The 115343-nt window shown below is 59.8% G+C and carries 104 protein-coding genes, 3 tRNA genes and 1 pseudogene (2 of these 108 running past the window's edge); 40 read left to right on the top strand and 68 right to left on the bottom strand.

Going from position 1 to position 115343, the window contains the following annotated elements; genetic code table 11:
• Window positions 1-103: the 3' portion of a glycosyl hydrolase family 8 gene (locus M5B97_RS12535; RefSeq protein WP_248731613.1), read on the top strand. 1325 nt of this gene lie to the left of the window's left edge; 103 of the gene's 1428 nt are visible here — the last part of the coding sequence; its start codon lies beyond the left edge, outside the window; the stop codon is at window positions 101-103.
• 75 nt (window positions 104-178) lie between these two features.
• On the opposite strand, the gene groL is transcribed toward M5B97_RS12535, so the two are convergent.
• The 5 genes from groL to M5B97_RS12510 all read right to left on the bottom strand — a co-directional run bounded on the left by groL (window position 179) and on the right by M5B97_RS12510 (window position 4808).
• Window positions 179-1825 (bottom strand): chaperonin GroEL, encoded by a 1647-nt coding sequence (groL, locus tag M5B97_RS12530; protein ID WP_134660146.1) that lies wholly within the window; start codon window positions 1823-1825, stop codon window positions 179-181.
• A 40-nt stretch (window positions 1826-1865) separates the two neighbouring features.
• Window positions 1866-2162, bottom strand: coding sequence for a co-chaperone GroES (locus M5B97_RS12525; RefSeq protein WP_123715777.1), 297 nt, complete (start codon window positions 2160-2162; stop codon window positions 1866-1868).
• A 247-nt stretch (window positions 2163-2409) separates the two neighbouring features.
• Complete coding sequence (locus M5B97_RS12520; protein WP_134660147.1) at window positions 2410-2886, bottom strand: FxsA family protein; 477 nt, start codon at window positions 2884-2886, stop codon at window positions 2410-2412.
• A gap of 66 nt (window positions 2887-2952) precedes the next feature.
• Window positions 2953-3684: a HugZ family protein gene (locus tag M5B97_RS12515; protein WP_134660148.1), complete on the bottom strand. Its 732-nt coding sequence runs from the start codon at window positions 3682-3684 to the stop codon at window positions 2953-2955.
• A 116-nt stretch (window positions 3685-3800) separates the two neighbouring features.
• On the bottom strand, window positions 3801-4808 hold the full coding sequence (locus tag M5B97_RS12510) for a DUF481 domain-containing protein (protein ID WP_134660149.1): 1008 nt from the start codon (window positions 4806-4808) through the stop codon (window positions 3801-3803).
• A 145-nt stretch (window positions 4809-4953) separates the two neighbouring features.
• Here M5B97_RS12510 and M5B97_RS12505 point away from each other — a divergent pair, with 145 nt between their 5' ends.
• The 4 genes from M5B97_RS12505 (at window position 4954) to M5B97_RS12490 (ending at window position 9782) form a co-directional block, all read left to right on the top strand.
• A complete protein-coding gene (locus M5B97_RS12505) occupies window positions 4954-5316 on the top strand; it encodes an MGMT family protein (RefSeq protein ID WP_134660150.1) in 363 nt (120 codons plus the stop codon).
• A 43-nt stretch (window positions 5317-5359) separates the two neighbouring features.
• On the top strand, window positions 5360-6892 hold the full coding sequence (locus M5B97_RS12500; protein WP_123715782.1) for an AmpG family muropeptide MFS transporter: 1533 nt from the start codon (window positions 5360-5362) through the stop codon (window positions 6890-6892).
• Between the two features lie 200 nt (window positions 6893-7092).
• Entirely contained in the window at window positions 7093-8808 is a 1716-nt protein-coding gene (locus M5B97_RS12495; protein ID WP_248731612.1) for a proline--tRNA ligase, read from the top strand.
• A 20-nt stretch (window positions 8809-8828) separates the two neighbouring features.
• Window positions 8829-9782 carry a hypothetical protein gene (locus tag M5B97_RS12490; protein WP_248731611.1) on the top strand — a complete coding sequence of 318 codons (954 nt, stop codon included), beginning with the start codon at window positions 8829-8831 and terminating at the stop codon, window positions 9780-9782.
• A gap of 126 nt (window positions 9783-9908) precedes the next feature.
• Here the strand turns inward: M5B97_RS12490 and dinB are convergent, their stop codons facing one another.
• The gene (gene dinB, locus M5B97_RS12485; RefSeq protein ID WP_123715785.1) at window positions 9909-10967 is read right to left on the bottom strand and encodes a DNA polymerase IV; all 1059 of its coding nucleotides are present in this window, start codon (window positions 10965-10967) and stop codon (window positions 9909-9911) included.
• A gap of 278 nt (window positions 10968-11245) precedes the next feature.
• On the opposite strand from dinB, the gene M5B97_RS12480 reads away from it, so the two are divergent.
• From M5B97_RS12480 to M5B97_RS12465, 4 genes are all read left to right on the top strand, one after another.
• Window positions 11246-11322, top strand: a tRNA-Met gene (locus tag M5B97_RS12480).
• A 206-nt stretch (window positions 11323-11528) separates the two neighbouring features.
• Window positions 11529-11605 (top strand) — tRNA-Met (locus M5B97_RS12475).
• Window positions 11606-11884: 279 nt separating this feature from the next.
• Entirely contained in the window at window positions 11885-14527 is a 2643-nt protein-coding gene (mprF, locus tag M5B97_RS12470; protein WP_123715786.1) for a bifunctional lysylphosphatidylglycerol flippase/synthetase MprF, read from the top strand.
• Window positions 14527-15813, top strand: coding sequence for an AcvB/VirJ family lysyl-phosphatidylglycerol hydrolase (locus tag M5B97_RS12465; protein ID WP_248731610.1), 1287 nt, complete (start codon window positions 14527-14529; stop codon window positions 15811-15813). The genes mprF and M5B97_RS12465 overlap by 1 nt, the downstream gene beginning before the upstream one ends.
• A gap of 137 nt (window positions 15814-15950) precedes the next feature.
• Here M5B97_RS12465 and recJ read toward each other — a convergent pair whose 3' ends face one another.
• Both recJ and M5B97_RS12455 read right to left on the bottom strand, forming a co-directional pair.
• Entirely contained in the window at window positions 15951-17660 is a 1710-nt protein-coding gene (recJ, locus tag M5B97_RS12460; protein ID WP_248731609.1) for a single-stranded-DNA-specific exonuclease RecJ, read from the bottom strand.
• A 53-nt stretch (window positions 17661-17713) separates the two neighbouring features.
• Window positions 17714-18256, bottom strand: coding sequence for a YaeQ family protein (locus M5B97_RS12455; protein ID WP_123715789.1), 543 nt, complete (start codon window positions 18254-18256; stop codon window positions 17714-17716).
• A gap of 149 nt (window positions 18257-18405) precedes the next feature.
• Between M5B97_RS12455 and M5B97_RS12450 the strand changes: the two genes are divergently transcribed.
• Window positions 18406-19605: a CaiB/BaiF CoA-transferase family protein gene (locus M5B97_RS12450; protein WP_134660153.1), complete on the top strand. Its 1200-nt coding sequence runs from the start codon at window positions 18406-18408 to the stop codon at window positions 19603-19605.
• Window positions 19605-20489 carry a TIGR02285 family protein gene (locus M5B97_RS12445; RefSeq protein WP_248731608.1) on the top strand — a complete coding sequence of 295 codons (885 nt, stop codon included), beginning with the start codon at window positions 19605-19607 and terminating at the stop codon, window positions 20487-20489. Before M5B97_RS12450 ends, M5B97_RS12445 begins: the two co-directional genes overlap by 1 nt.
• A gap of 170 nt (window positions 20490-20659) precedes the next feature.
• Here M5B97_RS12445 and M5B97_RS12440 read toward each other — a convergent pair whose 3' ends face one another.
• Entirely contained in the window at window positions 20660-20944 is a 285-nt protein-coding gene (locus M5B97_RS12440) for a DUF3509 domain-containing protein (RefSeq protein WP_123715792.1), read from the bottom strand.
• Between the two features lie 206 nt (window positions 20945-21150).
• On the opposite strand from M5B97_RS12440, the gene M5B97_RS12435 reads away from it, so the two are divergent.
• Window positions 21151-21813, top strand: coding sequence for a response regulator transcription factor (locus M5B97_RS12435; protein ID WP_134660156.1), 663 nt, complete (start codon window positions 21151-21153; stop codon window positions 21811-21813).
• Here M5B97_RS12435 and M5B97_RS12430 read toward each other — a convergent pair.
• The 6 genes from M5B97_RS12430 to xerD form a co-directional block, all read right to left on the bottom strand.
• A complete protein-coding gene (locus M5B97_RS12430; protein ID WP_134660157.1) occupies window positions 21782-23026 on the bottom strand; it encodes an EAL domain-containing response regulator in 1245 nt (414 codons plus the stop codon). The genes M5B97_RS12435 and M5B97_RS12430 overlap by 32 nt on opposite strands.
• 73 nt (window positions 23027-23099) lie before the next feature.
• The gene (locus M5B97_RS12425; protein ID WP_248731607.1) at window positions 23100-26681 is read right to left on the bottom strand and encodes a transporter substrate-binding domain-containing protein; all 3582 of its coding nucleotides are present in this window, start codon (window positions 26679-26681) and stop codon (window positions 23100-23102) included.
• Window positions 26682-26791: 110 nt separating this feature from the next.
• Window positions 26792-28201 (bottom strand): threonine synthase, encoded by a 1410-nt coding sequence (gene thrC, locus M5B97_RS12420; protein WP_248731606.1) that lies wholly within the window; start codon window positions 28199-28201, stop codon window positions 26792-26794.
• A gap of 103 nt (window positions 28202-28304) precedes the next feature.
• On the bottom strand, window positions 28305-29609 hold the full coding sequence (locus M5B97_RS12415; RefSeq protein WP_123715795.1) for a homoserine dehydrogenase: 1305 nt from the start codon (window positions 29607-29609) through the stop codon (window positions 28305-28307).
• Window positions 29610-29739: 130 nt separating this feature from the next.
• Window positions 29740-30471 (bottom strand): thioredoxin fold domain-containing protein, encoded by a 732-nt coding sequence (locus tag M5B97_RS12410; protein ID WP_060754271.1) that lies wholly within the window; start codon window positions 30469-30471, stop codon window positions 29740-29742.
• 149 nt (window positions 30472-30620) lie between these two features.
• On the bottom strand, window positions 30621-31517 hold the full coding sequence (gene xerD / locus M5B97_RS12405) for a site-specific tyrosine recombinase XerD (protein ID WP_123715796.1): 897 nt from the start codon (window positions 31515-31517) through the stop codon (window positions 30621-30623).
• Between the two features lie 107 nt (window positions 31518-31624).
• Between xerD and M5B97_RS12400 the strand changes: the two genes are divergently transcribed.
• Entirely contained in the window at window positions 31625-33433 is a 1809-nt protein-coding gene (locus M5B97_RS12400; RefSeq protein ID WP_248731605.1) for a sodium:proton antiporter, read from the top strand.
• Between the two features lie 2 nt (window positions 33434-33435).
• Here M5B97_RS12400 and M5B97_RS12395 read toward each other — a convergent pair whose 3' ends face one another.
• The 6 genes from M5B97_RS12395 to ffh form a co-directional block, all read right to left on the bottom strand.
• Window positions 33436-33849, bottom strand: a complete 414-nt coding sequence (locus M5B97_RS12395; RefSeq protein ID WP_134660161.1) for an acyl-CoA thioesterase — start codon at window positions 33847-33849, stop codon at window positions 33436-33438.
• An 81-nt stretch (window positions 33850-33930) separates the two neighbouring features.
• Entirely contained in the window at window positions 33931-34281 is a 351-nt protein-coding gene (rplS, locus tag M5B97_RS12390) for a 50S ribosomal protein L19 (RefSeq protein ID WP_003175895.1), read from the bottom strand.
• A 45-nt stretch (window positions 34282-34326) separates the two neighbouring features.
• A complete protein-coding gene (gene trmD, locus M5B97_RS12385; protein ID WP_024077235.1) occupies window positions 34327-35100 on the bottom strand; it encodes a tRNA (guanosine(37)-N1)-methyltransferase TrmD in 774 nt (257 codons plus the stop codon).
• Complete coding sequence (gene rimM, locus M5B97_RS12380; protein ID WP_134660162.1) at window positions 35082-35618, bottom strand: ribosome maturation factor RimM; 537 nt, start codon at window positions 35616-35618, stop codon at window positions 35082-35084. Before rimM ends, trmD begins: the two co-directional genes overlap by 19 nt.
• Window positions 35619-35623: 5 nt before the next feature.
• Window positions 35624-35875 carry a 30S ribosomal protein S16 gene (gene rpsP, locus M5B97_RS12375; protein ID WP_003209587.1) on the bottom strand — a complete coding sequence of 84 codons (252 nt, stop codon included), beginning with the start codon at window positions 35873-35875 and terminating at the stop codon, window positions 35624-35626.
• 250 nt (window positions 35876-36125) lie between these two features.
• Window positions 36126-37502 carry a signal recognition particle protein gene (ffh, locus tag M5B97_RS12370; RefSeq protein WP_248731604.1) on the bottom strand — a complete coding sequence of 459 codons (1377 nt, stop codon included), beginning with the start codon at window positions 37500-37502 and terminating at the stop codon, window positions 36126-36128.
• A 243-nt stretch (window positions 37503-37745) separates the two neighbouring features.
• On the opposite strand from ffh, the gene ccsA reads away from it, so the two are divergent.
• The 3 genes from ccsA to M5B97_RS12355 all read left to right on the top strand — a co-directional run bounded on the left by ccsA (window position 37746) and on the right by M5B97_RS12355 (window position 41377).
• Complete coding sequence (ccsA, locus tag M5B97_RS12365; RefSeq protein WP_177421598.1) at window positions 37746-38549, top strand: cytochrome c biogenesis protein CcsA; 804 nt, start codon at window positions 37746-37748, stop codon at window positions 38547-38549.
• 12 nt (window positions 38550-38561) lie between these two features.
• The gene (locus M5B97_RS12360; RefSeq protein ID WP_134660164.1) at window positions 38562-39800 is read left to right on the top strand and encodes a transporter associated domain-containing protein; all 1239 of its coding nucleotides are present in this window, start codon (window positions 38562-38564) and stop codon (window positions 39798-39800) included.
• A 266-nt stretch (window positions 39801-40066) separates the two neighbouring features.
• Window positions 40067-41377 (top strand): MFS transporter, encoded by a 1311-nt coding sequence (locus M5B97_RS12355; protein WP_248731603.1) that lies wholly within the window; start codon window positions 40067-40069, stop codon window positions 41375-41377.
• A 110-nt stretch (window positions 41378-41487) separates the two neighbouring features.
• Here M5B97_RS12355 and purT read toward each other — a convergent pair whose 3' ends face one another.
• From purT to M5B97_RS12330, 5 genes are all read right to left on the bottom strand, one after another.
• Entirely contained in the window at window positions 41488-42669 is a 1182-nt protein-coding gene (purT, locus tag M5B97_RS12350) for a formate-dependent phosphoribosylglycinamide formyltransferase (protein ID WP_019817237.1), read from the bottom strand.
• A gap of 71 nt (window positions 42670-42740) precedes the next feature.
• Window positions 42741-43208 (bottom strand): preQ0 transporter, encoded by a 468-nt coding sequence (locus M5B97_RS12345; protein ID WP_123715373.1) that lies wholly within the window; start codon window positions 43206-43208, stop codon window positions 42741-42743.
• Window positions 43209-43332: 124 nt separating this feature from the next.
• Entirely contained in the window at window positions 43333-43548 is a 216-nt protein-coding gene (locus M5B97_RS12340; protein WP_248731602.1) for a DUF1289 domain-containing protein, read from the bottom strand.
• Window positions 43545-44069 carry a gamma carbonic anhydrase family protein gene (locus M5B97_RS12335; RefSeq protein WP_134660165.1) on the bottom strand — a complete coding sequence of 175 codons (525 nt, stop codon included), beginning with the start codon at window positions 44067-44069 and terminating at the stop codon, window positions 43545-43547. The genes M5B97_RS12340 and M5B97_RS12335 overlap by 4 nt, the downstream gene beginning before the upstream one ends.
• A gap of 36 nt (window positions 44070-44105) precedes the next feature.
• A complete protein-coding gene (locus M5B97_RS12330) occupies window positions 44106-44708 on the bottom strand; it encodes a CoA pyrophosphatase (protein ID WP_123715370.1) in 603 nt (200 codons plus the stop codon).
• A gap of 146 nt (window positions 44709-44854) precedes the next feature.
• On the opposite strand from M5B97_RS12330, the gene M5B97_RS12325 reads away from it, so the two are divergent.
• The 7 genes from M5B97_RS12325 to nagE all read left to right on the top strand — a co-directional run bounded on the left by M5B97_RS12325 (window position 44855) and on the right by nagE (window position 53369).
• Window positions 44855-45403, top strand: a complete 549-nt coding sequence (locus tag M5B97_RS12325; protein WP_248731601.1) for an NUDIX hydrolase — start codon at window positions 44855-44857, stop codon at window positions 45401-45403.
• A gap of 39 nt (window positions 45404-45442) precedes the next feature.
• Window positions 45443-45946: a L,D-transpeptidase family protein gene (locus tag M5B97_RS12320; RefSeq protein WP_123715368.1), complete on the top strand. Its 504-nt coding sequence runs from the start codon at window positions 45443-45445 to the stop codon at window positions 45944-45946.
• A gap of 263 nt (window positions 45947-46209) precedes the next feature.
• Window positions 46210-46968 (top strand): GntR family transcriptional regulator, encoded by a 759-nt coding sequence (locus M5B97_RS12315; protein ID WP_248731600.1) that lies wholly within the window; start codon window positions 46210-46212, stop codon window positions 46966-46968.
• Window positions 46969-46978: 10 nt separating this feature from the next.
• On the top strand, window positions 46979-48085 hold the full coding sequence (nagA, locus tag M5B97_RS12310; protein WP_248731599.1) for an N-acetylglucosamine-6-phosphate deacetylase: 1107 nt from the start codon (window positions 46979-46981) through the stop codon (window positions 48083-48085).
• Window positions 48078-49088 (top strand): SIS domain-containing protein, encoded by a 1011-nt coding sequence (locus M5B97_RS12305; protein WP_248731642.1) that lies wholly within the window; start codon window positions 48078-48080, stop codon window positions 49086-49088. Before nagA ends, M5B97_RS12305 begins: the two co-directional genes overlap by 8 nt.
• Before the next feature lie 36 nt (window positions 49089-49124).
• Window positions 49125-51635: a phosphoenolpyruvate--protein phosphotransferase gene (ptsP, locus tag M5B97_RS12300; RefSeq protein WP_248731598.1), complete on the top strand. Its 2511-nt coding sequence runs from the start codon at window positions 49125-49127 to the stop codon at window positions 51633-51635.
• 27 nt (window positions 51636-51662) lie between these two features.
• The gene (nagE, locus tag M5B97_RS12295) at window positions 51663-53369 is read left to right on the top strand and encodes an N-acetylglucosamine-specific PTS transporter subunit IIBC (RefSeq protein WP_248731597.1); all 1707 of its coding nucleotides are present in this window, start codon (window positions 51663-51665) and stop codon (window positions 53367-53369) included.
• A gap of 60 nt (window positions 53370-53429) precedes the next feature.
• Here the strand turns inward: nagE and M5B97_RS12290 are convergent, their stop codons facing one another.
• The 3 genes from M5B97_RS12290 to purL form a co-directional block, all read right to left on the bottom strand.
• The gene (locus tag M5B97_RS12290) at window positions 53430-53714 is read right to left on the bottom strand and encodes a hypothetical protein (protein WP_134660170.1); all 285 of its coding nucleotides are present in this window, start codon (window positions 53712-53714) and stop codon (window positions 53430-53432) included.
• Window positions 53715-53937: 223 nt separating this feature from the next.
• Window positions 53938-54249, bottom strand: coding sequence for an NGG1p interacting factor NIF3 (locus tag M5B97_RS12285; RefSeq protein WP_123715362.1), 312 nt, complete (start codon window positions 54247-54249; stop codon window positions 53938-53940).
• A 4-nt stretch (window positions 54250-54253) separates the two neighbouring features.
• Window positions 54254-58150, bottom strand: coding sequence for a phosphoribosylformylglycinamidine synthase (gene purL, locus M5B97_RS12280; protein ID WP_248731596.1), 3897 nt, complete (start codon window positions 58148-58150; stop codon window positions 54254-54256).
• 287 nt (window positions 58151-58437) lie between these two features.
• Between purL and mltF the strand changes: the two genes are divergently transcribed.
• Window positions 58438-59898, top strand: a complete 1461-nt coding sequence (gene mltF / locus M5B97_RS12275) for a membrane-bound lytic murein transglycosylase MltF (protein ID WP_123715360.1) — start codon at window positions 58438-58440, stop codon at window positions 59896-59898.
• 54 nt (window positions 59899-59952) lie between these two features.
• Here mltF and M5B97_RS12270 read toward each other — a convergent pair whose 3' ends face one another.
• The 5 genes from M5B97_RS12270 to treP form a co-directional block, all read right to left on the bottom strand.
• A complete protein-coding gene (locus tag M5B97_RS12270; RefSeq protein ID WP_134660172.1) occupies window positions 59953-60228 on the bottom strand; it encodes a PTS transporter subunit EIIB in 276 nt (91 codons plus the stop codon).
• Between the two features lie 2 nt (window positions 60229-60230).
• The gene (ptsP, locus tag M5B97_RS12265; protein ID WP_248731595.1) at window positions 60231-62768 is read right to left on the bottom strand and encodes a phosphoenolpyruvate--protein phosphotransferase; all 2538 of its coding nucleotides are present in this window, start codon (window positions 62766-62768) and stop codon (window positions 60231-60233) included.
• Window positions 62769-62952: 184 nt separating this feature from the next.
• On the bottom strand, window positions 62953-64173 hold the full coding sequence (locus M5B97_RS12260; protein WP_248731594.1) for a carbohydrate porin: 1221 nt from the start codon (window positions 64171-64173) through the stop codon (window positions 62953-62955).
• A 72-nt stretch (window positions 64174-64245) separates the two neighbouring features.
• The gene (gene treC, locus M5B97_RS12255) at window positions 64246-65892 is read right to left on the bottom strand and encodes an alpha,alpha-phosphotrehalase (protein ID WP_248731593.1); all 1647 of its coding nucleotides are present in this window, start codon (window positions 65890-65892) and stop codon (window positions 64246-64248) included.
• Between the two features lie 119 nt (window positions 65893-66011).
• Complete coding sequence (gene treP, locus M5B97_RS12250) at window positions 66012-67454, bottom strand: PTS system trehalose-specific EIIBC component (RefSeq protein ID WP_248731592.1); 1443 nt, start codon at window positions 67452-67454, stop codon at window positions 66012-66014.
• A gap of 249 nt (window positions 67455-67703) precedes the next feature.
• Between treP and treR the strand changes: the two genes are divergently transcribed.
• Window positions 67704-68408, top strand: a complete 705-nt coding sequence (gene treR, locus M5B97_RS12245; protein ID WP_134660176.1) for a trehalose operon repressor — start codon at window positions 67704-67706, stop codon at window positions 68406-68408.
• A 161-nt stretch (window positions 68409-68569) separates the two neighbouring features.
• Here the strand turns inward: treR and guaA are convergent, their stop codons facing one another.
• The 4 genes from guaA to M5B97_RS12225 form a co-directional block, all read right to left on the bottom strand.
• A complete protein-coding gene (gene guaA, locus M5B97_RS12240) occupies window positions 68570-70147 on the bottom strand; it encodes a glutamine-hydrolyzing GMP synthase (protein WP_134660180.1) in 1578 nt (525 codons plus the stop codon).
• A gap of 126 nt (window positions 70148-70273) precedes the next feature.
• On the bottom strand, window positions 70274-71743 hold the full coding sequence (guaB, locus tag M5B97_RS12235) for an IMP dehydrogenase (RefSeq protein WP_123715351.1): 1470 nt from the start codon (window positions 71741-71743) through the stop codon (window positions 70274-70276).
• Window positions 71744-71983: 240 nt separating this feature from the next.
• Window positions 71984-72532: a hypothetical protein gene (locus M5B97_RS12230; protein ID WP_058422675.1), complete on the bottom strand. Its 549-nt coding sequence runs from the start codon at window positions 72530-72532 to the stop codon at window positions 71984-71986.
• A 141-nt stretch (window positions 72533-72673) separates the two neighbouring features.
• Window positions 72674-73441 (bottom strand): sulfite exporter TauE/SafE family protein, encoded by a 768-nt coding sequence (locus tag M5B97_RS12225; RefSeq protein ID WP_248731591.1) that lies wholly within the window; start codon window positions 73439-73441, stop codon window positions 72674-72676.
• Between the two features lie 99 nt (window positions 73442-73540).
• Here M5B97_RS12225 and M5B97_RS12220 point away from each other — a divergent pair, with 99 nt between their 5' ends.
• The 4 genes from M5B97_RS12220 (at window position 73541) to leuA (ending at window position 78647) form a co-directional block, all read left to right on the top strand.
• A complete protein-coding gene (locus M5B97_RS12220) occupies window positions 73541-74431 on the top strand; it encodes a LysR family transcriptional regulator (protein ID WP_248731590.1) in 891 nt (296 codons plus the stop codon).
• Window positions 74432-74440: 9 nt separating this feature from the next.
• Entirely contained in the window at window positions 74441-75820 is a 1380-nt protein-coding gene (gene xseA / locus M5B97_RS12215) for an exodeoxyribonuclease VII large subunit (protein ID WP_123715347.1), read from the top strand.
• Between the two features lie 3 nt (window positions 75821-75823).
• Window positions 75824-76645, top strand: coding sequence for a M23 family metallopeptidase (locus tag M5B97_RS12210; protein ID WP_248731589.1), 822 nt, complete (start codon window positions 75824-75826; stop codon window positions 76643-76645).
• A 322-nt stretch (window positions 76646-76967) separates the two neighbouring features.
• Window positions 76968-78647, top strand: a complete 1680-nt coding sequence (gene leuA, locus M5B97_RS12205; RefSeq protein ID WP_123715345.1) for a 2-isopropylmalate synthase — start codon at window positions 76968-76970, stop codon at window positions 78645-78647.
• A gap of 118 nt (window positions 78648-78765) precedes the next feature.
• Here the strand turns inward: leuA and M5B97_RS12200 are convergent, their stop codons facing one another.
• The 21 genes from M5B97_RS12200 to trmJ form a co-directional block, all read right to left on the bottom strand.
• Window positions 78766-79557 (bottom strand): amidohydrolase, encoded by a 792-nt coding sequence (locus M5B97_RS12200; protein WP_134660185.1) that lies wholly within the window; start codon window positions 79555-79557, stop codon window positions 78766-78768.
• Entirely contained in the window at window positions 79545-80693 is a 1149-nt protein-coding gene (locus M5B97_RS12195; protein WP_248731588.1) for a pyridoxal phosphate-dependent aminotransferase, read from the bottom strand. The genes M5B97_RS12200 and M5B97_RS12195 overlap by 13 nt, the downstream gene beginning before the upstream one ends.
• Window positions 80694-80873: 180 nt before the next feature.
• Window positions 80874-82343, bottom strand: coding sequence for a ribosome biogenesis GTPase Der (gene der / locus M5B97_RS12190; RefSeq protein ID WP_016977675.1), 1470 nt, complete (start codon window positions 82341-82343; stop codon window positions 80874-80876).
• Between the two features lie 271 nt (window positions 82344-82614).
• Window positions 82615-83766, bottom strand: coding sequence for an outer membrane protein assembly factor BamB (bamB, locus tag M5B97_RS12185; RefSeq protein ID WP_123715343.1), 1152 nt, complete (start codon window positions 83764-83766; stop codon window positions 82615-82617).
• Window positions 83759-84400, bottom strand: coding sequence for a tetratricopeptide repeat protein (locus tag M5B97_RS12180; RefSeq protein WP_123715342.1), 642 nt, complete (start codon window positions 84398-84400; stop codon window positions 83759-83761). Before M5B97_RS12180 ends, bamB begins: the two co-directional genes overlap by 8 nt.
• 41 nt (window positions 84401-84441) lie before the next feature.
• Complete coding sequence (hisS, locus tag M5B97_RS12175) at window positions 84442-85731, bottom strand: histidine--tRNA ligase (RefSeq protein ID WP_134660186.1); 1290 nt, start codon at window positions 85729-85731, stop codon at window positions 84442-84444.
• Window positions 85732-85752: 21 nt separating this feature from the next.
• Window positions 85753-86862, bottom strand: coding sequence for a flavodoxin-dependent (E)-4-hydroxy-3-methylbut-2-enyl-diphosphate synthase (gene ispG, locus M5B97_RS12170; protein ID WP_123715341.1), 1110 nt, complete (start codon window positions 86860-86862; stop codon window positions 85753-85755).
• Window positions 86863-86864: 2 nt separating this feature from the next.
• Window positions 86865-87845 (bottom strand): RodZ family helix-turn-helix domain-containing protein, encoded by a 981-nt coding sequence (locus M5B97_RS12165; RefSeq protein ID WP_134660187.1) that lies wholly within the window; start codon window positions 87843-87845, stop codon window positions 86865-86867.
• A gap of 2 nt (window positions 87846-87847) precedes the next feature.
• Entirely contained in the window at window positions 87848-88603 is a 756-nt protein-coding gene (pilW, locus tag M5B97_RS12160) for a type IV pilus biogenesis/stability protein PilW (protein ID WP_248731587.1), read from the bottom strand.
• A gap of 12 nt (window positions 88604-88615) precedes the next feature.
• Entirely contained in the window at window positions 88616-89764 is a 1149-nt protein-coding gene (gene rlmN, locus M5B97_RS12155) for a 23S rRNA (adenine(2503)-C(2))-methyltransferase RlmN (RefSeq protein ID WP_060754318.1), read from the bottom strand.
• A gap of 29 nt (window positions 89765-89793) precedes the next feature.
• The gene (ndk, locus tag M5B97_RS12150) at window positions 89794-90219 is read right to left on the bottom strand and encodes a nucleoside-diphosphate kinase (protein ID WP_060754319.1); all 426 of its coding nucleotides are present in this window, start codon (window positions 90217-90219) and stop codon (window positions 89794-89796) included.
• A 91-nt stretch (window positions 90220-90310) separates the two neighbouring features.
• Window positions 90311-90511, bottom strand: a complete 201-nt coding sequence (gene iscX, locus M5B97_RS12145; protein WP_060754320.1) for a Fe-S cluster assembly protein IscX — start codon at window positions 90509-90511, stop codon at window positions 90311-90313.
• Between the two features lie 14 nt (window positions 90512-90525).
• Window positions 90526-90867 carry an ISC system 2Fe-2S type ferredoxin gene (fdx, locus tag M5B97_RS12140; RefSeq protein WP_032890689.1) on the bottom strand — a complete coding sequence of 114 codons (342 nt, stop codon included), beginning with the start codon at window positions 90865-90867 and terminating at the stop codon, window positions 90526-90528.
• A gap of 3 nt (window positions 90868-90870) precedes the next feature.
• Entirely contained in the window at window positions 90871-92733 is a 1863-nt protein-coding gene (hscA, locus tag M5B97_RS12135) for a Fe-S protein assembly chaperone HscA (protein ID WP_248731586.1), read from the bottom strand.
• A 51-nt stretch (window positions 92734-92784) separates the two neighbouring features.
• Window positions 92785-93306, bottom strand: a complete 522-nt coding sequence (gene hscB / locus M5B97_RS12130; protein ID WP_123715337.1) for a co-chaperone HscB — start codon at window positions 93304-93306, stop codon at window positions 92785-92787.
• Window positions 93307-93314: 8 nt separating this feature from the next.
• Window positions 93315-93638, bottom strand: coding sequence for an iron-sulfur cluster assembly protein IscA (gene iscA / locus M5B97_RS12125; RefSeq protein ID WP_010565230.1), 324 nt, complete (start codon window positions 93636-93638; stop codon window positions 93315-93317).
• A 28-nt stretch (window positions 93639-93666) separates the two neighbouring features.
• Window positions 93667-94053, bottom strand: coding sequence for a Fe-S cluster assembly scaffold IscU (iscU, locus tag M5B97_RS12120; protein ID WP_007929523.1), 387 nt, complete (start codon window positions 94051-94053; stop codon window positions 93667-93669).
• A 99-nt stretch (window positions 94054-94152) separates the two neighbouring features.
• On the bottom strand, window positions 94153-95367 hold the full coding sequence (locus M5B97_RS12115; RefSeq protein WP_060754323.1) for an IscS subfamily cysteine desulfurase: 1215 nt from the start codon (window positions 95365-95367) through the stop codon (window positions 94153-94155).
• 50 nt (window positions 95368-95417) lie between these two features.
• The gene (gene iscR / locus M5B97_RS12110) at window positions 95418-95909 is read right to left on the bottom strand and encodes a Fe-S cluster assembly transcriptional regulator IscR (RefSeq protein WP_003194020.1); all 492 of its coding nucleotides are present in this window, start codon (window positions 95907-95909) and stop codon (window positions 95418-95420) included.
• A 337-nt stretch (window positions 95910-96246) separates the two neighbouring features.
• Complete coding sequence (gene cysE / locus M5B97_RS12105; protein ID WP_123715336.1) at window positions 96247-97029, bottom strand: serine O-acetyltransferase; 783 nt, start codon at window positions 97027-97029, stop codon at window positions 96247-96249.
• 2 nt (window positions 97030-97031) lie between these two features.
• A complete protein-coding gene (gene trmJ / locus M5B97_RS12100; RefSeq protein ID WP_248731585.1) occupies window positions 97032-97802 on the bottom strand; it encodes a tRNA (cytosine(32)/uridine(32)-2'-O)-methyltransferase TrmJ in 771 nt (256 codons plus the stop codon).
• Window positions 97803-97947: 145 nt separating this feature from the next.
• On the opposite strand from trmJ, the gene suhB reads away from it, so the two are divergent.
• Window positions 97948-98763: an inositol-phosphate phosphatase gene (gene suhB / locus M5B97_RS12095; protein WP_003175971.1), complete on the top strand. Its 816-nt coding sequence runs from the start codon at window positions 97948-97950 to the stop codon at window positions 98761-98763.
• A gap of 190 nt (window positions 98764-98953) precedes the next feature.
• Here suhB and M5B97_RS12090 read toward each other — a convergent pair whose 3' ends face one another.
• The 6 genes from M5B97_RS12090 to queA form a co-directional block, all read right to left on the bottom strand.
• Window positions 98954-99496, bottom strand: a complete 543-nt coding sequence (locus M5B97_RS12090; RefSeq protein ID WP_123715335.1) for a glycine zipper 2TM domain-containing protein — start codon at window positions 99494-99496, stop codon at window positions 98954-98956.
• Between the two features lie 123 nt (window positions 99497-99619).
• The gene (gene secF / locus M5B97_RS12085) at window positions 99620-100534 is read right to left on the bottom strand and encodes a protein translocase subunit SecF (RefSeq protein ID WP_123715334.1); all 915 of its coding nucleotides are present in this window, start codon (window positions 100532-100534) and stop codon (window positions 99620-99622) included.
• Window positions 100535-100543: 9 nt separating this feature from the next.
• A complete protein-coding gene (secD, locus tag M5B97_RS12080; RefSeq protein WP_134660191.1) occupies window positions 100544-102412 on the bottom strand; it encodes a protein translocase subunit SecD in 1869 nt (622 codons plus the stop codon).
• Between the two features lie 62 nt (window positions 102413-102474).
• Complete coding sequence (yajC, locus tag M5B97_RS12075; protein WP_003175975.1) at window positions 102475-102813, bottom strand: preprotein translocase subunit YajC; 339 nt, start codon at window positions 102811-102813, stop codon at window positions 102475-102477.
• A gap of 43 nt (window positions 102814-102856) precedes the next feature.
• A complete protein-coding gene (tgt, locus tag M5B97_RS12070; RefSeq protein ID WP_010565220.1) occupies window positions 102857-103972 on the bottom strand; it encodes a tRNA guanosine(34) transglycosylase Tgt in 1116 nt (371 codons plus the stop codon).
• 5 nt (window positions 103973-103977) lie between these two features.
• Window positions 103978-105027 (bottom strand): tRNA preQ1(34) S-adenosylmethionine ribosyltransferase-isomerase QueA, encoded by a 1050-nt coding sequence (gene queA / locus M5B97_RS12065; protein ID WP_248731584.1) that lies wholly within the window; start codon window positions 105025-105027, stop codon window positions 103978-103980.
• Between the two features lie 108 nt (window positions 105028-105135).
• Between queA and M5B97_RS12060 the strand changes: the two genes are divergently transcribed.
• From M5B97_RS12060 to M5B97_RS12040, 5 genes and pseudogenes are all read left to right on the top strand, one after another.
• A tRNA-Leu gene (locus M5B97_RS12060) sits at window positions 105136-105220 on the top strand.
• Window positions 105221-105516: 296 nt separating this feature from the next.
• Window positions 105517-105766, top strand: a pseudogene (locus tag M5B97_RS12055) (antirestriction protein ArdR).
• An 11-nt stretch (window positions 105767-105777) separates the two neighbouring features.
• Window positions 105778-106227, top strand: a complete 450-nt coding sequence (locus M5B97_RS12050) for a hypothetical protein (protein WP_248731583.1) — start codon at window positions 105778-105780, stop codon at window positions 106225-106227.
• 139 nt (window positions 106228-106366) lie between these two features.
• The gene (locus M5B97_RS12045; RefSeq protein WP_123715331.1) at window positions 106367-107167 is read left to right on the top strand and encodes an endonuclease NucS domain-containing protein; all 801 of its coding nucleotides are present in this window, start codon (window positions 106367-106369) and stop codon (window positions 107165-107167) included.
• Window positions 107168-107615: 448 nt separating this feature from the next.
• On the top strand, window positions 107616-109112 hold the full coding sequence (locus tag M5B97_RS12040; RefSeq protein ID WP_248731582.1) for a methyl-accepting chemotaxis protein: 1497 nt from the start codon (window positions 107616-107618) through the stop codon (window positions 109110-109112).
• Window positions 109113-109189: 77 nt separating this feature from the next.
• On the opposite strand, the gene M5B97_RS12035 is transcribed toward M5B97_RS12040, so the two are convergent.
• Window positions 109190-110056 carry an SDR family oxidoreductase gene (locus M5B97_RS12035; protein WP_248731641.1) on the bottom strand — a complete coding sequence of 289 codons (867 nt, stop codon included), beginning with the start codon at window positions 110054-110056 and terminating at the stop codon, window positions 109190-109192.
• 105 nt (window positions 110057-110161) lie between these two features.
• On the opposite strand from M5B97_RS12035, the gene M5B97_RS12030 reads away from it, so the two are divergent.
• Both M5B97_RS12030 and M5B97_RS12025 read left to right on the top strand, forming a co-directional pair.
• On the top strand, window positions 110162-111109 hold the full coding sequence (locus M5B97_RS12030) for an AraC family transcriptional regulator (protein ID WP_134660195.1): 948 nt from the start codon (window positions 110162-110164) through the stop codon (window positions 111107-111109).
• A 172-nt stretch (window positions 111110-111281) separates the two neighbouring features.
• Complete coding sequence (locus M5B97_RS12025; RefSeq protein WP_248731581.1) at window positions 111282-111611, top strand: hypothetical protein; 330 nt, start codon at window positions 111282-111284, stop codon at window positions 111609-111611.
• 6 nt (window positions 111612-111617) lie between these two features.
• Here the strand turns inward: M5B97_RS12025 and M5B97_RS12020 are convergent, their stop codons facing one another.
• Window positions 111618-112253 (bottom strand): LysE family translocator, encoded by a 636-nt coding sequence (locus tag M5B97_RS12020; protein WP_134660197.1) that lies wholly within the window; start codon window positions 112251-112253, stop codon window positions 111618-111620.
• A gap of 167 nt (window positions 112254-112420) precedes the next feature.
• On the opposite strand from M5B97_RS12020, the gene M5B97_RS12015 reads away from it, so the two are divergent.
• A complete protein-coding gene (locus M5B97_RS12015; protein WP_134660198.1) occupies window positions 112421-112792 on the top strand; it encodes a PH domain-containing protein in 372 nt (123 codons plus the stop codon).
• Between the two features lie 136 nt (window positions 112793-112928).
• Here the strand turns inward: M5B97_RS12015 and M5B97_RS12010 are convergent, their stop codons facing one another.
• Complete coding sequence (locus M5B97_RS12010; RefSeq protein ID WP_248731580.1) at window positions 112929-113237, bottom strand: DUF3077 domain-containing protein; 309 nt, start codon at window positions 113235-113237, stop codon at window positions 112929-112931.
• A 735-nt stretch (window positions 113238-113972) separates the two neighbouring features.
• On the opposite strand from M5B97_RS12010, the gene M5B97_RS12005 reads away from it, so the two are divergent.
• Window positions 113973-115136 carry an S-type pyocin domain-containing protein gene (locus M5B97_RS12005; protein ID WP_248731579.1) on the top strand — a complete coding sequence of 388 codons (1164 nt, stop codon included), beginning with the start codon at window positions 113973-113975 and terminating at the stop codon, window positions 115134-115136.
• 14 nt (window positions 115137-115150) lie between these two features.
• Window positions 115151-115343 carry the 5' portion of a colicin E3-like toxin immunity protein gene (locus M5B97_RS12000; protein ID WP_248731578.1) on the top strand. The gene runs 95 nt beyond the window's last position, so 193 of the gene's 288 nt are visible here — the first part of the coding sequence; its start codon is at window positions 115151-115153; its stop codon lies beyond the right edge, outside the window.

Here is a 115343-nt window from a genome sequence, read left to right as displayed (position 1 = left end):
CGAAGCTTTACCGCACCCCATGGCACTCCTGCCGCGCGCCCAACTGACCCTGGCACGGGGGTTCACGTTCAGAAAACTGCTGAGGCGCCGCGCAATGGGCTGAGTCAGGACCACGCCATAAAAAAACCCCGCCTGCATCACTGCAGGCGGGGTTTTTCAGGTGCCGGGTAAGGCTGGCTTACATCATGCCGCCCATGCCACCCATGCCGCCCATGTCTGGCATACCGCCGCCAGCTGCACCTTCTGGTTTCGGCTTGTCAGCAATGGCCGCTTCAGTGGTCAGGACCAGACCGCCGATGGAGGATGCTGCTTGCAGCGCGGAACGAGTCACCTTGGTTGGATCCAGGATGCCCATTTCGATCATGTCGCCATAGACGCCAGTCGCGGCGTTGTAACCGTAGTTACCTTTACCGTTCTTGACCTGGTTGACCACAACGCTTGGCTCGTCACCCGAGTTGGCAGCGATCTGACGCAGCGGCGCTTCAACAGCGCGACGCAGTACAGCGATACCGACGTTCTGATCAGCGTTGTCGCCGGTCAGGTTGGTCAGGGCTTCCAGAGCACGGATCAGCGCTACGCCACCGCCAGGTACCACGCCTTCTTCAACGGCTGCGCGGGTTGCGTGCAGGGCGTCTTCAACGCGGGCTTTCTTCTCTTTCATTTCAACTTCGGAGCCAGCGCCAACCTTGATCACTGCAACGCCGCCGGACAGCTTGGCCAGACGCTCTTGCAGTTTTTCACGGTCGTAGTCGGACGAAGTCTCGGCAACCTGGGCACGGATCTGAGTGATGCGAGCCTGGATGTCCTGCTCTACGCCAGCACCGTCAACGATGATGGTGTTTTCCTTGGAGATGGTCACGCGCTTGGCGCTACCCAGGTTTTCCAAGGTGGCGCTTTCCAGGCTCAGGCCGATCTCTTCGGAGATAACGGTACCGCCGGTCAGAACAGCGATGTCCTGCAGCATGGCCTTGCGACGGTCGCCGAAGCCTGGAGCCTTGACGGCTGCGACTTTAACGATGCCACGCATGTTGTTCACAACCAGCGTCGCCAGGGCTTCGCCTTCAACGTCTTCGGAAACGATCAGCAGTGGGCGGCCGGCTTTGGCAACGGCTTCCAGTACTGGCAGCATTTCGCGGATGTTGGAGATTTTCTTGTCGACCAGCAGGATCAGCGGGCTGTCCAGCTCGGCAACCATGGTTTCCGGCTTGTTGACGAAGTACGGGGACAGGTAGCCACGGTCGAACTGCATGCCTTCTACAACCGACAGTTCGTTTTCCAGGCCAGTGCCTTCTTCAACGGTGATCACGCCTTCTTTACCGACTTTTTCCATGGCTTCGGCAATGATGTCGCCGATGGAGCTATCGGAGTTGGCGGAGATGGTGCCTACCTGAGCGATAGCCTTGGTGTCGGCGCATGGCTTGGACAGGTTTTTCAGCTCGGCAACGATGGCGATGGTTGCCTTGTCGATGCCGCGCTTGAGGTCCATCGGGTTCATGCCGGCAGCAACGGCCTTGTAGCCTTCGTTGACGATCGCCTGGGCCAGAACGGTAGCGGTGGTGGTGCCGTCGCCTGCGTCATCGTTGGCACGGGAGGCAACGTCTTTGACCAGCTGCGCGCCCATGTTTTCGAAACGGTCTTCCAGTTCGATTTCTTTGGCGACGGAAACGCCGTCCTTGGTGATGGTCGGAGCGCCGAAGCTCTTCTCGATGATCACGTTACGGCCTTTCGGGCCGAGGGTCGCTTTTACCGCATCAGCCAGGACGTTGACGCCAACCAGCATTTTTTTACGGGCGGAATCGCCGAATTTAACTTCTTTAGCAGCCATGATCGATATTCCTTAAATTCTTGGGGAAGATGAGCGGGAATCAGCCTTCGATAACAGCGAGGATTTCGTTCTCGCTCATTACCAGGAGGTCTTCGCCATCGACTTTCACAGTGTTGCTGCCGGAGTAAGGGCCAAATACAACCTTGTCACCCACTTTCACAGCCAGCGCACGTACTTCGCCGTTGTCCAGCACTTTGCCGGAACCCACAGCAATCACTTCGCCGTGGTTGGCTTTTTCAGCAGCCGAACCTGGCAGAACGATACCGCCAGCGGTTTTCTTTTCTTCTTCGCTGCGACGGATGACGACGCGGTCGTGCAGAGGACGAAGCTTGCTCATTGTCGATCTCTCCTAATTGTATTTTCATCGGCCGGTTTCAGTACCGGCGGGTTTGTATTCCGGCTGTGCCGGTCGCGCCTCGCCAGGCAAGACGCGGAAGTCTGACTGGTGTCACCACCAGAAACCTTGCGGTGACCCTTACATAAGGGCGCATATGCCTATTTCAAGGGCCCGCGAATGAAATTTTTTGTGTCTACGGCCGGCTAAAAGCAACACGGCACCCGAAGGTGCCGTGCCAATAAAGCGGTTATTTGGAGTCGCGGTGTTCGAACTCGCCTTCGATCACATCCCCTTCACGCCCCAGGGGCTGGCGCGGAGCCGGACCGCCGCGGGGCTGCAGGTCATCGGCGAAGGCACGCTGGCGAATCGCTGCCTCTTCGGCGCGCTGGCGCATCTTGCCGGCCAGTAATTTGCGCGTGACCGGCAGCAGCATGATCAGGCCGACCACATCGCTGATGAAGCCCGGCAGGATCAACAGGCCACCGGCCAGGGCCATCATCAGGCCTTCGAGCATGGTCTGGGCCGGCAACTCACCGCGATTCAGGCTTTCACGGGCACGCAGGGCTGTAGCCAGGCCGGCGACGCGCAGTACCAGGACGCCCAGCATCGAGCCGGCGATTATCAGCAACAGCGCCGGGAAAAACCCGATCGCGCTGCTGACTTGAACGAATACGAACAGCTCCAACACCGGGAACAGCAGAAAGAGCAATAAAAAAGGGCGCATCAAATGGTTCCTCAACGCAAGAATGCCTTGCCAGTCCACCTTAGATGACGTCGCCGTTTCGTGAATTCAAGCGCTGGCCGCTGCTTTTTTCGGCCAGACCTGGGCGTGAGCCAATGAAACCAAGGCCTCGCGCACTTGTGTCGGAGTATTACAAGACTCGGCGAAAGGCAGCCAATGCAACGACTGGCCGATCCGCAGGTGCATGCCTTCACTGTCGATACCGACCAATTGCGCAGGCTCGGAGGTCGGCAAACCGGCCAGGTCGACATAATGCGCAATGGCTTTGGTGTGATCGCTGTTCATGTGCTCGATCATGCTGCGCTCAGCCTTGCCGGCGAACGGGTTGGCCAGAGTCAACTGGTCGACCCAGTGAATCGCGCCAAACCCACCGATATAACGGTGGCGCACAGGCTTGAGTACCCAAAAATCAAAATCATGAGCCTTGTGGTAGTTGGCCGAGTCGGGGAAGTAGCGGTAGTAACGTTCGGCCGCCGCATCGATCGCCACTTGATCGTCCAGCTTCTCGGCTTCGGCCAGGTAGGTCAGGCGCCCGACCGCCTGCACGTCATCGGCTTCGCGCTCACCCACCAGCAGCGAGCATTTAGGGTCTTTCTGCAGGTTATGGGTGTGCTGGGCAATGCGGCTGATCAGGATCAGCGGACGGCCCTGCTCATCCAGGCAATAAGGCACGACCGAACCGAAGGGGAAGCCAGGCATGGCTTTGGACAGTGTGGAGAGAGCCCCACGGTATTCCTTGAGCAACAGCTCTCGGGCGTTCTTGGCAACGTGCGCGCTCAACGTATGACTCCTCGGGTGTTCGACCGCCCATGGCATATGGGAATGGATCTCAACACAAGGTAATCAATATACGCGCAGGTTGCCAGAGCCTCGCCGGCAGGTTTTGCCGCGTTTTTTTACCAGGCCACACCGAACCCTGCGGTGTAGCGCGTCTTGCTCAAGCTGCTTTCCGTGTCGCCACTGATAATGTCGCGCTCGGCCTTGAGGTTGAGCGACGCCCACTCGGTGACTTTGTAGCGCAGGCCCATTTGTGCATCCAGTGAGTATTCAGCTGGCCCGGCCAGCGGTTTGCCCAGTTCACCGCTGGTGAAGAACTCAACGGTCTTGCCCACCAGATAGCGGTTGTAGTTCCACTTCATGGCCAGGGAGTAGAAGTTGTCCTTGCCGCCGTCGGCATATTCGTAATCGGTGCGGTTAACCAGGGAACCGAGGGAGAATGCGCCCAGTTCATCATCCCAGAACTGGTAGCCGGGGCCGGTACCCACGGTGCGTTGCCGCGACAGGTCTTCCACCTTGTCGCGCTTATAGGTCAGGCGACCCTGCCAGAACCAATGCTCGGTGATGAAGCGGTCCAGGTCATATTCCAAGGCCCAGTTGTCGGTGGTAGTGACGTCGTCCTGGAACTCGCGGTTGTACTCACCCTTCCCGGTATGACGCCACTGGCCGTGACGGGCCGTGGTTTTGAAATCGATGTCGTAGTCGTTGGTGTCTTTGTCGGCACGCTTGTAGTCCAGCGCCAGGTCGACATTGCCCTTCCATACCAGGTCTTCGATGACCGGCTTGGGCTTGATGATCTGCTGGATACTTGCCAGGTCCACGGTCTTGGGCGCTTCGCCGTTGGCCAGGACCACCTTTCCTTCATCCGCTGCTTTCAGCGACTTGGCCTTCTCGCCGGTGTAGGCGTCCTGCTTGACGAGCAATTCCTGGTCGCTCTCCAGGGTTTTCACCTGCTTCCAGTCCACCGGAATCGAGCCCGCGTAGTCTGTCTGGATCAGCAGCTTGCCGCCATCAAAGACTTTGATCTTGCCGGTCAGGCGGTCGCCGTTCTTCAACCACACGGTGTCGGCGAGCACAGGTGTAGAGGCGCTGAGAACAGCAAGGCACAGCAGAGTTCTGGACAACATAAGCAGATTCGAGGCTCGAGGTTGGCGGAAAAGAGGGCGCTATCGTGTTAGATAGCTACGACTGACTCAAGGATTTATATTGAGTTCAATTCTCATCGCCATGCTTACAGACGTTTCTTACAAATAAACGAAGATCTCAGCGGATATGCCCACAGTGAATCCACCTGCCGACACGCCACAAAGTCCCGCCGATATGCGCCGCACCGCGCTGTACCTGACGCTGGCGCAAGTCCCGGAAGGCTGTGTAGTGAGTTACGGCGAGTTGGCGCACCTGGCCGGCCTGGGTCGGGCAGCGCGCTGGGTGGGGCGCACCCTCAGCCAACTGCCCGAAGACACGCGACTGCCCTGGCACCGTGTGCTGGGTGCCGGCGGTCGGATAAGTCTGCCGGTAGGCAGCGCCTCAGGCGACGAACAACGTGCACGTTTACGCAGCGAAGGTGTCACTATCCTGAACAATCGCGTTGATATTCAGCGTCATGGCTGGCGCCCGGTAGAGCACAGCGGTTAGAGTGCGCGCTTTGTTTCCGCAAATCTGAGGCAGACTCCAGCCCATGCCCCGTAAAACCTGGCGCGCCGCGCTCGCCGCCTATGCCAGCCCTTCGACGTTAGTGCTGTTGTTGCTCGGCTTCGCCGCCGGCTTGCCTTACATGTTGGTGTTCTCGACGCTTTCCGTATGGCTGCGTGAGGCCGGTGTGGCCCGCGAGACCATCGGTTATGCGAGCCTGATCGGCCTGGCCTACGCCTTTAAATGGGTCTGGTCGCCGCTGCTCGACCAATGGCGCCTGCCGCTCCTCGGAAAACTGGGGCGCCGCCGCTCGTGGCTGGTGCTTGCCCAGTCGCTGGTGATCCTCGGATTGATCGGCATGGGGTTCTGCGATCCGCAAAAACACTTGTCCTGGCTGATCGCTATCGCGGTGATCGTGGCCTTCGCCTCGGCCACCCAGGACATCGCCGTAGACGCCTACCGCCTGGAAATCGCCGACGACAGCCGCCAGGCCGCCCTGGCCGCCAGTTATATGTCCGGGTACCGCATTGCAGCCCTCTTGGCCACGGCCGGCGCGCTGTTCTTTGCCGAAGGTTTCGGCTCTACCGGCTTCAACTATAAGCACTCGGCCTGGACCGGCACCTATGTCATGTTCGGCGTGCTGATGATCCCGGCGCTCCTGACCACTTTGCTCATGCGTGAACCCGACGTACCACTGCGTACCCAACTGCAGGCCGGCCGCTACAGTTTCATGCACCAACTGGTCTCGGTGTTCGTCTTGATCGTGCTGCTGGTGTCGGTCCCGGCGATGTTCACCCAGTTGTACAACACCGATTTCGCCAGCGTGCTGTTCCACGGCGTCACGTTGTGGGAGCTGTTAATGGAAGACCGCGCGTTCCTGCGCGCCATTCTGTACATCATCCTCACCACCCTGTGCCTGTCGGCCATGGGCCGCCGCGGCCTGGCGCCGGTGCTGACGCCGATCAACGACTTTATCCTGCGCTACCGCTGGCAGGCATTGCTGCTGCTTGGCCTGATTGCGACCTATCGCATGTCCGACACCGTGATGGGCGTGATGGCCAACGTCTTCTATATCGACCAGGGCTTTACCAAGGACCAGATCGCCGGGGTCAGCAAGATCTTCGGCCTGATCATGACACTGCTCGGCGCCGGCATGGGCGGCCTGCTGATCGTGCGTTTCGGTATCCTGCCGATCCTGTTCATCGGCGGCGCGGCCTCGGCCGCAACCAACCTGCTGTTCGTGATGCTCACGGACATGGGCCCGGACCTGCAGATGCTGATCTTCACCATCTCCCTGGATAACTTCAGCTCGGGCCTGGCCACCTCGGCGTTTGTCGCCTATCTGTCGAGCCTGACCAACCTCAAGTTCTCCGCCACCCAATATGCGCTGCTCAGTTCCATCATGCTGTTGCTCCCACGCCTGATTGGCGGGTACTCCGGCGTGATGGTGGAGAAGTTCGGTTATCACAACTTCTTTATCATCACCTGCCTGCTGGGCGTGCCGACGTTGTTCCTGATTGCGCTGCACTGGTTTCAGGAAAGTCGGCGGGCGCGCTTGAGTCCTCCTGCAGAAGAATGACAAGCACTCTGTGGCGAGGGCGCTTGCTCCCGCAGGAGTGCGCAGCGCCCTCAAAAAAAGCGTTCGACTGCTGCGCGCAGTCGAACGGGAGCAAGCTCCCTCGTTACAGATAGCCCTTTATTCTGATACCTGTACGGCGGCGGCTCACGCCCGTACAATCCCAAGTCATTTCAAGTCCAAGCAACCGACAACGGCCTACCATGCGTACCAGTCAATATTTGCTCGCCACACAGAAAGAAACGCCTTCCGACGCGGTTGTGATCAGCCATCAGCTGATGCTGCGCGCCGGCATGATCCGCAAACTGGCCTCCGGCCTGTACACCTGGCTGCCCATGGGCTTGAAGGTGATGCGCAAGGTCGAAGCCATCGTTCGTGAAGAAATGAACGCCGCCGGCTCTCTGGAAGTGTTGATGCCGAGCACCCAACCGGCTGAGCTGTGGCAGGAATCCGGGCGCTGGGAAGAGTACGGCCCTGAGTTGCTGCGCTTCAAGGATCGGCATGGTCGCGACTTCTGCGCCGGCCCGACCCACGAAGAAGTGATCACCGACCTGATGCGCAACGAGCTGAGCAGCTATAAACAGCTGCCGCTGAACCTGTATCAGATCCAGACCAAATTCCGCGACGAAATCCGCCCACGCTTCGGTTTGATGCGTGGCCGCGAATTCATCATGAAGGACGCCTATTCGTTCCACGCTGACCAGGCGTCCCTGCAGGCCACCTATGACCGCATGCACACGGCCTATTGCAACGTGTTCACGCGCCTGGGCCTGAAATTCCGCCCGGTTGAAGCCGACAACGGTTCCATCGGCGGCGCCGGTTCCCACGAGTTTCATGTGCTGGCCGAGTCCGGTGAAGACGACATCGTGTTCAGCAACGGCTCCGACTACGCGGCGAACATCGAAAAAGCCGAAGCCGTGCCACGGGAAACGTCCCGCCCAGCCCCGTCTGAAGAGCTGCGCCTGGTGGACACCCCTGACACCAAGACCATCGCGGCTCTGGTGGAGAAATTCAATCTGCCGATTGAAAAGACCATCAAGACCCTGATCGTGCGCGCCGAAGAAGAAGGCAAGCTGATTGCGCTGGTGATCCGTGGTGACCACGAACTCAACGAAATCAAGGCCGCCCAGCAACCTGGCGTGGCCAGCCCACTGGTCATGGCCACCGATGCCGAACTGCGCGACGCCATTGGCGCCGGCGCCGGCTCCCTCGGCCCGCTGAACCTGTCGCTGCCGATCATCATCGACCGCTCGGTCGAGCTGATGAGCGACTTCGCTATTGGCGCGAACATCGACGACAAGCACTACTTTGGCGTGAACTGGGAACGTGACCTGCCGGTTCCGACGGCGGCCGACCTGCGCAACGTGGTCGCCGGCGACCCAAGCCCGGACGGCAAGGGCACCCTGGAAATCAAGCGCGGCATCGAAGTCGGGCACATCTTCCAGTTGGGCAACAAGTACAGCAAGGCGATGAAGTGCGAAGTGCTGGGTGAGAACGGCAAGCCGATTACCCTGGAAATGGGCTGCTACGGCATTGGCGTGTCCCGCGTGGTAGCGGCTGCCATCGAGCAGAACAACGATGAGAAAGGCATCATCTGGAGTGACGCCCTCGCACCGTTCCAGGTAGCCCTGGTACCGCTGCGTTACGAAACAGAGCAAGTACGCGAAGCCACCGACAAGCTGTACGCCGAACTGACGGCGGCGGGTTTTGAAGTGCTGCTGGATGACCGGGACAAGAAGACCAGCCCGGGCATCAAGTTCGCCGACATGGAGCTGATTGGCATCCCGCACCGGATCGTGGTCAGTGATCGCGGCCTGGCTGATGGCAATCTGGAATACAAAAGCCGGACCGAAGCCGAAGCCCAGCCATTACCGGTGGCTGACGTGTTGTCTTTCCTTCAGGCGCGTATTCGTCGCTGAAAACCAGATCAAGAGAAGTCATGTTCAAGCGAAACACCAGAGCCCTGGGGGGCGCCGCCTTGTGCGGCGCCCTGCTTGTCAGCGGCTGCGCTAACCAGATGTCGCAACGCAGTGAGCACGAGGAGCGGATCGAGCGCAAGTTGCTCGACCACAGCCTGCAGATCGATGTAGGCGAGCCCAAAGTGCTGGAACTGCCGCAACGCCGGGTTCGGATTCACGAGCAAAAGACCTTCGAGGTCACCGAATTCGAAGTGACCCGCCGTTATGATCGCTATACCCCCTACCAACCCTGGCGCAAAGTCTACGAGATGCCCCTGGGCGCCGTGGCCCTGGTGGCGGGTGCGGGAGCCAACGTGGCGAATATTTTCGCCCTCGGCAATCTGCCCACCAGCATGACACGCGACTGGCTGAGTTACGGCGTGGACGGCATCAACCCGTTCATGAACGTGCAGTCCCATGGCCGTGCGCAACAGAACCTGGCGGGTATCGATGAAGTCCAGCGCGACAAGCGCCTGGAGTATTCAAGCCTGCCCTGGAGCGAACGCCCGGTACAGGTCACCGCCGGCAAGCAAACCCATGAACTGACCACTGACCGTAATGGCGTATTGCGCCTGAACCTGTTGGACAGTCCGTTCGCCGAGCAGGATTTGAACCGGATCAGCACCCTGAAAATCAGCGTGGAAGATGGCCAGGATGACGTGCATTCAGACTCGACCCTGGCTATCAGCAGCACGTTGCGCAGCAAGTTACTCGAAGCCCATGGCCTGATTTACGACGATCTGGAAGACGACGAAGTCAACCAGTGGGTGCACCGGGTCAAGCGCCTGTCAGAGCTGGGTCTGGAAGAAGAAGCCAGCGAACTGGAACAAAGCCTGATCGAACTGACCCGCAATGATCCTGAGTTGCAGCAGGAATTCCTGCAAGCACTGACCAAGGATGCAGGGCGCCTGGTAGCGGACCCTGAGGCTCGTTAGGCCCTCAAGACCTTTAAAGATCCAAATAGGGGAGCGGGCTTGCTCGCGAAGGCGGAGTGTCAGTCGATACATTTATCCCTGATACACCGCCCTCGCGAGCAAGTCCCCACCTTTAACGCGCGGTTTCTACCAGGAAAACTCAAGCTGTTCGTTGCCGTTGCTCAAATCCAGCAACCGCACACCAATCCCCAGCAACCGCACCGGTTTGCCGCCGCGATTGAACGCCTGGGTCAGCAACTGTTGATAACTCTCCAGATCCCTCCCCGCCCCGGCCTGCTCCAGCGTCGTCTGGGTAAAGTCATGAAACTTCACTTTCACAAACGGTTTGCCCGCACGGTAGCTGCTGTCGATGCGCGCCATGCGTCCGGCCAGGGTTTCCATCAGTTCAGGTAGTTTTGCCAAACAACTTGAGAGATCGGGCAAGTCCACATCGTAGGTATTTTCCACACTGATGGATTGCCGTCGGCTGTCGTTCTGCACCACGCGCTCATCGATCCCACGCGCAAGGCTCCAAAGCCGCTCACCAAAACTGCCGAATTCGCGCACCAACGCCAGCTTGCTCCACTCACGTAGTTGCAGGCAGTCTTCAATACCCAGGCGCGCCAACTTATCGGCCGTGACCTTGCCCACACCGTGCAATTTGCTGACCTGCAACTGGGAGACAAAGTCTTCGACCTGGTCCGGGGTAATCACAAACAGGCCGTTGGGTTTCTTCCAATCGCTGGCGATCTTGGCCAGAAACTTGTTCGGCGCTACGCCCGCGGACACGGTGATGTGCAATTGGTTGGAGACACGTCGACGAATATCCTGGGCAATACGCGTGGCGCTGCCGCCGAAGTGCGGGCTGTCGGAGACATCCAGGTAGGCTTCATCCAGCGACAGGGGCTCGATCAGATCGGTGTAGTCACGAAAGATCGCCTGGATTTCCTTCGACGCTTCTTTATAGGCATCCATACGCGGCTTGACGATGGTCAGGTCCGGACACAGCTTAAGGGCGTGGCGTGAAGACATCGCGGACCGCACCCCATACGCCCGGGCTTCGTAGTTGCAAGTAGCGATCACGCCCCGGCGATCCGCAGAGCCACCCACGGCCAAGGGCTTTTGCGCCAGGTTCGGGTCGTCGCGCATCTCAATCGCGGCGTAGAAGCAATCACAGTCGATGTGGATGATTTTGCGCTGCGTCATATAAACGGGGTGTGATCCAACGGGCGGTCAGTATCGCATTCGCCACTGTATATAGCACCAGTAGTGTGAATCTTCCGCCCGAGCGGTAGGAAATCTCCAAGATGAATTTATTTTTTCAATCGAATTCAGCATGCCAATAGAGCTGAAAGCCTCGGCCAGACTGGCCCCGCGCCCTTTCCGAGCGTAGCTTTCAGAGCTAACCAATTGAAGCACAAGCGCTTTTTTTCAATACGACGGTTGACACACGGGCATTCCTCTGTAGAATGCCGCCACACAGACGCGGGATGGAGCAGTCTGGTAGCTCGTCGGGCTCATAACCCGAAGGTCGTCGGTTCAAATCCGGCTCCCGCAACCAAACATCAAAAAAGGCTACTCGAAAGAGTGGCCTTTTTTGTGCGTGTCCGTTTTTGCCCTGTATAAAAATTGTAAGACAAAAAAGCCTTCGCACTCACGTACTTACGAACAGGGTCAGGCACCCGGCGGCTAATTCACACTTATTTGACCCATTAGCCCATTAACGGTTGACACCTCGGCGCTGGGCTGTAGAATGCCGCCCACAGACGCGGGATGGAGCAGTCTGGTAGCTCGTCGGGCTCATAACCCGAAGGTCGTCGGTTCAAATCCGGCTCCCGCAACCAAACATCAAGAAAGGCCACTCGAAAGAGTGGCCTTTTTTGTATCCTATGAAAAAGTTCTTCTGAAACAATGGCATGGCATCTTTCATGAAACCGTACACGGTTTGCAGAGTCCATGTCATTGCAAGCTATGCTCAGTACTCAAGCACGACCCTCTACGACCAATGGCCGCAGTCGCCGCACCCGGCGATAAGCGTTAATATTTGTAATTATTTTGTCCATAGGGATTGGTAACTTGGCTGGATACCCCCATCCTGTCGCGCACAATCCACGAGGTGATTGATGCGCGCCAACTCGTCTGAACCACAAGACACCGTCACAGCAGAACAACCGATTACACCCACCCGTTTGCGTTGGATGGATCTGTTGAGCAAGTACCGTCAGCCCATCGGGCTGGCCGTCACCCTGTTGCTGTTCGCAATCGCCCTGATCGCCTGTCGGCACCTGTTGCTGGAACTGGATCTGTACGCCCTCCACGACTCGATCCTGGAAGTGCCCAAGCCGGCCCTGCTGGGTGCATTTGCCGCCGCGGTCGCCGGCTTCATCATTTTGCTGGGCTATGAGTTTTCCGGCGCCCGCTATGCCGGCGTGAAACTGCCCGCCAAGACCCTGGCCATGGGCGGCTTTACCGCCTTTGCCATCGGCAATGCCATTGGCCTGTCGATGCTCTCGGGCGGATCGGTGCGCTACCGTTTATATGCTCGCCATGGCATCGGGGCCGGTGAAGTCGCCCATATGACTGTGTTCGCCAGCCTGGCCCTGGGCACCGCCCTGCCGCCGCTGGCCGCATTGGCCACGCTGAGCAACCTGCCAGCGGCGTCCACCTACCTGCATTTGCCGCAAGGCTTGCTGGGCGGCATTGCCGCCGCGGTGCTGGTACTGTCGGCGGTGCTGTGCATCGGTATTTACCGCCGCCGCCTGCCGGAACAGCCTTATCCGGATAACCTGCTGGTCAAGGCCGGGCGACGCACCTTGCGCCTGCCGGGCCGGCGCCTGACTTTCCTGCAACTGATCATTACCGCACTGGACGTCGCCGCCGCCGCTACCGTCCTTTATATGCTGTTGCCCGAAGCGCCGCCGTTTGGCCCGTTCCTGCTGGTGTACCTGCTGGCCCTGGCCGCAGGCGTGCTCAGCCATGTACCGGGCGGGGTCGGCGTCTTCGAAGCGATCCTGCTGGCCGCATTCGCCGACAAACTTGGCGCAGCACCGCTGGCTGCAGCCTTGCTCTTGTACCGGTTGATCTACGTGGTACTGCCGCTGTTGATCGCGTGCATCTTCCTGCTGGTCAACGAAGCCCAGCGCCTGTTCCAGACCCAGCAGAGCCTGCGGGTTGCATCAGGTCTGGCGGCGCCGGTATTGGCCGTACTGGTTTTTTTGTCAGGCGTGGTCCTGCTGTTTTCCGGCGCAACACCGGAAATCGACTCACGCCTGGAAAACATCGGCTTCCTGATTCCCCACCGCCTGATTGACGCGTCGCACTTTGGTGCCAGCCTGATCGGCGTACTGTGCCTGTTGCTTGCCCAGGGCCTGCGTCGGCGCTTGTCCGCCGCCTGGATGCTGACCATGGTGCTGCTGCTGACCGGCGCCCTGCTCTCACTGCTCAAGGGCTTCGACTGGGAAGAAGCCAGCCTGATGATCATGACCGCGGTGCTGCTGGCGATCTTCCGTCGCTCGTTCTACCGCGCCAGCCGCCTGACTGAACTGCCGTTCTCGCCGCTGTACCTGGTGGCCAGCGTGTGCGTACTGGGCGCTTCGATCTGGCTGCTGCTGTTTGCCTATCAAGACGTACCGTACAGCCACCAGTTATGGTGGCAATTCACCCTAGACGCCAACGCCCCCCGTGGCCTGCGCTCGCTGCTGGGCGCGGCAGTGCTGCTGGTGATCGTGTCGCTGACCTGGTTGCTGCGTACTGCACGCCCGATCATCCACTTGCCGACACCGGATGAACTGGAGCGTGCCACCAAGATCCTGATGGCCTCCTCCCAGCCCGACGGCGGCCTGGCACTGACCGGCGACAAGGCCTTGCTGTTCCACCCCAACGACGAAGCCTTCCTGATGTATGCCCGTCGTGGGCGCAGCCTGGTGGCCTTGTATGACCCGATCGGCCCGACCCAGCCGCGCGCCGAAATGATCTGGCAGTTCCGTGACCTGTGCGATATCCATCATGCCCGCCCGGTGTTCTACCAGGTACGCGCCGAGAACCTGCCGTATTACATGGATATCGGCCTCACCGCGATCAAACTGGGCGAAGAGGCCCGCGTCGACCTCAAACGCTTTGACCTGGAAGCCAAGGGCAAAGAGATGAAGGACCTGCGCTACACCTGGAACCGCGGCACCCGGGACGGCTTGTCACTGGAGATCTTCGAGCAGGGCCAGGCACCGATGGCTGAACTCAAAGTCATCTCCGATGCGTGGCTGACCGGCAAGAACGTACGGGAAAAGGGTTTCTCCCTGGGACGCTTCAGCGACGACTACCTCAAGCACTTCAGAATTGCGATCGTTCGCTTCGAAGGGCGCCCGGTGGCCTTCGCCAACCTGCTCGAGACTTACAACCACGACCTGGCCAGCCTCGACCTGATGCGCGCTCACCCCGACGCCCCCAAGCTGACCATGGAGTTCATGATGGTTGGCCTGATTCAACACTATAAGAACCATGACTACGCCCGCTTCAGTCTCGGCATGGTGCCGTTGTCAGGCTTGCAACCACGTCGCGGTGCCCCGTTGACCCAACGTTTGGGCTCGATGGTGTTCCGTCGTGGCGAGCAACTGTATAACTTCCAAGGTTTGCGCCGCTTCAAAGACAAGTTCCAGCCCGACTGGGAACCCCGTTACATGGCCGTGCCCGCAGGACTTGATCCGCTGGTGGCACTGGCCGATACCGCCGCCCTGATTGCGGGCGGCTTGACTGGATTGGTGAAACGCTGATGATTCGACGCTCCTGGCGGTATGTATTGGCCATCGTAGTGCTGCTCGTCCTGATTGCAGGCGGTGGCTATTGGTACTGGAACCGCCCTGCCCCACAGCCGACCCTGGAGCAATTGCCCCAGGCCGATGGCTCGGTGATGACCCGCGTAACCCCGAACGGCACGCCGAAAGCCCGCGTGGCGGTGGCCGTGCCGGCCGACGAAGTCCTGACCGACAGCCAGCTGATTGCCCTGAGCCAGGGCGGCAAGGCACAAATCGTTCAAGTCATCCTGCCAAAGGGTGACTGCACGTTGCAGGAACAAGCGTTGCAAAGCGCTCTGGGCCAGCTTAAAGGCCCGGCGACCCTGGTCAGCGGGATCGGCCCGGGGGCTGCGCTCGCGTGGCGCTGGCTCGCCACACAGAACGACGACAAGGCCAACGCCATCTCCGTCGGTTTCGCTTTAGTGCAGGAAGGCTGCAAGGACCCGTTGCCGAAAACCGCCGCCCATGGCAACTGGCTGGTGGCCTGGAACGATAACCCTGACGACGAGAGTGCCAGTTTCGTACGTGATACGCCGCGCGCAACCACCAGCATCAGCGACTACGACATTCACTACCCACAAGTGCTGAACAACGAACTGCGCAAGCAACTGGTCGGTTCGGACAACGGCGGCCTGGCGATTCCGGTGGTGGAAGTACCGGCCGGCCAAGCCAAGGACACCGTCACCCTGTTTCTCTCCGGTGATGGCGGCTGGCGCGACCTTGACCGCGACGTGGCCGGTGAAATGGCCAAGATCGGCTACCCGGTGGTCGGCATCGACACCCTGCGCTACTACTGGCAGCACAAGACCCCTGAGCAAAGCGCCAAGGACCTCACCGAGCTGATGCAACACTACCGGCAGAAGTGGGGCACCAAGCGCTTCGTACTGACCGGTTACTCGTTCGGTGCCGACGTGCTGCCTGCCATCTACAACCGCATGCCGGAAAACGAACAGCAACGCGTTGACGCGATCATCCTGTTGGCGTTCGCGCGTACCGGCAGCTTTGAAATCGAAGTGGAAGGCTGGTTGGGCAACGCGGGTAAGGAAGCTGCCACCGGCCCGGAAATGGCCAAGCTGCCGGCTGACAAAGTTGTGTGCATCTACGGTGCCGAAGAAGTCGACGAAAGCGGCTGCACCGACAAGACTACCGTGGGCGAAGCCGTGAAACTGCCAGGCGGGCATCACTTCGATGAGAACTACCCGGCGCTGGCCAAGCGTCTGGTGGATATCATCGTGAAGCACCAGGCCAAGGACAAAGCCGAGTAATTCCAGGCGATACGCCAAACAAACTGTGGGAGGGGGCTTGCTCCCGATTGCGACAGGTCAGTCACATCACCTTTGACTGACCTACCGCGATCGGGAGCAAGCCCCCTCCCACATTTGTTTTGGGGTGTTGCCCAGATCTAGCGAGGTTCTATGTGTGCAATCATCAGTTGCACCGTTTCATTGCCTCGGAATTCGTTCACGTCCAGCTTGTAGGCCAGCTCTACCCAACGCACTGTCGGGTTGGGCCAGACTTCACGATCTACACCAAACGCAATGCCATCAAGCTTCACCGAACCGCATTCGCTCTTGAGCACCACCTTCAGGTGCCGCTCCCCGACAACGCGTTGTTCCACCAACTGAAACACGCCGTGAAACAACGGCTCGGGGAAATGCTGCCCCCAGGGCCCGGCGTGTCGCAGCGCCCGCGCCAGCTCCAGATGAAACTCTTCCACCGCCAGAGTGCCATCAGACAGCAGGCGCCCCGTGAGGTCTTCTTCACGCAGTTGCCGACGGACTTCAGCATCGAAAGCTTCGGCAAACAGTGGGAAATTCGCCTCGGGCAACGTCAGGCCAGCCGCCATCGCATGGCCGCCGTACTTGGTGATCAGGTTGGGGTGCTGGCTCGCTACGACGGCCAGTGCATCACGGATATGAAAACCCTGTACGGAGCGCCCGGAGCCCTTGAGCAGGCCATCGCCCGCATCGGCAAATGCGATGGTCGGGCGGAAATACCGCTCTTTCATGCGTGACGCCAGAATACCGATGACACCCTGGTGCCATTCCGGGTCGAACAGGCACAAACCGTAGGGCATCGACTCTACCGGCAGGTCTTTTAGCTGAGCCAGGGCCTCGCGCTGCATGCCCTGTTCGATGGATTTGCGATCCTGGTTCATGCCATCGAGTTGCGCGGCCATTTCCCGGGCCGCCGCAACGTCAGTTGTGAGCAGGCATTCAATGCCCAGGCTCATGTCGTCCAGGCGCCCGGCAGCATTGAGTCGTGGCCCAAGGATGAAGCCGAGGTCGGTGGAGGTGATCCGGGCGTGATCACGCTTGGCAACTTCGAGGATCGCCTTGATCCCCGGCCGGGCGCGACCGGCGCGGATGCGCTCCAGCCCCTGATGGACCAGGATGCGGTTATTGGCATCCAACGGCACCACATCGGCGACGCTGCCCAGGGCCACCAGGTCGAGCAACTCACCGATATTCGGCTGCGGCTTGTTGTCGTACCAGCCCAGGCTGCGCAAACGGGCGCGCAGGGCCATCAACACGTAAAAGATCACACCAACGCCGGCCAGCGCCTTGCTGGGAAACTCGCAGCCCGGCTGGTTCGGGTTGACGATGGCGTCCGCCGCCGGCAACTCATCCCCGGGCAGGTGGTGGTCAGTGACCAATACCTTCAACCCCGCCGCCTTTGCTGCCGCCACACCTTCGACGCTGGAAATTCCGTTGTCCACGGTAATCAACAGCTGCGGTTGGCGTTGCAACGCCACCTGGACAATTTCCGGGGTCAGACCATACCCGTACTCGAACCGGTTAGGCACCAGGTAATCCACATGGGCCGCCCCCAGCAGACGCAGGCCCAGAGTGCCCACGGTACTGGCCGTGGCGCCATCGGCGTCGAAGTCACCGACGATCAGGATGCGCTGGCGCTGCTCCAATGCCGTCACCAGCAGGTCTACCGCCGCGTCGATGCCCTTGAGCTGCTGGTAGGGAATCAACCGCGCCAGGCTCTTGTCCAGCTCGGCTTCCGACCGCACCCCGCGTGCGGCGTATAGACGGGTCAACAGCGGTGGTAATTCACCAAGAAACGGCAGAACAGCGGGCAACGGGCGAGGATCGATACGCATGGACGCTTGGGAAATCTCTTTGGGTAAGTGAGGAACTGGCTTGAAGCTTGTTTTCAACCGCGCTCGCCGGCCAGCCATTGCAATTGCACTTCGTGCTGCCCACGGTCGTCGGTGACGAACATCGTGCCTTCACTGATCATCACGTCCCACTTGATAACGCGGGGCATGTCCTTGGCCAGGGTCTCGAGGACATCTTGCGGCACGGCGGCGATGTGGACGTTCTTCAGGTTGTTGGCGACCGGCACAACTTTGCCTTCCCACACACGCAAGCTGCCATAGGCCAGCAGGCTGGTGCGCTCGGTACGGCGTGAACACCAGGTCAGGCGATCGGCGTCAGGTTGGCCGACTTCAATCCAGTGCAGTACACGGTCATCCAGGCTTTTTTCCCACAGGGCCGGTTCGTCTACATCTGACAGACCACGGCCAAACGTCAACTGCTCGTTGTACCAGAGGGCGTAGGCCAGCAGGCGCACAGTCATGCGCTCTTCGGTTTCCGAAGGGTGACGGGCAATGGTCTGTTTGACGCTCTCGTACACCGATCGGTCAAGGTCAGTGAGGTTGAGTTCGAATTTGTAGGTCGTGGACGGCTGGGCCATGAACGGGCTTCTAATAGACAGGGAAAGGTTGCCAGTCTAACCGATGCAGCGGCCATTCAACGAATACTGCGCTGCATCATCCTTATCCCTGGGCCGCTCGCCTATGTTAAAAGGCATCAAACCACCGTCCTGAGCAGACAAGGAACCCCATGTCGTTTAATGCCAAACCCCTTACCGGCTTGAAAGTCATCGAATTGGGCACCCTGATCGCCGGCCCGTTTGCCTCGCGCATCTGCGCCGAATTTGGTGCAGAGGTGATCAAGGTCGAATCGCCGGATGGCGGCGATCCACTGCGCAAATGGCGCAAGTTGTATGAAGGCACATCGCTGTGGTGGTTTGTGCAAGCGCGCAACAAGAAGTCACTGACACTGAACCTCAAGCATCCGGACGGTCTGGCGATCCTCAAGCAACTGTTGGCGGACGCCGACATCCTGATCGAAAATTTCCGTCCCGGTGTCTTGGAAAAACTTGGCCTGAACTGGGAAACCCTGCATGCCCTGAACCCCAAACTGGTGATGGTGCGACTCTCCGGCTTCGGCCAGACCGGGCCGATGAAGGATCAGCCAGGGTTCGGCGCGGTGGGCGAGTCCATGGGCGGCTTGCGCTATATCACCGGCTTCGAAGATCGTCCGCCGGTACGCACCGGGATCTCCATCGGTGATTCGATTGCGGCGTTGTGGGCGGTCATCGGCGCGTTGATGGCGTTGCGTCACCGAGAGGTCAACGGCGGCCTGGGACAGGTGGTGGATGTGGCGTTGTACGAAGCCATTTTCGCGATGATGGAAAGCATGATTCCGGAGTTCGACGTGTTCGGGTTCATCCGCGAGCGCACCGGCAACATCATGCCCGGCATCACGCCCTCCTCGATCCATACCAGTGCCGATGGCAAGCACGTGCAGATCGGAGCCAATGGTGATGCGATCTTCAAACGCTTCATGTCAGCCATTGGCCGTGAAGACCTGGCCAACGATCCGGAGCTGGCCGGCAACGATGGACGCGACAGCCGCCGTGATGAGCTATACGGCGTGATTGATCGCTGGGTCAATTCACTGCCGTTGGCTCAAGTGATAGAGGCCCTGAACAAAGCCGAGGTGCCCGCCAGTCGCATCTACAGTGCCGAAGACATGCTGGGCGACCCGCAATTTCTGGCGCGGGAAATGTTCCTCAAGGCACAACTGCCGGACGGCAAGGACTTCAAGATGCCAGGTATCGTGCCCAAGCTCTCGGACACACCGGGTAGTTGTGAATGGGTCGGGCCGCAATTGGGCGAGCACAACAACACCGTGCTCAATGAACTGGGCTACGACGCCGCCGCCATCACTCGTTTGCGTGAGGATGGCGCGATCTGATGACTCGCCGCACCCTGCGTTGGCTCATGCACTTGTGCCTCACCAGCGTGATAACCGTCGGGTGGCCGGTGTCGGCCAGCGCCGAAGACACACTGACTTGGCTGCTGCGCGACCTGCCACCGCTGACCATCTTCGAAGGACCGCAAAAAGACCAGGGGACCCTGGACCACCTGCTGCCGATGCTCAAAGAGCGCTTGCCGGAATATCACCATCAGGTGCTGCATGTAAATCGTGCCCGGGGCATGCAAATGCTGAGTACCCCGTCATTAACCTGCGACCCCTCGCTGCTGTGGACCGCGGAGCGGGCAAAGTACGTGGCGTTTTCTGCCCAGGCATTTGTGGTGCTCAGCAATGGAGTGATGATCCGGCGCAGCCAGCAGGAAACGCTGGCACCGTTCATCGTCGAGGGGCAGTTTGACCTGCAGGCATTTCTGCAAACCCCCAACGCCCGCCTTGGGGCCATCGCCGAGCGCAGCTACGGACCTGCGGTCGACGAGCGTCTCACGCATACCGACTCGCACAAACTCGTCCTGCATTACGGGAACGACGCCCTGGGCAGCCTGCTGCAAATGCAACGCCTGGGGAGGTTGCAAGCTGTGCTCGGTTACTGGACGGAAATCCGCTACCAGGCAACGCAACAAGGCATAGAGCCTGACGACCTGATGTTCCTTGCGATAAAAGGCGCTGCGCCTTACCAACGCATCTACATCGGGTGCTCGGACACCGTAGAAGGTCGTCAGGCCATTGCACGGATCAATCAGGCCTTGGAGGGTCTTCCACAGGCCGAAGTGCAGAACGCATATGCGCTGTGGCTCGACCCGGTCATGCGCGAACAGTATTTGCAAGACAACCCGCATTTTTTCCAGGCTTCGCCACTGCCCTGACAAATTTCGGGCAAAAAGAAACCCCGAGCAGTGGGGAGACAACTCGGGGTTAAACGTGGCCTACAAAGACCAGTACAACAAGCCACAAACACCGGAGCACAATGTTTGCTCTTGCTGCTAAAAAATCTGACCGATCATGCTGTGGGAAGTTTCCACAGATGAACAAATCTTCATGCGCGGGCTGTATTGCGGGTCTGGGCGGCGTTGCGCAAGGCAGCAATCACTGACGGCTCCAGGCGCCCTTCGGCAATCTTCAGGTCACGCAGCAGGCAATCCACCACATCCACCAGGACGCGCTTATCCGTTAATTGCGCGCGGTCGACTTCACGCTCCACCACGATAGCGCCAGCAGGGTTCTTCACAGTGACCAGGCACTCGTCCTGCACACCCGCGGTGGTCAGCGTAACCTGATAGGGGCTCAATGCTTCTTCGAGCAATAGGCTGATACTTTCCATCTCGATCACCACTCAATCATTCGAATAAGGTTCGAAAAACAAAACTGTCATTAAGGTGCTGACATTCAAGTGACCCTTGCTCAAAGCAGAAAGTTCGACCTTTATGTCGCCATCTGCCCGAGTCAGTCGAGCATGCACGGCAAAGATGACAGAGAGAAAACATTCATCAACAGGCTAAAATCCCTGGATTGTAATGGGAGCTTGTCTTGATAACCGCGTCTGATCAGCCACTGCGCATCATCCTTGCCGACGACCACCCGATTTTCCTGATTGGCCTGCGCGCCGTGCTGGAGGGGGACGAGCAGGTACGCATCGTCGCCGAAGCCAATTCGCCACAAGCCCTGGTTGAACTAATGCAAACCTGCGCCTGTGATGTGCTGGTGACCGACTTCATGATGCCTGCCGAGCCTCAGGCAGACGGGCTACGCCTGATCGGACATCTGCGCAGGCACTACCCCGATCTGCCGATTGTGGTGGTGACCATGCTTAATAACGCAGGCTTGTTTCACGCCATCCTGGAACTGGGTGTCATGGGTTTGCTGAGCAAGGCCAGCCTGGCGAATGAGCTGCCCGAAGCGATCCGACACGCCCGACAACGACGCACCTATGTGGCTCAGGTCATTCGCCAGACGCTGAGCCTCGCGGGGGAAGTCGGCGCTGATTGCCTGCATTCCCAGCAACAGCTATCACCTCGAGAACTGGAGGTGATCCGCCTGTTGGGCGCCGGGTTGACCGTGGGCGAGATCGCCACACAGTTGCATCGCAGCAAACAGACCGTCAGCGCGCAGAAAGTCAGCGCCATGCGCAAGCTTGGCCTGGGTAACGATGCTGCGCTGTTTATCTATGTACAGGAACATGGACTGGCGTAGCCTGAAACATGATCCACTGCTTGAGTGCCTCGACCTCCATTGGTCGTGCAATAAAACAGCCTTGCAGCCAGGCCACTCCGAGCTTGCCGGCTGCGTGATAGTCCGCGGCAGTTTCCACCCCGGTGATCACCACCCCAATGCCCAAATGCGCAGCCATGCTCATGGCGCCGGCCACTATTGCAGCCTTGCGGTCATCCCCGGCCATGCCACTGGCAAATGCGGGCGGGATTTTCAGCTCAGTGAAGGGTAACTCCAGCAAGCTCTGCAGGCTTGTGCCACCCATGCCGAAATCGCCAATAGACAACTTGCATCCCATCATGCGCAGGCGCAGCAGGCCGGTGACGTGAGCACTGTCGGTTTTCAACCTTGAGGTGTCCACCAACTCAAGCGTCAGCCCATGGGCAGGCACGCCATGCAGTTGCAGCAGACTTTGCAGAACTTGGGGAAAGTGCTCTCGCTCAAGCATCCTCCCGGGAATATTCACCGCCACCTGCAACAGGTGGCCGGTCTGGCCCATGACCTGACCAGCCAGGCCCAGCGCCTGCTCCAGCACGTGCCAGGTAAAGGCTTCCTCCATGCCGGCGAATTCCAGCACCGGCAAGAAAGCGTCAGGCAACAGCAGCTCTTGCTCGTCCAACTGCCAACGGGCCAATGCCTCCACCCGTTGCAGCTCGCCTGCCTGGTTGACGATCGGCTGGAACCAGACCCTGCCGGATCGAACGATGCTGGCCTGGCTGGTATCGGCCGAGGGCGGCAACGGTTCGTGTTCGCCCAGATCCAGCAAATGACGCACTCTTGCCCATGAGGTCACCGGCTGCCCCGCACGCAAGCGCTCCTGGCAGTCCGTCAACACCTGGCCGATCAGCTTCGCTGAGGCAGGTTTGGGCAAGCACGCCATCACGTTCAGCCCTTGTTGCCGCGCCATGTTGGCCACACCTTGCAGCACGTCCGGCTCGGCGTTGCTGAGCAGAATAAGCACTTGGGCCAGACTGCGCTCGGCCAGTTCGCGGATCAACTCAAGACTATCACCTTGCTCCAGATAGAGATCGCAGATCGCGATGTCCACCGGTCCCTTGCTGTCGAGGGATTGGCGGGCAGTCTCGACCGTCTCGGCGGTGAGTACATTGAACACACCGTTGGCGTTGAGCATCTGGTGCAGCGCCATCAATTGAAAAGGATTGTCTTCAAGGATCAGCACTTTAAGGGAACGCATGGGCAACTCTGTCGGTATCGGGCAAAGACCGGCACAGTAACCAAAAGCCGCATGGCGCCCCATAGGACCAGTCCTAATCGTGAACTTGCAGATAGGGTTGCAAATCACGACTTAACGTCATCATAGCTTGGGACAGCGTTGACCAAGGAGCCTCAAGCCCGTGGCCACGTGACTCACGCGCGCAGCTTTCCAGGGCCATGCACGCCCTGGCCAGCGGCAGGGCATCCACCAACGAGCAAATGCCCTTGAGACGATGCAACGAAGCGCTCAAACGTGCCATGTCCTGCTCGGCCAAGGCCAATCCCAAGACCTCATGTTCGCGGTCCAGGCTCTTTGCCAACTCTCGCAACATGCTGTGCAGCACCGCTCCGTTCGCCTGAGTCATGGTGCGCAACGTGCAAATATCGAACGAGCGCTGCGCCGTCGCACGCGTGAGCACCTGGGCCCAGTGCTGCAGCGTGATCGGCTTGACCAACAGTTCATCCATCCCGGCCTCTTCGCCGTGTCGTTGCTCTTCTTTCATCGCATTCGCGGTGCAACCTATCAGCAGACAAGCAGGACGTTGCTCGTCGGCTTCAATACGCCGGATCGCTTTGCTCAATCCATAACCGGACATGCCCGGCATCTGGCAATCGGTCACCAGCACATCAAAGCGTTGCTCACGCCAACAGCGCAAAGCAGCTTGTGCTGAATCGACGGCGATAACCTGATGACCGAGAAACTGCAACTGCTGCACCAGCACCATGCGGTTAGCCGCCAGGTCGTCGACCACCAACACCGACAACGTGTGGCCTGTTTGCAGCAGGGTAGCGGTGGGCGTGGCTGCCACGTCATCGGTGCTGACCCGAACCAAATGCAAGTCAATACACACCGCTGTGCCCTCGCCAATAGCACTGTCAAGGCGAATACGACCGCCCATCAACTCCACCAACTGCTGACAGATACTCAAACCCAAGCCAGTGCCACCGTGTCCGGCAGCGCTCAACTCAATCGACTGAACAAACGGCTTGAATACCCTCGCCTGCTGAGCAACGTCGATACCCGGGCCGCTGTCCTCGACGCACAGATGCAGGTATTCAGCATCAGCCTCATCGTGCCGACAGGTGACACTGACATGCACCCCGCCCCGCTCTGTAAATTTCAGCGCATTGCCCAACAGGTTGTGCATGACTTGGCGCAAACGCAGCGGGTCGAACCAGTAGTAGCCCTGCGCCGCGGGGTCAAACGCCAGGGTCAGATGAAGGCCTTTTTTTTTCGCCGTAGCTTCGAACAACCGCTGGATGCCTTCGAAGAATCCTTTCAATTCGGTCGATTGCGGCGCCAGCTGCATGTGACCGGCCTCGATCTTGGCGAGATCCAGGCTGTCGCCCATCAACTCGATCAGTTCATGTGCCGAACGGTGGGCAACCTGCAACCCTTCGGACACGGGCAGTCCGGCGGCCTGGCAGCGCTGCTGTTCCAATTCCAGCAGACCAATAATGGCGTTCATTGGCGTACGGATTTCGTGGCTCAATGTGGAAAGAAACGCGCTTTTTGCGTAGCTGGCTTGGTCGGCGGCCCGGCGCGCCTCCATCAACTGATGTTCAAGGACTTTACGTGCATTGATGTCAATCCAACCGCCCAGCAATCCGCACAAGCGTCCCTCGGCGTCGAAGAACGGCACAGTCCACTGGTAGACGTGAAAGCTGCCACCGTTGAACTCCAGCTCTCGGTCCACAAATAGCGGCTGTTGCGTGACCAACTGCTCCATATGGCTGGCGTGCAAGCGTGCGGCAGTGGCCTCGGGCATCAACCCGCTGTCCATGAGTGTCAGGCCTTGAATCTGTTCGAGACGGGTTGCCAACTGCTGTTCATAACTTTTGTTGCAGGTCACCAGGCGCCCAGCCAGGTCGCGGACAAACAGCGGGTTGGGCATACCATCCAACAGGGCGCGCTTGAACGCCAACTGGTCATTGAGACGGGCTTCGGCCTCCAGCCGCTGGCGTATCTGGCCCTTGAGCCGGCTGTTCCAGACCAGAGATACCAGTACAAACAGGATCGCCATCGCCACTGTCCAATAGACCCAGGCCGGTACACGTTGCCAGGCTGGCACGGGCAGCGCCACCGCACCGATCCAGCGCAGACGCAAAGCGCTCAACTCGGCGACCGGCATGGCCTCCAAAGCCTTGTTCAGAATACTCAGCAGCTCAGTCTGATCCTTGCGCACCGAAAAGCTGCTGGCCGACCACTTGCCATCCACACTGCGACCAATCCGTAAATCATTCTGTGGATAGCTTTGCACTTCCGCTTCGGTCTGCAACGTGGCCGCCGCCTCACCACGTCGCACCCGGTCACGTGCCTCAACATAATTGCTCACCAAGCGCAGATGGATGTCCGGATGCTCCTGGCGGATGTAGCTCTCCAACACGTGCCGAGCCGGCAGAGCCAGAACCTTGCCGGCCAACTGAGCCAAACCGGTCAACGGCGTCGCATCAACCGGTTCGACAAACACCCAGCCTGAGCCACCGAAACCGTGACTGAAATTGAGCAGTGCCCTGCGCTCCTGATTTTCGGCCAGGGTAGTGTTCATTTCTGCCCTACCGGTTTCGAGCCAGTCAAGCGTTTCGGCGGTGGAGTTCACCTCTTCAAAGACAAACTGCAAACCGGTCATGCGGGAAATACGGTTGAGCAAGTCGACGTTCAAGCCTACCCAACGCGCGTCGTTGTCCTTGAACACGTAGGGCGATAACTGCTGAGCTACCACCACCACATGCGGGTGCTGTAACACCCACCTGCGCTCAGAAGCCGATAACTCGATACGTTCGGCACCTATACCGACGCCGAGCCCGGTGGTCCAACGGGCGAGGATTTCCCGCTGCACAGATTCGTCGATGCTCTCGAGCGCACGGTCCATCATCGCCCCCAGCAAAGGGTCGGCCCGACGGGTGGCGAAGGCGAAACCGATGGGTGGCAAGCGGCTTTCTTCTTTGATCTGCAGGCCCAGATATGGCCGTAGCGATTTGTAGGCGCGCACAATCACTTCATTGCCGATAAACGCATCGGCGTCGCCCTGCTTGAGTGCTTCAAGGCCGCTGTAGAGGTTGGGCGCAAGCATAATCTGACTGTCAGGGTAGGCGGCGTGCACGTTCTCGACATTGGCATATCCGTCGAGCAGCACCACCCTCTTACCCGCCAGGTCATCGCTCTGGATATCATCGCGGCGCAACACCACCACCGAACAGTCGGGCATGTAATCCCGGGTAAACTGCAAGCCTTGCACATTGCGCTCATAACCATTGGCGCTGGTGAGAATATCGATAGCGCCGCTGCGCAGCGCTTCAACCGCCTGGGCACGTTCGGCAAAGCCCAGCACCTGCATCGGCACACCGAGGCGCGCGCCGACCAGACTCAGGTAGTCAGCACTGATGCCTTGGTAGCGATTGCGGTCGCGGGTGATATCAATCGGCTGGTAATCATCAATGGAAATGCCCACCTTCAATACCCGGTGGGCCGCCAGCCACTGTTGCTCCACCGGAGCCAGGGGCAAAGGCTCCAGCGGGATAAACGCCGGCACCAGCTTGAACGGCAGGCTGACAGCAGCCATGCCCACTGGCAGATAGCCAAGCAGCAACACGCACGCAAGCCGTACTGCCACCCATTGGATCAAAACATGCACCGATTGAGTTCCTTCAGCTTGCAGGTTGATCGCTCCCGTAAGTATGCCTCGCCATAATGAAAAAGCCCGTCACAAAGACGGGCTCGACCTACCGCGTAGCAGCCTTTGAATCAGAGAGGCTTACCACGGTTGCCATGCTGGCTGACAAATGCCTGCACTGCTTTCAGGTCATTGGCCAATACGGTGCAACGCTCTTCACGTTCGAACAGGTCGACCAGGTGCACCGGCAACTCCAGCGCCTTGCCAACGCCCGCTTTCTCCACCGCTTCCGGGAATTTGACCGGGTGAGCAGTGCCGAGGATCACCATCGGGATATCCAGGCTGCGCCGGCATTCGCGGGCGGCCTTCACGCCGATAGCGGTGTGCGGGTCCAGCACTTCGCCGGTCTGGGCGTAGACTTCAGCGATGGTTTCGCAGGTCTGCGCATCGTCCACCGCCAGGGAGTCGAACAACTTGCGGGTTTCTGTCCAGCGCTCTTCATCCACGCTGAAACCGCCACCGCTTTTGAAGTTGTCCATCAAACCGGCAATGGCTGCGCCGTTGCGACCGTGCATGTCGAACAGCAGGCGTTCGAAGTTCGACGAAACCATGATGTCCATGGACGGCGACAAGGTCGCGTGCAGGGTTTCCTTGACGTACTGGTTGCCGCTCATGAAGCGGTGCAGGATGTCGTTGCGGTTGGTGGCGACGATCAACTGGTTGATCGGCAAGCCCATATTGCGCGCCAGGTAGCCGGCGAAGATATCGCCGAAGTTACCGGTGGGCACCGAGAACGACACCGAACGCGCCGGCCCGCCCAACTGCAGCGATGCATGGAAGTAGTAGACGATCTGGGCCATGATCCGCGCCCAGTTGATCGAGTTCACTGCCACCAGGCGCGTGCCTTTCAGGAAGCTCTGGTCAGCGAAACTGTTCTTGACCATTTCCTGGCAGTCATCGAAGTTGCCTTCGATGGCGATGTTATGGATGTTGTCACCCAAAATGGTGGTCATCTGGCGACGTTGCACCTGCGACACACGCTGGTGCGGGTGCAGGATGAAGATGTCGACGTTTTCGCAGTGTTTGCAGCCCTCGATAGCCGCCGAACCGGTATCACCGGAGGTGGCACCAATAATCACCACGCGCTCGCCGCGCTTTTCCAGCACGTAATCGAGCAGGCGACCCAGCAATTGCAGGGCGAAGTCCTTGAACGCCAGGGTCGGGCCGTGGAACAGCTCGAGAACCCACTCGTTGCCGTTCAGCTGACGCAATGGCGCGATGGCGTTGTGGGAAAACACACCGTACGTTTCTTCCAAGATCTTCTTGAAATCCGCGTCCGGAATGCTGCCGGTAACGAACGGGCGCATAACCCGGAACGCCAGCTCGTGGTAGGGCAGGCCGGCCCACGAGGCGATTTCCTCCTGGGTGAAGCGTGGCAGGTTTTCCGGCACGTACAGGCCGCCGTCGGTGGCAAGGCCTGCCAGTAAAACATCTTCGAAATTCAGGGCCGGTGCCTGGCCGCGGGTGCTGATATAACGCATGGAAGCAAACCTTTGGTTTGGGCTTCAAGCTTCAAGTTACAAGCGGCAAGTCAGCGCGAATCGGCTTTTACTTGCAGCGTGTAGCTAACCGCTTGCAGCTGGATTAATTCAAATGTTCGACGCGAATACGAACGACCGGTCCAACCACGCCCTGGAGAGCTTCGAGCGACCGAATGGCATCGTTGATGTGCTGTTCGAGCACACGATGGGTCAGCAGGATCATAGGTACCAGGCCGTCTTGTTCCTCGACTTCCTTCTGCATGATCGACTCGATGTTGATGCCGCGTTCCGACAGGATGCTGGCGACCTGGGCCAACACGCCCGGGTGATCCTTGGCCTGGATACGCAGGTAGTAGGAGCTTTCGCAGGCCTCGATCGGCAGGATCGGGTGGGCCGACAGCGAGTCCGGCTGGAAGGCCAGGTGTGGTACGCGGTTTTCCGGGTCGCTGGTCATGGCGCGAACCACGTCCACCAGATCGGCGATCACCGACGAAGCGGTCGGCTCCATGCCGGCGCCGGCGCCGTAAAACAGGGTCGAGCCCGCCGCGTCACCGTTGACCATCACCGCGTTCATCACGCCATTGACGTTGGCGATCAGGCGATCGGCCGGAATCAGCGTCGGGTGTACACGCAACTCGATACCGGCCGGAGTGCTGCGCGCTACGCCCAAGTGCTTGATGCGGTAGCCCAGGGCTTCGGCGTAGTTCACATCGGCGGTGGTCAGCTTGGTGATGCCTTCGGTGTAGGCTTTGTCGAACTGCAGCGGGATACCAAAGGCGATAGACGCCAGGATGGTCAGCTTGTGGGCAGCATCGATACCTTCGACGTCGAACGTCGGGTCGGCTTCGGCATAACCCAGGGCCTGGGCTTCGGCCAGCACGTCTTCGAACGTACGGCCCTTCTCGCGCATCTCGGTGAGGATGAAGTTACCGGTGCCGTTGATGATGCCGGCCACCCAGTTGATGCGGTTGGCGGAAAGGCCCTCACGGATCGCCTTGATCACCGGGATACCACCCGCCACGGCCGCTTCGAACGCAACGATCACGCCCTTCTCGCGAGCCTTGGCGAAGATTTCGTTGCCGTGTACGGCGATCAGCGCCTTGTTGGCGGTGACCACGTGCTTGCCGTTCTCGATGGCCTTGAGCACCAGCTCACGCGCCACGGTGTAGCCGCCGACCAGTTCGATGACGATATCGATTTCAGGGTTGGTGGCCACGTCGAAGACATCGTTGGTAATAGCAATACCGGTCGTTTGGAACTGAGGCTTTGGCGAACGCGTGGCAATTTGCGCCACTTCAATCCCACGCCCTGCACGGCGGGAAATTTCTTCGGCGTTACGCTGAAGTACGTTGAAGGTGCCGCCACCGACGGTCCCTAACCCACAGATGCCTACTTTGACCGGTTTCACTGAAGAACTCCCCATGAAACGGCCGACGCTAGGTCGGCCGTGGAAAACAGCCGCACAACTGCGGCTTTCAATTTGATGGCCCGTCGATCTGTCGGCGGGCCATAATCGTCAAAGGTTCGACGACGCTGGTTTACTTGGCACTCAGAGCCAGTTTGGCAACTTGTGGTGCCGGCTGGTAGCCCGGAATTACCTGACCATCAGCCAAAACGATGGCCGGTGTACCATTCACACCGATTGACTGGCCCAATGCAAACTGCTTGGAAACCGGGTTGGCACATTTGGCCGCCTTGATTTCCTTACCATCGACCATCTTGTCCATGGCCGCTTTCTTGTCGGTCGAGCACCACACCGCCTGCAATTGCTCGTCACCCGGCGAGCCCAGGCCCTGGCGCGGGAACGCAACGTAGCGTACTTCCACGCCGAGCTTGTTCAGTGCAGGCACTTCGGCGTGCAGCTTGTGGCAGTACGGGCAGGTGGTGTCGGTGAATACGGTGATGTGTGTCTTGGTTTCGCCGATGGCCGGGTAGACCACGGTTTCAGCCACCGGAATACCGTTGATCAGCTTGGACACACCCAGGCGTTCGGCTTTTTCGGTCAGGTTGACCGGCTTGCCGTCTTTCAACTGGAACAGGTAGCCCTGGACGATGTACTGGCCATCGGCACTGGCGTACAGCACGCGGCTGCCCTTGAGCTTGACTTCATACAGGCCGGCCATGGGGCTGGCGCTGATGCTTTCGATCGGGGTATCGAGTTGCAGGTTGGCCAGGCTTTTGCGGATGGTCTGCTCGGCAGCGTCATCGGCGAATGCGAAGGTGGAAACCAACGCAATGGCTGCGGCGGCAATAATCTGGGTCAAGCGCATGGGAACTCCTGAAGGCAGATGCAGGGACGGGTGTGGAACACCGCTGGAAGACACCGGGCCATATACAAGACGCCGTCCCCTTTACTAACCCGCAAAGCCTACCACAGTTGGGCCGCAGGGCAGCCCGTAGCAGGATAAATTGGCGGTTTTCAGCCACGCGGGTGGTGTTTGGCGTGCATGTCCTGCAATCGCGCACGCGCTACGTGGGTATAGATTTGAGTTGTGGATAAGTCGCTATGGCCAAGCAACATTTGCACGACCCGCAAATCCGCACCATGGTTGAGCAAATGGGTGGCAAAGGCATGGCGCAACGTGTGGGGCGACAATGCCTTGCCGATCCCGGCCACTTTGGCCTGGTGTTTGATGCGGTGCCAGAAGGTCTGGCGGGTCATCTGCTCGCCACGCAGGCTGGGGAACAATACATCGCTGGGCCGCCCGCCGAGAAGTTCGCTGCGGGCATCGCGCATATAGCGTTCGACCCACACGATCGCCTCCTCACCCATCGGCACCAGGCGCTCCTTGCTGCCCTTGCCCATCACCCGCAACACCCCCTGGCGCAGATTGACTTGCTCCAGGGTCAGGCTGATCAGTTCAGTCACCCGCAGGCCGCAGGCGTAAAGCACCTCGAGCATGGCACGGTCACGCTGGCCGATGGCCTCACTGAGGTCGGGCGCGGCGAGCAAGGCATCCACATCGGCTTCCGACAAGGATTTGGGTAAAGGCCTGCCGAGCTGCGGCATGTCGACTTGCAGGGTCGGGTCGACAGCGATCAGTTTTTCCCGCAGCAGGTAGCGATAAAAGCCGCGCACACCGGAGAGGAAACGCGCAGTGGAACGCGGCTTGTAGTTTTGTTCCAGGCGCCAGGCCAAGTGATCCAGAATCAACTCACGACCGGCATTGATCAATTCGAGGTTCTTCTCCTGCAACCAGCCGTTGAACAGGGCCAAATCGCTGCGATAGGCCTGGCGGGTGTTGTCCGACAGGCCTTTCTCCAGCCATAAAGCGTCAAGGAAACGGTCGATCAGCGGGTGGTCAATGGCAGGCATGGGCACTCAAGCGGCGCAGCACAGGGCTTTGCGCGAATTATTTAGTGAACTGTGACAAGGGCCACTAGTCTTTCATAGCCCGCTATTTCAAGGAACAGGGAGCTTCAATGAACGAACAACAGATCCTGCTGGCACTGGGCGGTATCGGCGTGGCCGCATTGGCCTGCCAATGGCTGGCATGGCGCCTGAAACTTCCGGCCATCCTGTTTCTGTTGTTGAGCGGCATCCTGGCGGGCCCGGTGCTGGGCTGGCTCAACCCCCAGGAAATGTTCGGCCCGCTGCTCATGCCCTTGGTATCCCTGGCCGTGGCCCTGATTCTGTTTGAGGGCAGCCTCACTCTGCACCTCTCGGAATGGAAGGAAATCGGCAGTGTCGTCCATCGACTGGTTACGCTCGGCGCTCTGTCGACATGGGCGGTAATCACCGTTGCTACCCACTGGCTGCTGGGCTTTGACTGGCTGCTCGCCCTGCTGTTCGGCACCCTGACCCTGGTAACCGGGCCAACCGTGATTGTGCCCATGCTGCGGGTCGTACGCCCCAAAGCGTCCATCGCGAACATCCTGCGCTGGGAGGGCATCGTCATTGACCCGATCGGTGCACTGCTGGCCGTGGTGGTCTACAGCTTCATCATTGCGCGCGCGTCGGGCGACGGCCTGAGCCACAGCTTGCTGACCTTTGGTGGGGTCATCCTGTGTGGCAGCGTGTTCGGCATTGCGGGTGGCTGGGTGCTGGGGCAGATCATGCGTCGGCAATGGCTGCCCGAATACCTGCACAACCTGGCGACACTGGCTGGGGTACTGGGGATATTCATCGCTTCCAACCTGGTGCTGCATGAGTCCGGCTTGCTTGCGGTCACGCTCATGGGCATGTGGTTGGCCAATATGAAAGGCGTGGACGTGCGGCACATCCTGCATTTCAAGGAAAACCTCAGTGTGCTGCTGATTTCCGGGCTATTCATTCTGCTGGCAGCGCGCCTGGACCTGAATGCCTTGATTGCCCTGGGGCCGCTGGTACTGATTCTGTTGCTGATCATTCAATTTATCGCACGGCCTTTGAATGTCGCGCTTTCAACCTGGGGTTCCGGGCTGAATTGGCGCGAGCGTGCGCTGTTGTCGTGGATCGCCCCACGCGGAATCGTGGCGGCGGCGGTGTCGGCCATCTTCGCCATACGCCTGGATGAAGCCGGCCATGACGGTGCATTACTGCTGGTTCCGCTGACGTTCGCCGTCATTATCGGCACCGTTGTACTGCAAAGCGCCACGGCACGCCCGCTGGCCCGCCTGCTGAAAGTAGCCGAGCCTGCGCCCAGCGGTTTTCTGATCGTCGGCGCGAACGGCCCGGCACGCATCCTCGGCAAGGCCCTGCAGCAACTGGGCAGCCGCGTGTTGCTGACCGACTCAAGCTGGGAAAACATCCGCGCCAGCCGGATGGAAGGGCTGCCCACCTACTTCGGCAACCCGGCCTCACAACACGCCGAGTCACATCTGGATCTGGTCGGGCTTGGGCATCTGTTGGCACTCTCCCCTTCCGGCGAACTGAATACCCTGGCCGCCATGCGCTTTCGCCACGACTTCGGGCATCGCCTGTTCGCCCTGGCCAGCAGCCAGGAAAGCCGCCGTACCGATAAACACAAGGCCAGCCATGAGCATCGCGGCCACCTGCTGGGCAGCCAACCCTTGAGCTATACCAAACTCGCCAGCCTGCTGGGCCAAGGCGCCGAGTTGTACAGCACCCATCTGACGGAGGAATTCGGATTGGATCAGTACCAGGCACTGCATGGTGATCGCGCGACCCTGCTGTTTGCCCGCGATACCAGCGGCTGGGTGCATGTCATCACCCCGGACAGCAGCTTGAAACCTGCCGCCGGCTGGACCCTGCTGGCAGTGATCCAACCGGAAACTACTGCCACCGTATGAAGTCAGTCAACAAACCCCGGTAACACCGGCACCGGGCGTTTGTCGGCATCGATCGCCACAAAGCTGAACACGCCCTGGATCGCCTTTTCGCGACCATCAACACTCATGCTCTCGACAAAGACTTCAACTTCGACCTTGAGGCTGGTATTGCCAACTTTGATCACGCGGCCGATCAACTCAACGATGGAGCCGGCCGGAATCGCGTGATTGAAGTCGATGCGATCAGTGGAAACCGTCACCAACGGCAAGCGGCAAAAACGCGTGGCGGTAATGAACGACACCTCGTCCATCCATGCCAAGGCAGTGCCGCCGAACAAGGTATTGTGATGATTGGTGGTCGGCGGGAACACCGCCTTGGTCACATGAGTGACGGACAGATCGGTGCGGCGCTGGATTTCTTCGAGACGGGTGGTCATGGACAATACCGGCAGATAGACAAATTTCAGGCACAAAAAAGCAGCCCGTAGGCTGCTTTTTTCTGCATCGGGAAGCTGGACTTAAGCCAGTTTTTCCTTGATGCGAGCTGCTTTACCGGACAGGTCACGCAGGTAGTACAGCTTGGCTTTACGTACGTCACCGCGACGCTTGACGGCCATGCTGTCGATTTGCGGGCTGTAGGTCTGGAAAGTACGCTCTACGCCAACACCGTTGGAGATTTTACGAACAGTGAAAGCACTGTTCACACCACGGTTACGCTTGGCGATTACCACGCCTTCGAACGCTTGCAGACGCGAACGGTCGCCTTCCTTCACTTTCACCTGAACGACAATGGTGTCGCCCGGGGCAAAGGTAGGGATCTCTTTGGTCATCTGCTCTGCTTCGAGTGCAAGGATGATTTTGTTAGTCATGCTGTGCTCCTAAGGTAAGTCAATGGACCTACCATCGATACGTTGTTAACTATCGTCCCGCGCGAGGATGTATTCCTCGAGCAGCTTCTTCTCTTCTCCAGAAAGCGAGCGGCTTTCCAGAAGATCGGCGCGTCGTTCATAGGTCCGACCAAGGGACTGCTGTAAACGCCAACGCCGGATGTGTGCGTGATTGCCACTTAGCAATACGTCGGGAACACGCTGATCCGCATACACCTCCGGTCGGGTGTAGTGCGGGCAATCCAGCAAACCATCCGTGAAGGAGTCTTCCTCCGCGGAGTCCGCATGCCCTAAAGCTCCAGGCAGCAGTCGTGTAACCGCATCTATCAGGACCATCGCCGGCAGCTCGCCGCCAGACAGGACATAGTCCCCAATCGACCACTCTTCATCGACATGAGCTTCAATAAAACGCTCGTCAATGCCTTCATAGCGACCGGCAATCAGGATCAGTGCTTCCTCATTTGCCAGTTCGCGTACCGCCGCCTGTTTCAGCTGACGGCCTTGAGGGGACAGGTAAATTACCTTCGCCTTCTCCCCGGCAGCGGCCTTGGCCTGAACCAATGCGTCTTCCAGGGGCTTGATCTTCATCACCATGCCCGGGCCACCGCCAAATGGGCGATCGTCCACAGTGTGATGTCGATCCGTCGTGTAGTCTCGCGGGTTCCAACAGGTAAGCTGCAACAGCCCCTGTTTCACCGCCCGACTGGTGATGCCGTACTCGCTGATGGCGGAAAACATCTCGGGAAACAAACTGATCACTTCAATGCGCAAATTAGCCACGCTTAGAAGTCCGCGTCCCATTCCACCTTCATCTCGCCTGCGACCAGGTCGACGGCCAACACGCATTGCTCCGTATAGGGCAACAGGCGTTCGCGATCATCCAGGCTGCCAGCGCAAGGCTTGACCACCATTACATCATTGGCGCCGGTTTCCAGAAGATGGTCGATTTTCCCGAGCAATTGCCCGAGTTGATCAATAACCTTCAGACCTTCCAGCTGGTACCAGTAGTACTCGCCATCGGTCAATTCAGGGAACAGGTTGCGTGGCACGCAGATCTCATAACCAGCCAGAAGACGAGCTTCTTCACGATCATCAAGACCCTTGAGCTTTGCGACCAGGAACTTATCGCTCCCACGTCCACTGACCAGCTCGACCTGCTTCACACTCCCTTCGCGCTTGAGCGTCCAGGTTTTGTACTGCAGCAGGTTTTCAGTCGGATCAGTAAAGGAATACACCTTCACTTCGCCGCGAACGCCATGAACAGAATAAATCTTGCCGATAACGATCAAATCATCAGCAACAGCAGGCGTCGCGTTCATATCGCTCAGGCCGCAGCCTTAGAAGCGTCCTTCAGCAACTGAGCAACGCGCTCAGAAGGTTGCGCACCAACGCTCAGCCAGTAGGCTACGCGCTCTTGGTTCACGGACAGACGAACTTCTTGACCACGAGCGATCGGGTTGAAGAAGCCAACTTGTTCTTTGTGAGAGCCGTCACGTGGGTTGCGGCTGTCAGTTACGGTCAAGTGGTAAAACGGGCGCTTTTTGGAGCCGCCAAGGGCAAGACGGATTGTTAGCATGTGAACATCGTTCCTGTAGTCGGTGCTGCAAATCTAAATGCACAGCGGGCATAGGTGCCCGAAAGGCCGCATATTCTAAGGAATATCCGGACTTTTGCAAATGTCTTTTTCTGACGCCTATCAGCGTGCCACTCAGATCTGCTATAGAGCCGTCGGTTAAAACGGCGAGTCAGCGCCCGCCAATGGCGGGTTTGCTGGAGATCCCACATCCCTGTGGGTCGGAGCGCAAGCAGGCTTGCGCTCGAATTTCTTACATCTTTGGCATACCGCCGCCGGGCAACATACCACCCATGCCGCGCATCATCTTGGCCATGCCGCCCTTGGCGGAGAACTTCTTCATCATCTTCTGCATCTGCTTGTGCTGCTTGATCAAGCGACCAATGTCCTGCACCTGGGTGCCGGAACCCATGGCGATCCGGCGCTTGCGCGAACCGCTGATCAGCTCAGGGTCGCGGCGCTCGGCCGGCGTCATGGAGTTGATGATGGCTTCCATCTGCTTGAACTGCTTCTCTGCCGCGCCCTGGGCATTGCCCATCTGCGCCAGGTTCACACCGCCGATGTTCGGCAGTTTGTCCATCAGGCCGCCAAGGCCGCCCATGTTCTTCATCTGTTGCAACTGGTCGCGGAAGTCTTCGAGGTCGAAGCCCTTGCCCTTTTTCAGCTTCTTGGCGAGCTTGTCGGCCTTGTCCTTGTCGAGGGTCGCTTCAGCCTGTTCGATCAGGCTGAGCACGTCACCCATGCCGAGGATACGCGAAGCAATACGCTCAGGGTGGAACGGTTCGAGCGCTTCGCTCTTCTCGCCCATACCAATGAACTTGATCGGCTTGCCGGTGATGGCACGTACCGACAACGCGGCACCGCCACGGGCGTCACCGTCGACCTTGGTCAGGATCACACCGGTCAGCGGCAGCGCGTCACCGAAGGCCTTGGCCGTATTGGCCGCATCCTGGCCGGTCATGGCGTCGACCACGAACAGTGTTTCGACCGGATTGATCGCGGCATGCAGTGCCTTGATCTCGCCCATCATCTCTTCGTCGATGTGCAGGCGACCGGCGGTATCGACGATGACCACGTCGATGAATTTCAGCCTGGCTTCTTTAATAGCTGCGTTGGCAATGTCGACCGGCTTCTGGCTCAGGTCGGACGGGAAGAAGGTCACGCCCACTTCGCCAGCCAGCATTTCCAATTGCTTGATGGCCGCCGGACGGTACACGTCGGCCGACACCACCATGACCGACTTCTTCTTGCGCTCTTTAAGGAAGCGCGCCAGCTTGCCGGCCGTGGTGGTCTTACCCGCACCTTGCAGGCCCGCCATCAGCACAACGGCTGGTGGCACTGCGCTGAGGTTCAGATCTTCGTTGGCCACGCCCATCAGGCTTTCGAGTTCGGCCTGGACGATCTTCACAAAGGCCTGGCCCGGGGTCAGGCTGCGGGACACTTCGGTGCCGACCGCGCGCTCCTTGACCGAGTTGACGAAGTCTTTGACCACAGGCAAGGCCACGTCGGCTTCCAGCAACGCCATGCGCACTTCACGCAGGGTGTCTTTAATGTTGTCCTCGGTGAGCTTGGCCTTGCCGGTAACGTGGCGCAGCGTCTGCGAGAGACGGTCAGTCAGGTTTTCAAACATGCGCGATCCTTTCAGGCCCTATTCATCGAAATGCATTGGTAGACCGAGGTAATGGCGGCCCAGGCTGTGGTAAATCGCTATTAAAAACAGCGCTCGGCGAGCCTGCGGCGTGGGCAGGTCGCGGATTATAGCGAAGACTGCGCCCGTGCACACCCGCTGTCTGGCCCGGGAGTCTTTCGTGGAACGCGGGGGTATGCGAAACTCAACGCCTTTCGGGCTTATCTATCAGGATTTATGGTCCCCTTGTCACCCAGTTTGCTACCCAGCCTCGCCGCCGCCATCTTGTATGCCGCTGCGACCCTCTATCAGGGCACTCGTCTGGCCCAAGGCACTAAAGCGGACAAACGTCTGTTGGTGGGCCTTGGCGTCCTGGCCCTGCTGGCCCATGCCACGAGCCTTTACACCCACCTGATGACACCGGTCGGCCTGGGCCTGGACTTTTTCAGCGCAGCCAGCCTGATCGCCGCCGCCGTCATCGCGCTGACCCTGCTGGCGTGCTACCGCATTCCGGTAGAGAACCTGCTGGTGCTGCTATTCCCGCTGGGAATATTGACCGTACTGCTGGCGCACTTCACGCCGACCGGCACCGTGCAGGTCATTGATGAAGAGCCTGGCATCCTGGCGCATATCCTGTTGTCGATCCTGGCCTACGGCATGTTCACCATTGCGGTGTTCCAAGCCCTGCTCCTGCTGCTGCAGGACCACCAGTTGAAAAACAAACACCCGTCCGGGCTGATCAAGAACTTCCCGCCGCTGCAAACCATGGAAAGCCTGCTGTTCGGCTTCCTGTGGGCCGGCTGGACGCTGCTGTCGCTGTCGCTGATTTCCGGCTGGCTGTTCGTCGAAAACCTGTTTGCCCAGCACCTGGTGCACAAAACCCTGCTGGCCTGCCTGGCCTGGGTGGTGTTCAGCGTGCTGCTGTGGGGACGCAACCGTCTCGGCTGGCGCGGGCACAAGGCAATCCGCTGGACCCTGGCCGGTTTCTGCCTGCTGATGCTGGCCTATTTCGGCAGCAAGCTGGTTCGCGAATACATCCTGCATATCTGACGGGCAGCAAAAATGGACAACTTGCCCCTGGGGCCGATGCTCGCAGTAATCGCCCTGCTGATTCTATGGGCGGCGCTGTTTACCGCCATCGAAGCCGCACAACAGCACCTGCTGGCCCTGCGCCCCGGTACACGCCAGGGCGACAAGGCCGCTGCCCGCCTGAGCTTCCCGCGTAACAGCCTGATCCTGTGCAACAGCCTGTGCCGCGCTGCCGTGGTGATTCTTTGCACCGTGCTCGCCATCTATGCCTGGGCGCAGAACGGCCCCTGGCTCGGCTGGCTGATTTCCTGCGCCCTGTTACTGATCCTCGCCGACTACCTGCCCCGTGCCCTGGCCACCCGTCACCCGCAAGCCGTATTGGGGTTCGGCAATACACTGCTGGGCGTTCCCCTGAAAATCCTCTACCCCCTGGCCTGGCTGCTCAACGGCATCAGCTTGTTACTGCTGCGCCCCTTCGCGCGTAAATCCGGCGTGGTAAAAAAGAGCGACGAGCCGCTGCCCGAGCATGACGACGAGCCGGAACCTGAGGCAGGCGAAAGCCGTACACCGGGCTTGCCCGGTATCCACGCGCTGGACAACATCACGGTCAACGACATCCTGGTGCCACGCAGCGAGGTGGATGGCATCAACCTCGATGACTCCACCGAAGAGATCATCGAACAGCTGCGCACCTCCCAGCGCACGCGCCTGCCGGTGTTCCACAGCGATATCAACCAGGTCGAAGCGGTGCTCAACACGCGGCAGATCCAGCACCTGCTGCCCGACGCCAGCCTGACCAAAGAAGCCTTGCTCGCTGCCTGCCACGAACCTTACTTCGTCCCGGAAAGCACGCCCCTGCAGTTGCAACTGCTGAACTTCCACAAACAGCAACGCCGCCTGGGCATGGTGGTGGACGAATACGGCGAAGTGCTGGGCATCGTCACCCTGGAAGATATCCTCGAAGAAATCGTCGGCGAATTCGAAAGCGAGCAAAGTGTGGACAACCCGCACATCGAAGCCCAAACGGACGGCCGCTACATCATCGACGGCGCCGCTTCGATCCGTGAGCTGAACAAAAGCCTGGGCTGGCACCTGCCCAGCGACGGCCCCAAGACCCTCAACGGGCTGGTGACCGAAGCGCTGGAGACCATTCCCGATTGCGCCGTATGCCTGAAAATCGGCCGTTATCGCCTGGAAATCCTCGAGACCGAGGACAACCGCGTCAGCAAAGTGCTGATCTGGCACACCAGCCGGGTGCCGGTCGCCGCATAACCTGGGAGCAAGCCCGCTCCCACGTTTTGATGTGCCTCGTGCCAGCCCACTTGTTGTATGTTCAAACCCCTTCCTATAATCGGGCGGCTTATCCAAGCCTCGCCCGACCGCGTGCTACCCGCACTGAGCGCGTCCAGGCACCGCACCATCCTGTCTGACCGGTGTTTGCTCCCATCCCGAGCCGCCCCGCGCACTGCCCTGAACCCTGGGTGTTCGACCAATAAAAATCCGCGTCCAAACGCGCAATGACTGTCAGGGATACTGCCATGAGCACCACTTACAACGAGGCCGCGACCGCCGCCCCGAGCAACTCGACCGCACGGGTCGCCACGGCGAGCATCGTCGGCACCGCTATCGAATTCTACGATTTCTACATCTATGCCACCGCCGCGGCGCTGGTGATCGGCCCGGTGTTCTTCCCGCAGACCTCCGGCACCGCCCAGATGCTGGCGTCGTTTCTGACCTTCGGTATCGCTTTTATTGCCCGCCCACTGGGTTCGGCGCTGTTTGGCCACTTTGGAGACCGCATCGGCCGCAAATCCACGCTGGTCGCCTCCTTGCTGCTGATGGGCGTGTGCACCACGCTGATCGGCTTGCTGCCCGGTTATGACAGTATCGGGGCCTGGGCGCCTATCCTGTTGTGCGTGCTGCGTTTCGGCCAGGGCCTTGGCCTGGGCGGCGAATGGGGTGGCGCAGCGTTGCTGGCCACCGAGAATGCGCCGAAAGGCAAACGCGCCTGGTTCGGCATGTTCCCGCAACTTGGGCCTTCGATTGGCTTTCTGGCAGCCAATGGCTTATTCCTGATCCTGGCCATGAGCCTGAGCGACGAGCAATTTCGCAGTTGGGGCTGGCGCATCCCTTTCATCCTCAGCGCCGCGCTGGTGATGGTCGGCCTGTATGCACGGTTGAAACTGCACGAGACCCCGGTGTTCGCCAATGCCGTGGCCAAAGAAGCCCCGGTGAAAGTACCGCTGGTGGAATTGTTCAGCCAGCATTGGGCACCCGCACTGCTGGGCGCCGCGTCGATGGTGGTGTGCTATGCACTGTTCTATATCACCACCGCATTTTCCCTGAGCTACGGCGTATCGACACTGGGCTACAGCCGCGAGACGTTCCTCGGCCTGCTGTGCTTTGCCGTGTTGTTCATGGGGTTGGCGACGCCGCTGGCGGCCCTGGCCAGTGACCGATATGGTCGCAAGCCGGTACTGATCGTCGGGGCGATCCTGGCCATTTTGTCGGGTTTCACCATGGAGCCGCTGCTGACCCACGGCTCAACCTGGGGCGTGGCGCTGTTCCTGGCGCTGGAGCTGTTTTTGATGGGCGTGACCTTCGCACCGATGGGCGCACTGTTACCGGAACTGTTCCCGACCCGCGTGCGTTATACCGGCGCTTCGGCGGCATATAACCTGGGTGGGATTGTAGGAGCATCGGCTGCACCGTTTTTCGCGACCAAGCTGGTGGCGATGGGCGGGCTGAGTTATGTCGGCGGGTATGTGTCGGCGGCAGCGTTGCTCAGCTTGATTGCTGTGCTGTGCCTGAAAGAGACGCGGGACAACGACTTGAATCGCGTCGACTGATTAGCGCGAATCGCCCTGTAGGAGCGAGCTTGCTCGCGAAGAAGGTACATCCGACGCAGCGATGCGCCTGAAATACCTTCGCGAGCAAGCTCGCTCCTACAGGGGATGGGTTACAGCTCTACAACAACCGCTTGGGAAGCGCGGGTCGCTTTCGCCCGGGCAGCTTCAATCGACTCGTCCCGCGCCAGCGCCACACCCATGCGGCGCTGACCATTCACCTCGGGCTTGCCAAACAGCCGCAACGCCGTGTCAGGCTCACTCAATGCCGCGCCCAGGTTAGCGAACGCAGTCTGAGTCGACTGCCCTTCCACCAGGATCACCGCCGAAGCCGAAGGCCCGAACTGACGGATCAACGGGATCGGCAGGCCCAGGATGGCGCGAGCATGCAGCGCGAACTGCGACAAGTCCTGGGAAATCAGGGTCACCAGGCCAGTGTCATGAGGGCGCGGCGACACTTCGCTGAACCACACCTGGTCACCCTTGATGAACAACTCCACGCCAAACAGGCCACGGCCACCCAGGGCCTCGGTCACCGCCTTGGCAACGCGCTCGGACTCCGCCAGGGCAATCGGGCTCATGGCTTGCGGCTGCCAGGATTCCTGGTAATCGCCCTTCTCCTGGCGATGGCCAACCGGCGCGCAGAAGGTCGTGCCGCCGATGTGGCGCACGGTCAGCAGGGTGATTTCGTAGTCGAAGTCGATAAAGCCTTCGATGATCACACGGCCTTTACCGGCACGCCCGCCCTCCTGAGCGTAGTCCCAGGCTTTCTGCACGTCGTCGGTGCTGCGCAGCAGGCTCTGGCCTTTGCCCGACGAGCTCATCACCGGCTTGACCACGCAGGGGAAGCCCAGGTCCTGTACGGCCTTGCTGTAGTCTTCGAAGGTGTCGGCGAAGTGGTACGGCGAGGTCGGCAGGTCCAGTTCTTCGGCGGCCAGGCGACGGATGCCTTCGCGGTTCATGGTCAGCGAGGTGGCACGCGCAGTCGGGATCACGGTGAAGCCCTCGGCCTCCAGTTCTACCAGGGTAGCGGTGGCGATGGCTTCGATTTCCGGCACGATGAAGTGCGGTTTCTCGGCCTCGATCACTGCGCGCAGGGCGGCGCCGTCGAGCATGTTGATCACATGGCTGCGATGGGCGACCTGCATGGCCGGCGCGTTGGCGTAGCGATCCACGGCAATCACTTCAACGCCCAGGCGTTGCAGTTCGATCACCACTTCCTTGCCCAGCTCACCGCAGCCACACAGCAAAACGCGGGTCGCGGTTGGCGACAATGGAGTTCCGATTCGGGTCATCTCAGGTCCTCAGGGGAGCGGATCATGGGGGGAGAAAGGCCGGCATTTTACATGAACTGTAAAAATTGGCCTCAGTTGGCGACGGCACGTTTGCGCATACGCCACGCCATGATCAGCCACACCACCGTGACCCCGGCAAATTTCGACACCAACGCCGTACCGGCCACCGCCGGCGTGAGCGCACCGATCAGGCCGAAAAAAATAAAGGTATCGAGAGGAATGCTCAGCGCCGAACTTATCCACAGGCGATCATGGAGTGGGCGCCTGGTGATGCTGAACACCAGCCAGTCGATACATTCGGACACCGCGAACGCCGTGGCACTGGCCATGGCAATCGCCGGGTCGGACGTGACATACGACAAGACCAGCGCCGCCAGCATGGCGACAATCGCGCCATGCCCGAAGCGGGTCTGCACCATGTCCCGCAGGATAAACACCAGGCCCCCCCAGGCGGACCAGATGACATCCAGGTGCGGGGCAGTGGAGAAGGCGAAGTTGATCAGCACGACGCTGCTGATGTAGGCAATCAGGAAGAGCATGGGACAGAAAACCTGTAGGAGCGAGCTTGCTCGCGAAAACGTTAACGATTACACGGGGGACCAGACTATACGCAGTGTCCTCGCGTTTTTCGCGAGCAAGCTCACTCCTACAGGAGGGCAGCTGTCAGGCGCCGGACTTACCAGGCATCATCCACACCAACCCACTGGCCACCGCCCGCTCATGGCATAACCCCAGCACCGCCCGGCGCTCGGCATTGTCCATGCGGCTCCAGCGCGTAATCTCATCCACGGTGCGCTGGCAACCGGTGCAGATGTCGTCATCATCCAGTGCACAAATGCTTACGCACGGCGAGGCGACGGGGCGTTCTATCGGGTTCATTCTTCCTGCTCGGCCAGGTCACGCGCATAGCGCTGCGAGTTATGCACATAGTGCGCGGCACTAGCTTCGAGCATGCGTTTCTGTGCCTCGGTCAGTTCACGCACCACTTTGCCCGGCGAGCCCATCACCAGCGAACCGTCGGGAATTTCCTTGCCCTCACCGATCAGCGAGTTGGCGCCGATGATGCAGTGCTTGCCGATCTTCGCTCCGTTCAGGATCACCGCGTTGATTCCGATCAGGCTGTAGTCGTCGACGGTGCAGCCATGCAGCATGGCGTTGTGCCCAATGGTCACGCCGGTGCCCAGGGTCAGCGGGTAGCCCATGTCGGTATGCATCACACTGCCGTCTTGTACGTTGCTGTTTTTGCCGATCAGGATCAGTTCGTTGTCGCCACGCAATACCGCGTTGAACCACACATTGGCGCCCTCCTCCAGCTTGACCTTGCCCACCAGCGTGGCATTCGGCGCCACCCAACTGTGTGGATGCGTCTCGACGCGGGCTTCGCCCAGGCGATATTTCATGGTGTGTCCTCACGGCATTGCCACTCAAGCGGTGGCTCAGGTGTTGATGAAGCTCTTGGGCGGCTGATGCAGGCTGATCTTGGCGTCGTCATACAACAGGTTGATCAGCTCGACAATCATGATCGCCGTCAGGCCCCAGATCTTGTATTCGCCAAACCGATAGCTGGGCACATACCAACTGCGCCCCTGGTAATCGATTCGATGGGTGTGTTCGCGCGGGTCCTGGCGGAAAAACTCCAGGGGCACGCTGAAGACCGCGGCAATCTCGGCGTCGTTGGCCAGGTATTCGACGTAATCCGGGATCACACCGACATAGGGCGTGACCCGGATGCCATGCAGGGAAATCAATGGGCTCAACGGCCCGATCACTTCCACCAGCCCGGGGGGCAGGCCGATTTCCTCTTCGGCTTCGCGCAATGCGGTAAAGATCAGGTCGGGATCTTCGGGGTCGCGGCGCCCGCCGGGAAAGGCCACTTCGCCACCGTGGGTCGACAGGCCGCTGGCGCGCAAGGTCAGGATCAGCTCGGGTTCGTCACTGCGGGTAATCGGCACCAGCACGGCGGCCTCGGGGAAACGCCCGTCAGTCTCCAATGTGTGAGGGGTGTGGTTGCTTACCCGGCGAAGTAGCTCGTCCAGCATGAGTCATCTCGGTCTGTTGGCTACCTTGCATCATGCACCAAAGCAGGCAGGCACCCAACCCCAAAACCCGCAGCATGTCGCGAAACGACAACTTGCAGGGCCCTGCCCGCCAAGCCAAGATAGGCTCACTCTCCAGGAACCCCAGCATGAACTTCTGCAGCCAGTGCGGTAAACCGGTTACCCAGCGCATTCCCGAAGGCGACGGCCGCCTGCGTTATGTGTGCGACCACTGCTCGACCATTCACTATCAGAACCCCAATATCGTCGCCGGCACGGTGCCGGTGTGGGGCGATAAAGTGTTGCTGTGCCGCCGCGCCATCGAGCCACGCCTGGGTTACTGGACGCTGCCCGCAGGCTTCATGGAGAACGGCGAGACCGTGGAGCAGGCGGCCACGCGTGAAACGCTCGAGGAAGCCTGCGCCCGTGTACGCAACCTGAGCATCTATACCCTGATCGATGTGCCGCACATCAGCCAGGTGCATATTTTCTACCGCGCCGAGCTGCTCGACCTGGACTTTGCCGCAGGCCCCGAGAGCCTTGAGGTGAAGCTGTTCGATGAAGCCGACATCCCTTGGTCAGAGCTGGCTTTCCGCACGGTCGGGCGTACCTTAGAATGCTTCTTCGCCGACCGCCGGCAGCAAATGTTCCCGGTGCGCAGCGAGTCGGTGCCGCCCATGATGCCATCGGCCAAATAACACTCAAGGCAGCATTTTTCTACAAGGGAAACCGTTTCAATGCGTTGGTTGCTCGCTGTTTTCTGCCTGTCATTCGCTACGTTGTCTTCGGCCTCCACGGTGGAAATCATCGGCGGCAAGCCAGTCGAAAAAATCCTGGTGCTCAAGTCCGCCCGTCAGTTGCAGTTGATCAATGACGGCAAGCCTCTCAAGACCTATCGCATTTCCCTGGGCCGCAACCCCAAGGGGGCCAAGCTGATCGAGGGCGACCGCCGCACACCGGAAGGCCTCTACTGGATCGACTGGCGCAAGACCAGCGACCGATTCAACCTGTCGATGCACATTTCCTACCCTAATATCAGCGACGCCGCCCGCGCCCGCCGTGAAGGGGTAAAACCGGGCAGCATGATCATGATCCACGGTACCCCCGACAGTGCGGATTACCCGGAGCAGTTGTTCCACACCCTGGACTGGACCGACGGTTGCATCGGCATGCGCAACGTGGACATGCGCGAAGTCTGGAACCTGGTCAAAGACGGCACCCTGATCGAGATTCGTCCGTAATCCCGCACCGTTCGTAAAATAATTCGAAAAAAACTCCTGCCCCTGGCGGCGCCTGCCGGTGAATACCAGTTCACCGCGCCGGGCTGCGCTGTTCTGCGCGCGATAAAGACCTCTCTAATACCACTTGATACCAAGCACCATTATTTACCCCTAAAACCAGCGTTCGCACCGTTTTGGCTGCATTGACATGGTATTTAAGTGGTATTAATTTCCGGCCAATACCGGGCGACAACACTCCAATAACCGCATCGGACACCTGACAGATGAACGCCATCCTGACCCTGCGCCCCGACGACAAACAATCCACGCCGTTGTACCTGCAATTGGCGCGCAACCTGGAAGCGGCGATCCATGCCGGCCAGTGGAAATCCGAACAGGCGCTGCCGTCGGAACGCGTCCTCAGCGAACAACTGGGCATCTCGCGGGTCACCGCCCGTAAAGCCCTGGAAGTGCTGCTGGCCCAGGGCCTGATCCGCCGCAGCCAGGGTTCCGGCACCTTTATCACCCCGCGCCTGGAACAGCCGCTGTCACGCCTGTCGGGCTTCAGCGAGATGTTAAGGCTCAAGGGGTTTGTGCCCAGCTCCCAATGGCTGGAGCGTGAAATCACCCCGCCAACCCACGAAGAGCTGATCCGCCTGGCGCTGTCGCCCACCGACAAAGTGGCGCGCCTCAAGCGTTTGCGCAAAGCCGATGACACCGTGATGGCGATTGAAATGACCGCCATGCCCGCGACGGTACTGCCGAATCCGCAGGCTATCGGCAATTCGCTGTACGAATACCTCGAAGGCATCGGCAAACCCATCGTGCGCGCCCTGCAACATATCCAGGCGATCAACGCTTCCGACGAGTTCGCCAAGCTGGTGGGCATTGCCCCTGGCACCGCCATGCTGCTGATGACTCGGGTCGGCTACACCGCCGACAACACCCCGATTGAAATCACCGACACCTATTGCCGCAACGACTACTACGACTTCGTAGCAGAGCTGCGCAGGTATGACTTTGCCGCCGAGTTGCGGCCTTAGAGAACTGCCCATGTCCGAAGACAACATCCTTACGCCCAGCGGCTGGATTCGCGGCCGCCTGGTGCACGAACACGGCAAGGTAGTCGCCATCGAAGGCACACCATGCGACCCGGCGCAAAACGCGTCGCCCTACCTGTTACCGGGCTTTATCGACCTGCACGTACACGGCGGCGGCGGCGCGGACATCATGGAAGGCAGCGATGCCTTCGAGACCATCACCCGCACCCACGTGCGATTTGGTACGACCTCGCTGCTGGCCACCACCATGACTGCGCCGGTAGACGAAATCTCCCGTGTGCTCGGCCAGCTCGGCACGTTCTGTGAGCAGCGTCCTGCGGGGGCCGCCCGAGTGCTCGGCGTGCATCTGGAAGGCCCCTACATCAATCCGGGAAAACTCGGCGCCCAACCCAACTTTGCCCACACCGCACTGATGGCCGAAGTGGAAGCCTACCTGCGCCTGGCGCCGATCCGCGTGATCACCATCGCCCCGGAGATCGCCGGGCATGACACCCTGATCCGCGCACTCAGCGAGCGCGGCGTGCGCATGCAAATCGGCCACACCCTGGGCAGCTACGAAGAAGGCGTCGCCGCCCTCGCCGCCGGGGCCACCAGCTTCACTCATTTGTACAACGCGATGAGCCCGCTGCATCACCGCGAGCCGGGCATCGTCGGCGCCGCGCTGGCTCACGCCAAGTACGCCGAATTGATCCCGGATCTGCTGCACGTCCACCCCGGCGCGATGCGCGTGGCCCTGCGTGCAATCCCATGCCTTTACTGCGTCACCGACTCCACCGCCGCCGCCGGTATGCCCGACGGCGAATACAAGCTGGGCAGCCACACCGTGACCAAATGCCTGGGCGGCGTGCGCCTGGCCGACGGCACCCTCGCCGGCAGCACCCTGACCATGGATCAGGCGCTGCGCAACCTGGTCAAAATCGGCCTGCCTATCAGCGAAGCCTCACAACGCCTGTCGCAGTTTCCTGCGGACTACCTGGGTATCGAAGAACGCGGGCGCCTGCAACCCGGCAGTTTTGCCGACTGCGTGCGCCTGGACCGCTCCCTGCATCTGACCGACGTAATGGTCGAAGGAGAAACCATTGACTTCAAAAATGCTTGAAGAGGCACTGGCCTCGTGCGACGCCGTTGCGGCACAACTGCAACGCCTGGACCCGCTGCTCGAAGAAGTCGCCGGCCGCCTGCGCCGCCAGCCGCCACAAGTGGCGATGACCATCGCCCGTGGCAGCTCGGACCACGCCGCCAGTTACTTTGCGTACTTGACTATGCAGCACGTGGGCATCCCGGTGGCCTCGTTGCCGATGTCGGTGGTGACCCTGTTGCAGGCACCGTTGAAAGTCAGCGGCCAGGTGGCGTTCGGTTTTTCTCAATCCGGTCAGAGCCCGGACTTGGTCAACAGCCTGCGCCTGCTGCGCAAACGCGGAGCCCTGAGCATCTCGCTGGTCAACGCCGAAGGCTCGCCGCTGGAAGCCGCCTGCGAATTCCATCTGCCGCTGTGCGCCGGGCCGGAACAAAGCGTTGCCGCCACTAAGAGTTTTATCGCCACATTGAGTGCCAGCGCGTTGCTGATCGGCCACTGGAACCAGGAAGACGACCTGCTGCAAGCCTGCCGCGCCTTGCCTGGCGAACTGCGTGCAGCCGCCCAGCAGGATTGGCGCCTGGCTATCGACGCCCTGCGCGACTGCCGGCAACTGATGGTGATCGGCCGTGGCGCAGGGTTTGCCATCGCCCAGGAATCCGCGCTCAAGCTCAAGGAAACCTCGGCGATCCAGGCCGAAGCCTTCAGCAGCGCCGAAGTACGCCACGGGCCGATGGCCTTGATCGACAAGAACTACCCCTTGCTGGTGTTCGCCCCACGTGGAGCCGAACAGGCCGGCCTGCTGAGCCTGGCCGCCGATATGCGCCAGCGCGGCGCCCGTGTGCTGCTGGCCGCGCCGGACGATATTGCCGAACGCGACCTGACCCTGAGCCGCGCCGAACACCCGAGCCTGGACCCGATCCTGGCGATCCAGAGCTTTTACGTGATGGCCGCAGGCCTGGCGGTTGCCCGGGGCATGGACCCGGACCAGCCGCGTCACTTGAGCAAAGTCACCCGCACTCACTGAGTGGTTTGCAGCGTTTTCCTGATGAGTACCGTGCCCATGTCCAACAACAATAATGCATTGACCCTCAGCGCCCCCCTCAGCGGGCCGGTACTGACCCTGGGCAACGTTCCCGACGAAGTGTTCGCCAGCCACGCCATGGGCGATGGGATTGCCATCGACCCGCTGAACGATTGCCTGCACGCGCCGTGTGACGGGGTGATCATCCATGTGGCCCGCACCGGGCATGCACTGACGATCCGCGCCGAGAATGGCGCCGAAGTCTTGATGCATGTGGGCATCGACACGGTAGAACTCAACGGCGAAGGCTTTGCGCTGTTGGTCGAGAACGGCGCACGGGTGAAGCAGGGCCAGGCACTGGTGCAGTTTGATCTGGACCGCATTGCGCGCCAGTGCAAAAGCCTGGTCAGCCTGATCATTCTGACCAATGGCGAGCGCTTTGAATTACGCGCTGTCGCGGGGCAAAAGGTCGAAGTCGGCCAGCCGCTGTTGCAGATCACAGCGCGCTCGACGACAGCGGCTGAAACGGCTGTGGATAACTCCGTCCTGGAGGCCGGCGCCAGCGTGCGCATTACTCACCGTGGCGGTTTGCATGCCCGCCCCGCCGCATTGATCCGTAAGACCGCGCAGGGTTTCAGCAGCACGGCCCATCTGCACTTCGGCGAGAAGTACGCCGCGTGCGACAGCCTGATCGGCTTATTGGGGCTGGGCATCGGCGAAGGTGATGAGGTCAGGGTGATCTGTCGTGGCAAAGACGCCGAGGCGGCCGTGCAGGCGTTGGTCGCCGCGCTGTCCGCCAGCGTTAAAGAGGCACACCACGCGCCGGCCGTCGCCACGCCCCGTCGGGCAAACACCGAAGCCGGCGTACTGCAAGGTGTGTGCGCAGCGCCGGGCCTGGTCTGTGGGCCGTTGTTCCGTCTGGCCGGCATCGAGCTGCCGCAAGACCCCGGCAACCACAGCACCGACGAACAATTGCGTCGGCTGGACGCCGCGCTGGAACAGGTACGCGTTGAAATCCGCGGCACTCTGGACCATGCCCGCCAGCGCAAGAACATCGAAGAAGAAGACATCTTCGCCGCCCACCTCGCCCTGCTCGAAGACCCGGCCCTGCTGGAAGCCGCCACCCGCGCCATCGAACACGGCAGTGCCGCCACCCACGCCTGGCGCGACGCAATCCAGGCGCAGTGCGCCGTGCTGCTGGCCCTGGGCAAGCCGTTGTTTGCCGAGCGCGCCAACGACCTGCGGGATTTGCAGCAACGCGTGCTGCGTGCGCTGCTGGGCGAAGCCTGGCATTTCGAACTGCCCGCCGGCGCGATTGTCAGCGCCCATGAACTGACCCCCTCCGACCTGCTGCAATTGAGTGCGCAGAACGCCGTCGGCATCTGCATGGCCGAAGGCGGCGCCACCTCCCACGTGGCCATTCTGGCCCGTGGCAAAGGCCTGCCTTGTGTGGTTGCACTGGGCAGCGAAGTACTCGACGTGCCTCAAGGCCAACGCGTCGTACTCGACGCCGCCAACGGCCGCCTGGAACTGGCGCCCAGCGAAGCGCGCCACGCCGAAGTGCACCAGCTTCGCGACGCACAAAAGGCACGTCGCCAGCAGCAACAGGCCCAGGCCCGGGAGCCTGCGCGCACCACCGATGGCGTGCGCATTGAAATTGCGGCCAATGTCGCTTCCAGCGCCGAGGCCCAGGTGGCCTTTGAAAACGGCGCCGACGGCGTCGGCCTGCTGCGCACCGAGTTCCTCTTCGTCGACCGCCGTACCGCGCCGGATGAGCAGGAACAACGCCAGGCCTATCAAGCCGTGCTGGATGCCATGGGCGATAAATCGGTGATCATCCGCACCATCGACGTGGGCGGCGACAAGCAGCTCGATTACCTGCCGCTGCCTGCCGAAGCCAATCCGGTGTTGGGCCTGCGCGGCATCCGCATGGCGCAGGTGCGCCCGGAACTGCTCGACCAGCAACTGCGTGCCCTGCTGCAAGTCAGCCCGCTGGAGCGCTGCCGCATCCTGCTGCCAATGGTCAGCGAAGTCGACGAACTGCTGCAGATCCGCCGGCGCCTCGATGAGTTATGCACAGCGTTGGAACTGACCTTGCGCCCGGAACTGGGCGTGATGATCGAAGTGCCGGCCGCCGCGCTGATGGCCGAACAACTGGCCGAGCATGCGGACTTCCTGTCCATCGGCACCAACGACCTGTCCCAATACACCCTGGCCATGGACCGCGACCACGCCGGCCTTGCCGCCCGGGTCGACGCCCTGCATCCGGCCCTGCTGCGATTGATCGCCCAGACCTGCGCCGGCGCGGCCAAACATGGGCGTTGGGTTGGCGTGTGTGGTGCCCTCGCCTCCGACCCGCTGGCCACGCCGGTATTGGTCGGCCTGGGCGTCAGCGAGCTGTCGGTGAGCCCGCTGCAGATCGGAGAAATCAAGGACCGCGTCCGGCATCTGGACGCGGCGCAATGCCGGCAACTGAGCCAGGGCCTGCTCGATCTGAGCAGCGCCAGGGCGGTTCGCCAAGCCTGTCAACACCACTGGCCGCTGAGCTGACAACAACAAGAAAAAAGGAGACACGCCATGTACCAACACTTTATCGAAGGCCTGCAACGCCTGGGCCGCGCATTGATGCTGCCGATTGCGATCTTGCCGATTGCCGGCCTCTTGCTGCGCCTGGGCGACACCGATCTTTTGAATATTGCGGTGATGCACGACGCCGGTCAGGCGATATTCGCCAACCTGGCGCTGATCTTCGCCATCGGCATCGCGGTAGGCTTTGCCCGTGACAACAATGGCACGGCGGGCCTGGCCGGCGCGATTGGTTACCTGGTGATGATCTCCACCCTCAAGGTGATGGACACCAGCATCAACATGGGCATGCTCGCCGGGATCGCCAGCGGTCTGATGGCCGGCGGGCTGTACAACCGTTTCAAGGACATCAAGCTGCCGGAGTACCTCGCGTTTTTCGGCGGGCGACGCTTTGTGCCGATTGTGACCGGGTTCAGTGCGGTCGGGCTGGGTGTCATCTTTGGATTGATCTGGCCGCCGATCCAGCATGGCATCAACAGTTTTGGCGTGCTGCTGATGGAAAGCGGCAGCTTCGGCGCGTTCGTCTTCGGCGTGCTCAACCGCCTGCTGATCGTCACCGGCCTGCACCATATCCTCAACAATATGGCGTGGTTCGTGTTCGGCAGCTTTACCGACCCGGCCACCGGCGCGGTCGTGACCGGCGACCTCACCCGTTATTTCGCCGGCGACCCCAAAGGCGGCCAGTTCATGACCGGCATGTTCCCGGTGATGCTGTTCGGCCTGCCTGCCGCGTGCCTGGCGATGTACCGCAACGCACTGCCGGAACGCCGTAAGGTCATGGGCGGGATTTTCCTGTCGATGGCACTGACTTCGTTCCTGACTGGAGTGACCGAGCCGATTGAGTTCGCGTTCATGTTCCTCGCGCCATTCCTGTACCTGATACACGCCGTACTGACTGGCCTGTCGATGGCCGTCACCAATATGTTGAACATTCACCTGGGCTTTACCTTCTCCGGTGGGTTTATCGACATGGTGCTGGGTTGGGGCAAATCCACCAATGGCTGGCTGGTATTCCCGGTTGGGCTGGCTTACGCGGTGGTCTACTACAGCGTGTTCAACTACTGCATCCGCCGCTTCAACCTGAAAACCCCCGGGCGTGAAGATATCCAGGTGGCGCAGGCCGAAGCGATGAATGACAACCAACGCGCTACGGCTTACATCCAGGCCTTGGGCGGCGCAGAGAACCTGCTGAGCGTCGGCGCCTGCACCACGCGCCTGCGGCTGGACATGGTGGATCGCAACAAGGCGGTGGATGCGCAACTCAAAGCACTGGGCGCCATGGCTGTCGTGCGGCCGGGGAATGGCGGGAGTCTGCAGGTGGTAGTTGGCCCGATGGCCGACAGCATCGCCGATGAGATTCGGTTGGCCATGCCTTCGTTTGCTGCCAGCGTGCCGGCGAAGGTTTCGCCTGTGGATAAACCGGTGACAGTGAACGTGCAGGAAGCCGAGAAATGGCTGAATGCGTTGGGTGGCCGGGCCAATGTGCGGCAGTTGGAAGCGGTGGCGATGACGCGGTTGCGGGTGGAGTTGGGGGATGATTCAGTGTTGTCGGAAGCGGACCTGACTGCGCTGGGTTGCCAAGGCGTGAGCCAACTCGATAGCGGTATCTGGCACTTGCTGATTGGTGACAAAGCTTCGGGATTGGGTGAGGCACTGGAGCGCTTGGTCAGTGGCCGTGTAGTCAACGCAAGAGCTTAGCCTTTCAGGCGACCGCAGGTCATTCCCACCCACACGGGTAGGAATGATCAGTGGTCATGACTACGTTACTGTTACCACCCATGGCGCTGAATGATGAGTGTCACCTCGCGTCGAAGCCACGAAATGGTAAGTCATTGCCTTCAGGTTAGAGACCTCAAGAGAAAAACCACCATTCACAGGTTCCTTGGAAATCACTAGAACGGGCCCGCCAACACCGTCAGTGATCTTGATGTATTGATCGGCCACAGTTGACTCTCCGACAATTCTGAGCGATCTGGCAGGCGTCGTGCCGGGGTTCGGGATAGCGGTTCCCCCATCGGCGACTCTGATGATAGAAACTGACATGTCACTTCTCCTTTTGCGTTAGATGAAAGGCTAATAAACATGACTGGAACGCCTGCCGTAACTGTCAAAGTTAACAGGTGTGCGAAGTATTCCGACAAGTGGAAAAGGTACGGGCCGTCGATATCAACAGCCAAATCAAGCATCGGCGATGGGATTTCACCGCCAACAAAAAACCCGCTGACCAGACTGGCCCAGCGGGTTTCTTGTTTATGCAGCGTGCGAATCAAAAGTCCGCCAGCTGCCACACCTCATACGCCGGCGTTTCGTACGGGTGGCTGAGTTTGAGCGCAGCCACAACAGCCACGATCAACTCATCCGCCACCACCAGCTCAACCTTCCACTCTTCAACCACTTCAACCTGGCCCACCTGCCCGAGAAACGGCTGGCTGCCGTCCAACGCGCGGAATTGGCCTTGGCCCAGCACTTGCCAGGCGCAGCTGTCGTAGTCGCCAATGCGCCCGCCACCGGCGGCGAAGACGGCGGTTTTTACCGTCTCCACGTGGCTTGCGGGCACAAAGAAGGCGAGCTTGTACACAGCCTTAGTTCACCCACACGCGGGCGTTGCGGAACATGCGCATCCAGGCGCCGTCTTCGTTCCACTCTTCCGGACGCCACGAGTTCTGCACGGCGCGGAATACACGCTCCGGGTGCGGCATCATGATGGTGACGCGACCGTCACGGCTGGTGAGGCCGGTGATCCCGCGCGGCGAGCCGTTCGGGTTGGCCGGGTAGGCCTCGGTGACCTTGCCGTGATTGTCGACGAAACGCATGGCCACGCAACCGGACAGGTCGGCTTCGAGCAAGGCTTCTTCGCTGGCGAACTCGGCATGGCCTTCACCGTGAGCGATGGCGATCGGCATGCGCGAACCGGCCATGCCTTGAAGGAAGATCGAGTTGGATTCCTGCACCTGCACCATGGCGACACGGGCTTCGAACTGCTCGGAACGGTTGCGCACAAAGTGCGGCCAGAACTCGCTGCCCGGGATCAGTTCGTGAAGGTTGGACATCATCTGGCAACCGTTGCACACGCCCAGGGTGAAGCTGTCGTTGCGTTCGAAGAAGCCCTGGAACGCATCGCGGGCACGGCTGTTGAACAAGGCCGACTTGGCCCAGCCTTCACCGGCACCCAGCACGTCGCCGTAGGAGAAACCGCCGCAAGCCACCAGGCCTTTGAACTCGTTGAGGTCAACGCGACCGGCGAGGATGTCGCTCATGTGCACGTCGATCGCATTGAAGCCGGCACGGTCGAACGCAGCCGCCATTTCCACCTGGCCGTTGACGCCCTGCTCACGCAGTACCGCCACTTGTGGGCGAATGCCTTTCTTGATGTAAGGCGCGGCGATGTCCTGGTTGACGTCGAAGCTGAGCTTGGTGCTCAGGCCCGGGTTGTCTTCCTCCAGGATCACGTCGAATTCCTGCTGGGCGCAGTCGGCGTTATCACGCAGGCGTTGGATCTGGTAGCTGGTCTCGGCCCACTGGCGTTGCAGCAAGCGGCGCTGGCCGGCAAACACGGTGTCGCCATCGAAGGAGATATTGATTTCGCCGTTGTTGACCGGCTGGCCGATCACCGCCACACAGTCGTCCAGGCCAGCGGCGCTGAACTGTGCGAGTACATCCGGGGTAGCGTCCTGGCGAACCTGGATCACTGCACCCAATTCTTCGTTGAACAGGATGCCGTTGATCTCGGCCGCCGCCTCGGCAACGCTGTCGAGCACGATGTTCAGACCGCAGTGACCGGCAAAGGCCATCTCTACAACGGTGGTCAGCAGGCCGCCGTCGGAGCGGTCGTGGTAAGCCAGCAGGTGGCCGTCGGCATTGAGGCCCTGGATCACGGCGAAGAAGGCTTTCAGGTCTTCGGCGTCATCGACGTCCGGTGCCTGCTTGCCGAGTTTGCCATGGGTTTGCGCCAGGATGGATGCACCCATGCGGTTCTGGCCACGGCCCAGGTCGATCAGGATCAGATCGGTGGTGCCCTTGTCCATGCGCAGCTGCGGGGTCAGGGTCTGGCGGATGTCGGTCACCGGTGCAAAACCCGTGACGATCAACGACAGCGGCGACGTGACGCTCTTGTCAGTGCCGTTGTCGTTCCAACGGGTGGCCATGGACATGGAGTCCTTGCCCACCGGAATGGTGATACCCAGCTCCGGGCACAGCTCCATGCCGACCGCTTTAACGGTGTCGTACAGGCGCGCATCTTCGCCCGGGTGACCAGCGGCGGACATCCAGTTGGCCGACAGCTTGATGTCGGACAATTTACCGATGCGCGACGCGGCGATGTTGGTGAGGGTTTCACCAATGGCCATGCGGCCCGACGCCGGGGCATCCAGCAGGGCCAGCGGGGTACGCTCGCCCATGGCCATGGCTTCACCGGTGTACACGTCGAAACTGGTGGCGGTGACGGCAACGTCGGCCACCGGAACCTGCCACGGGCCGACCATTTGGTCACGGACCACCAGGCCAGTGATGGTGCGGTCGCCGATGGTAATCAGGAAGCTTTTGCTCGCCACGGACGGGTGGTGCAGCACGCGTTCGATGCTGTCGGCCAGGTCCAGGGGGCTTGGGTCAAAGTCATCGCCCAGCTCGGTTTCACGCACGGCCGAGCGGTGCATGCGCGGGGCTTTGCCCAGCAGCACTTCCAGCGGCATGTCCACCGGGCTGTTGCCGAAGTGGCTGTCCGTCACAGTCAGCTGCGGCTCGGCAGTGGCTTCACCGACCACGGCGAACGGGCAACGCTCACGCTCGCAGATGGCCTGGAAGCGCGCGAAGTCTTCAGCGCCAACGGCCAGCACGTAACGTTCCTGGGATTCGTTGCTCCAGATTTCGTGCGGGGCCATGCCCGGCTCGTCATTTGGAATATTGCGCAATTCGAAACGGCCACCACGGTCGCCGTCGTTGACCAGTTCCGGGAAGGCGTTGGACAAACCACCAGCGCCCACGTCGTGGATGAAGCTGATCGGGTTCTTGTCGCCCAACTGCCAGCAACGGTCGATGACTTCCTGGCAGCGGCGCTCCATCTCAGGGTTTTCGCGCTGTACGGAAGCGAAGTCCAGGTCCGCCGAGCTGGTGCCGGTGGCCATGGAGGAAGCGGCGCCGCCGCCCAGGCCGATCAACATCGCCGGGCCACCGAGCACGATCAGCTTGGAACCGACCAGGATCTCGCCTTTCTTGACGTGTTCTTCACGGATGTTGCCCATGCCGCCGGCCAACATGATCGGCTTGTGGTAACCGCGCACTTCCTCGCCACGCGGGGTGGTGATGGATTGCTCGAAGGTACGGAAATAGCCGGTCAGGGCCGGACGCCCGAATTCATTGTTGAACGCCGCGCCGCCCAGCGGGCCTTCGATCATGATGTCCAGTGCGTTGACGATGCGCTCAGGCTTGCCGTATGGCACTTCCCACGGCTGTTCGAAGCCCGGGATCTGCAGGTTGGACACGGTGAAACCGGTGAGGCCCGCCTTTGGCTTGGCGCCACGGCCGGTGGCGCCTTCGTCGCGGATCTCGCCGCCCGAACCTGTGGCTGCACCCGGGAACGGGGCAATCGCGGTCGGGTGGTTGTGGGTTTCAACCTTCATCAGGATGTGCACCGGCTCCTGCACCGCGCCGTACTGGCGGGTTTCAGGGTCCGGGAAGAAACGGCCGGCGACAGAGCCGACGATCACCGAGGCATTGTCCTTATAAGCCGACAGAACGCCTTCGCTGTGCATCACGTAGGTGTTCTTGATCATGCCGAACAGGCTTTTTTCCTGGCTTTCGCCGTCGATGTCCCAACTGGCGTTGAAGATCTTGTGACGGCAGTGCTCGGAGTTGGCCTGGGCGAACATCATCAGTTCGATGTCGTGCGGGTTGCGCTTCAAGCCATTGAAGGCGTTGACCAGGTAGTCGATCTCGTCTTCGGCCAGGGCCAGGCCCAGTTCGGTGTTGGCCTTCTCGAGGGCGGCGCGACCACCACCGATCACGTCGATCGCGGTCAGCGGCTTGGGTTCGGCGTGGCTGAACAGGCCGGCAGCCTGTTCCAGCTGGCCGACGATGATCTGGGTCATGCGGTCGTGCAGGCTGCTGGCGATCAGCTCGGCTTCGGCATCGCTGAACTGGCCGGCGACGTAGAAGGCGATACCGCGTTCCAGGCGCTGGATGCTCGAAAGGCCGCAGTTACGGGCGATATCGCTGGCCTTGCTCGACCAGGGCGAGATGGTGCCGAACCGTGGCAGGACCAGGAACAAGCGGCCGGTCGGCTCTTGAACGGGAACGCTGGGGCCGTACTTCAGAAGGCGTGCGAGCACTTGCTGTTCGTCGGCGGTCAAGACGCCGGTAACGTCGGCGAAGTGAGCAAATTCAGCATACAAGCCTGTAACAGCTGGAACCTTCTGGCTCAGTTGCTCAAGGAGTTTGCTGTGGCGAAAGGCAGAAAGGGCAGGAGCGCCGCGCAGGATCAACATCTTCGGGACAGCCTCGGGAAGGGGGTGTGCTTTGAGGCCGTGCATTCTAGCGTAAACCGCCGCCAACGGCACCCGAAACGCTACGGCTGGCCGCTGCCGAACGTCAGTTGGCAGGCAATGCACGGTCTCGGGGCGTTTTGCAGAGGCGTGCACGCAGTTATTTTAACCGTCACAAACCTTCGCCAACCCTTGTTTCTGCGGGGTCCAGCCCGGTTTTCCGGGCGCTAGCAGACAAGTCCCCCGCTGTCGAGATATGGCGCCGAGGGCCGTTTGCGTATACTGCGCCAATGTTCTCCCCAACTGCTTTGCGCCAGCGATGCGCCAAATGGCTCTTCGTCACCGGACTCTTCCTGCTGCTCAGCGCCTGTGTTGATAAACCCAGCACGCTCGAGCGAATCAAGGAGGATGGTGTATTGCGGGTGGTTACCCGCAACAGCCCGGCGACTTATTTCCAGGACCGCAACGGTGAAACCGGTTTCGAGTACGAACTGGTCAAGCGCTTTGCCGACGAACTGGGTGTGAAGCTGGAAATCGAGACCGCCGACAATCTCGACGACCTGTTCGGCCAGTTGGGCAAACCCAAAGGCCCGGTCCTCGCCGCTGCCGGCCTGGTCAGCAGCGAGCAGCGCCAGCAACAGGTACGTTTTTCCCATCCTTACCTCGAAGTGACCCCGCAGATCATCTACCGCAACGGCCAGTCGCGCCCGACCAACGCGGCAGACCTGGTCGGCAAGAAGATCATGGTGCTCAAGGGCAGCACCCACGCCGAACAACTGGCGGCGCTTAAAAAGCAGAATCCTGCGATTGAATACGAAGAATCCGACGCCGTTGAAGTAGTCGACCTACTACGCATGGTGGACGAGGGCCAGATCGACCTGACCCTCGTGGACTCCAACGAAGTGGCGATGAACCAGGTGTACTTCCCCAACGTGCGCGTGGCGTTCGACCTCGGCAACGCCAGCAACCAGAGCTGGGCCGTGGCGGCAGGTGATGACAACAGCCTGCTCAACGAGATCAACAGTTACCTGGACAAGGTCGAGAAGAACGGCACCCTGCAGCGCCTGAAAGACCGCTATTACGGGCATGTCGATGTGCTCGGCTATGTCGGCGCCTACACCTTCGCGCAACACCTGCAGCAGCGCCTGCCCAAATACGAGAAACACTTTCGCAGCTACGCCAAGGAAGAAAAAGTCGACTGGCGACTATTGGCAGCCATCGGCTACCAGGAATCCATGTGGCAACCGGCCGTCACCTCCAAGACCGGTGTGCGCGGCCTGATGATGCTGACCCAGAACACCGCCCAGGCCATGGGCGTGTCGAACCGGCTGGATGCCAAGCAAAGCATCATGGGCGGTGCCAAATACCTGGCGAAAATCAAGGATGAATTGGACGACAGCATCGCCGAACCCGATCGCACCTGGTTCGCCCTCGCCGCCTACAACGTCGGCACGGGCCACCTGGAGGATGCGCGCACCCTGGCCAAGCGCGAAGGCCTGAACCCGAACAAATGGCTGGATGTGAAAAAGATGCTGCCGCGCCTGTCGCAGAAGCAGTGGTACAGCAAGACCCGCTACGGCTACGCCCGGGGCGGTGAGCCCGTGCACTTTGTGGCGAACATCCGCCGTTACTACGACATCCTGACCTGGGTAACCCAACCGCAGTTGGAAGGCAACCAGGTGGTCGAGGGCAACTTGCACGTACCGGGCATCGACAAGACCAAGCCGCCGGAAGAAACCCCGCCGTTGTAAACAGGGTTCTTCAAATCCGCGGAACCACCTCGCCCAGGGTGTTCTGCCCCCGCCCTAAAGCCCGGTGAGCAGATGCACCACCCCGCCCGCCAACACCATCACTGGCACCCCCGCCGCCTTCAACGCCGTCTCATCCAACTGCCCCGCATCCTTCAACTGGACCCGCACCCGTGTCAGCGCAACACGCTGTTGCGAGTTGAGATTGTGTGCACCACCCAGGGCCCTCAGCACATCGTCAGACACCAGGTTTTGTGTCGGCGCCACCACCGTCTCGGCAATCAAATCCGGGGTCAGGGCTTTCCAGAACGCCCGCTGCAATTTCTCGAACATACTCAGTGCTCCACAACAGGTGAGGTTTCAACGGTGGCCGCGTGGAACAGGCGCAGGGCTTCGCGTACCTGGGCGGCTTCTTCCAGGCCCAATACCTGACGGGCGATGAGCTGACAGTCGGCAAGGTCCAGATCGCGCACGGTGGCCTTGATGGTCGGGATCAACGGCACGCTGACCGACAACTCATCCACCCCCAGCCCGATCAACATCGGCACCGCCAGCGTCTCAGACGCCAAGGCGCCGCACACGCCCACCCACTTGCCATGGGCATGGGCGGCCTTGACGGTGCTGGCGATCAAACGCAGCACTGCGGGGTGAAAGCTGTCGGCCTGGCTGGCCAGGCGTGGGTGGTCGCGGTCCATGGCCAAGGTGTATTGAGTCAAGTCGTTGGTGCCGATGGAAAAGAAATCCACATGCGGTGCAAACACATCGGCCATCAAGGCGGCAGACGGCACTTCGATCATGATGCCCAGCTTTGGCAGTTCGGTGAGCCCGAGCGCCAGCGCTTCTTCCTGAAGAATCGCGCGGGCCAGGTGCAACTCCGACAGCAGGCTGACCATCGGCAACATGATATGCAGGCGTGCGAAGCCGGCACTGGCGAGGATCGCGCGCAACTGTTCGCGCAACAGCTGCGGGCGCTCCAGGCACAGGCGAATACCGCGCAAGCCGAGAAATGGATTGGCCTCGCTGTCCATCGGTACATAGGCCAACGGTTTGTCGCCACCGACATCCAGGGTACGCACCACCAGATTGCGCCCGGGGCCCAAGGCACGGGCGATGGCGGTATAGGTGCCGGCTTGCTCCTGCGGACTCGGTGCGCGGTTGCGGTCCAGGTACAGAAACTCCGAACGCAGCAGGCCGACGCCTTCACCGCCCAGGGTCAAGGATTGCTCCACCTCCTGCAACGAGGCGACGTTAGCCGTGACTTCGACGTGATGACCGTCGCGGGTGACGGCCGGCAGGGTCGCCTGTGCCACGTCACGCTGACGCCTGTGCACATGCTGCTGGCGCGCCGTTTCCAACTGTTCGATTTCGGCCAGGTTCGGCTCCAGGTGCAACTCGCCTTTGTCAGCGTCGAGCAGTACCTGCTTGCCGTTGGCCAATGCCAGTACCTGCACCGGCACGCCACAGATCGCCGGCAAGCCCAAAGCCCGCGCGAGAATGGCGACGTGACTGGTCGCGCCACCGCCGACGGTGACGAAGCCAAGCACCTTATGCGTGTCCAGGCCGGCGGTTTGCGAGGGGGTCAGTTGTTCGGCGATCAGGATCGCGCGTTCGGGTAAATCCCAGGCGCGGTCCTCAATGCCGAGGATCAATTTCAGTACACGCCGGCCGACATCGGTGAGGTCCGCCGTACGTTCGGCGAGCAGGGCACTGCCCAGGCCCTGGAACAATTTACCGGTGGCGACCGTGGCGCTGTTCCAGGCGAATGCAGCGCTCTTGTCTTGTGCCAGCAGAGCGTGGGCCTGTTCCAGCAATGTCGGGTCCTCGAGCAGTTCCTGGTGGGCGCGGAAAATCTCGACCTGGGCACTGCCTGCCGCATTGTCTTGCAATGTTTGCAGGGCGACGCTTGCCGCCAGCAATCCCCGCTCCAGGGCTGCGCGCTCGACCGCTTCGCCGGCGCCTTGTTCGGTAATTGTCAGTGCAGGCTCGGCCACCTGCACCACTTGGCCAAACGCCGACCCCGGCGACGCGCAAACGCCTCGCAACAATGTCGCTGACGCTGCTGTAGCCAATGGCTCAGCCACCTCGACAGTCACCTCATCCGTCGCATCGACCGTCTCACCACAGCCTTCATTCAACAACTTCACCAGCGTCTTGATCGCTGCCTCGGCATCCTCTCCGGCGGCGCTCACTTGCACGGTATCGCCCTGTACGGTTTGCAGCGCCATGATCGCCACCAGCGACTTGGCATTAGCGCTGTGGACTTGCTTGTGCAAATAGATGCTCGCCTTGAACCCCTTCGCCGCCTGGGCAAGCACCGCCGCAGGGCGGGCGTGCAGGCCGTTGGCATTGGGCAAGGTCAACGGCTTGGAGAACAGTGCGTCGCCCTCCTCCTCAACAACCTCGTCAACGGCTTGAGCAGGTGACACCCGCAGCAGCGGCTGACCTGCCTCCACCTGGCCATCGGCCAAAAGCGTGAAAGGCTCGCCGCTGACGACCAGCATCAGCGTCAGCAAACTACGCGCATTGAGCGCCACGTAGTCGGCATCGAATTCGATCAGCGGTTGCCCGACCGCCACGTGCTGGCCTTCCTGCACCAATCGAGTGAAGCCCTGGCCCGCCAGGTTCACGGTGTCCAGGCCGATATGCATCAGCACCTGGACGCCGTTGTCGTCGGTCACGCTGACGGCATGCCCACTGTCCTGGATATTGCTGATCACCCCGGCCAACGGCGCGCAGAGGGTCTGCGAGGTCGGGTCGATGCATAGGCCGTCGCCGATCAGGCGACTGGCGAACACCGGGTCGGGCACCTGATCCAGCGCCAGCAGCACACCGGACAAAGGCGCCAGCAGTTCCAGGGGTTGAGTTGTGGTCATGACTTCACCTGCTGTTTGTTCTGTAAAAATCATAGGGCGAACGCAAATTCCCGGGTGAACGACGATCAATGTGTCAGCGCGGGCCTGCTCACGAATGCGGTGGGGCATTCAATACCTGTGTTGCCTGATGGACCGCTTTCGCGAGCAAGCCCGCTCTCACATTTATCCCGCGTACAGCAGGGATTCACTTCCACCAATATTCGACCTGCACACCGACGTTCGACCCATGCCGTGCAGTGCCGTAGGCGCCGGTGTCGGACAGCGCCGAACCTGCCGCCAGCTCATTCGCCGCACGCTTGGCCGCTTCGTTCCAGCTTGCATAGGTGTAGTACAAGCGCACCTCCGGTCGTGCCCAGAATTCCGGACCTTTGGGCGACCAGGTCGGGGCGAAGGTGAATTTGCTCAGTTTGCGCGTGCCACCCGTGGCCTCAACCTGATCATGCCCCAGCTCGGTGACCAGTTTGAATTGCTCGCTGAGTGCATACGCCGGGCGCACGCCGATGGACATCCAGGTCTGGTCCTGGCTGCCGGGACGGATGTCTTTCTGGTACACCGCCTCGACCTGCCCGCCGAAACGCGGGGTGAGCTGCCAGTCGAAAAACTCCACGGCGCGGTAGCTTTTGCTGTTCTTGTCCAGTCTCGTATCACCGGTATAACCGAGGCCGGTGCCAGGGCCTTCACCATACTGCAGGGCGAATTTGTTCTTGCCACCCAGGAAAGGTTTTTGCACATGCTGCGCCGTGATCGCCCAGCCACTATTGGCGTCGCGACCGCCTGCTTTGTCGATGTAGCTCAAGCCGAACTCCAGTTCACCACCAGGGTTGGTCTTGAAGCCCGCCACGTTGAAGTCGTGACGGGTGGCGTATTCCTTCTGGTACAGGTTGTCCTTGCGCGAGAGGGCATAGCTGTATTTGAGGTCGCCGATCAATACGTCCTCGACGCCGCCACCCGTGGCGCTCTGGTTCCAGTAGTAGAAGTCGGAGATGTGGATGTCGTTACGTTTGTAGTAACGCCGCCCCGCCCACAGCGAGCCGCCATTGAGGCTGGGCAAGTTGGACCACTGCGCATACATCTGCGGCATGCGCGCCGAACCATTGTCTTCGCCCTGGAATCTCAGGGCACGGTCGTACTTGTTGTAGAGAGACGCCATCGCATCGACGCTAAGCACCGAGCCGTCATCAAGGGTGAGCACATCCTGGCGCAATTCGAGCTCGGCGTACTGCTCGCATTCATTCCCCAAACGGTATTTCGATTGCGCCCCCGGCAACTGAAAGCACTGCTGTTTGCCACTGCCCGTTGAAGTGCCCGCGCCGCTGCGCAGGTAACCGGCGAACTCCAGGGCCTGAGCGGCAAATGGGGCAGTAAGACACGACGCAATGAGGCCCAGCTTTATTGTTGTTTTCATGAAACACTCCACTATTTTTATTATGTTTTTTTGCAGCGCCCCTGCACTCCCATACAGGGGTTCCAGCGGGTCTCACTCCTTGAGGTGCAGCACAAACGATTCATAAGGACGTAACGCCACCCTGCTCGAACGCGGCGGGCAGTCGGGGTAGTTGCTGATCAGCAGGCGTTGCTCAGTCGCTGTGCCGATGACACCTTCCGGCAACAGGACTTCGCAGCTTTCGACATAGAAATTGTTGAGTACCAGCAAGCGCTCGCCCTGGCCTTCGCGCACGTAGGCCCAGACTTGCGGGTGGTCTTGCAACAGTGGGCGGTAAACGCCTTCCTGAATCAGCGGCTCGTGGCGACGCAGAGCGATCAGCGCACGGTAGTGATGCAGCACCGAATCCGGGTCATCCAATTGGCTGGCAACGTTGATCTGCGCCGCATTGGCCGGAATGCCGATCCAGGGTTCACCCGTGCTGAAACCGGCATTCGCCTCCTGATTCCACTGCATTGGTGTGCGCCCGTTGTCACGGGACTTCTGCATGATCGCCGCCATGCTCGATGCCTCGGACTCACCGGCATCACGCTTGAGCCGGAAGATGTTCAGGGTCTCCACATCGCGGTACTGCGAGATGCTGTCGAAGCCCGGATTGGTCATGCCCAGTTCTTCGCCCTGGTACACAAACGGCGTGCCCTGCAGGAAGTGCAACGCGGTACCGAGCATCTTGGCCGAGACCACGCGGTGCTCGCCGTCATCACCAAAACGCGAGACCACTCGCGGCTGGTCATGGTTACACCAGAACAGCGCATTCCAGCCGCCACCGGCCTGCATGCCCAACTGCCAGTCGGAAAAGATCTGCTTGAGTTGCAGGAAATCGAAGTCGGCCTTCACCCACTTCTGCAAATTCGGATAATCGACTTTCAGGTGATGAAAGTTGAACGTCATCGACAGTTCTTTCGACTCTGGTCGCGAGTAGCGGATGCAGTGTTCCAGGCTGGTGGATGACATCTCGCCGACATTGATCAGTGCATGCCCTTCGAAGACTTCGCGGTGCATTTCCTGCAGGTATTCGTGCACGTTGGGGCCGTCGGTGTAGAAGCGCCGGCCATCGCTGGTGTCTTCGGGAAAATCGGCGGGCTTGGAAATCAGGTTGATCACGTCCAGGCGGAAACCGCCCACGCCTTTGTCGCGCCAGAAGCGCATCAGCTTGTACACCTCGGCGCGCACGTTGGGGTTATCCCAATTGAGGTCGGCCTGGGTGTGGTCGAACAGGTGCAGGAAGTACTGGCCGGTTTGCGCTTCGTACTCCCAGGCCGAGCCGCCGAACTTGGATTCCCAGTTGTTCGGTTGGTCGCGCCAGATGTAGAAGTCGCGGTATGGGTTGTCGAGACTGCTGCGCGCTTGCTGGAACCACTCATGTTCGATGGAGGTGTGGTTGACCACAATATCCAGCATCAGCTTGATGCCGCGCTTGGCCGCTTCGCTGATCAGCAGGTCGCAGTCGGCCATGGTGCCGTAGCTGGGATCGATGGCATAGTAGTCGCTGATGTCGTAGCCGTTGTCGCGTTGCGGCGAACGCAGGAACGGCGTGATCCACAGGCAATCCACACCCAGCCATTTGAGGTAGTCGAGTTTGTCCACGATGCCCAGCAGGTCACCGGTGGCGTTACCCGCGTGGCTGTGGAAGCTTTTGGGGTAGATCTGGTAGATCACCGAGTGCTGCCAGTCTTGCATGGGGACTCCTTCAGTAAGTTGTGTGCTGGCCCCGCGGGCCTCATCGGGAGCAAGCCCCCTCCCACTTTTGAATGCGTTCACAAATCAATATGGGAGAGGCTCGCTGCGATAGCGGTCGATCAGGCGACTCGATACCCAGGCCGGACAATCTTCATGCTCAACGCGCAGGTCAGAACAAACGGCACCACCATCGCGATGACCATCCCGATCACAAACATGGCGATGGAGTGCGGCACGATCGAAATAAACCCGGGCAAGCCCCCCACACCGATAGCCGATGCCTGCACCTTGTTCATCGACAGGAAAATGCTGCCCAACGCAGAGCCCGCAAGGGCCGCATAAAATGGAAACTTGAAGCGCAGGTTCACCCCGAACATCGCCGGTTCCGTAATGCCGAAGTAAGCGGAGATCGCCGAGGTCGACGCCATGCTTTTGTCCCGCGCATTGCGGGTCGTGTAGAACACCGCGAGCGCGGCGCTGCCCTGGGCCAGGTTGGACATCACGATCATCGGCCAGATAAAGGTGCCGCCCTGGGTGGAGATAAGCTGCAGGTCTACGGCGAGGAACATGTGGTGCATGCCGGTGATCACCAGCGGCGCGTACAACAGGCCAAAGATCGCTCCGCCTACCATCGGTGCCAGGTCAAACAGGGTGACCACACCCTCGGTGATCAGGATGCCGAGGTGCCGGGTCACCGGGCCGATGATGGCCAGGGCCAGCACCCCGGTCACGACGATGGTGGTAATCGGCACTACGAGCAGTTGAATCGCGTTGGGCACTCGAGCCCGCAGCCATTTCTCGATCACGCTCATCACATACGCCGCCATCAGGATCGGCAGGATCTGCCCCTGATAACCGACTTTTTCGATCTTGAACCAGCCGAAAATATCGAAGTACGGCAGGCTCTGGCCATCGAGCCCGGCCACGGCCTTGCCGTAGTTCCAGGCATTGAGCAGATCCGGGTGTACCAGCATCAGGCCGAGCACAATGCCGAGGATCTCACTGCCGCCAAAGCGCTTGGCCGCCGACCAGCCCACCAACGCCGGCAGGAACACGAACGAGGTGTTGGCCATCAGGTTGATCAGGCTCCACAGGCCATCCAGGTTCGGATAGGCCTCCAGCAGCGTCTTGCCCTCGATGAACATGCCTTTGGCGCCCATCAGGTTGTTCACGCCCATCAGCAGGCCGGCGATGATCAAGGCGGGCAGGATCGGCATGAACACATCGGAGAACACCCGCACCAGGCGCTGCATGGCGTTGGTCTTGTCGGCGCCCTTCTTCTTCACATCCGCGATGGTGGCGGCGGCCAGCCCGGTTTGCTCGCGCAATGCGGCGTAGACCTTTTCCACTTCACCAGGGCCGATCACCACCTGGAACAGGCCGCCGGTGAAAAACGAGCCCTTGACCAGGTCGACCTGGTTCAACGCGCTGCCGTTGACCCGGCTCGGGTCCTTGAGCGCCAGGCGCAGGCGGGTCACGCAGTGGGCAGCTTGCTCAAGGTTGTCGCTGCCCCCGAGGTTCTCGAGAATCTCGCGGGCAATCGTCGAATAGTCGTGGCTCATGCTTGGTTTCCACTTTGATTTTTTTATTTGGGGGCAGTCATTGGCAGCACGCCGAGGGCAAAAGTACTCGTCTGTACGAGTTAAAGCAACAACTCGTCTGTACGAGTTACAAATTGTTTACTTTTCCTAACCCTGAGTCGGACATTTCTGTTCTTGCTCCGGCATCCAATGGACAAACCCCACCTCTGCCACTAAGGTTCCTGCCTGAACGCGCAGTCACCTTCATCCGTCGGGCACAGAGCCATCTCCATGAGCAAATACAACCAGATCTATACGGATCTGCTTGCCAGCATCACCACCGAACGCCTGCAACGCGGCACGCGCCTTCCCTCCGAAACCGAACTGATGGACAGCTACCAGGCCAGCCGCGGCACCGTGCGCCGCGCCATCGAGCAGCTGCAGGAACGTGGTTTTGCACAAAAAATCCACGGCAAGGGCACCTTCGTGCTGTCGCCCAACCCGATCGAGTTCCAACTGGGTGGTATCGTCAGCTTCCACGAAACCCACGCCGACCTGGGCGATGACGTACGCACTGAAGTCGTCGAATTCACCCAGTTGCCCCTGGAAGGCTCGCTGCTGCAACACATCGAAGCAGAACCCGGCACCCTGATCACCCGCATCAAACGGGTACGGCGCATCGGCGGCAAACGCGTGATCCTCGACATCAACCACTTCGTCGCTGACGTGATCCCGGGGCTGGACCGCGCCATCGCCGAACAGTCGATCTACGCGTTTATCGAACAGACCTTACAACTGCAAATTGCCTACGCCCAACGCACCATCGAAGCCCTGCCGCGCAGCAAGGACGACCAGGCACACCTCGACCTCGACGGCCAGAGCCATGTGATCGTGGTGAGTAACCAGACGTTTCTGCAGGACGGGCGGCAGTTCGAGTACACCGAGTCGCGGCATACGTTGGATAAGTTTTACTTTTCGGATATTGCGCGGCGATAAGCAGAAATCGGGAAAATCATTGCACTGCGACTCATCCCATGCCGTTGCGCGAGCAGGCTTCGTGAAAGTCCGGCGGCCTTGCGCTTACATCCCAGAAACACAAAACCCCGGCCTGGGATGGCCGGGGTTTTGCTATTCAGCGTTCACCTGCTAGCGCAGGCTTACTCCCACTCAATCGTCGCCGGCGGCTTGCTCGACACGTCATAAGTAACGCGCGAAATGCCTTCGATCTCATTGATGATACGGCCGCTGACAGTTTCCAGCAGTTCGTACGGCAGGTGTGCCCAGCGGGCGGTCATGAAGTCGATGGTTTCTACGGCACGCAGGGCCACGACCCATGCGTAGCGACGGCCATCGCCTACGACGCCAACGGATTTCACCGGTTGGAACACCACGAATGCCTGGCTGACTTTGTGATACCAGTCGGCCTTGCGCAGTTCTTCGATGAAGATGTGGTCGGCGCGACGCAGCAGGTCGGCGTATTCCTTCTTCACTTCACCCAGGATGCGCACGCCCAGGCCCGGGCCCGGGAATGGGTGGCGGTAGACCATGTCGTATGGCAGGCCCAGTTCCAGGCCCAGACGGCGGACTTCGTCCTTGAACAGTTCGCGCAACGGCTCTACCAGCTTGAGGTTCATTTCCTCAGGCAGGCCACCCACGTTGTGGTGGGACTTGATCACGTGGGCCTTGCCGCTCTTGGCGCCGGCCGACTCGATCACGTCAGGGTAGATGGTGCCTTGGGCCAGGTACTTGATGTTGTCCAGTTTGTTGGACTCGGCATCGAATACGTCGATGAAGGTACGACCGATGATCTTGCGTTTCTTCTCTGGGTCGGACTCGCCGGCCAGGTTGTTCAGGAACTGCTCTTCGGCGTTGGCACGGATCACCTTGACGCCCATGTTCTCGGCGAACATGGCCATCACTTGCTCGCCTTCATGCAGGCGCAGCAGGCCGTTATCGACGAATACACAGGTCAACTGGTCGCCGATGGCTTTGTGCAGCAGTGCTGCAACCACGGAGGAGTCAACGCCGCCGGACAGGCCGAGCAGCACGTTGTCGGTGCCGACCTGGGCACGCACCTGGGCAATGGCGTCCTCAGCGATTTTCGACGGTGTCCACAGGGCTTCACACTCGCAGATGTCGAGGATGAAGCGCGACAGGATGCGGCCGCCTTGCTTGGTGTGGGTCACTTCCGGGTGGAACTGCACGCCGTAGTAACGACGCTCGTCGCTGAACATGCCGGCAATCGGGCAGCTCGGGGTGCTGGCCAGGATGTGGAAGTCTTCCGGCATCCGGGTGACTTTGTCACCGTGGCTCATCCACACATCAAGGCCGAACAGGCCATCGGCGTCGATGTGATCTTCGATACCGTCCAGCAGGCGGCTCTTGCCGACCACGTCCACACGGGCATAACCGAATTCACGCAACTCGGAACCTTCAACCTTGCCGCCCAGTTGCTCGGCCATGGTCTGCATGCCGTAGCAGATACCGAAGACCGGCACGCCCAGGTCGAATACCGCTTGTGGGCAGCGCGGGCTGTTGGCTTCGTGCACGGACTCGGGGCCGCCGGCGAGGATGACACCTTTAGGGGCGAATTCGCGGATCGCTGCGTCGTCCATGTCGAACGGATGCAGTTCGCAGTACACGCCGATTTCACGCACGCGGCGGGCGATCAGCTGGGTGTACTGGGAACCGAAGTCGAGGATCAGGATGCGGTGGGCGTGAATGTCGAGGGCCATGAGAGAAACTCTGAAGAGCAGTTGCAAGCTTCAAGCTGCAAGCTGCAAGTAATCGGAAGCCGCGCGGTAGCTGTACGAATACAGCCCCGCCTGCAGCTTATAACTTGAGGCTTATAGCTGTCGGCATCAGCCGACCCGGTAGTTTGGCGCTTCCTTGGTGATCTGCACGTCGTGGACATGGGATTCAGCCATGCCGGCGCCGGTGATCCGTACGAACTCCGGCTTGGTGCGCATTTCTTCGATGTTGGCGCTACCGGTATAGCCCATCGAGGAACGCAGGCCACCCATCAACTGATGGATGATGGCGCTCAGAGGGCCTTTGTACGGCACACGGCCTTCGATACCTTCCGGTACGAGCTTCTCGGCGCCTGCCGAGGAGTCCTGGAAGTAACGGTCGGAAGAACCTTGTGCCTGGGACATGGCGCCCAGCGAACCCATGCCACGGTAAGCCTTGTACGAACGACCCTGGAACAGCTCGACCTCACCCGGTGCTTCTTCGGTACCGGCGAACATCGAGCCCATCATCACGCAGGAGGCACCGGCAACGATGGCCTTGGACAGGTCACCGGAGAAACGGATGCCGCCGTCGGCGATCAACGGCACGCCAGTGCCTTCAAGGGCAGCGGCGACGTTGGCGATGGCGCTGATTTGCGGCACGCCGACACCGGCGACGATACGGGTGGTGCAGATCGAGCCAGGGCCGATACCGACCTTGACGGCGTCGGCGCCGGCTTCGGCCAGGGCCTTGGCGGCTGCGCCGGTAGCGATGTTGCCACCGATCACCTGCACTTCAGGGAAGTTCTCCTTGACCCAACGCACACGGTCGATCACGCCTTTGGAGTGACCGTGGGCCGTGTCGACCACCACCACGTCAACACCGGCAGCGACCAGAGCCGAAACGCGGTCACCGGTGTCTTTACCGGTACCGACGGCGGCGCCGACGCGCAGACGACCTTGGTCATCCTTGCTGGCCAGGGGGTAAGCCTTGGCTTTTTCGATGTCGTTGACGGTCATCATGCCTTTGAGGGTGAATTTGTCGTCGACGATCAGCACGCGCTCGATGCGGTGCTTGTGCAGCAGTTCGCGCACATCGTTCTTGTCGGCGCCTTCCTTGACCGTGACCAGACGCTCTTTAGGCGTCATCACTTCGCGGACGGTGACTTCAAGACGGTTTTCGAAACGTACGTCACGGGAAGTGACGATACCGACCAGGTCGCCGTCGTGCAGCACCGGAACACCGGAGATGTTGTGCAGGCGAGTCAGATCGAACAAGTCACGCACGGTGGCGTCGGCTTCAATGGTGATTGGATCCTTCACCACACCGGCTTCGTAACGTTTGACCTTGCGCACTTCGGCAGCTTGCTGCTCGATGGTCATGTTCTTGTGGATGATGCCAATGCCGCCTTCCTGAGCCATGGCGATGGCCAGACGGGCTTCAGTGACGGTGTCCATGGCAGCGGAAATCAGAGGAATATTCAGCTCGATGCCACGGGTTAGGCGGGTCTTGAGACTGACTTCGTTAGGAAGCACCTCGGAATAACCAGGCACTAGGAGAATGTCGTCGAATGTCAGAGCTTCTTGGCTGATACGCAGCATCGCGGGGGCTCCCGAGCGGGAAAATGGAAGCGCGCCATTATATACACGCACCCTGCCGGGCTCAATGTAAAACTCTGACAAACTTGGTAATACTGATAGATGGGTAAAACCCGGCGCTTTTCTGCAGGAGCGAGCTTGCTTGCGAAGCATGCCAGGGCACCACGTTCAAACCGGACAGCCCGGTTTATCGTTGGCGATTTTCGCGAGCAAGCTCGCTCCCACAGGGGTCGGGTTACAAGCCTACAGTTCGACTTTGACCCAGCTCATCTTCTGGTCCAACCAATCGGCAAATTCGTCGATAAAGCTCTGCTTGAACCCGGCCTCCGCCCAATTGTTGAAAATGAATCCCAGGTTGGAAAACCCGCACTCCTGCAGGAACAGAAAACCGTTGATGTCATCTTCGTGCCCACACAGCGGGCAGGTGAAGTTGTCAGTGTGGCCAGGCATCCAGTCTTCCAGGCTTTCAAACAGCGCTTCGCCGACTTCCTTGAGGCATTCCGGGCACCCGGCTTCTTCGAGAAAGCCTTTGGCCGGCGTATAGATGCAACGCTTGTAGATGATCTCCAGGCCGTTGACCGGCTCGTTGAACGGCAGCGCCTCGGGATGCAGCACCACGGCCCGGGCGCCATCTGCAAGCGCGTAGGCCATGCGGTTGCCGGTGCGGCCGCAGGTGGTCAGCTCTTCCTTGATGATGTTCTTGCGCACCAGCCAGCGCACGATCGCCCGAGCGCGGGGTTCGTGGACGGGCAAGGTGGAGATTTTCGGGACAAGGATGCTTTGGGAGTTCATGAGAGTCCTGCGGTGTGCCGTCTGACGCCTTCGCGAGTAGCCCGCTCTCACATTTGAATGTCTTCACACATCAAAATGCGACGGCAGGCTTGCTCGCGAAGAGCCCTGAAGGCTGGCAGCTTAATCCCTGAAGAAATCAGGTCAAGTGCTCAGATACCGCCCGATCAACGCAATGCCGCTGGCCAGCACCAGCCACGTCACCAATCGCACAAAGGCTTCACGGGACATGCGCATCGTCAGCCTGCGCCCACACCACAGCCCGAGGGCCGTTGCCGGCAACAGGCACAGCGCCAGCATCAACAACGGCAAGTCGGCATACACCCCGGCGATCAGGAACAGGCTCAGGCGCACCACCGTGCTGCAACTGATCAACGCGCTTTGCGTGGCGCGCGCAGCGTCCTTGGGTAAACGACTGTTCAAGTAGATCGCGTATAAAAAGCCACCACTGCCGAACAATGCGCCAAACAAGCCGCCAACGGTGCCCATGGGAATCGACCAGCCCGCCGCCAGCTGCGTCGGCCGCGCCTTTACCGCCAGGCTGTAAATCGCATAGGCACTGATAAACAGCCCCATCAACAGCAACAACAGATCCGAATGCAGATTGAGCAAAAACACCACACCGAGTGTGCAGCCCACCGCCATGCACGGCAGCAAACGCAATAACTCAGGCTTGTTCACGTCACGCCGCGACTGCAGCAGATTGCCAAATGCGGCGACGAAGTCCAGCAACACCAGCAGCGGGATGATCTTCGACAGCGGCATGAACATAATCAGGATCGGCCCCGCCACCAATGCCGTACCAAAGCCGGCAATACCAAAGACGATATAGGCCACGGCCAGGCCCAGGCCGATCACCAGCCACTCCATACCGCCAAACGACCACTGACTCATCAGCTCAACCGGGCTCATGGGCTTATTCCTTGAAAAGATGGCCATCACTTTAGCCACGGGCGAGGGATACGACTAATATCTTCAACACCCTCCAGCCATCTCGAAAAGGCATGACGCGTGATCTCTACCCGCCAGTTGCGTTACTTCGTCGAAATCGCCGATAGCGGCAGCTTCAGCGCGGCCGCAGAACGCTTGTTTGTCGCGCAATCGGCCCTGAGTCGACAGATCAAGGCGCTGGAGACCCAGCTGCAAACCCCGCTGTTCGAACGCACCGCACGCCAGCCACGACTCACCGCCGCCGGTGAAGCCTTCTATCAAAGGGCGCGAAATCTGCTGAGTGAGCTGCTCAAGGCCAGCGAGATGGCGACGCAAGTGGGCCACGGCCAACTGGGCACCCTGCGCCTGAGCCACTCAAGCACCGTGCCGATGAGCGGCCCGTTGCTGCAAGGCATCAGTACCTGGCTGGAGCGCTGCCCCGGTGTGTCGGTGGATATCGCCAAACTCTCCTCCGAAGCACAACTGGAGGAAATCGCCGAGGGTCGCCTGGACGTCGGGCTGTTACGCCTGCCAGCACTGCGCCAACGTGAAGGCGTATGCATAGAGCCTTTATATAGCGAGCAATTGTTGCTGGCGGTACCGCCAACCCATCCACTGGCACGCACTGACAAGCCGATTGAATGGGCGCAGCTCAAGGATGAAGCGTTTATCTCGATCCCCCATCCCCAGCGTGGTGGCCTGAGTTATCTGTCGGCGGAACTGTGCATGCGCGCGAGATTTTTCCCCAAGGCGGCGCGAGTGATGTCGCGCAAGACCACCCAGTTGCAACTGATCCAGGCCGGTTTCGGTATCGCCTTGTTACCAAAATCCATGCAGGACATTGCCCCGCCCAACCTGCACTTTTTGCCCCTCGCCGACCCGAACTGCCTGAGTACCGTGGCCCTGGCCTGCGCGCACACGCCCAACGCGCTGGTGGCGCAATTCTGCCAAACCCTGCGCGAATGCCTATAAACTGCCGCCATGATTAAAGATCCCTTTGCCCGTTTGGGCCTGGACCGTGAAGTCCTGACAGTCAGCCAGCTCAACGGCCGCGCGCGGGTGTTGCTGGAAGACGTGTTCACCAATATCTGGGTTGAAGGCGAGATCTCCAACCTCGCCCGCCCAGCCTCCGGCCACGTGTACTTCACCCTCAAGGACAGTGGCGCCCAGGTCCGTTGCGCGCTGTTTCGCAACAATGCCGCACGGGTGCGCCAAGCCTTGAAGGACGGCCTGGCGGTGAAGGTACGTGGCAAGGTCTCGCTGTTCGAGGGCCGTGGCGACTACCAGTTGATCCTTGATACCGTTGAGCCTGCCGGCGATGGCGCTCTGCGCCTGGCGTTCGATGCCTTGAAGGAAAAACTCAGTGCCGAGGGCCTGTTCAGTGCCGAACGCAAAGTGCCGCTGCCGGCCCACCCTCGACGCATTGGCATCATCAGCTCGCCGACCGGCGCGGTGATCCGCGACATCATCAGTGTGTTCGGCCGCCGTGCACCAAACGTCGAACTGACCCTGATCCCGACCGCCGTGCAAGGCCGCGAAGCAATCCCGCAGATTGTGCGCGCGCTGAAACTCGCCGACGCCCGGGGTTTTGACGCATTGATCCTGGCCCGGGGCGGAGGCTCGCTGGAAGACCTCTGGTGCTTCAACGAGGAGGCCGTGGCCCGCGCAATCGATGCCTGTGTAACGCCCATTGTCAGCGCGGTCGGCCATGAAACAGACGTGTCCATCAGCGACTTCGTGGCCGACGTGCGCGCCCCTACCCCCTCCGCCGCCGCTGAATTACTGGCGCCGGACGCCAGCCACCTGGTGCGCCAGGTAGAAAACCTGCATCGCCGCCTGGTGATGCTGATGCGCAACCGCCTGAGCCACGACCGCCTGCGCCTGGAGGGTTTGGCCCGCCGCCTGCGCCATCCCGGCGAACGTTTGCGCCAGCAAGCCCAGCGCCTGGATGACTTGGACATGCGCCTGCGCCGCGCGTTCGAACGCAGCCTCAATACCCGTCGCGAACGCCTGATTCGCCTGGAAACCCGCCTGGCCGGCCAACATCCCGGACGCCAACTGGCCTTGTTGCGCCAACGCCTGGACAGCCTCGCCGAACGCCTGCCCCGCGCCATGCGCGAAGGCCTGAAGGCGCGCCGCCTGCAATTGCAAAGCCAGGTGCAGACGCTGCAGGTGGTCAGCCCGCTGGCAACCCTGGGCCGCGGTTATAGCATCCTGCTGGATGAACGCGGCCAGGCCATCCGCAACGCCGCGCAAACCCACACCGGCCAGCGCCTGACCGCTCGCCTCGGTGAAGGCGAACTGCAGGTGCGGGTTGAAGACAACCACCTGACCCCCGTCACTCTTTCGTTACTGGATTGATCAATGCCACGCTTATTCAGCCTGTTGATGCTGCTGTGCCTTGCCTTTAATGCCCATGCGGATAGCTACATCACCCGTACCTTGAACAAACCGGTGCCCGGCGGCGTTGCCGTGGTCGATCTCGGCTCATCGGCGATGGCCCCCAAAGCCACGTATCAGGGCAAACCGGTGCTGGTGGTCAAGGAGCAGGACAACTGGCTGGCGATTGTCGGCATTCCACTGACGGTTAAACCGGGTAACGAGCGCATCAACAGCGGCGGGCGCAACCTGCCATTTATCGTCGGCTACAAGAAATACCCGGAACAACGCATCACCTTGAAAAACAAAAGCCAGGTCAACCCCGATCCGGCTCAACTCAAGCGTATTGAGGGCGAGCTGGCGGTGCAGATCAAGGCATACCGCACCTTCAGCCCCAACGTGCCGAGCAACCTGGTGCTGGATAAACCGGTGAACGGACCGCTGTCGAGCAAGTTCGGCGTGCGCCGCTTCTTCAATGGCGAGGAGCGTAACCCTCATTCCGGCCTGGACTTTGCCGTCGGTGCCGGCACCCCGATCAAAACCCCTGCGGCTGGGAAAGTGATCCTGACCGGCAACTACTTCTTCAACGGCAACACCGTGTTTGTCGACCATGGCCAAGGCTTTATCAGCATGTTTTGCCATATGTCGAAGATCGACGTGAAAGTGGGCGATCAACTGGCACGCGGCGCGGTGGTCGGCAAGGTCGGCTCTACAGGCCGTGCGACCGGGCCGCATATGCATTGGAACGTCAGCCTCAATGATGCGCGAGTGGACCCGGCGATCTTTATCGGCGCGTTCCAACCTTGATAAGCTCGATTGCGCGCCCGCCAATGGGCGCGCAATAAAAACCAGACACCACACACTTAACGACCATAAAATCTCGTTTTGTGCGCCAATAGCAGAACTTCTCTCAATTTTTCTCGACTGCTTGCCATCTTTCACCTCGGCGGTTAGGGTTGAGCTTATGAAAACCTCTCACACCCTCATTCAGCTCCGCCAGCACCGCAGCCTGTGCCTTGTCAGCGCACGACTGCCAGGCTGAATCGATCTGCCTCGTCCCCGGTTTTATCCCTAATAAACGCTTTCCGGCAGGCCGCCTCTTCTCGGCCCTACAACAAGGATTCTTCTGATGAGCATGCTCAAAGACCCATCTTCCAAGTACCGCGCCTTCCCGACTATCGATATCCCGGACCGCACCTGGCCTTCGAAAACCATCACCACCGCGCCGATCTGGTGCAGTTCCGACCTGCGTGATGGCAACCAGTCGCTGATCGAGCCAATGGACGCGGTTAAAAAGCTGCGTTTCTGGAAGACTCTGGTGGCTGTCGGCGTGAAGGAAATCGAAGCCTCGTTCCCGGCAGCTTCGCAAACCGACTTCGACTTTGTACGCACCCTGATCGAAGACAACCACATCCCCGAGGACACCACCATCCAGGTGCTGACCCAGGGCCGTGAAGACCTGATTGCACGGACTTTCGAATCCCTGCGCGGCGCCAAGAAAGCCATCGTGCACCTGTACAACGCCACGTCGCCGTCGTTCCGTCGCATCGTGTTCAACCAGGACAAGGAAGGCATCAAGGCCATCGCGGTCAACGCGGCCAAGCTGTTCGTCAAATACGCCGCCCTGCAGCCTGAAACCCAGTGGACCTTCGAATACTCCCCGGAGACGTTCAGCGCCACCGAGCTGGAGTTCGCCAAGGAAGTCTGTGACGCAGTGATCGAGGTGTGGAACCCGACACCTGAGCACAAGATGATCCTCAACCTGCCGGCCACCGTTGAATGCGCCACGCCGAATATCTATGCCGACCAGATCGAATGGTTCGGGCGCCATATCAACCGTCGTGACAGCGTGATCATCAGCCTGCATACCCACAACGACCGTGGCACTGGCGTTGCCGCCACCGAGCTGGGCCTGATGGCCGGTGCCGACCGTGTCGAAGGCTGCCTGTTCGGCAATGGCGAACGTACCGGCAACGTCGACCTGGTCACCGTGGCACTGAACATGTACACCCAGGGCCTCGACCCGCAGTTGGACTTCTCCGACATCGATGGCGTGCGCAAGGTCGTCGAGGAGTGCAACCAGATCCAGGTTCATCCACGCCACCCGTACGTCGGCGACCTGGTGCACACCGCCTTCTCCGGCTCTCACCAAGACGCGATCCGCAAAGGCTTCGCCCAGCAGAAAGACGATGCGCTGTGGGAAGTGCCGTACCTGCCGATCGACCCGGCCGACATCGGCCGCAGCTACGAAGCGGTGATTCGCGTGAACAGCCAGTCGGGCAAAGGCGGCATCACCTACCTGCTGGAACAGGAATACGACATCAGCCTGCCGCGTCGCATGCAGATCGAGTTCAGCCAAGTGGTTCAGGCTGAAACCGACCGCGTGGGCCTGGAGATGACTGCTCCGCAGATCTATGCCTTGCTGCAGCGTGAGTACCTGCAAGCCAACACCCCCTACGCACTGGTCAGCCATCGCCTGCAGGAAGAGAACGGCAACAGTACGGTAGAAGTGGAAGTCTCCGGCAAGGGCCAGGGTGAAACCAACCTGCGCTGGCAGGGCAAGGGTTACGGCACCCTGGAAGCCCTGGTCGCCTCCCTGCCGATCAAGGTGGAGATCATGGACTACAACGAACATGCTATCGGTGCAGGTACCAATGCCAAGGCGGCGGCCTACATTGAATTGCGTGTGAATGGCGAGCGCCCGGTGCACGGTGTGGGGATTGATGAAAACATCACCACGGCGAGCTTTAAGGCGGTATTCAGTGCGCTGAACCGCTCGTTGAGCCAGCTGGAAGCGAAAGCGGCGTAAGCACTTACCGCTGACATGCAAAAGGCCCCTGGGTAAGAATCCAGGGGCCTTTTTATTTAAGAGGTGTGGTGATCGGTCTGGCCTCATCGGGAGCAATATTCCCGACAGCAAAAATCCATCAGACCAACTGGAAAGTATCCGCATCCAGATTAGCCGGAAACCGCGTGCGATACGCCGCCAGTTCAGCCGCGTCCAGGCACACCTGGAACACCCCGTCCGCCTCCCCTGCGCTCAGCAAGGTCTCACCCTGGAAATCCAGCACCTGGCTGTCGCCGGTATAGACAAAGCCTTTGCCATCCGTACCGACCCGGTTCACCGCAGCCACATAGCACAGGTTTTCGATAGCCCGTGCAGGCAACAGCCGATTCCAATGCAGTCGCCGTGCCCCCGGCCAGTTGGCGGTGTACAGCAGCAGGTCAGTGTCATGGGCATCGCGGCTCCACACCGGGAAGCGCAGGTCGTAGCAAATCAGCGGGCGAATGCGCCAGCCCTTCAATTCGAACTGCACCTGGCGCTCGCCGGGCGTGTAGTGGTCGTGCTCGCCGGCCATTCTGAACAGGTGGCGCTTGTCGTAATGCAGCACTTCACCATCCGGACGCGCCCACAGCAGGCGATTGCGGTGGCTGCCGTCGGCCGCCTTGATGATGACGCTGCCGGTGAGCACCGCATTGTGTTTCGCCGCCTGGGCCTGCAGCCATTGATGGGTTGGCCCGTGTTCCGGCTCGGCAAGCATGGCCGACTCCATAGAAAAACCGGTGGTGAACATCTCCGGCAACACGATCAGGTCAGCCCCTGTGATCTGCTCCAGCAACAGCTCGAAATGTTCAAGGTTGGCTTGGCGGTCATGCCAGACGAGGCTGGTCTGGACCAGGGCAATATTCAGATTCGGCAATGTACTCAGATCACGCATAGCTTTTCGGCCGCTTGTCGCAGCGTCTCCTCGCGTTTGGCAAAGCACAGGCGCACCAGGCGCTGGCTTTGGGGTGGGTGCTGGTAGAACACCGAGACCGGGATGGTCGCCACGCCATGTTCGCGGGTCATCCACAGTGACATGGCAACGTCATCCAGGTCCGGGCGAATCTGTGAGTAATCCACCAGTTGAAAGTAAGTGCCGGTCACCCGGGTAAAACTGAAACGCGACGGTGCGAGCAGGTCGCAGAACAGATCGCGCTTGCCCTGGTAGAACGCCGGCAGTTCGTCGACGAGCTCCGGATGTTCGGCCATGAAGTCCGCCAAAGCATACTGCAGCGGCGTCACCGCGCAGAAGTTGACATATTGATGCACCTTGCGCAGTTCGGCCGTCAGGGCCGATGGCGCGACTACGTAGCCGGTTTTCCAGCCAGTGACGTGGTAGGTCTTGCCGAAAGAGCTGACCACGAACGCACGCTGGTACAGCTCTTCATGGGCCAGCACGCTGACGTGTGATACGCCATCGAATACCAGATGCTCATAAACCTCATCGCTGACCAGATAAATATCGCGGTCGCGGATCAGTTCGGCCAACTGGTCCAACTCGGCACGGCTGATCAATGCGCCGGTAGGATTGTGCGGGGTATTGAGGATGATCATGCGCGTGCGCGGCGAGAGCGCAGCCTTGATCCTTTCAAAGTCCAGGGCAAAGCCTTGCGGGCTCAGTTGCACATGTACGCAACGACCGCCGGCCAATTCGACGGAGGGCTCGTAGCTGTCGTAACTGGGGTCGAACACGATGACTTCATCACCGTTGCGAATCACTGTCTGGATCGCACAGAAGATCGCCTCGGTAGCGCCGGGGGTGATGGTCACCTCACTGTCAGCATTGACCACGGCGCCATAACTGCGCGCGATCTTGGCTGCCACCTGCTGACGCAGCACCGGCAGGCCGGTCATTGGCGCATATTGGTTGTGCCCCAGGGCGACATGCTTGCCCACCGCGTCGAGCAAACCCTGGGGGCCATTGAAGTCCGGGAAACCCTGGGACAGGTTGAGCGCGCCGGTTTCGGCGGCGAGTTGCGACATGGTGGTGAAAATGGTCGTGCCGACATTTGGCAGCTTGCTGGTGATCATGGGAGCCCCCTCGGGTGAGCTGAAAGTTTTAAGCTGCAAGCTGCAAGTAGGTCAAGAGCCAAAATGCCAGGCACAAAAAAGGGCTCATTTAGAGCCCTTTTTGTGCCTGGCATTTTGAGTGTCGAGCCGCTAGCTACAAGCTACAAGCAATCTCGCTTTTACTTGCCACTAGTCGCTGCCCTACTTTTTATCTCGGCGCTTCTTGTCGGCCTTCTTGTGGTGAGTCATCAAACGACGCTTCTTGTTCACCTGACGGTCAGTCAAGGTGTTCTTGTTGCCTTCGTATGGGTTCTCGCCACCTTTGAACTCGATACGAATCGGCGTACCGACCAGTTTCAAGACGCGGCGGTAGGTGTTTTCCAGGTAGCGCACATAGGACTTCGGCACCTTTTCGATCTGATTACCGTGGATCACGATAATCGGCGGGTTGGCACCGCCCAAGTGGGCATAACGCAGTTTGATCCGGCGGTTGTTGACCATCGGTGGCGCGTGCTCGCCCACCGCGTCTTCCAGGATCTGGGTGAGACGGTTGGTCGGCCAGCGGGTCACCGCGGACTTGAACGAGTTCTGTACGGAGGCGTAGAGGTTACCCACGCCGGTGCCGTGCAGGGCCGAGATAAAGTGGATATCGGCGAACTCGACGAAGAACAGGCGACGCTGCAGCTCGATCTTGACGAAATCGCGCTCGCTGGGCGTCATGCCATCCCACTTGTTGATCGCGATGACCAGTGCGCGACCAGCCTCCAGGGCAAAGCCCAGCAGGTTGAGGTCGTGGTCTACCACACCTTCGCGGGCATCCATCACAAAGATCACCACGTTGGCGTCTTTGATCGCCTGCAGGGTCTTCACCACCGAGAACTTTTCAACTTCCTCGTGGATCTTGCCGCGCTTGCGCACACCAGCGGTGTCGATCAGCGTGTACTTTTCCTCGTTACGTTCGAACGGGATATAGATGCTGTCGCGGGTAGTGCCGGGTTGGTCGTACACGATAACCCGGTCTTCACCCAGCATACGGTTGACCAGTGTCGACTTACCGACGTTCGGACGGCCGATGATGGCGATCTTGATACCGTCTTTTTCGCTCGGGCCAGGAATGCGCTTGGCTTCCTCGCCTTCGGCAACGATTTCCTCTTCGCCTTCTTCTTCCTCGACATCATCCTTAGGGAAATCGCGCAGGGCGATTTCCAGCATCTGGGTGATACCGCGACCGTGAGCGCCGGCGACCGGAATCGCATCGCCCAGGCCCATCGGGCTGAATTCGGCACGGGCCGCTTCAGGATCGATGTTGTCGATCTTGTTCGCGACCAGATAGGAACGCTTGTTGCGCTTGCGCAGGTGCTCGCCAATCATTTGGTCAGCAGCGGTGTAGCCCGCACGGGCGTCCACCAGGAACAACACGACATCGGCTTCTTCAATGGCGAGCAGCGACTGCTCGGCCATTTTTTCGTCCATGCCATGCTCGTCACCGGAAATACCACCGGTGTCGACAATAATATAGGAGCGCCCTTGCCACTTTGCCTCACCGTATTGGCGATCACGGGTCAGACCGGACAAGTCGCCGACGATGGCGTCACGAGTCCTGGTCAGGCGGTTGAACAAGGTGGACTTGCCGACGTTAGGTCGGCCCACCAGGGCGATTACGGGAACCATGCGGCTCTCCACTTCGTTATTTCAGAAAATACAAAAGCCGCTGCAAGGCAGCGGCTGGTGCTCGACTGCAGGAGCGAGCTTGCTGTGGCGAGGGAGCTTGCTCCCGCTGGGCTGCGTAGCAGCCCCCAAAACCAGGCATTCAGGATGCATCAGGTGCATCCGGTTGGCCGGTTTGGGAGCGCTCCGCGCTCCAGCGGGAGCAAGCTCCCTCGCCACATGACACTCGCTCCTGCAGGTGAAGCTGCTTGAGGGGCTACCCCAAGCATAGTTCTTACTTGATGGTCAGGGCTTCCAGCTTGCCGCTGTTGCCAAACACATAAAGCATGTTACCCACGACCAGCGGACGAGCGCGCAGGCCGTCGCTGTCGATACGCTCGCGGCCGACAAAACGACCGTCCACCTGGCTCAGCAGATGCAGGTAGCCTTCGAAGTCACCGACCGCTACGTAGCTGGAGAACACTTCCGGTGCCGACAACTGACGGCGAGCCAGGGAGTCATTGCTCCACAGTGCAGTAGTAGAACGCTCGTCGACACTTTCAACGGTGCCGGACGCCAGGCTTACGTAGACGCTGCCAAACCCTTGGGCGACACCGGCATAGCTGGAAGCATCACGCTGCCAGTTGATACGCCCGCTTTGCAGGTCCAGCGCAGCAACGCGCCCTTGATAGGTGGCAACGTAGAGGGTCTCGCCCGACAGCAGCAAGCCGCCGTCGATGTCCACTACGCGGTCCAACTCGGAGCGACCTTGCGGGATGGCAACACGGGTTTCCCAGGCAGGCACGCCGTTCTGGGTATCCAGGGCGACCACTTTACCGGTGGACAGGCCCGCAACGGCCAGGTTATTGGTCACGATCGGACCGCTGGTACCGCGCAAGGTCAACACCGCCGGGGTGCTGTCATACAACCAGCGCTGATTGCCGGTAGAGGCATCCAGGCCGATCAGGCGGTCATCCTGGGTCTGTACCACGACCACATCGCCGTTGGTAGCAGGCGCGGCGAGGACTTCACTGGTCACGCGAGCGCGCCATTTCTCTTCACCGCTGCTGGAGTCCAAGGCGACCACTTCGCCTTTGAGCGTACCGATCAACACCATGCCGTAGCCGACGCCCACACCACCGGAAACCGGCAGGTCGAGGTCTTTCTTCCATTTGACGTCGCCGTTCATGCGGTCCATGGACATAACGACGCCAGTGGAGTCGGTGGCCACAATGTTTTCGCCGTCGATTGCCGGCTGCAACAGGTTGTAGAGGTCGCCCTGACCATCACCGACGGAGCGGCTCCACTGCTTTTGCAGGACCACTTCTTCCTTGAAGCTGGTCAGCTCGGCCGGAGGCAATTCTTTCTTGCTGTTGCTGCTGCAACCCGCGGCCAGAACGGCCAGAGCCAGCAATGCTGCATGTTTCCAACGGATCACGTCACGCATCCCCTTTGGCCAAGTCGTCCAGCTTGATTTGTAAGCCACCGACCGCCGCTTCATCAGACAGCGCCGCCTTGGCTTTTTGGTACGCAGCATGGGCTTCGTCGGTACGACCCAATTGGACCAACAGGTCGCCCTTGAGCTCTTCGCGAGTGGCCACAAATGCCTTGTCAGCATCGCCGTCGAGCAGCTTGAGTGCTTCGTCAGCCTTGTTCTGTGCCGCCAATACCTGTGCCAGGCGCTGACGTGCGATCTCACCCAGGGTCGGGTTGGTCGGCTTGTCGGCGACGGCCTTCAGCTCGGTGGCTGCATCATCCAGCTTGCCGGTGTCGACCGCGACTTTCGCGACGAACAGGCTAGCGTATTGGGCGTAGGTGCTACCGCCGAATTCGTTTTTCAGCTTGCCGGCCAGGTCAGCAACCTGCGCCGGGTCAGGCTTGCCGTCCGGGGTCAGCGTGGTTTCCAGCAATTGCTGATAGAGGATCGAGGCGCCTTGGGACTGGTTGGCCTGATACTTGTGCCAGGCTTGCCAGCCGAACACCACCACTAACGCCAGCAGACCGCCAGTAACCAGGGGCTTGCCGTTACGCTGCCACCAGTCCTTGAACTCGGCCAGTTGCTCATCATCAGTACTCGACACCCCAATACTCCTTAATCGCTAAATTCGGCTGTTCGACAGCTTCAACCCTGCACGACGCAGGTGGCCAAGTGCGCGGCTAGCGCATCAAAGGCAATGTTTTGTTGTTCGCCCTGGCCACGCAGGGGTTTGAAACCTATCACTTGCTGGGCCAGTTCGTCATCGCCGAGGATCAGCGCATACAGCGCACCGCTCTTGTCAGCCTTCTTGAACTGGCTCTTGAAGCTGCCGGCGCCGGCATTGATCTGCAGGCGCAGGTTCGGCAGTTGGTCGCGTACTTTTTCGCTCAAGGCCAGGGCAGCCAGTTCGGCGGCCTCGCCAAAAGCACATAGGTACACATCCACCTGACGGGAAATCTCTTCCGGGACCTGCTCCAGGGTTTCCAGCAGCAGAATCAGCCGCTCGATACCCATGGCGAAACCTACGCCTGTAGTCGGCTTGCCGCCCATTTGCTCAACCAGGCCGTCGTAGCGACCACCGGCACACACGGTGCCTTGGGCGCCGAGCTTGTCGGTGACCCACTCGAACACGGTCTTGCTGTAGTAATCGAGGCCGCGAACCAGTTTCGGGTTGATCACGTAGGGAATACCGGCGGCATCCAGGCGAGCCTTGAGGCCCTCGAAGTGCGCACGGGATTCGTCGTCCAGGTAGTCGGCCATTTTCGGCGCGCCTACCAGTACGGCCTGGGTGTCGGCGTTCTTGGTGTCCAGTACGCGCAACGGGTTGGTTTTCAGACGGCGCTGGCTGTCTTCATCCAGCTTGTCCAGATGGGCGGACAGGTACTCGACCAGGGCTTCGCGGTAGCGGCCCCGGGATTCGCTGGTGCCCAGGCTGTTGAGTTCGAGCTTGACCGCGTCACGGATGCCCAACTGGCCCCACAGGCGCCAGGTCAGCACGATCAGCTCTGCATCAATATCCGGACCGTCAAGGTTGAAGACCTCGCAACCGATCTGGTGGAACTGACGGTAACGACCTTTCTGTGGACGCTCGTGGCGGAACATCGGGCCGATGTACCAGAGCTTCTGGGTCTGGCCACCACCCGTGATGCCATGCTCGAGCACGGCGCGCACGCACGCGGCGGTACCTTCCGGACGCAGGGTCAGGGAGTCGCCATTGCGGTCTTCAAAGGTGTACATCTCTTTTTCAACGATGTCGGTTACTTCACCGATGGAGCGCTTGAACAGCTCGGTGAACTCGACGATCGGCATGCGGATCTGCTTGTAACCGTAGTTATCCAACAGACGCGCGACCGTGCTCTCGAAGTAACGCCACAGTGGCGTCTGCTCCGGCAGGATGTCGTTCATGCCACGAATGGCTTGCAGAGACTTGCTCACATCTAATCCTTAAATTCGTTCTTAGCCGCGCGCGATCAGCGCTGCGTCAGCCGCGACCTTCTCGGCCGCTTTCTCGCGGATCAGCCTTTCAAGCTCATCCACCAGATTGTCATTCGTCAACTTCTGCGACGGCTTGCCGTCGATGTAAATGAGGTTCGGTGTACCGCCGGTCAGGCCTATGTGCGCCTCTTTGGCTTCACCCGGGCCGTTGACCACGCAACCGATCACCGCAACATCCAGCGGCACCAGCAGATCCTCGAGGCGTCCTTCCAGTTCGTTCATGGTTTTCACCACGTCGAAGTTCTGCCGCGAGCAGCTGGGGCAGGCAATGAAGTTAATGCCACGGGAACGCAAGTGCAGGGATTTGAGAATGTCGTAACCGACCTTCACTTCCTCTACCGGGTCTGCCGCCAGGGAGATGCGGATAGTATCGCCAATCCCTTCGGCGAGCAGCATACCGAGACCCACCGCAGATTTCACTGTGCCTGAGCGCAAACCACCCGCTTCAGTGATACCCAGGTGCAGCGGCTGCACGATTTCCTTGGCCAGCAGGCGGTAGGCTTCGACCGCCATGAACACATCGGAGGCCTTGACGCTGACCTTGAAGTCCTGGAAGTTCAGACGTTCAAGGTGCTCAACATGGCGCAACGCCGATTCAACCAAGGCCGCCGGGGTAGGCTCGCCATATTTCTTTTGCAGGTCTTTTTCCAGGGAACCGGCATTGACACCGATACGGATTGGAATGCCACGGTCACGGGCAGCGTCTACCACGGCGCGCACCCGGTCTTCCCGACCAATATTGCCCGGGTTGATGCGCAGGCAATCCACACCCAGCTCGGCTACGCGCAATGCGATCCTGTAGTCGAAGTGAATATCGGCAACCAACGGCACCTTGACCAATTGCTTGATGCGGCCGAACGCTTCGGCAGCGTCCATATCCGGCACGGAAACCCGAACGATGTCGACACCGGCGGCTTCCAGACGGTTGATCTGGGCAACGGTGGCGGCCACGTCGTTGGTGTCGCTGTTGGTCATGCTTTGTACCGCGATGGGGGCGTCGCCACCCACCGGCACCGAGCCGACCCAGATCTTGCGCGATACGCGACGTTTGATTGGAGATTCGCCGTGCATGACTATTGTCCCAACTTGAGGCGAGCAGTTTCGCCACTGGTGAACGGCGCCACGTCCACAGGCTGGCCGTTGTAGGCCACTTGCGCGCCACGGGCATAGCCCAGACGCAGCGTCAGAGGAGGCTTGCCGCCCTGGTCGAGCGTATCTCCCTTACGCTTCAGACCGCTAAACAGCACTTTGCCATTGCCATCGGTGACTTGCGTCCAGCAGTCAGCGATGAAGGTAATTTGTACGTGACCATCACCCGCGATCAGGGCTGGGGTGGTGGGCGGCGAGATCGCAGGGGCTGCCGGAGCGGCTGGCGCTGGAGTCGCTGGCGCAGGCGTGGCCGGTGCGTGGGCCTGAGCAACCGGAGCTGCCGGCGTCGCGGGGGCTGGTGCGGCGGCGGTCGCGGCCGGTGCGGTCTCAGGCGCGGGCTGCTCGGTGGCAACCGGCGCCTCAGGCGCAGCCTGGCCTTCAGCCACAGCCTGGTCTTCCGGCTCATCCAGCGGGTGAATCTGGGTGGTGCCATCGGCGCTTTCGACTTCAACGTGTTCCATGGCGTTGCTGGTCAGGTCCTTGGTGCGCTGGGAGGTCTGGTCTTGCCACCAGACGAAACCGCCACCAATGACAGCGATCAGCAGTAACAGGCTGACAATTCGCAAAATCGTGTGGGAAACCCGTACCGGCTCTTCGATGCGGCCCAGGCCGTGCACATTGCTGCCCTGGGAGTCGGTGCCGGTGAACTGGTCGAACTCCTGCACCAATACGGCCTGGTCGATGCCCAGCAACTTGGCGTAGGCACGGATATAACCGCGGGCGAAGGTATGCCCCGGCAACTTGTCGAACGCGCCGGCCTCCAGATTGGCCAGGGACGTACTGGTCAAATTGAGCTTGAGGGCCACTTCTGCCAGCGACCAGCCATTGCTTTCGCGGGCCTGACGCAAGGTCTCGCCTGGGTTTACGCGATTAGCTGCTACAACTTCCGGGGGCGCCGCTTTCATCATTACTCCGACAGGTATTGCTGATATTCCGGCGTACCGGGATAGAGTCGTTCGAGTTGCTGGGCAAAACGTGCGGCCGTATCCGGTTCTTCATGAACCGTCGCCAGGCGCGCACCGAGCAATAGACTACGTGCATTTTGCCCGCTGAGCAGGCTAAAGCGTTCGTAATAGTCGCGTGCCGGCACATAATGCCTGTCTTCGTAAGACAACTCAGCCATTTCGAGCAACGCCCGTGGCTGACGACTATTCAAATGCAGGGCTTTTTCCAGTTGCTGGCGGGCAATGTCGCGCTGGCCGAGACGCACCGAAGTGACACCCAGGTTTTCAAATACCCGCGACCGTTCCGGGTAAAGGGTATCGGCGGATGCTTGCTGGAAATAACGGGAGGCCTGGTCATAGCGTTTCTGCTCGAACAGAAAGCTGCCGTAATTGTTCAGCAACCGTGGGTCAGCAGGACGTGAGGCCAGGGCCTTATGGAAATACTGCTCAGCCAGTTCAGGCTCGGCCTGGGCCTGGAATACCAACGCAAGCGCAGCATTCGCGTCGGCATCGCCACCGTCCAGTTCAAGGGCCTTTTTCAATGGCACCTTGGCCTGCTCGCTCATGCCTTGCTGCAAATAACCCAAGCCCAACTGCACATAGGCAACTCGCGCCTCGTCACGGCCTTTACCGGTCTGCAAAGGGCTGTCATGGCCCGATGAAACACAACCGGCGGCAAAGCCGGTAACAAGCAAGAGCAGCGCAAGGCGCAAGGGCATAGAGATCCTCTCTCAGATTCGATTCACAGCAATTTGCGGCAGATCGTCGGCGGCGTTCAATTCACGCACGGCGATATAACGCTCGCTGCGGCGGGTGCGGTCCATCACCTGCCCTACCAATTGGCCACAGGCGGCGTCGATGTCTTCCCCACGCGTGGTGCGTACGGTGACGTTGTAGCCGGCCTGGTGCAGTTGATCCTGGAAACGGCGAATGGCGTTGTTGCTCGGCCGCTCGTAGCCAGAATGTGGAAACGGGTTAAACGGAATCAGGTTGATCTTGCACGGGATGTTCTTGAGCAACTCGATCATCTCGACCGCGTGCTCGACCTTGTCGTTGATGTCTTTGAGCAAGGTGTACTCGATGGTCAGCACGCGCTTTTCGCCCAGGGACGACATGTAGCGCTGGCAAGATTCGAGCAGCATCTTAAGCGGATACTTCTTGTTGATCGGCACCAATTGGTTACGCAATGCGTCATTGGGTGCGTGCAGCGACAACGCCAGAGAGACGTCGATGTGCTTGGACAGCTCATCGATCATCGGCACCACGCCGGAGGTCGACAGGGTCACACGGCGCTTGGAGATGCCATAGCCCAGGTCGTCCATCATCAGGTGCATGGCCGAAACGACGTTATCGAAGTTCAGCAGCGGCTCACCCATGCCCATCATCACCACGTTGGTGATGGCACGGTCGACGGTCGCCGGGACGCTGCCAAAGGATTTGTTGGCAATCCACACCTGGCCGATGACTTCGGCGGCGGTGAGGTTGCTATTGAAGCCTTGCTTGCCGGTGGAGCAGAAACTGCAGTCCAGGGCACAGCCTGCCTGGGACGAAACGCACAAGGTGCCGCGCTTGCCCTGGGGAATGTAGACGGTCTCGACGCAGCTGCCGGACGCCACACGCACCACCCACTTACGGGTGCCGTCGCTGGAGATGTCCTCGCTCACCACCTCGGGACCACGAACCTCGGCAATGGCCTTGAGCTTGTCGCGCAGGGCCTTGCTGACGTTCGTCATGGCATCGAAATCGTCGACGCCAAAGTGGTGAATCCACTTCATTACCTGACCGGCACGGAAACGCTTCTCCCCGATTGAGTCGAAGAATTTTTCCATTTCCTGTTGAGTCAGCCCCAGCAGGTTGGTTTTAACAGTCGATGTAGTCATGGATTCACCCTCACTCTTTAAGCCGATGCTTAGCGAGCGGTTACTTCAGTAGCAGCGAAAAAGTAAGCGATTTCGCGAGCAGCAGCGGCTTCGGAGTCCGAACCGTGAACAGCGTTGGCGTCGATGGACTCAGCGAAGTCAGCACGGATGGTGCCGGCAGCCGCTTCTTTAGGGTTGGTAGCGCCCATCAGCTCACGGTTCAGAGCGATAGCGTTTTCGCCTTCCAGAACCTGTACAACAACAGGACCGGAGATCATGAAGGCAACCAGGTCGCCGAAGAAACCACGAGCGCTGTGCTCAGCGTAGAAGCCTTCAGCTTCAGCCTTGGACAGTTGCTTGAGTTTCGAAGCTACAACCTTCAGGCCGGCTTTTTCGAAACGAGTGGTGATCTCGCCGATGACGTTTTTTGCAACAGCGTCAGGCTTGATGATGGAGAAAGTACGTTGAACAGCCATGGTGTAACTCCAGAAACGGTAATTTACGAAAAATTAAACCCGCGAATTATACGCGGGTTATTGGGTATTGCCTAACTGCGTGAGGAAGGCGTCAGTCCTGTTCTTCTTTCCAGGCGGTCTGGATAGCTTCCAGGACCTTTTCGCCGCCCCGGTCCCGCTCATCTTCAAACCCTGGCAAAGCCATGACCATGTCACGCAAAGCGACAAAGTTCAGCGAATAGGGATCCAGATCCGGATAACCATCAGCCAGCAGAATGGCGATTTCTTGTACATCAACCCATTTCAGGCTCATGACATTTCCTTGAATCAATGCGGCGCTTCGGCCGCATGGTTGAGCGAATACTTCGGAATTTCGACCGTGATGTCTTCAGTCCCGACCTTTGCCTGACAGCTTAGGCGCGATTGCGCCTCAAGGCCCCACGCACGATCGAGAAAGTCCTCCTCCAACTCATCGGCTTCTTCAAGGGAGTTGAAACCCTCGCGAATGATGCAATGGCAGGTGGTGCAGGCGCAGACACCGCCGCAAGCGCTCTCGATCTCGATGTGGTTGTCATGGGCAACTTCGAGGATGGACTTGCCGGTCTCAGCCTCCACGACCATACCGTCCGGGCAATGCTCGGCGTGTGGCAGAAAAATGACCTGCGGCATTACTTATTCCTCGATTTCGTTCAGGTTGCGCCCGGCCAGTGCGGCTTTCACCGTCTGATCCATGCGGCGGGCGGCAAAAGCATCGGTCACTTGCGACAGGCGCTTGGTCTGTTGTTCGATGGCGTAGCCATCGGTGCCTTTCATCAGTTCGGCCAGTTCCTGCATCTGCAGGTCAATGACCATGCGCTCTTCGGCGTCCAGCAGGCGCTCGCCATCCGCATCAAGGGCGCCCTGCACCGCCTCAAGCAGACGCTGGGCATCCACTTGCTGCTCGCGCAATACACGGGCGACTTTGTCATCACCGGCGTACTGGAACGAATCCTTGAGCATCCTGGCGATTTCACCGTCGGTCAGGCCATAGGATGGCTTGACCTGGATACTGGCTTCAACGCCCGAGCCCAGTTCACGCGCAGCCACATTCAGCAAGCCGTCGGCGTCAACCTGAAAGGTCACGCGAATCTTCGCCGCACCCGCCACCATCGCCGGAATGCCGCGCAATTCAAAGCGCGCCAGGGAGCGACAGTCGCTGATCAGCTCGCGCTCGCCTTGCAGCACATGAATCATCATGGCCGTCTGGCCATCTTTGTAAGTGGTGAAATCTTGAGCGCGGGCGACGGGGATGGTGGTGTTGCGCGGGATCACTTTCTCCATCAGCCCACCCATGGTTTCCAGGCCCAGGGACAGCGGAATCACATCAAGCAGCAGCAGTTCGCCACCATCACGCTTGTTGCCAGCCAGGGTATCCGCCTGGATCGCAGCGCCGATAGCGACTACCTGATCCGGGTCGATTTCAGTCAACGGCTGACGACCAAAAGCTTCAGCTACCGCCTCGCGCACACGCGGCACACGCGTGGAACCGCCGACCATCACCACCGCACCGACATCTTCCAGCTCGATACCGGAATCACGCACCGCGCGACGGCAGGCTTTCAGGCTGCGGGCCACCATCGGCTCAATCAACGCATCGAAAGCTTCGCGAGTCAGCTGGGCCGACCAATTGCCGTAGGACACTTCAACAGATGCCGCATCCGTCAACGCTTCCTTGGCGGCACAGGCAGTTTGCAGCAGATTGCGCTGGGCGCCCGGGTCCAGATCGGCGGACAAGCCGGCGCCGGCGATGATCCAGCCGGCGATGGCGTGGTCGAAGTCATCGCCGCCCAGGGCGCTGTCGCCACCGGTGGCCAGCACTTCGAAGACACCGCCGGTCAGACGCAAGATCGAGATATCAAAGGTGCCGCCGCCCAGGTCATAAATCGCAACCAGGCCCTCGGCGTGCTGGTCCAGGCCATAGGCCACAGCCGCAGCGGTCGGTTCGTTAAGCAGGCGCAGCACGTTCAGGCCGGCGAGCTTTGCCGCATCCTTGGTGGCTTGGCGCTGGGCGTCGTCGAAATAAGCGGGAACCGTGATCACGGCACCGACCAGCTCGCCGCCCAAGGTGGTTTCCGCACGCTGACGCAACACCTTGAGGATATCGGCCGACACTTCCACAGGACTTTTCGGACCCTGGACGGTGTCGATGAACGGCATGTGGGATTCGCCGCCGACAAAGCGGTAAGGCAGTTGGTCGCCCAATTGCTTGACGTCGGACAGACCACGACCCATCAAGCGCTTGACCGACAGCACGGTATTCAGAGGATCGGTAGACGCCGCCAATTTGGCCGACTCACCGACTTCGGTGCGATCGGCGTGGTAGCGCACGGCGGACGGCAGGATAACCTGACCATCAACGTCGGGCAGCGGCTCGGACAGGCCGCTGCGCAAGGCAGCAACCAGGGAATTGGTGGTGCCCAGGTCAATCCCGACCGCCAGACGACGCTGGTGCGGTTGAGGGCTTTGGCCGGGTTCGGCGATCTGCAGTAGAGCCATGGTAATCAGGTCTTATCTGTCTATCAGGCGTGCGACACGGGCAGCACTGGGTTAATCGTCGAGGCGCTCTTCTAGCTGGCGCACTTCGTAGGTGAGCTTGTCGAGGAACTGCATGCGCCGCATCAGGCGTTCGGCCTGTTCACGCTGCGCCGCATCATCCCAACAGGCTGCGAAGCTTTCGTTGAGCTCATCCTGGGCCACTTTCAGACGACGCTTGAAGACCGCAACACCGGCCAGATCGGCTTCATCCTGCAAGTCTTCGAGCTCTTCGCGCCACTGCATCTGCTGCATCAGGAAGTCCGGATCGTGCACCGTCACTTCCAGCGGCAACTCGCCACCCTTCATCGCGAGCAGGTAACGCGCGCGTTTCGGGGGACTCTTGAGGGTCTGATAGGCTTCGTTGAGGCTGGCAGACTGCTCCAGCGCCAAGCGTTGCTCACGCTCTGAAGCGTCAGCGAAGCGGTCCGGATGTACGCCGCGCGCCAATTCTCGGTAGCGCGTGGCAAGCTGCTCAAGGTCCAGCCGAAAGCTCGGCTGCAGCTCGAATAAAGCGAAATGGCAAGGAGTACCCACGAATAGCCTCAGATGTTGAAGCTTTCGCCGCAGCCACACTCACCGCGTACGTTGGGGTTGTTGAACTTGAAGCCTTCGTTCAACCCTTCCTTGACGAAATCGAGCTCGGTGCCGTCCAGGTAAGTCAGGCTCTTAGGGTCGATGATCACTTTCTCGCCGTGACTTTCGAACACCTGGTCCTCCGCAACCACCTCGTCGACAAACTCCAGCACATAGGCAAGGCCGGAACAGCCCGTGGTGCGCACACCCAGACGAATCCCCTCACCTTTACCGCGCCCATCCAGGGAGCGTCGCACGTGCCGTGCAGCCGCTTCTGTCATGCTGATAGCCATCGTTGACTCCTTACTCGTCGCCAAATGCTTAGATCAAGCCTTTCTTCTGCTTGTAGTCGCGAACGGCCGCCTTGATGGCGTCTTCCGCGAGTACGGAGCAGTGAATTTTCACTGGCGGCAGGGCCAGTTCTTCGGCCAGCTGAGTGTTCTTGATGGTCTCTGCTTCATCCAGAGTCTTGCCTTTCATCCACTCGGTCGCCAGGGAGCTGGAGGCGATGGCCGAACCGCAGCCATAAGTCTTGAACTTGGCATCTTCGATGATGCCCTGCTCGTTGACCTTGATCTGCAGGCGCATCACATCGCCGCACGCCGGAGCTCCGACCATGCCGGTGCCGACATCAGGGTCTTCCGCGTTCATCTTGCCGACGTTGCGCGGGTTTTCGTAGTGGTCAATGACCTTTTCGCTGTAAGCCATGGTACTGAATCCTCACTCATCAGGGCCGCTCTGGAACCCTGCAGAAACGCCTGCGTTTTCCGCCACGTTCCTACAGTGCTTGGGTGGCGGCTTCTATATTTAGTGTGCCGCCCACTCGATCTTGGAGATATCGACACCGTCTTTGAACATGTCCCACAGCGGCGACAGAGTGCGCAGCTTGTTGACGGCTTCGCAGACCTTCTGCGCGGCGTAGTCGACTTGTTCTTCAGTGGTGAAGCGGCCGAAGGTAAAGCGGATCGAGCTATGTGCCAGTTCGTCGTTGCGGCCCAGGGCACGCAGCACGTAGGACGGCTCAAGGGAGGCCGAGGTGCAGGCGGAACCGGACGAAACCGCCAGGTCCTTGAGCGCCATGATCAGCGACTCGCCTTCGACGTAGTTGAAGCTCAAATTCAGGTTGTGCGGTACACGAGCGGTCATGCTGCCGTTGATGTACAGCTCTTCAAGGTTTTCGACCTGCTTGTAGAAGCGATCACTGAGAGCCTTGATGCGCACGTTTTCGGCGGCCATGTCTTCTTTGGCCACACGGAAGGCTTCGCCCATGCCGACGATCTGGTGGGTCGCCAGGGTACCGGAACGCATGCCGCGCTCGTGACCGCCACCGTGCATGGTGGCTTCGATGCGTACGCGTGGCTTGCGGCTCACGTACAGCGCGCCAATGCCTTTAGGGCCGTAGGTCTTGTGGGCGGAGAACGACATCAGGTCGACTTTCAGCTTCGACAGGTCGATGTCGACTTTGCCGGTGGACTGAGCGGCGTCGACGTGCAGCAGAATACCCTTGGAACGGGTCAGCTCGCCGATAGCCGCGATGTCGTTGATGGTGCCGATCTCGTTGTTCACGTGGATCACGGAAACCAGGATGGTGTCTTCACGCAACGCGGCTTCGATCATGGCCGGGGTGACGATACCGTCGGTGGTTGGCTCAAGGTAGGTAACCTCGAAACCTTCACGCTCCAGTTGGCGCATGGTGTCGAGGACAGCCTTGTGCTCAATCTTGGTGGTGATCAGGTGCTTGCCTTTGGTCGCGTAGAAATGCGCGGCGCCCTTGATTGCCAGGTTGTCGGACTCGGTAGCACCGGAAGTCCAGACGATTTCACGCGGATCTGCGCCAACCAAGTCCGCGACCTGACGACGAGCGTTCTCGACCGCTTCCTCGGCTTTCCAGCCGAATACGTGGGAACGGGAGGCCGGGTTGCCGAAATTTCCGTCAACCAGCAGGCATTCGCTCATCTTTTGCGCAACACGCGGATCAACCGGGGTGGTCGCTGAGTAATCAAGGTAAATCGGCAATTTCATGGACTTTCTCCTAAATCAGGCTGGCTGGCGCACCGTTAGCTCTTCGGCTGTCACTCGACGGCGGACGCTTCAATCTTGTCCAGACGCGGCGCCTTGGTGTTGCAACGGCGCTGGTCCTGACGCTGGGCTACTTCTTGCACCTCACGGCGAGTCACAAGATCAGCCAAGCTGATACCACTCAAAAACTCATGGATCTGCAGGCTCAAGTCGCACCACAAGTGGTGCGTCAGGCAGGTGTCGCCGGCATGGCAATCACCCAGGCCCTGGCATTTGGTTGCGTCGACGGATTCGTTGACCGCATCGATCACCTGAGCTACCTGGATACCCTGCATATCGCGGGACAACTGATAGCCGCCACCTGGCCCTCGCACACTGGAAACCAAGTTACTACGGCGTAATTTGGCGAACAGTTGCTCGAGGTAAGACAGGGAAATGCCTTGGCGCTCGGAGATATCGGCCAGGGACACCGGCCCAGTTTGCGCGTGCAAGGCCAAGTCGAGCATGGCGGTCACCGCGTATCGGCCTTTTGTAGTCAGTCTCATGGACAAGTACCAAGGTGTTTCAGAATGGGAGCAAGTATGCGATTCCCGAGTATTTAAGTCAACTATAAGACCTAGTACTTTAGTCAGGATTACCCGTAAAAAGGGCGCGCGAATCATAGCAGGATGGGGTGGGAACGAACAGCGGGAACGGACAACCAACACTGCCAGCGACAACGAAGATCAAATGTGAGAGAGAGCTTGCTGTGGCGAGGGAGCTTGCTCCCGTTCGACTGCGAAGCAGTCGCGGGCTTTTGGGGGCGCTTCGCACCCCAGCGGGAGCAAGCTCCCTCGCCACAAAAGAGCGCTCCTGCGGGGGATTTGCTGCGCCTGCCAGGACTCAGCCAGCCTTGGTGGCGGCCTCGTTCTTGATCTCGGCGAAGTCTTCTTCGCGCAGCTCCGGCAGATCTTTCGCACAGTAGCTGCTGCCCAACTCCTTCAGCGCACCACACATGCCATCCAGTTTGCCGTCGACCGCTTGCAAGTGGTCAAGCAACTGCCCAATGGCACGCGCCACCGGGTCCGGCATATCTTCACTGACGCCGTAGGCATCGAAACCGATCTTCTCGGCCATGGCCTTGCGCTTGGCTTCCTGCTCGTCGCCGACTTCCGGCTTGACGATGATGCGCCCCGGAATACCTACAACGGTGGCGCCTGGCGGCACTGCCTTGGTCACCACGGCATTGGAACCGACTTTAGCGCCGGCGCCGACTGTAAATGGACCGAGCACCTTGGCGCCCGCCCCTACTACAACGCCGTCCCCCAGGGTTGGATGGCGCTTGCCTTTATTCCAACTGGTGCCGCCCAGGGTCACGCCCTGATACAGCGTCACGTCATCACCGATCTCAGCGGTCTCGCCGATCACAATGCCCATGCCATGGTCGATAAAGAAGCGACGCCCCACTTTAGCGCCCGGATGAATCTCGATCCCGGTCAACCAGCGACCAAAGTTCGACACCAGTCGCGCCAGCCACTTCCAGCCCATACCCCACAAAGCGCCGGACAGGCGGTGAATCCAGATCGCGTGCATACCCGGGTAGCAGGTCAGCACTTCAAAGGCATTGCGCGCCGCCGGGTCACGGTGGAAAACACTCTGGATATCTTCTCGCAAACGCTCGAACATTTTTAATCCTTCCGTTTAAGAAGCTCACCACGGGCCGCTTTCTGGGTTTCCGTGAGGATGCCACGCAATATATTCATTTCTGCCCGGCTCACCGAGCTACGCCCGTACAAGCGGCGCAGGCGCGCCATCAAGTGCCGTGGCTTTTCAGGATCGAGGAATTCGATGGCCACCAGGGTTTGCTCCAGGTGCTCATAGAAGCGCTCCAACTCTTCCATGGTGGCCAGTTCGCCACTCTTGGTCGAGGCGACCTCTTCCTTTTCTACCTTGCTCGGCTGGCCGGCAGCCGCCAGCCAAGCCATACGCACTTCATAGGTCAACACCTGCACGGCCGCCCCAAGGTTCAACGAGCTGAACCCGGGGTCCGATGGAATGTGCACATGGTAATGACATCGCTGCAGCTCTTCATTGGTCAGACCGGAGTCTTCACGGCCGAATACCAAGGCGATTTCAGCACCGCCGGCTGCCTCTTCCACCACCTTGGTTCCGCATTCGCGCGGGTCCAGCAGCGGCCAGGGAATACGCCGATCACGGGCACTGGTGCCGAGCACCAGGTTGCAGCCGACCAAGGCGTCTTCAAGGGTGGCGACAACCTGAGCTTTCTCCAGGATGTCATTGGCACCGGACGCTCGGGCATCAGCCTCGTGGTGCGGGAACACACGCGGCTCGACCAGCACCAGGCGCGTCAGCCCCATGTTTTTCATGGCTCGCGCCACCCCGCCGATGTTGCCGGGATGACTGGTATTGACCAAGACGACACGAATGTTTTGCAGCAAGGGAGGCGCTCTCGGACACAGGAAAGGGGAGCAAATCTTACAGAACAGCCTAAGGTTATGCCATGAAAGCTAACGTCGTCCTTCACCTGAAGAAAGTTTCTGCTAGAATGCCCGGCTTTCTTTAACAACCTTAGGTGACACATCCATGCAGCCCATGCTGAATATCGCGCTGCGCGCCGCCCGCAGCGCCAGTGAATTGATCTTCCGCTCCATCGAGCGCCTGGATACCATCAAGGTCGACGAAAAAGACGCCAAGGATTATGTATCCGAGGTGGATCGCGCCGCCGAACAGAAAATCATCGACGCACTGCGCAAGGCCTACCCTACCCACGGCATCCTCGGCGAAGAAACCGGCCTGCACAAAGGTAGCGGCGAAGGTGAAGACTACCTGTGGATCATCGACCCACTGGACGGCACCACCAACTTCCTGCGTGGCATCCCGCACTTTGCCGTGAGCATCGCCTGCAAATACCGTGGCCGCCTGGAACACGCCGTTGTTCTGGACCCGGTGCGCCAGGAAGAATTCACCGCCAGCCGCGGCCGTGGCGCCCAACTGAACGGTCGTCGCCTGCGCGTCAGCGGCCGCACCAGCCTGGACGGCGCCCTGCTGGGCACCGGCTTCCCATTCCGCGACGACCAGATGGACAACCTGGAAAACTACCTGGGCATGTTCCGCGCCCTGGTTGGCCAGACCGCCGGCATCCGCCGCGCCGGCGCAGCGAGCCTGGACCTGGCTTACGTTGCGGCCGGTCGTTTTGATGCATTCTGGGAGTCGGGCCTGTCCGAGTGGGACATGGCAGCGGGCGCCCTGTTGATCCAAGAAGCCGGCGGCCTGGTGAGCGACTTCACCGGCGGTCACGACTTCCTGGAAAAAGGCCACGTCGTCGCCGGCAACACCAAATGCTTCAAGGCAGTACTGACGGCGATCCAGCCGCACCTGCCGGCTTCGCTGAAGCGCTAAGCGAGCGAGCACAAAAAAGCACCCCTCGGGGTGCTTTTTTTATGCCTGGGATTCAGGTAATGCTGCGCCTCCTGGCCACATACATACCCCGATGCGGGAGCGGGTACTGGGCCAGCCAATACAGCTGTCGACTGACAGTACACCTTCGCGAGCAAGCCCTCCTCCACGGTTGAACAGAACCCGGCAGGAATTATTGCTGATTCTGACCCAGGATCAGGCGACCTTCTTTGTCGACCGGAATCTGGCTACCCGGGTCACGCTCCATGCGCACCGAACCCTCTTTACCATCCAGGGTGTAACGCACGTCATACCCGACAACCTTGTCGCTGATGTCATTGACGGTGTTACAACGAGTCTGCGTGGTCGTGTAGGTATCACGGTTCTGCATACCTTCCTGAACCTTGTTACCGGCATAACCACCACCGACCGCACCAGCCACGGTGGCCAACTTCTTGCCATTACCGCCACCGACCTGGTTGCCCAACAGGCCACCAGCCAAAGCACCGACCACGGTACCGACGATCTGGTGCTGATCCTGAACCGGTCTCTGCCGGGTTACTGCAACGTCCTTGCAGACTTCGCGAGGCGTTTTAATCTGGGTTTTGACAGGCTGCACCGCCAACACTTGCGCATACTCAGGGCCGCTTTTAACCAGGCTGTAGGTGGCAACAGCGCCCCCGGCAGTCACACCGACAGCACCCAGTACCGCACCAACCAGCAACGACTTGTTCACATGAACCTCCTGACCATCACAAGCGGACCGAAACGTCCGCGCTATACCCAGCCTTGGAGCATAAAAAAAGGCGCGAGTTCAATACTCACGCCTTCTTTGTAACAGCAAGTCAACAAGCACCCATCAAGGGCGATCGTCGACCTCCTTGCCGGTAGCGGCCGGAGGGATCAAGTCTTCGCTGTTGAGGTTCAGCCAGATCAGCACCACGTTGGCGATGTAGATCGACGAGTAGGTACCCGCCAGAACACCGATGAACAGCGCCAGGGAGAAGCCCCACAGGTTGTCGCCACCGAAGATCATCAGCGCGGCGATCGCCAGCAACGTGGAGATCGAGGTTGCCATGGTCCGCAGCAGGGTCTGGGTGGTGGAAACGTTGATGTTCTCGATCAACGACGCCTTGCGCAGTACGCGGAAGTTCTCACGAACCCGGTCGAATACCACAATGGTGTCGTTGAGGGAGTAACCGATGATTGCCAGCACCGCGGCCAGTACGGTCAGGTCGAAGGTAATCTGGAAATACGCCAGGATACCCACGGTCACGATCACGTCGTGGATCAGCGACACAATAGCGCCGACACCGAACTTCCACTGAAAGCGGAACGCCAGGTAGATCATGATGCCGACCAGCGCCATCAGCATGCCGAGGCCGCCCTGATCACGCAGCTCTTCACCCACCTGCGGGCCCACGAATTCGACGCGCTTGACCGACGCCGGGTTGTCGCCACCGACCTTCTGCAAGGCCTCGGCTACCTGATGACCCAGTTGCGGATCTTCGCCCGGCATGCGCACCAGCAGGTCGGTAGTCGCACCGAAGCTCTGCACGATGGCTTCGTGATAGCCGGCCTTGACCAGCTCGCCACGCACCAGGGTAACGTCGGCCGGCTTCTCGTAGGTCAGCTCGATGAGCGTACCGCCAGTGAAGTCCAGGCCGTAGTTCAGACCCTTATGGAACCAGCTGAACAATGCCAGAACGGTAAGGAGCACAGTGGCGCCGAACGCAATGTTGCGAACGCCCATGAAGTTGATTGTACGTAACATGGCAGCCCCTTAAATCCACAACTTCTTGAAGTCACGTCCGCCAAAGATCAGGTTGACCATTGCGCGGGTCACCATGATGGCCGTGAACATCGAGGTAAAGATACCGAGGGACATGGTTACCGCAAAACCTTTGACCGGGCCGGTGCCCATGGCAAAGAGAATCCCGCCGACCAGCAAGGTGGTCAGGTTGGAGTCGAGGATCGCGGTAAATGCCCGGCCGAAGCCTTCGTTGATTGCACGCTGTACGGTCATGCCCGCAGCGATCTCTTCACGAATCCGCGAGAAGATCAGTACGTTGGCGTCTACCGCCATACCCATGGTCAGTACGATACCGGCGATACCCGGCAGGGTCAGCGTAGCGCCCAGCAGCGACATCAGGGCCAGCAGCATTACCATGTTGCCCGCCAGGGCCACGGTGGCGATTATGCCGAAGAAGCGGTAGATGGCGATGATGAACAACGATACGAACAGCATGCCCCACAAGGCCGCGTCGATACCCTTGGTGATGTTGTCGGCACCCAGGCTCGGGCCAATGGTGCGCTCTTCAGCGAAGTACATCGGTGCCGCCAGGCCACCAGCGCGCAGCAGCAACGCCAGCTCGGACGACTCGCCCTGGCCATTCAGGCCGGTGATACGGAATTGAGCACCCAGTGGCGACTGGATGGTCGCCAGGCTGATGATCTTCTTCTCTTCCTTGAACGCCTGTACCGGCACGTCTTTCTCGACACCGTCGACCACTTGCTTGGTGTAGGTAGTGACCGGGCGCTGCTCGATGAAGATCACCGCCATGCTGCGACCGACGTTGCTGCGCGTGGCGCGGCTCATCAGTTCGCCGCCGTGGCCATCCAGGCGGATGTTCACTTCAGGGGTACCGTGCTCGCCGAAACCAGCCTTGGCGTCGGTCACCTGGTCACCCGTGATGATCAGGCTGCGCTCGATCAAAGCGGGAGGGCGGTTGCCTTCGCGGAACTCGAATTCCTCGGCAGTGGCGCGGGAAGCACCCGGCTCAGCGGCCAGACGGAATTCCAGGTTGGCGGTTTTACCCAGGATACGCTTGGCTTCAGCGGTGTCCTGTACGCCCGGCAGTTCAACCACAATGCGGTTGGCGCCCTGGCGCTGAACAATCGGCTCGGCCACACCCAGCTCGTTGACGCGGTTACGCACCGTGGTCAAGTTCTGCTTGATGGAGTATTCGCGGATTTCCGCCAGCTTGGCCGGGGTCATCGCCAGACGCAGTACAGGTTGACCGTTCAGGTCGGCCGGCACGATGTCGAAATCGTTGAAGTTCTTGCGGACCAGCGCACGGGCCTGTTCGCGGGAAGCTTCGTCAGAGAAGCCCAGCTGGATGGCACCGTTGAGCTGCGGCAGGCTGCGATAACGCAACTTCTCTTTGCGCAGCAGGCTCTTCACGTCGCCCTCATAGACTTTCAGGCGTGCATCAAGGGCTTTTTCCATGTCGACTTCCAGCAGGAAGTGAACACCACCGGACAAGTCCAGACCCAGCTTCATCGGGTGCGCGCCGATCTTGCGCAACCAGGTGGGCGTGGTCTGTGCCAGGTTGAGCGCGACCACATAGTCGTCACCCATGGCCTTGCGCACGACGTCTTTAGCCGGCAATTGGTCTTCTGCCTTGGTCAGGCGCAGCAAACCGCCCTTCGCACCTGCCGCCAATGTTGCCGCCTTGACCTGGATACCTGCGTCGGTGAGCGCTTTGCTCGCGCGCTCCAGGTCAGCCTGATTGACTTGCAGCGAAGTGCTGGCGCCAGTGATCTGGATCGCCGGGTCATCAGGATAGAGATTGGGAGCGGAATAAATAAAACCGATCGCCAGCACCGCCAGGATCAGTACGTATTTCCACAGAGGGTATTTGTTCAGCATCACGCCGCCCGCTTATAACGCGGGGCGCCTTGCGCGCCCCGTCGATTGGTAAAGGTTGTTACTTAGATCGCTTTGAGCGTGCCTTTTGGCAGCGTGGCGGCGATGGCGCCCTTCTGGAACTTCATTTCCACGGTATCGGAGACTTCCAGTACCACGAAAGCGTCGGAAACCTTGGTGATCTTGCCGGCGATACCGCCAGTGGTCACCACTTCGTCGCCTTTCTGCAGGCTGCCCAGCAGGTTTTTCTGCTCTTTGGCACGCTTGGCCTGTGGACGCCAGATCATCAGGTAGAAGATGACCAGGAAGCCGACCAGGAAAATCCACTCGAAACCACCGCCCATAGGACCGGCAGCGGCAGGCGCAGCGGCATCCGCCATGGCGTTAGAGATAAAAAAGCTCATTTAGCACTCCAGTTGCAAATAGTGAATCTTAGGGTCGGAAAACTCAGTCCAAGGGCGGCACAGGGAGCCCGCGCTTGGCATAGAAGGCATCGACGAAGGCGGCCAATGTACCCTGTTGAATAGCCTCGCGCAAACCAGCCATCAGGACTTGGTAGTGGCGCAAATTGTGGATGGTATTCAACATGCTACCCAGCATTTCCCCGCACTTGTCCAGATGGTGCAGATAAGCACGGGAGAAGTTCTGGCAGGTGTAGCAGTCACAGGTCGGATCGAGCGGCGAATCATCATGGCGATGGAACGCGTTACGGATCTTCAGCACGCCTGTATCGATGAACAGATGCCCATTGCGGGCATTACGGGTTGGCATCACGCAATCGAACATGTCCACACCGCGGCGCACACCCTCTACGAGATCTTCCGGTTTGCCAACGCCCATAAGGTAACGAGGTTTGTCAGCAGGCATCAGGCCCGGCAGGTAATCCAGCACCTTGATCATCTCGTGCTTGGGCTCGCCCACCGACAGACCACCGATGGCCAGGCCGTCAAAGCCGATCTTGTCCAAGCCTTCCAACGAGCGCTTGCGCAGGCTTTCATGCATGCCGCCCTGCACGATACCGAACAGTGCGGCGGTATTGTCGCCATGGGCATTCTTCGAGCGCTGCGCCCAACGCAACGACAACTCCATGGAAACGCGCGCGACGTCTTCGTCAGCCGGGTACGGCGTGCATTCGTCGAAAATCATCACGATGTCGGAGCCCAGGTCGCGCTGCACCTGCATCGACTCTTCCGGGCCCATGAACACTTTGGAACCGTCCACCGGCGAGGCGAAGGTCACGCCCTCTTCCTTGATCTTGCGCATGGCACCCAGGCTGAACACCTGGAAACCACCGGAATCGGTAAGGATCGGGCCTTGCCACTTCATGAAGTCATGCAGGTCGCCATGCTTCTTGATCACTTCCGTACCCGGGCGCAGCCACAGGTGGAAAGTGTTACCCAGGATAATCTCGGCGCCGGTGGCGACGATATCGCGCGGCAGCATGCCCTTCACGGTGCCATAAGTACCCACCGGCATGAAGGCCGGGGTCTCGACGGTGCCGCGCGGGAACGTCAGGCGCCCACGCCGGGCTTTACCGTCGGTAGCAAGCAATTCAAACGACATACGACTCATAAGGTTTCCTCTGGGCCGCGTGGCGCCGGGTTACGGGTGATAAACATCGCATCACCGTAGCTGAAAAAACGGTACTCGTTGGCGATGGCTGCGTGGTAAGCAGCCATGGTTTCCGGGTAACCGGCAAATGCCGACACCAGCATCAACAGCGTGGATTCCGGCAGATGAAAGTTGGTGACCAGGCAATCGACCACATGGAACGGCCGCCCTGGATAGATAAAGATATCGGTGTCGCCACTGAACGGCTTGAGCACGCCATCGCGCGCCGCACTCTCCAGGGACCGCACACTGGTGGTGCCCACCGCCACTACGCGCCCGCCACGCGCCTTGCAGGCGTTGACCGCATCCACCACATCCTGGCTGACTTCGAGCCATTCGCTGTGCATATGGTGGTCTTCGATGTTATCCACACGCACCGGCTGAAAGGTCCCGGCCCCCACGTGCAGGGTCACATAGGCGGTCTCGACGCCCTTCGCGGCAATCGCATCCAGCAGCGGCTGATCGAAATGCAGCCCGGCCGTAGGTGCGGCGACGGCGCCCGGGCGCTGCGAGTAAACCGTCTGATAACGCTCGCGGTCCGCGTCTTCGTCGGGACGGTCTATATAAGGAGGCAGCGGCATATGGCCGACGCGCTCCAGCAGCGGCAACACTTGCTCGGCGAACTTGAGTTCGAACAGCGCATCATGACGCGCCACCATCTCGGCTTCGCCACCGCCATCAATCAAGATCGACGAGCCCGGTTTCGGCGACTTGCTGGAGCGCACATGGGCCAGTACGCGATGACTGTCCAGCACCCGCTCAACCAGAATTTCCAGCTTGCCGCCGGAAGCTTTCTGGCCAAACAGCCGCGCCGGAATCACCCGGGTATTGTTGAACACCATCAGATCACCTGGGCGCAAATGCTCAAGCAAATCAGTGAATTGACGGTGTGCGAGGGCACCGCTCACCCCGTCCAGGGTCAGCAGTCGACTGGCGCGACGCTCGGCCAAAGGGTGGCGAGCGATCAGCGAATCAGGGAGCTCAAAAGTAAAGTCAGCAACGCGCATGATGGGGTTCGTCTAGCAGGGCCGGGAAGTCTAGCGGAAATAGTGAAAATTGACCATGAAACGTGATTGACCAACGGTAATCTCATCTCTATACTTCGCCGCCATTGAGCCCTGATGGCGGAATTGGTAGACGCGGCGGATTCAAAATCCGTTTTCGAAAGGAGTGGGAGTTCGAGTCTCCCTCGGGGCACCATCTTAAAAAAAGACCTTGAAATTCAAGGTCTTTTTTTTCGCCTGCAGAAAAGTGCGCGGCCAGCGGAATAACTGTTCACCGCTCACTATCGACCTGAAACACGAGCCACTGTAGGAGCTGGCTTGCCTGCGAAGACGCCAGCCCAAACGCCTCCAAACAACCTGCCTATAGGCACCTATTGTTTCTCGGATGCTCAAGCCCATCTGCGGCGAGAGATTCCCGGTGGGCAGCTTGGAGGGTTGCGAGCGTTTGGAGAAGGAGAATCGTGGTCTGACCCTGATTGCATTTTCGATTGTATTCTGCTGATCGAGACACTACGCGCAATCGCCAAAAAGTGGCGGGCGGGGAGCGAGTAACATCCTGTCGGTAACGTGCTGGTGTGGGAAGGAGAGGTCTACGGCTGGAAGATCGGACTGCGCAATCCGGAATGCGAGCGCCCAGACGCTTATGCTGTGGGACAAAGCTGGACTGGCATTTAAGGCAGAAGGCGGCGACGAGAACAACGGCGCGAAAGCTCGGGTCGCTGTTGACCCTGATCAGCAATAGGAAAGGATGACGTGACTACAGAAAAAACAAAGAAAGCATTTTGGTATTCAGCGTGGGGATTACTTTTTTTGAGTTTGGCGGGGGTTTTGGTAAAGCAGGCATTCGAGGAGCCACCCCAGCCCAGCAAACCCGACTATCTCAGCGACCTGATAATGTTTACCGCGCGAACGATGTCCGGTAATCGCATGATCGACGAAGATACAACTTTCGTTCGTGCAGAAGCGGCTAACAGCCACGCCATAAAGTTCTATTACACGTTGGTAAATTACGACACCAACCCCAGTGACTTTGACTTGAGCACTGCAAAATCAAAAGTCACACGGTCTGTTTGCGACTCTGAAAGGCTAAAAGAACGGTCAATAATGGCACTGGGTGGCACCTATATTTATATCTTCGGCAGTAAAAACGTAAAAGAAATTGGCCGGTTCGACATTAACAAACAGAGCTGTGATAGCCAATGAGTGGGACCGTGCCCCAATGCGCTCTGACGACATAATAATCGATGAATCGGGAACGACAGAGAAAACGGAAATAGTGGCGGAGCTACATTTGGTATCGCTGACCAGATCTAACGCAACACGTAGTGGAAGGAAAAAATCAATGGGACGCCAGATCTACGCAAAAACTACGAGGGAAATCCTCAAAGACATGTTGTTAGAGTGGGACATCCAGCCTGGTCAGGTATTCACTGTTGCTAGGGCACTGCAATGGTTTACTGATCATTGGCCACTGCTGGCTAAGGGAAGTATTCGCGCTCATCTGGTTCAGGCTTCAACAAATGACCCGAGCAGGCTGCATCACCCATCTACGAAAACGACGGATGATCTTCTCTTCAAGGTGGGCCCAGGGCAATACAGGCTTTATGTAGCAGGGCAGGACCCTGCACCGATCCACGAACTCGTGAAAGGCGATGCGGTACAACAGATCGAACAAGGGGAAGATCAAGAAGCCGAGGCGGATCTGTCAGAGACGGAAGCTGAGCCCGGATCAAGTGAATTCTTGCTGGAAAAAGATCTGCAGCGCTATCTCGCCGAAAATTTGTCAATTATCGAACATGGGTTGCGACTCTACGTCGATGAGGAAGACGTGCGTGGTATCGAATATGATGCTGATGGTCGCCGTATCGACATCTTGGCTATCGATCGCGACAACAGCCTGTGCGTCATCGAACTGAAAGTGAGCAAGGGTTATGACCGGGTGATAGGCCAAACTCTCCGCTATGTGAACTGGGTTAGGCGCGAACTTGCCGAGCCAGGCCAAAAGGTTCGAGGGCTGATTATCTGCCGCAAGATGAGCGACGACATACGCTTAGCCGCCGCCGGCATTCCTGGGATTGAACTCTACGAGTATGAGCTCAAGGTGGCCGTATCCAAAGTAGCTGCAATGGAACTACCCCAGTAATCCCCGAACTTTGCTCGTAAGTCGAAGAAAAAGTCGCACCAGGTGCACCAAAGCCCCACCGTCACCGTGGGATCGGCCTGGACGTCGCAGGTCATTCAACTATTGCGGCCCCCAGGGTATCTCCGATTATGAAAGATGAAGCGCAATCAGGCTACAAGCCTATACAAGACGATGTGCTGAGTGGGGTGGAGATACCCAAGATGACATCTGTGGCGACAGATTCCCGGAGGGCAGCCTGGAGGGTTGCGAGCGTTTGGAGAAGAAGAGTCGTGGTCTGACCCTGATTGCATTCGGCCTCCCCCCTAAAGCCCCTCCCAACAACGCCGATAACCTCCTACCACCAATCACCCCCCCGCCCCCCCCCAACAACTGATTCGCTCCCCCGCCTGCGCGTATGGCACGTCGCATGCTTGCCTGACCCTGGACTGTCCACATGGAGTAAGAGTGAATGCCTGCGCAAGCCCGTTTCTTCGAGCACTACCGCAAAGCCGACCGCATCATGCTTGCCCTGATCTGGCTGATGACTCTGTTCTCCCTGGGCCTGGCGTTCTGGCACGACACGCTGCTTCAAGCGCTCTTCGTAGGAGGCGGCACTAGCGTGGTGCTTACCCTGGCTTATCGCGTCATCGGAGGCACTCGCCTGATGCGTTGTGCGCTGGGTGTCGGGCTGATGGTCATGGCGGCGTTGCACATCAACCAGGCCGAGGGTGTCATCGAATCGCACTTCGGTATCTTCGCGCTGTTGGCGGTGCTGACGTTCTACCGCGACTGGCTGCCTATCCTGGTGGCCGCCGTGACCATCGCGGTGCACCACGTGGTGTTCCATGCCTTGCAGCACCAGGGTTTTGCGGTCTTTGTGATGGATCATCGCGGAGGCTGGAGCATGATTTTCGTGCATGCTTTCTACGTGGTGATGGAGACGGTCGCCCTCCTCTACCTCGCGGTGCACAGCCAGAAAGAAGCAGTAGAAAGCCAGGAAATGCTCGAAAAAATGCTCGCCGTCACCACGCGGTTCAGCGGTGAGGCCGCCAAGGGCAAGCCGGAGACAGTCCATGTTTCCCTTGCCACCCGTTTCGACCATTTTCTGACCCAGATCACCGGCCTGATCGACGGCGTCGCCCGCGACTCCCATGGCCTCGGCCAACTCGGCCAGGAGCTGGCCCACGCCAGCGGAACCCTGGAAACAGGCGCGCGCCATCAACTGGCGGAAATCGCTCAAATGACCGGTTCCATGCAGCGCATGGAAGACGCCATGGGCCATATCACCGTGCACGTGGAGCACGCCGTCGAGCACGCGGGTAAAGCCAGCCGGCAGATCATCCGCGGCCAGGAAAGTGTCGGCCGCGCCCAGCAGGAAATCACCCAACTCGCTACCCGCCTAAACGACACCAACGAGACGGTCCAAGGACTGGCCGTGCAAGCCGAACAGATCGGTTCGGTGATGGAAGTCATCAACAGCATCGCCAACCAGACCAATCTGCTGGCCCTCAACGCCGCCATCGAAGCCGCCCGCGCGGGTGAGCAAGGGCGCGGGTTTGCGGTGGTCGCCGATGAGGTACGCAGCCTGGCGCAGCGCACGGCGGTGTCTACCCAGGAGATCAAGTCGATTATTGAAGGGTTGCAACACGGCAGCCGGCTGGCGGTTGAAGCCATGCATGACAGCCGCCAAGGGGTGGAGCGCTGCGTGGAAGACAGCCAACTGGCGGTGGAGATGCTGCGCGCGGTGGGCAATGACATTTCGCAGATTGATCAGTTGAATGGGCAGATCGTGTCGACCACCCGGGAGCAATCCACGGCGAATGCGGAGATTGTGGGACGGCTGCAATCGGTGCAGAGCATTGCGCAGAATACCGCGCAGGATGTAGAGACGTTGGCCAGCAGCAGTGAGCGATTGCCGCCGATTGCGGTGCGGCTGGACGCGTTGGGGCGCCGGTTTCATCAGTAAATGGAAAAGACCTTGAAATCCAAGGTCTTTTTTTCGTCTGGAGAAAAGTGGGCGCCAGATGACTTATCGGCGATCAATCAGCCTTGTAGTGCAGCAAGCGCAGTGGCTATTGACGCGGAGAGTGACGTGGTCGGCCGACCAATCAGTGCACTCATCTGGCAACTTTCGTCGAACAGGGCATCCCGTGCGGCATGATCGTCGGAATCGGCTAACAACTCAGCGACGGGGACAGGCAGCCCGGCGCCCACCAAGGCTGCGTAGAACTCAGCACGAGGCATATTTACGTACTGAAGCGACTTGCCGGTTTGGCGGTTGATTTCGGTCACCATGTCAGCGCGCGTAAACGCACTGTCACCGGCCAACTCGAAAATCCGGTTGCCGCCGATAGGCTGGGTCAGTACTGCCGCCGCCGCATCCGCATAGTCAGCACGCGAAGCCCACGAAATCCTTCCCTCAGCGGCTGAGCCGATGAATGCACCCTGTTCGAGTGCAACGGGCAAGCTGGCAAGGTAGTTCTCGACGTACCAGCCGTTTCGCAGCAAGACGTATGGCAAACCTGATGCGACGATCAAAGCCTCAGTCTCACGGTGCTCAACAGCCAAGTTCATCGGAGAGTGATCGGCATGAAGCAGGCTGGTGTATGCGAGTTGACGTACTCCGGTCTTCTTTGTCGCTTCAATAACGGATGCGTGCTGAGCCACGCGCTGCCCCAGCTCACTGGAAGAGATCAGCAGCACACGCTCGGCCCCAACAAATGCAGTCTCCAACGTTGAAGGGCGTGAATAATCGGCCTCACGCACAACCACCCCGCGTGCGGCCAAGTCGGAGGCTTTGGAGGGGGTACGCACAGCCGCAACAATGCTCGTGGCGGGCACACCCCGGGCGAGCAGCTGGTTGATAACGAGACGGCCAAGTTGGCCGGTAGCACCAGTGACGACAATCATGGGTATAACTCCGGATGTATTGATGATGCGTCCATGGTATTCAACAAAAATTGAACGGATAATGGCTATTCGTACTAATTCCATGTCCAGCAGTCCGGATTATCGATGATAAAAGCAGATCCACTCAGTTCCATATTGCGCGACACCGGCGTCGCACGCAGGCTGCTCGACCTCAGCGATCTGCCGCACGCTCGTGCACTGCGGTTTCCCTGTGAGCGCAGCGTTGGCCTTCATCTGGTATTGCGTGGGCCGGTCTATGTGCACACTCCCGAGTGGGGTGAGCCACTGTGCCTTGCCAGCGGCGATGTGGCTGTCCTGGGACGAGGTCACGACCATTTGCTGAGTACGCAACCGTCGCTGGAGGGGCTGCCGGTTGACCAGATCCGCTTGTCTTCCCTTGGCGTGCCCGACGCGACGGCCACGGTGTTGAGCGGCGCCTACCAGTTCTGGCATGCGCCGCTCCATCCGTTCTTCGCAGAGATGCCCGCATTGACCGTGTTGCGAGCTACGGAACTGCCCCGGCTGGATCCTCTGGCATTGGTCAGCGGTCTGCTGGTGGATGAGTTGCGCGCCGTCGATGCGCCCGGCGCCAGCATCGTCATGCAGGGCTTACTGGACGTTATCTTTACCTACGCGCTGCGCCACGTGATTGCCAACTGCGCAAAAGTAAAAGCCGGATGGAGCCAGGCGCAAAGCGACCCTCAGATCGGACGGGTGGTTGCCCTCATGCACGAAGAAATCGCCCATGCCTGGACCTTGGATGAGTTGGCTCGGCGTGCCGGTTTGTCGCGTACCGCGTTGGCCGAACGGTTCCGCAAAACCATGGGAGACACTCCACTGAACCACTTGCGTACCTTACGCATGCAACAAGCGGTTCAACTGCTGACTGAAACCGACCGGCCGCTGGAGGCGGTGGCTACAGCCATCGGCTACCAGGACGCGTTCAGTTTTTCGAAGGTGTTTAAGCGCAGTGTTGGTCTGTCTCCGAAAGCCTTCAGGCAACGAGACGCGGAAGATCGACTCAATTTCTGGCGTTTCAAAACAGAGAGCTGAATGTGTCAGGTTCACGAGTCTTAAGCACCTGCCCGTTTGCCGCCCGCTCTGTGGCGGCTACTCCCGGATGTGCCGAGACACGGGTGAGGCCCCTGCCCATCTCATTGCTCTTTTTTTTCATGCGCAGAACAGTGATCATCGCCCTCCCCCCCAAAGCCTAGGAACCGAGACCATGGAATTGACGCTGGAAGCGGTTGCGCTTTTTGCACTGAAACTGGTGCACGAGACGGACGGCGGCAGCCCGATTTTGCGCGATGACCTGGTCATGGATGGGTATGAGCGGGAAGTGTTTGGGTTGTTGGTGCGGCAGGGGAATTTGGCCGCTATTCAATCCAAAATAACGGCATGTGTAGATCAAGCACTTGCGGCACTGGGTGGTGTCGACACGGTAATGGGCCGCGAGCTGCAGCGGTTGGCGACGGATGTGCAAAACGTCGATCGACTCGATGACATGCGCGTGCCGCTGACCCATCTCAGGGATTACCTTAGAGACATCCTGTAAGGCGACCTATCGCCGCCCTTCAACCGCCATACGCACCGCCAACCCCATCAACACCGAGCCCATCAACCAACGCTGCACCACCTGCCAGCTGGGCCGGGTGACGAAAAACACAGCAATGGAACCTGCCATGGTGGCAATCGTCGCGTTGACGCTCACGCTGATGAAAATCTGCGTGAAGCCCAATACCAGCGATTGCATCAACACACTGCCGTGGCCGTTCGGATCGATGAACTGGGGCAGCAGCGACAAATACATCACCGCCACCTTGGGGTTCAGCAGGTTGGTCACCAACCCCATGGTGAACAGCTTACGCGGGCTGTCCTGAGGCAGGTCCCGCACTTGGAACGGTGAGCGTCCACCTGGCTTGACCGCCTGCCAGGCCATATAGATCAGATACAGCGCACCACCGAAGCGCAGCGCGTCATAGGCAAACGGCACCGCCATGACCAAGGCCGTGATCCCCAATGCCGCGCACAGCATATAAACCAAAAAACCCAAGGCTACGCCGCCCAGCGAAATCAACCCGGCGGTACGGCCCTGGCAGATTGAGCGGGAAATGAGGTAAATCATATTCGGACCGGGCGTAAGCACCATGCCGAGCGAGATCAGCGCATAGGCCAGCCAGCTGGAAAGTTCAGGCATTGTTGGGCTCCTGGAGTCTTATTCGGTCGGCGTGAAATCCTTGGCCAACCTTGCAGTGTTGGCCGTCATGTTAGGGCGTTCAAAAGCACGCCGTTAGATACAGATACGCGAGTAAAACGTCATACAGGCCCAGGCGTTTGCCGCACCACTTACACAGGGACAGGTACATGATCGACTTCAACAACAAAGGCTTTTTCAAGCTCAAACAGAACAACGAATACGCCGAACGCGTCTCGGCCCTGTTGCTGGACGGCGAAGAGGTGATCGACGCCTACAAAGCCCTGCGTGACGGGGTGGTGTTCACCACCAAACGGATCATCGCGGTGAACGTGCAGGGGATTACCGGCAGCAAGAAAGACTTCACGTCGCTGCCGTATAAAAACATCGTGGCTTATTCGGTAGAAACGTCCGGGACGTTTGACCTGGATTCGGAGCTGGAGATTTACTTTTCGTCGCTGGGGAAAGTGAAGTTTGAATTCACGGGGAAGACCTCGATTGTGGAAATCTCGCGGTTGATTTCCAAGCATCTGCTGGGCTGATCTGCGGGCAAAGAAAGACCTTGGCGCCCAAGGTCTTTCTTATTGCACACGCGATTTAAACGGATGCACCCCAATCAAAATGTGGGAGCTGGCTTGCCTGCGATGACGCCAGCCGGCACACCATCAAATGACCCGCTTACCCCGCAACAGCTTCCCCCTCATCCATCACCCCATTCGGCAACATTCCATTCGCCAAATCATCCACCACCGCCTTCGCCATCTCCCCCAAATAATGCGCTGCCCAGGCATAGCGATCGGCGCCCGTGTCCATGGCTGCATCCAACGCCAGCAGCTTGGAACAGTGCAACAGCTCAGAGGCATGCTCCAGGGCATCGCGAATAGGTACACCGGAATTGACGCGGAATAGACGGTGGAGATTGGGCTGATTACCGCAAATGGAGAAGGTAATGACGCCGAGGGTTTTGTTGAGGGGAGGGTTGATCATTGGGCACCTCCGAACTGCGCGGAGGTGTTGATAACTTTATTGCGAGGGTACGACCTGCCAGAAACGCTCATGGTATAGCTCCCATTCATTGATGTGAGCTGCTCCATTCGTTTCCAGGCGAATGGGTGGCAGCTGTGCGCAGGCTGGAAACCGGGGAATAGGCAAACCCGGCAGACTCGAAAGTCTCCCACGCACAGCCGCCATAGCACGCATATGCTGGCACAAAAATGGCGCCAACGGTCATGATAAATGGTGGCGCCTGTGCGGCCATATCCCACGGGTTTCCAGGCCCGGTCGCTGATTACACAGCGACAGCGCAGAAGTTAGCTGAGAGATGAAAGCTTGGGTAGTTAGGGGCTGTGGCGAAATGTTGCGGCCGCTGAATGCCCTCGCAGATGGCAGCTCCAATAACTGGCGAAACAGATACCTAGGCGCGTCAAGGCATGCCGAAGCCAGCAATACCCGGAGCACCGTCAGCGGTAAAGGGCGAACACCTCATCCGTCATACCCCATTCCTAACTCCTGGGCTTGTTGCGCCCATGATGCAGCTCCGGCGTTACGCAATTCAATTCGACTCAACGCAAAACCAAGCAAACGATAATCGGAGTATTCGAAACAGAGACGCCCGCTCAAGCATCAGTCTACTTTTCCCACACCAACCACCGAACTACACCGACATCAGCTTCTGAGCCCCCCTCTTAGGCTCACTCCCTCGCACAAGGAAGTGAGCCGGTCATGTCAGAACGTTTTTACCCTCCCACCGACGAAGAGTTACGCAAGCGACGGATCCTGACACCGCAGCCATTGCGTGCGCCGTATTCGCCGTCTGTTGATTTTTTCGACCCCTCCCCCGCCCCGGCCCCTACACCAGCCAAACCTCCCGGCTGCGTCTTCATCAAGCCCTGCCAACTGCCTGATGGCATCACCCATTACTTCAACCCGAGCGGTTATGTCCCGTTGGAGCTGGTCAAGGAGTACGGCCATTTAAGCCTGTTGGGTGGGCGTGAGGTAGACAGTCGAAGCATGGTTGCCTTGCGCAGGATTGGCGGCAGCGCACTGCCCGCAGGCTTGGGGCAGTTGGCATTACGTTCGGCGGTTATGGAATCGGCAGCCACTGCCGTCGGGTCCGTTGCTGGTGGTTTGTTGACAGGGTTGGTGGCCCTGGCCTGGCCCTCGGAGCTGGGTGACAGCGCGCTCTACAACGAGGAGCAGTTGCGTTCGATGCGACGGGCGCGGTCGCAGATGCGCTTGCATATCGAGCAAGGCGAGGACGGCACGCTCAAGGGGTATGGGTTTTACACGGGCAACCATGCCGATTGGCAAATGATTGATGTGGTGCAGTTCCAGAGCCGTGGCGATCAGTTTGTGGCGGATTTGGGTGAGGGTGGGGAGCTGATCTGGACGCCTGCTGTTGATCCACATGACACGCTGGGTATTCCAGCCTTGGAGGCTGCGCCGCAAGCCCCGGTGATCTGGATTTACCCGCCGACGGAGAAAGCGGCGCAGATTCTGGTGAACCCGATTTATCCGCCGGAGTACCGGGATTTTATTCTTGTGTTCCCGGTGGAGTCGGGGGTTCGGCCGCTATATGTAGTGGTGAATGAGCCTCGTAAGGGCCTGAAAAATCCAGATTATGGCTACTTTCCGGCCCCCAAAACCGAGGACATTACGGGCTTCCCTGGTTTGATAGAACAGAAGAGAAAGACGCGAAAACGTAATGGTGGCGGTCTGCGGGAGCGTTGGAAGGACGCAAAAGGAAAGAGACTTTTTGAGTGGGATTCAGAACAAGGTGAGCTGGAAGTCTACCGATACAGTGATGTGAAACACCTAGGTTCATTTGACCCTTATACCGGTGAGCGGCGGGGTCCGGCGAAAGATGAAAGACGTATAGGAAAATAAGTGGAGCATTCTCTATGGCAATGAAAATTCGGCTGCAATGGTTCAACAAACAAACAGAAATCCTGGAGGCAGCTGAATACTCAGCAGACTTTGAGGAAGACGACAGTATTCTTAACGAACTCGACTTACACGAGGAACCCCAAATCTATGCTGGTGGATTTGACGTTCTCCCAAATTGGATAGTGATTCTTCAGCCACATTTTCGAC

It is taken from the genome of Pseudomonas sp. MWU13-2517, from assembly GCF_023242545.1.
In the GTDB taxonomy this organism is placed as follows: Bacteria; Pseudomonadota; Gammaproteobacteria; order Pseudomonadales; family Pseudomonadaceae; genus Aquipseudomonas.
The sequence above is the reverse complement of the archived record's forward strand: the minus strand, read 5'-3'. Positions and strand labels throughout refer to the sequence as shown.

Excerpts from the sequence above, each read along its gene's own strand:
- iscX (WP_060754320.1), bottom strand. The coding sequence starts at position 90,511 with ATGAGCCTGAAATGGGTTGATGTACAAGAAATCGCCATTCTGCTGGCT.
- yajC (WP_003175975.1), bottom strand. The coding sequence starts at position 102,813 with ATGAGCTTTTTTATCTCTAACGCCATGGCGGATGCCGCTGCGCCTGCC.
- M5B97_RS12505 (WP_134660150.1), top strand. The coding sequence starts at position 4,954 with ATGCCCACAGTGAATCCACCTGCCGACACGCCACAAAGTCCCGCCGAT.
- iscA (WP_010565230.1), bottom strand. The coding sequence starts at position 93,638 with ATGGCTATCAGCATGACAGAAGCGGCTGCACGGCACGTGCGACGCTCC.
- ptsP (WP_248731595.1), bottom strand. The coding sequence starts at position 62,768 with ATGACCACAACTCAACCCCTGGAACTGCTGGCGCCTTTGTCCGGTGTG.
- M5B97_RS12315 (WP_248731600.1), top strand. The coding sequence starts at position 46,210 with ATGAACGCCATCCTGACCCTGCGCCCCGACGACAAACAATCCACGCCG.
- M5B97_RS12035 (WP_248731641.1), bottom strand. The coding sequence starts at position 110,056 with ATGATTGTCGTCACTGGTGCTACCGGCCAACTTGGCCGTCTCGTTATC.
- pilW (WP_248731587.1), bottom strand. The coding sequence starts at position 88,603 with ATGCCCTTGCGCCTTGCGCTGCTCTTGCTTGTTACCGGCTTTGCCGCC.
- M5B97_RS12030 (WP_134660195.1), top strand. The coding sequence starts at position 110,162 with ATGATAAAAGCAGATCCACTCAGTTCCATATTGCGCGACACCGGCGTC.
- nagA (WP_248731599.1), top strand. The coding sequence starts at position 46,979 with ATGTCCGAAGACAACATCCTTACGCCCAGCGGCTGGATTCGCGGCCGC.
- M5B97_RS12005 (WP_248731579.1), top strand. The coding sequence starts at position 113,973 with ATGTCAGAACGTTTTTACCCTCCCACCGACGAAGAGTTACGCAAGCGA.
- M5B97_RS12440 (WP_123715792.1), bottom strand. The coding sequence starts at position 20,944 with ATGGAAAGTATCAGCCTATTGCTCGAAGAAGCATTGAGCCCCTATCAG.
- tgt (WP_010565220.1), bottom strand. The coding sequence starts at position 103,972 with ATGTCGTTTGAATTGCTTGCTACCGACGGTAAAGCCCGGCGTGGGCGC.
- iscU (WP_007929523.1), bottom strand. The coding sequence starts at position 94,053 with ATGGCTTACAGCGAAAAGGTCATTGACCACTACGAAAACCCGCGCAAC.
- M5B97_RS12495 (WP_248731612.1), top strand. The coding sequence starts at position 7,093 with ATGCGTACCAGTCAATATTTGCTCGCCACACAGAAAGAAACGCCTTCC.
- rplS (WP_003175895.1), bottom strand. The coding sequence starts at position 34,281 with ATGACTAACAAAATCATCCTTGCACTCGAAGCAGAGCAGATGACCAAA.
- xerD (WP_123715796.1), bottom strand. The coding sequence starts at position 31,517 with ATGCCTGCCATTGACCACCCGCTGATCGACCGTTTCCTTGACGCTTTA.
- M5B97_RS12260 (WP_248731594.1), bottom strand. The coding sequence starts at position 64,173 with ATGAAAACAACAATAAAGCTGGGCCTCATTGCGTCGTGTCTTACTGCC.
- M5B97_RS12290 (WP_134660170.1), bottom strand. The coding sequence starts at position 53,714 with ATGTCAGTTTCTATCATCAGAGTCGCCGATGGGGGAACCGCTATCCCG.
- der (WP_016977675.1), bottom strand. The coding sequence starts at position 82,343 with ATGGTTCCCGTAATCGCCCTGGTGGGCCGACCTAACGTCGGCAAGTCC.
- M5B97_RS12525 (WP_123715777.1), bottom strand. The coding sequence starts at position 2,162 with ATGAGCAAGCTTCGTCCTCTGCACGACCGCGTCGTCATCCGTCGCAGC.
- suhB (WP_003175971.1), top strand. The coding sequence starts at position 97,948 with ATGCAGCCCATGCTGAATATCGCGCTGCGCGCCGCCCGCAGCGCCAGT.
- M5B97_RS12450 (WP_134660153.1), top strand. The coding sequence starts at position 18,406 with ATGTCGTTTAATGCCAAACCCCTTACCGGCTTGAAAGTCATCGAATTG.
- M5B97_RS12330 (WP_123715370.1), bottom strand. The coding sequence starts at position 44,708 with ATGCTGGACGAGCTACTTCGCCGGGTAAGCAACCACACCCCTCACACA.
- M5B97_RS12010 (WP_248731580.1), bottom strand. The coding sequence starts at position 113,237 with ATGATCAACCCTCCCCTCAACAAAACCCTCGGCGTCATTACCTTCTCC.
- M5B97_RS12500 (WP_123715782.1), top strand. The coding sequence starts at position 5,360 with ATGCCCCGTAAAACCTGGCGCGCCGCGCTCGCCGCCTATGCCAGCCCT.
- mltF (WP_123715360.1), top strand. The coding sequence starts at position 58,438 with ATGTTCTCCCCAACTGCTTTGCGCCAGCGATGCGCCAAATGGCTCTTC.
- ispG (WP_123715341.1), bottom strand. The coding sequence starts at position 86,862 with ATGCACGGCGAATCTCCAATCAAACGTCGCGTATCGCGCAAGATCTGG.
- M5B97_RS12355 (WP_248731603.1), top strand. The coding sequence starts at position 40,067 with ATGAGCACCACTTACAACGAGGCCGCGACCGCCGCCCCGAGCAACTCG.
- thrC (WP_248731606.1), bottom strand. The coding sequence starts at position 28,201 with ATGCGTTATATCAGCACCCGCGGCCAGGCACCGGCCCTGAATTTCGAA.
- M5B97_RS12490 (WP_248731611.1), top strand. The coding sequence starts at position 8,829 with ATGTTCAAGCGAAACACCAGAGCCCTGGGGGGCGCCGCCTTGTGCGGC.
- M5B97_RS12360 (WP_134660164.1), top strand. The coding sequence starts at position 38,562 with ATGGACAACTTGCCCCTGGGGCCGATGCTCGCAGTAATCGCCCTGCTG.
- M5B97_RS12520 (WP_134660147.1), bottom strand. The coding sequence starts at position 2,886 with ATGCGCCCTTTTTTATTGCTCTTTCTGCTGTTCCCGGTGTTGGAGCTG.
- xseA (WP_123715347.1), top strand. The coding sequence starts at position 74,441 with ATGATTAAAGATCCCTTTGCCCGTTTGGGCCTGGACCGTGAAGTCCTG.
- dinB (WP_123715785.1), bottom strand. The coding sequence starts at position 10,967 with ATGACGCAGCGCAAAATCATCCACATCGACTGTGATTGCTTCTACGCC.
- M5B97_RS12015 (WP_134660198.1), top strand. The coding sequence starts at position 112,421 with ATGATCGACTTCAACAACAAAGGCTTTTTCAAGCTCAAACAGAACAAC.
- M5B97_RS12210 (WP_248731589.1), top strand. The coding sequence starts at position 75,824 with ATGCCACGCTTATTCAGCCTGTTGATGCTGCTGTGCCTTGCCTTTAAT.
- recJ (WP_248731609.1), bottom strand. The coding sequence starts at position 17,660 with ATGCGTATCGATCCTCGCCCGTTGCCCGCTGTTCTGCCGTTTCTTGGT.
- nagE (WP_248731597.1), top strand. The coding sequence starts at position 51,663 with ATGTACCAACACTTTATCGAAGGCCTGCAACGCCTGGGCCGCGCATTG.
- M5B97_RS12230 (WP_058422675.1), bottom strand. The coding sequence starts at position 72,532 with ATGAACTCCCAAAGCATCCTTGTCCCGAAAATCTCCACCTTGCCCGTC.
- M5B97_RS12455 (WP_123715789.1), bottom strand. The coding sequence starts at position 18,256 with ATGGCCCAGCCGTCCACGACCTACAAATTCGAACTCAACCTCACTGAC.
- rpsP (WP_003209587.1), bottom strand. The coding sequence starts at position 35,875 with ATGCTAACAATCCGTCTTGCCCTTGGCGGCTCCAAAAAGCGCCCGTTT.
- groL (WP_134660146.1), bottom strand. The coding sequence starts at position 1,825 with ATGGCTGCTAAAGAAGTTAAATTCGGCGATTCCGCCCGTAAAAAAATG.
- rimM (WP_134660162.1), bottom strand. The coding sequence starts at position 35,618 with ATGAACGCGACGCCTGCTGTTGCTGATGATTTGATCGTTATCGGCAAG.
- M5B97_RS12165 (WP_134660187.1), bottom strand. The coding sequence starts at position 87,845 with ATGAAAGCGGCGCCCCCGGAAGTTGTAGCAGCTAATCGCGTAAACCCA.
- M5B97_RS12040 (WP_248731582.1), top strand. The coding sequence starts at position 107,616 with ATGCCTGCGCAAGCCCGTTTCTTCGAGCACTACCGCAAAGCCGACCGC.
- M5B97_RS12195 (WP_248731588.1), bottom strand. The coding sequence starts at position 80,693 with ATGATCACCAGCAAGCTGCCAAATGTCGGCACGACCATTTTCACCACC.
- mprF (WP_123715786.1), top strand. The coding sequence starts at position 11,885 with ATGCGCGCCAACTCGTCTGAACCACAAGACACCGTCACAGCAGAACAA.
- guaB (WP_123715351.1), bottom strand. The coding sequence starts at position 71,743 with ATGCTGCGTATCAGCCAAGAAGCTCTGACATTCGACGACATTCTCCTA.
- treP (WP_248731592.1), bottom strand. The coding sequence starts at position 67,454 with ATGAGCCACGACTATTCGACGATTGCCCGCGAGATTCTCGAGAACCTC.
- M5B97_RS12320 (WP_123715368.1), top strand. The coding sequence starts at position 45,443 with ATGCGTTGGTTGCTCGCTGTTTTCTGCCTGTCATTCGCTACGTTGTCT.
- treC (WP_248731593.1), bottom strand. The coding sequence starts at position 65,892 with ATGCAAGACTGGCAGCACTCGGTGATCTACCAGATCTACCCCAAAAGC.
- M5B97_RS12045 (WP_123715331.1), top strand. The coding sequence starts at position 106,367 with ATGGGACGCCAGATCTACGCAAAAACTACGAGGGAAATCCTCAAAGAC.
- ptsP (WP_248731598.1), top strand. The coding sequence starts at position 49,125 with ATGTCCAACAACAATAATGCATTGACCCTCAGCGCCCCCCTCAGCGGG.
- secF (WP_123715334.1), bottom strand. The coding sequence starts at position 100,534 with ATGTTACGTACAATCAACTTCATGGGCGTTCGCAACATTGCGTTCGGC.
- M5B97_RS12325 (WP_248731601.1), top strand. The coding sequence starts at position 44,855 with ATGAACTTCTGCAGCCAGTGCGGTAAACCGGTTACCCAGCGCATTCCC.
- queA (WP_248731584.1), bottom strand. The coding sequence starts at position 105,027 with ATGCGCGTTGCTGACTTTACTTTTGAGCTCCCTGATTCGCTGATCGCT.
- cysE (WP_123715336.1), bottom strand. The coding sequence starts at position 97,029 with ATGTTCGAGCGTTTGCGAGAAGATATCCAGAGTGTTTTCCACCGTGAC.
- M5B97_RS12225 (WP_248731591.1), bottom strand. The coding sequence starts at position 73,441 with ATGAGCCCGGTTGAGCTGATGAGTCAGTGGTCGTTTGGCGGTATGGAG.
- M5B97_RS12510 (WP_134660149.1), bottom strand. The coding sequence starts at position 4,808 with ATGTTGTCCAGAACTCTGCTGTGCCTTGCTGTTCTCAGCGCCTCTACA.
- M5B97_RS12410 (WP_060754271.1), bottom strand. The coding sequence starts at position 30,471 with ATGCGCTTGACCCAGATTATTGCCGCCGCAGCCATTGCGTTGGTTTCC.
- fdx (WP_032890689.1), bottom strand. The coding sequence starts at position 90,867 with ATGCCGCAGGTCATTTTTCTGCCACACGCCGAGCATTGCCCGGACGGT.
- M5B97_RS12400 (WP_248731605.1), top strand. The coding sequence starts at position 31,625 with ATGAACGAACAACAGATCCTGCTGGCACTGGGCGGTATCGGCGTGGCC.
- bamB (WP_123715343.1), bottom strand. The coding sequence starts at position 83,766 with ATGCGTGACGTGATCCGTTGGAAACATGCAGCATTGCTGGCTCTGGCC.
- treR (WP_134660176.1), top strand. The coding sequence starts at position 67,704 with ATGAGCAAATACAACCAGATCTATACGGATCTGCTTGCCAGCATCACC.
- M5B97_RS12335 (WP_134660165.1), bottom strand. The coding sequence starts at position 44,069 with ATGAAATATCGCCTGGGCGAAGCCCGCGTCGAGACGCATCCACACAGT.
- purL (WP_248731596.1), bottom strand. The coding sequence starts at position 58,150 with ATGTTGATCCTGCGCGGCGCTCCTGCCCTTTCTGCCTTTCGCCACAGC.
- ffh (WP_248731604.1), bottom strand. The coding sequence starts at position 37,502 with ATGTTTGAAAACCTGACTGACCGTCTCTCGCAGACGCTGCGCCACGTT.
- M5B97_RS12465 (WP_248731610.1), top strand. The coding sequence starts at position 14,527 with ATGATTCGACGCTCCTGGCGGTATGTATTGGCCATCGTAGTGCTGCTC.
- hscA (WP_248731586.1), bottom strand. The coding sequence starts at position 92,733 with ATGGCTCTACTGCAGATCGCCGAACCCGGCCAAAGCCCTCAACCGCAC.
- M5B97_RS12270 (WP_134660172.1), bottom strand. The coding sequence starts at position 60,228 with ATGTTCGAGAAATTGCAGCGGGCGTTCTGGAAAGCCCTGACCCCGGAT.
- guaA (WP_134660180.1), bottom strand. The coding sequence starts at position 70,147 with ATGGCCCTCGACATTCACGCCCACCGCATCCTGATCCTCGACTTCGGT.
- M5B97_RS12345 (WP_123715373.1), bottom strand. The coding sequence starts at position 43,208 with ATGCTCTTCCTGATTGCCTACATCAGCAGCGTCGTGCTGATCAACTTC.
- M5B97_RS12025 (WP_248731581.1), top strand. The coding sequence starts at position 111,282 with ATGGAATTGACGCTGGAAGCGGTTGCGCTTTTTGCACTGAAACTGGTG.
- leuA (WP_123715345.1), top strand. The coding sequence starts at position 76,968 with ATGAGCATGCTCAAAGACCCATCTTCCAAGTACCGCGCCTTCCCGACT.
- trmD (WP_024077235.1), bottom strand. The coding sequence starts at position 35,100 with ATGGGACGCGGACTTCTAAGCGTGGCTAATTTGCGCATTGAAGTGATC.
- M5B97_RS12020 (WP_134660197.1), bottom strand. The coding sequence starts at position 112,253 with ATGCCTGAACTTTCCAGCTGGCTGGCCTATGCGCTGATCTCGCTCGGC.
- M5B97_RS12395 (WP_134660161.1), bottom strand. The coding sequence starts at position 33,849 with ATGACCACCCGTCTCGAAGAAATCCAGCGCCGCACCGATCTGTCCGTC.
- M5B97_RS12430 (WP_134660157.1), bottom strand. The coding sequence starts at position 23,026 with ATGCGTTCCCTTAAAGTGCTGATCCTTGAAGACAATCCTTTTCAATTG.
- purT (WP_019817237.1), bottom strand. The coding sequence starts at position 42,669 with ATGACCCGAATCGGAACTCCATTGTCGCCAACCGCGACCCGCGTTTTG.
- M5B97_RS12445 (WP_248731608.1), top strand. The coding sequence starts at position 19,605 with ATGACTCGCCGCACCCTGCGTTGGCTCATGCACTTGTGCCTCACCAGC.
- M5B97_RS12200 (WP_134660185.1), bottom strand. The coding sequence starts at position 79,557 with ATGCGTGATCTGAGTACATTGCCGAATCTGAATATTGCCCTGGTCCAG.
- rlmN (WP_060754318.1), bottom strand. The coding sequence starts at position 89,764 with ATGACTACATCGACTGTTAAAACCAACCTGCTGGGGCTGACTCAACAG.
- M5B97_RS12305 (WP_248731642.1), top strand. The coding sequence starts at position 48,078 with ATGCTTGAAGAGGCACTGGCCTCGTGCGACGCCGTTGCGGCACAACTG.
- M5B97_RS12115 (WP_060754323.1), bottom strand. The coding sequence starts at position 95,367 with ATGAAATTGCCGATTTACCTTGATTACTCAGCGACCACCCCGGTTGAT.
- M5B97_RS12340 (WP_248731602.1), bottom strand. The coding sequence starts at position 43,548 with ATGAACCCGATAGAACGCCCCGTCGCCTCGCCGTGCGTAAGCATTTGT.
- secD (WP_134660191.1), bottom strand. The coding sequence starts at position 102,412 with ATGCTGAACAAATACCCTCTGTGGAAATACGTACTGATCCTGGCGGTG.
- iscR (WP_003194020.1), bottom strand. The coding sequence starts at position 95,909 with ATGAGACTGACTACAAAAGGCCGATACGCGGTGACCGCCATGCTCGAC.
- ndk (WP_060754319.1), bottom strand. The coding sequence starts at position 90,219 with ATGGCTGTTCAACGTACTTTCTCCATCATCAAGCCTGACGCTGTTGCA.